This is a genomic window from Bradyrhizobium sp. USDA 4451, assembly GCF_054822585.1.
Window position 1 is genome coordinate 1,078,500 of the sequence record NZ_JBTRCH010000001.1, and the last position, 112,583, is coordinate 1,191,082.

Genomic DNA, 112,583 nt, shown 5'->3' on the forward strand with positions numbered 1-112,583 from the left:
CGAGCGCGTTGAGGCTCTCGGGGCGATTGAGCGTGACCCAATCGACCCCGTTGTGATGTTCGATCAGCAGCGGATTCGTCACTTCCTGCTCCCGCCCGTTCAGCGAACGCGATGCTCGTTGCTGCGCCCTCTCCCCTTGTGGGAGAGGGCATGTTCGCTGTCAGCTTTGCATTCGATTGGGTGAGGGGTCTGTCTCCGGGGAGAGAACCCCTCATCCGTCGCGGACTGCGTCCGCGCCACCTTCTCCCACAGGGGGAGAAGGGAAAGAAGAGCGGCGCCTGCGCTAGCGCGGGGCCATGCGGATGGCGCCGTCGAGGCGGATGGTCTCGCCGTTGAGCATCGGGTTCTCGACGATGTGGACGGCGAGGTTGCCGTACTCCGAGGCGTCGCCGAGGCGGGCCGGATGCGGCACCTGTGCGCCCAGGCTCTTGCGCGCTTCCTCGTTGAGACCCATCAGCAGCGGCGTCAGGAACAGGCCCGGCGCGATGGTGTTGACGCGGATCTTCAGGCTGGCGAGGTCGCGCGCGGCCGGCAGCGTGAGGCCGACGACGCCGCCCTTGGAGGCGGAATAGGCGATCTGACCGATCTGGCCCTCATAGGCCGCAACCGATGCGGTGTTGATGGCGACGCCGCGCTCCTCGCCGATCGGGGCTTCGGTGGCCAGCCGCTCGGCAAACAGGCGCAGCACGTTGAAGGTGCCGATCAGGTTGACGTTGATGATGCGGACGAACTTCGCCAGCGGATAGACGCCGTCCTTGCCGACGATGCGCTGCGAGCCGCCGATGCCGGCGCAGTTCATCAAGACGCGCGCGATGCCGTGCGCCGCCTCGGCCTTGGCGATCGCAGCCTTGATCGCGTCCTCGTCGGTGACGTCGGCATGCAGGGCGACGCCCTTCACCTCGGCGGCGACCTTCTCGGCGTTTTCCTTGTTCTGGTCGATCACGCCGATCCTGGCGCCCTTGGCGGCCATGGCGCGCGCGGTTGCGGCACCAAGGCCGGAGCCACCGCCGGTGATGAGAACGGCAACGTCTTTCAACTGCATCGGAATAACCTTTCCTTGGGCGTTTCTTCTCTAGACTTGGTTATGGCGAATGGTGAGTAGCGAATGGCGAGTGGAAGAGATGACCTCTCCCCATTCGCTACTCGCTATTCGCCATCCGCAATTCTTTCGCTTCCAGCACGCCGCCGAAGATCAAGGCTTCCATGTGCTTGATGTATTCGCGGCAGACCTCGTCGGTGACCGGACCGACGCCGACCGCGCGCGACATCGCGTGGCGGCCGAAGAACAGATGATCGCAGGCGCCGATCAGGCTGGTGTAGAACAGCACCGGATCGATCTTGCGGAATTCGCCGGCCTTGACGCCTTCGGCGAGTAGCCGGCGATGGAAATCCAGCAGCGGCGCGACAAAGAATTTCGACACCTCGTCCGCGGCCTCCTGCGAGCTCTCGTGCAGCAGATAATGGATCAGCCGGTTCATATAGGGGAACTGGTGATAGGCGCGGATGATGCCGCCGATATGCAGCCGCAGCTTCGCGGACGGCGTGATCGGCTGGCTGATGAGATATTCGAGCTGCGACATCTCGGTGGCGGCGTCGCGCGCCAAGAGCGCCAGCAACAGCCCGTCCTTGTTGCCGAAATGATATTTCACCAGCGCTGCGTTGACGCCCGACTTCTGCGCGATGTCGGATAGCGAGACCTCGATCGAGGCGCGCTCGATCATCAGCTCGCTGGCTGCGACCAATAGCTTGTCCGCGGTGGCATTTTTGCCGGCCGGAAGTTTCGTCGGTACGCTGGTATTCAACTGCGCTCTGATCCCGCTCTGTGTCCCGAGCCCATCTCGGCTCGATCTTGGCTCGATCTGCTCGACGGTAAATCGAGGCCGCACATAAGCCCATGGCGGGGCTGCACTCAAGAGTTAATTGATTGATTGACTAAATGCTGAGCCGTCCCTTAAATCCGGCCCAACTTACAAACCCCAATCCGGAAACAGCAGGGAGATCAGACATGGCCGAGGCCTATATCGTCGCCGCCGCTCGCACCGCGGGCGGCCGCAAGGGAGGGCGTCTCGCCGGCTGGCATCCGGCCGATCTGGCCGCGACCGTGCTCGACGCGCTGGTCGACCGCACCGGCGTCGACCCCGCGCAGGTCGAGGACGTGATCATGGGCTGCGTGATGCAGACCGGCGAGCAATCCACCAACATCGCGCGCAACGCTGTGATGGCCTCGAAGCTGCCGGAGAGCGTGCCGGCGACCTCGATCGACCGCCAATGCGGCTCCTCGCAGCAGGCGCTGCACTTCGCGGCGCAGGCGGTGATGTCTGGCACCATGGACTGCGTGATCGCCGCCGGTGTGGAATCGATGACCCGCGTGCCGATGGGCCTCGCCTCCTCGCTGCCCGCCAAGAACGGCTTCGGCCATTACAAGAGCCCGGGCATCGAGGCGAAATATCCCAACATCGTGTTCAGCCAGTTCACCGGCGCGGAGATGATGGCCGAGAAGTACGGCCTGTCGAAGGATGAGCTCGACGAATTCTCCTTTGGCAGCCATCAGCGCGCGATCGCGGCAACACAAGCGGGCGCCTTCAAGGACGAGATCGTGCCGGTGCAAATCACCCGCGCCGACGGCTCGACCGACACCCACCACATCGACGAAGGCATCCGCTTCGACGCCAGCCTCGACGGCATCAAGGGCGTCAAGCTGATCGCCGAGAACGGCAAGCTGACCGCGGCCAGCGCCAGCCAGATCTGCGACGGCGCCTCCGGCGTCATGGTGGTCAACGAGACGGGCCTCAAGGCGCTCGGCCTCACACCGATGGCGCGCATCCATCACATGACGATGATCGGCGGCGATCCCGTGATCATGCTGGAAGCGCCGCTGCCGGCAACCCAGCGCGCGCTGAAGAAGGCCGGCATGACCATCGACGACATCGACCTGTTCGAGGTCAACGAGGCGTTCGCCTCGGTGCCGACCGCGTGGCTGAAGACCACCGGCGCCGATCCGGCGAGGCTCAACGTCAATGGCGGCGCGATCGCGCTCGGCCATCCGCTCGGCGGCAGCGGCACCAAGCTGATGACGACGCTGCTACATGCGCTGAAGCAGCGCAACAAGCGCTACGGTTTGCAGACCATGTGCGAAGGCGGCGGCATGGCCAACGTGACGATCGTCGAGCGGCTGTAAGGAGCGCTCGCAGCCATAGCGGCCTCCACACAAAAGGTGTGCGTCCCGGCCTTGAGCCGGGACCCATGACCACAGGTCGATGTGGTTATGCCGGGCTGCGGCCCCAACTCATTTCAACAACACAACACGGTGGTTATGGGTCCCTGCTTTCGCAGGGACGACGCATCACCTGAGGAAACACCTTTGACCCATCCGTCCATCCACGCGCGTAACCATCCGAACAAGATCGCCTACCAGATGGCGTCATCCGGCAAGGCGATCACCTATCGCGAGCTCGACGAACTCTCGAACCAGGGCGCGCATCTGTTCCGTTCGCTTGGCCTAAAGGCCGGCGACCACATCGCGCTGTTGATGGAAAACCGGCTCGCCTTCATGGAGATCTGCTGGGCCGCGCAGCGCTCGGGGCTGTATTACACCGCGATCAGCCGTTATCTGACCGAAGAGGAGATCGCCTACATCATCAAAGACTGCGGCGCCAAGGTTTTCATCACCACGCCGCAATGCGCCGACAAGGTGAAGGGCCTGATCAAGGGCGAACCCGGCGAACCGCTGTTCTACATGATGGACGAGCCGGCGCCGGGGTTCCGCTCCTACGACAAGGAGGCCGTCGCGCAGCCGACCACGCCCATTGCCGACGAGGTCGCCGGCTACGACATGCTGTATTCCTCCGGCACCACCGGCCGGCCCAAGGGCATCAAGAAGCAGTTCGAGGGCAACCGGATCGACGTGCCGAACCCGTTCCTGCGCATTCTCACCGCCGACATGTGCGGCATGAACGCCGACTCGATCTATCTGTCGCCGGCGCCGCTCTATCACGCGGCTCCCTTGCGCTTCAACATGATGGCGACGGTGCTCGGCGGCACCTCCGTCATCATGGAGCATTTCGACGCCGAGGAATTCCTGAAGCAGGTCGAGACCCACAAGGTGACGCAGTCGCAGCTGGTGCCGACCATGTTCGTTCGCATGCTGAAGCTGCCCGACGAGGTGCGTGCCCGCTACAACGTCTCCTCGCTGAAGGGCGCGATCCACGCCGCGGCGCCCTGCCCGGTCGACGTGAAAGCGAAGATGATCGATTGGTGGGGACCGATCCTGATCGAGTATTATGCCGGCTCCGAAGGCAACGGCGTCACGGTCTCGACCTCGCAGCAATGGCTGACCCACCGCGGCACGGTCGGCCGCGCCGTGGTCGGCAAGGTCAAGATCCTGGACGAGAACGAGCAGGAGGCGCCGACGGGGCAGATCGGTCAGGTCTATTTTGCCGACGCGCCGGCGTTTTCCTATCACAACGATCCCGAGAAGACGAAGAAGGCCTACAACGCCAGGGGCTGGTCGACGCTCGGCGACGTCGGCTATCTCGATGAAGAGGGCTTCCTCTATCTGACCGACCGCAAGAGCTACATGATCATCTCCGGCGGCGTGAACATCTATCCGCAGGAGACCGAGGACGTGCTGATCACGCATCCGGCGGTCTCCGATGTCGCGGTGTTCGGCGTGCCGAACGAGGAGATGGGCGAGGAGGTCAAGGCCGTGGTGCAGCCGCACGACATCGGCAGGGCCGGCAAGGCGCTCGAGGCCGAGCTGATCGCGTTCTGCCGCCAGCACCTGTCGCCGATCAAATGCCCCAGGAGTATCGATTTCGAGCAGGAGCTGCCGCGCACGCCGACCGGAAAGTTGGTGAAGCGGCACCTGCGCGACAAATATTGGCCGAAGGCGCCGGCCAAGGCGTAAATTTCGGAGGGCGTAAAGGCGCGATAGCGCCGTGCCCACCCTCCATGCTCTGCTCGCGATGGTGGGCACGCTAACGCTTTGCCCACCCGACGAAGCTGATCGCGCTCGACAACTCCAATCTGACCTACAACTCCGCCGCCGGCTCGCAGGCGGCGGAAGCCGCAGCGCGCAGATGCAGTTGGCCGTGCTTGCCATTGGCGGTGGTGGTCCACTGCGCATCGATCCGCTGAAGATCGTCCGACAGTTTGCCGCGATGGCTGCCTTCGGTCTCGAACGATCCGTTGCCGTCGGGCGACCGCTCAAAAATCTCGACCTCGAGATCGGACAGCCGGATGAACATCTCCACACCGATCTTCGTCACCTGACGCCCAGCTTCATATGAACCGCAGCCGCGCGCTTCCGCATTCTGCTCGTTCAGAGCCTTGACCTTGTCGAAGGTGATGACGACGTTCTGCACCGTATTGTCGCCGTCCCACAGGAACTCGCCGATATAGGCGTGCGGCAGTTTTTCGGTGAGCTCCTTGATGTCGGCTGCGCGCACGGCAGACACCAGCACAAGACCAGCGGCCACGATCATCAGGCCCGAGACGCGACATCGAGCCGGCCAGCTCTGCAATCCTCGCGTGGCGCATGCGGTATGCATCCCCTGGGCAAAGTTGCTATCGTGAATCAATGGCCGTCAGCATACAGCAAAATGCGCTGGTTGTGCGACGATGCCCAACAGGTGATCTCAGATGGAAACGCTCCCCGACGTCCCGCTGCCCGCAACCATCCGCTCGCGCTATGTCGATGGCATCAACGGCCTCACCATGCATGTGCTCGAAGCCGGCTTCGAAACATCCGGCCGGCCTTGCCTATTGCTGCTGCACGGCTTTCCGGAATTAGCGTTTTCCTGGCGCAAGGTGATGCCGAAGCTCGCTGCGGCCGGCTATCACGTGATCGCGCCGGACCAGCGCGGCTATGGCCGCACCACCGGCTGGAGCGCGGATTATGACGGCGACCTTGCGTCATTCCGCCTGCCCAACCTGGTGCGCGATGCGCTCGGGCTGGTCGCAGCGTTCGGCTACAAGCACGTAGACGCGGTGATCGGGCATGATTTCGGTTCGTCGGTCGCGGCATGGTGCGCACTGATCCGGCCCGACGTGTTCCGCGCGGTGGTGATGATGAGCGCGCCGTTCGCAGGACCGCCGGCACTGCCGTTCAACACGGCGAACGTACCGGCGAAGCAAGCGGCCGAAGACCCCGTGCATCGCGAACTCGCCGCGCTGCCGCGGCCGCGCAAGCACTACCAATGGTACTATTCGACGCGCCCCGCCAACGACGACATGCATCGCGCACCGCAAGGCGTGCACGATTTCCTGCGCGCCTACTATCATCACAAGAGCGCGGACTGGAAAGACAACAAGCCGTACCCGCTGCAATCCTGGTCGGCGGGCGAGCTGGCAAAGCTGCCGACCTATTATGTGATGGATCTCGCTAGGGGCATGGCGGCGACGGTGGCCGAAGAGATGCCGTCACGCGAGGCGATCGCCGCCAACCTTTGGCTGCCGGATCGCGAGCTCGCCTATTACAGCGCGGAGTATCAGCGCACGGGATTCCAGGGCGGACTGCAATGGTATCGCTGTGGCACGTCGGGCGCGTTCACGGCGGAATTGCAGACCTGGAGCGGCCGCCGCATCGATCAGCCGTCGGCGTTCATCTCGGGCAAGCAGGATTGGGGCACCTATCAGCGGCCCGGCGTGTTCGAGACGATGCAGACCAATGTCTGCACCAACATGATCGGCTGCCACCTCGTCGACGGCGCCGGCCACTGGGTGCAGCAGGAGCAGCCGGACGAGGTGAGCCGGCTGCTGCTCCAGTTCGTCGCGCGTGCGGTGCAATAGCGGCGGACGCAACAGGCAATGTTCCAGACATTTCGAGGAACATTCCGAGGAACATTCGATGGAACCCGGCGTTGCGCTCAGCCGGTCCTTTGTCCGGCGACCTGACCTGGAGGAGGACTATGGAAAAGAAGATCGCCGGACTGTTGGGCGCGGTCGCATCGCTCGGTGCGCTCGGAACGGTGCAAGCCGCACCGGCGCCCGCGCCGACCGACGTATTGCGCGCGAATTCCTACGCAGAGCTGCTGGAGCCGATCTCGAACGCTTCGGCGAAGCTGCAAGCGCTCGACGAGACTGCGCCGCCGCAGGCACGCGAGAACGTGCAAGTCGCGCAGTTCTACCATCATCACCACCACCACCATCACCACCACCATCACGGCTACTATCGCGACTATGATCGCGGCTACGGGCCTCGCGTCATCGTGGTGCCGCGCTATCGGCGATATCATCACCATCACCACCATCATCACCACAGCTTCTATCGACGCGACTACTGAGCGTCGGCTGACGTGTGATAAGGCAGCGGGGCCCGCAGGCCCCGCTGTTTTGGTCTAAGAGCCTATGACGTCTCAGTCGCCGCGCGCTTTCTCCTTTGCCGCACGATGCAGATGGCGATAGGTGCCGTCGAACACCGTATCGGTCGACGAGGTCCATTCCGTGCCGGCGGCGAGCTTCGGCCGGCTGTTGTAGATGCGGCGCGCCTGCAATTCGCGTTCGGCGGCTTCCTCCTCGCCCATCGGCTCGAGCTGAAAACCCGCCTCTTCCGGGATCACGATGATCTGCGCGAACGGCTCGTTCGGCCGGAAGATGTGCGTGCGGCCCTCGGCCGGCGCCTTGAACACGCAGAAGAACATCATCGGCCACCAGTTGCGGATCAGCGCCGGAACGGCGATCGGCACCGTGTCGGTACGGTCGGTATAGAAGCGCGGATGCGGCTCGGTGCGGACCGCCATGCCCGGTTCGACCTTGAGGTCGAGCAGGATCTGGTAGGTATAGAACGTGGTGCCGAAATTGCGGAACGGTGGCCACTGCACGCCGCTGTCCGGCGGTTCGCCCCAATCGGCATCGAGATGCAGTTGCCCATCGCGCGTGGTGACATGCAGCTCGAAGTCGTAGGGATAGAACAGCTCGATGCCGTATTGCGCACCCTCCGAGAACGGCACGCAATGCCAGACCTGTTCGCGTGAGCCGTCGGCGCGCGGCTCGCGCTGACCCGCCCAGCCGGGAATCTCGAGCCTGGTCCGCCGCGGCGCCAGGCGTGGATCGTTCAGGCGATATTTGACCGTGCTCATGGAGTCCCCCGCTGATCAGCACCGGAACTCGAACGGGCGCGGAAACGCCTGGTTCCCTTCATCGTGATCAAAAACGGTGCCAGCCAATGGCCCTTTCGGTTGACCGGCGCGCCGATGATCAATATTAGAATTATTCTAATTCTAAGTTGGATGAATAAGGCGTTGCCGTGAAGAATTTCGCCGATCTGACCGAGCGCGAGGTGCTGGCGGTCGCGATTGCCTCCGAAGAGGAGGACAGCCGCATCTACATGTCCTTCGCCGAGGATCTTGCCAGCCGCTATCCTGATACCGCAAAGATCTTCGAGGAGATGGCCGAGGAGGAGCGCGGCCATCGCCACCGGCTGCTGGAAACCTACGAGCAACGCTTCGGTCCGCATCTGCCGCCGATCCGGCGTGAGGACGTCAAAGGCTTTCTGCGCCGGCGCCCGATCTGGCTGACCAAGAACCTGCCGCTCGACACCATCCGCAAGGAAGTCGAGACCATGGAGCTCGAGGCCGAACGCTTCTACGCCAAGGCGGCCGAGAAGGCCGAGGATACCGGCGTGCGCCGGCTGCTCGGCGATCTCGCCGAGGAGGAGAAAGGCCACGAGAAGCTCGCGATCAAGCTGACCGGCGAGATCCTCAAGCCCGATGTGCGCGCGGAGGAAGACCGCACGCGGCGGCGGATGTTCGTGCTGCAATATGTGCAGCCGGGACTTGCCGGACTGATGGACGGCTCGGTCTCGACCTTGGCGCCGCTGTTCGCCGCCGCCTTCGCGACCCATCACAATTGGCAGACCTTCCTGGTCGGGCTGGCCGCGTCGATCGGCGCCGGCATCAGCATGGGCTTTGCCGAGGCGCTGTCCGACGACGGCTCGCTGACCGGCCGCGGCTCGCCCTGGCTGCGCGGCCTCACCTGCGGATTGATGACGACGCTCGGCGGCCTCGGCCACACCATTCCCTATCTGGTGCCGGATGCCTGGCCGAATGCGTTCTGGATCGCGACCGCAATCGCCGGAATCGTCGTGTTCTTCGAATTGTGGGCGATCGCCTTCATCCGCTCGCGCTACATGGACACGCCGTTCCTGCAGGCGGTGTTCCAGATCGTGCTCGGCGGCGCGATCGTGCTCGCAGTCGGCATCTTGATCGGCGCGGCGTAGCAATTCCGATCAAGCACGGCGGCGGTGCCGCGGTTACAGCGCTTGCGGGCGGCAGCCAAACTGCCCATCATCGCGCCAACAACCAGAACCGGGAGCATGCCGTGGCCAAATCGCACTGGAGTTTCAAGACCGCCGTCGAATTGTCGGCGGCGCTGCGCAAGAAAGAGGTCTCGGCCGTGGAGCTCGCGGAGGATGCGATCGGCCGCATCGAGCGCCATGACGGCAAGGTCAATGCGGTCTGCGTGCGCGATTTCGAGCGCGGCCTCGCCGCGGCCCGCGCTGCCGACGCCGCGATTGCGCGCGGCGAGCACCGGCCGCTGCTCGGCATTCCCATGACGGTGAAGGAATCCTTCAACGTCGCGGGCTTGCCGACCACCTGGGGCTTTCCGCCGCACAAGGATTTCACGCCGACCGAAGACGCGCTCGCGGTCCAGCGGGTGAAGGACGCCGGCGGCGTGATCCTCGGCAAGACCAACGTGCCGGTCGGCCTCGCCGACTGGCAGAGCTATAACGAGATCTACGGCACCACCAACAACCCTTACGATCTCGGCCGCACGCCGGGCGGCTCCTCCGGCGGATCGTCGGCCGCGCTCGCTGCGGGTTACGGCGCGCTGTCGCTGGGCTCCGACATCGGCGGCTCGCTGCGGGTGCCGGCATTCCACTGCGGCATCTATGCGCACAAGCCGACCTTCGCGCTGCTGCCGTCGCGCGGCCACACGCCGCCGCCGCTGCCGCCACTGCCGTTCGATCGCGATCTGTCGGTGATCGGCCCGATGGCGCGCGGCGCGGCCGACCTCGCGCTGGTGCTCGACGTGATGGCCGGTCCCGATCCGCTCGAAGCGGGCAAGGCCTATCGCCTCGACCTGCCGGCGGCGCGCCACGCGAGCCTGAAGGATTTCCGCATCCTCGTTATCGACAGCGATCCGGTGCTGCCGACCGACAGGGTGATCCGGGGAAGCATCGACAAGCTTGCCAGCAACCTCGACAAGGCCGGCGCGAAGGTCTCTCGCGCGAGCCCGCTGCTGCCGGACTTCGCCGCCTCCTCGCGTCTCTATATGCGGATGCTGCTGTCGTTCCTCGCGGCCACGTTCCCGCCGGAAGTCTATGCCGGCGCCTGCGCCGCCGCTGCGGCGCTGCCTGCCGACAACACCAGTCTGCAGGCCGAACGGCTACGCGGCATCGCGCTCAGCCATCGCGACTGGGTGATCGCCGACGGCGGCCGTGCGCGGTTGCGCGCGCAGTGGCGCGAGCTGTTCAAATCGTTCGACGCGGTGATCTGCCCGATCATGCCGACGCCGGCCTATCCGCACGATCATTCGCCCGACCAGGAGCAGCGCAAGATCCTGATCGACGGCGTGCCGCACGTCTACACCGACCAGCTCGCCTGGCCCGGCATCGCGACCCTGCCCGGCCTGCCCTCGACCGCGATCCCGACCGGCTTTGCGCCCGACGGACTGCCGATCGGCGTGCAGATCGTCGGCCCGTGGCTCGAGGACCGCACGCCGCTGAAGCTCGCCGAGCTGATCGAGCGCGAATTCGGCGGCTTCGTGCCGCCGAAGATGTTTGATGATTGACACACGAAGACTCTAGACGCCGTCATTGCGAGGAGCAAAGCGACGAAGCAATCCACATCTCGGCAGGCAGAGAAATGGATTGCTTCGCTGCGCTCGCAATGACGAACAACAGGGGAAACCGGTGAGCACAGACCTCGAAGAACTCACAAAACTCAACAAGGATTACGTCGATTCCGTTCAGAACTGCGACGTCAAGCGCTTTGACGAGATCCTGGCGCAGGACTTCTACTGCACCAATCCCGACAAGAGCCTGGTCGACCGCACCGCCTTCCTGAAGCAGACGGCGATCCCGGTGAAGATCAAGGGACTGAAAGCCGAGGACGTCAAAATCCGCGTCCTCGGCGATTTCGCCATCATCCACGCCCGCACCAGCTATCTCAACGCCGACGGCGAGCAGGCCTATGGCCGCTACACCGACTGCTGGGCGCGGCAGAACGGGAAATGGCTCGCGGTGTCCGCGCATGTGGCGCGGTGAAGACGGACGCCAATCTCAACTGTCGTCCCGGCGAAGGCCGGGACGACAGACAATCAGCTATCGAACATGATCACGCTGCGCAGCGTCTTGCCGGCCTTCATGTTGGCAAAGCCCTCGTTGATCTCGGACAGCTTCAGCTTGGCCGAAATCCAGTCCTCCAGATGCAGTCTGCCGCGCATGTAGAAGTCGACCAGGCGCGGCATGTCGACGCGGAAGTGGTTCGAGCCCATCGACGAGCCCTGGATGCGCCGCTCGCGCAGGAAGTCGAAGCCGTGCAGCTCGATCTTCTGGCCGAACGGGATCATGCCGACGATGGTCGCGGTGCCGCCTGCCGCCAGCATGGCGAAGGCCTGCTCGGCGGTGTCCTTGCGGCCGAGCACCTCGAAGGAGTGCTGCACGCCGCCGCCGGTGAGCTCGCGCACCTGCTGGACCACGTCGCCGCGGGCGGGATCCACGATGTCGGTGGCGCCCAGTTTGGTCGCGAGTTGCAGCTTGGCCGGATTGGTGTCGATCGCGATGATGCGGCCGGCGCCGGCGATCTGCGCGCCGTTGATCGCGGCCATGCCGACGCCGCCGCAGCCGATCACAGCCACGGTCTCGCCCGCGGTCACCTTCGCGGTGTTCACCACCGCGCCGTAACCGGTGATGACGCCGCAGCCGATCAACGCGGCGAGATCGAGCGGCATCTCCTTCTTGATCTTCACGATGGCGTTCTCATGCACCAGCATCTGCTCGGCGAACGACGACAGGTTGAGAAATTGATTGAGCTTCTCCTTCCTGCCCCAGGACAGCCGATTGGAGGCGCCCGGCAGCATCTTCACCGTGGTGTCGGTGCACAGCACGGTGCGGCCGGTGGTGCAATTGTCGCAGGTGCCGCAGAACACCGAGAGGCACGTCACGACGTGGTCGCCGGGCTTCACATAGTTGACGTCGGAGCCGACCTTCTCGACCACGCCGGCCGATTCATGACCGAGCACCGCCGGCAGCGGATGCGGATAAAGGCCTTCCATGAAGTGCAGGTCGGAATGGCAGAGGCCAGCGACCGCAGTGCGGATCAGGACCTCGCGCGGTCCCGGATTGGGCACGCTGACATCCTCGATCACCAGCGGCTGATTGACTTCATGCAGGACGGCGGCCTTCATCGGAATTTCCTCTCATGTTTTTTGTTGTGCCCGCTCTCCACCTCTCCCAAGGGGAGAGGTCGGAGCGCATCGAAGATGCGGTCCGGGTGAGGGGTTCATATCTATCGATGGAGCGCAACCCCTCACCCGGATCGCTGGCGCGATCCGACCTCTCCCGATGGGAGAGGTGAGAGTGCGCGAGCGGCCGAAGATCAGCCTACGCTGCGAGGAGCAATTCGCCAACCTCGGCGATGCCGACGGCGCGCTCGCCGAGCAGGTGCTCTGTGATCCTGCGCTGAACGGTATTTTCCGTTAGCCGGAACGGATCGCCCGACATCACGCGGTGATCGATCACCATCCGCGACAGCAACAGCCGGCGCGCGTCGCCGCGCATCTCGTGGATGCGTCCGCCTTCCCACGCCAGCGCCACGGCGCTTGCGACATGATAGAGCAGGCTGGTGGCGCGCCGCGCATCGCCCTCATTGTCGATACGGCTTGCGACCTCGCGCGCAAACGCGATCGCACGGTCGCTGAGATCGCGCAGCCGGCTGCGCCACGCCAGCGGCACATTCGGGCTGTCGTCGAGCCGCGCATGCAGATCGGCGGCGAGCGCATGGTCGGCGCCGTGACGTCCCACCGCACGCTTCAGCGCATCGATTGCGACGATGTTGCCGGTGCCCTCCCAGATCGAACCGAGATGCGCATCGCGCAGCAGCCGCGGCGTGACGAATTCCTCGATGTAGCCGATGCCGCCGCGCATCTCCATCGCGTCGCCGCAGACTTTTCGGGCATCACGGGTGGCGCGGAATTTCAGGGTCGGGGTCAGGATACGCAGCAGCGCTGCGGCATCCTGGCTGCCGGCCTCGGCGCGGTCGAGCGCGTCCGCGGTCAGGAAGCTCATCGACAGCGCCTGCTCGGTCGGCAGCATGATCTTCATCAGCTGGCGCCGCGCCAGCGGCAGGTCGATGATGCGCTGGCCGAACACCACGCGCCCGCGCGCCACCGTGATCGCATCATGCCAGGCACGGCGCATCAACGCGGTCGACTTCACGCCATTGGAGAGCCGCGACGAATTCACCATCTCGGCCATCTGCACGAAACCGCGATCGAGCTTGCCGACGGCGTAGGCGATCGCACCGTCGAACTTGATCTCGCCCGAGGCCATCGAGCGGGTGCCGAGCTTGTCCTTCAAGCGCACGATCCGATAGTGGTTCTGCGAGCCGTCGTCGAGGAAGCGCGGCATCAGGAACAGGCCGACGCCTTTGGTGCCCGGCCCCGCGCCCTCGGGGCGCGCCAGCAGCATCACCACCTTGGCATCGGCGTTCGAGCAGAACCACTTCTCGCCATAGAGCCGCCAGTGGTCGCCCTCCTGCACGGCGCGGGTGGTCAGTGTGCCGACATCGGAGCCGCCTTCCTTCTCGGTCATGAACTGGCCACCCTGCGTGAGCTTGCTCATGTCGGTCTGGGTCAGTCCGTCCAAATATTTCGCCTTCAACGCCTCGCTGCCGAAATTAGCCAGCAGCTTCGCGCATCCGTCGGTGACGTTAATCGGACAGCCCATGCCGAATTCGGTCTGGTTGAACAGGAAAGTGAAGGCGTGCTTGGCCACCACGGGATATTTGTCGGGCCAGCCCATGATCCCCTTGCGGAGCGACAGCGCATGGATGCCGAACTCTCCGAACGCGGCCTTCTCGAGCTCGCGATAGGCCGGATGATATTCGATTGTTTGCACGTCGCGGCCGAACTTGTCGCGCTGGTGCAGCACCGGCGTATGCCGGTCGGCGAGCCGCGCGTATTCGTCGAGCGTGCCGCCGGCCAATCCGCCGAGCCGGTCGAGATGCGGCTCGATGTGGCGGAACAACGCCTCAGGCAGATGCAGTTTCAGAAGGTCCGATAGCGCCGGATCGGCCCGGTAGAAATTCATTCCCGTGGTGTCGGGCGCCAACAGGCCCGGCTGGCTGGCGGACGTTTTCGGATCCTGCTTGTGCGGCTGCATTGAATTCCCGGCTGCGGTGCTCATTTGTTTGGGCACGACTATCCTCCTCCGGCCGAGCAAAGGAAAGCCCAATGGATATTCCAAAATACAAGATCGCCCTGATCGTCGGCGCCGGCGCGGGCCTCAGCGCCTCGCTGACGCGGCTATTTTCGCGGGAGGGAATTCGCGTGGCGCTGGGCGCCCGCAGTATCGAGAAGCTCGGCGCGCTCTGCACCGAAACCGGCGCGAAGGCCTATGCCTGCGACACCACCAAGGCCGAGGATGTCGAGCGGCTTTTCGGCCTGGTCGAGCGCGAGGTCGGAACGCCTGATCTCGTGGTCTACAACGCCAGTGGTCGCAGCCGCGGGCCGTTCGTCGAACTCGTGCCGTCAGAGGTCGAGCAGGCGATCGCGGTCTCGGCGTTCGGCGGCTTCCTGGTGGCGCAAGAGGCGGCGAAGCGCATGCTGCCCAACAGGAAGGGTGCGATCCTGTTCACCGGCGCCTCCGCCAGCGTCAAGGGCTATGCGCAATCGGCGCCGTTCGCGATGGGCAAGTTCGCGCTGCGCGGCCTGGCGCAGAGCATGGCGCGCGAACTATCGCCGCAAGGTATCCATGTCGCGCATTTCGTGATCGACGGCGGCATCCGCAGCGCCGCCCGCACCGAGCCCGCCGATAAGCCGGACTCGATGCTCGATCCCGATGCGATTGCGCTGAGCTACTGGAACGTGCTGCAACAGCCGCGCAGCGCCTGGAGCTGGGAGCTGGAATTGCGGCCCTGGGTCGAGAAGTTTTGAGATGACGAAGATCATGTAATCGACGTAGGATGGGCCTAAATCGCCGCCGCATTCGTCATTGCGAGGAGCGAAGCGACGAAGCAATCCATTTCCTCGACTTGCGGCGGCATGGATTGCTTCGCTGCGCTCGCAATGACGGATTGAACTGGGGAAGGAAAACATGTCGAACGAAATCAAGATCGAGACCGGCACCGACGAACTGCTCTGCGTGATCCGCGACCGCGTCGCCATCATCACGCTGAACCGCCCGGATGCGCGCAACTCGCTGTCGGACACGCTGACGCCTGCGCTGCGCACCATGATCCGGACCTGCGGCGAGAATCCCGAGGTCGGCGTGCTGCTGGTCACCGGCGCCGGCAAGGCGTTCTGCGCCGGCGGCAACGTCAAGGGCATGGGCGCCAATCGCGACCCGAAGAAGCTCGAAATGTCCTATGAGGACAAGGTCGCGGATCTGCAGGAGCGCCAGCGCCTGCTGACCGGCGCGCTCGCCTCGGTGCGCAAGCCGACCATTGCAGCACTTCCCGGCCCCGCGGTCGGCGCCGGGCTTGCGATCGCGATGGCCTGCGATATCCGGATCGCGGCGCAATCCGCCTTCATCTCGACCGGCTATCTGCGCGTGGCGCTGAGCGGCGATTACGGCATGGCCTGGCTGTTGACGCGGCTGGTCGGCACCTCGCGCGCCCGCGAATTGATGTTCACCTCGGAGAAGGTCGACGCCGCCAGATGCGAGCAGATCGGCCTCGTCAACCGCGTGGTGCCTGACGAAGCACTCCAGGACGAAGCGTTCGCGCTGGCAAAGTCGATCGCCGAAGGCCCGACACTGGCGCTGCGCTACATGAAGGACAATCTTGACGAAGCGCTACAATTCGATTTCGCCACCGCGCGCGACCACGAGGCCGAGCGGCTGATCCGCCTCACCACGACGGCCGATCACAAGGAGGCGGTGCAGGCCTTCATCGAAAAGCGCAAGCCGGTGTTTCGGGGGAGCTGAGCGCGTAGCGCCTTTGAAGTCACCTCTCGCTTGTGGGAGAGGCTCACAAGTGCGTAGCCCGGATGGAGCGCAGCGAAATCCGGGATCAGTCTGAGCGCGGATAGAGCCTCCCCGGATTGCGCTACGCTCCATCCGGGCTAGGATGTTGGCTGCGCGAAAAATCCACGAACGCGCGCAGCGCAGCCGGCAATTGGCGGCGGCTGGGGTAATAGAGGAAGAAGCCGGGATAGGCTGGACACCAGTCGGCCAGCACGCGCACCAGCTTCTTTTTCGCGATCAGCGTCTCGACCTGCGCCTCGAACACGTAAGCGAGCCCCGCTCCGTCGAGCGCCGCATCGACCATCAGGTCCTGGTCGTTCAACGTCAGCGGTCCCGCGACGTCGATATCGACCTCGATGCCGCCGCGTTCGAACTCCCAACGATAGACCGCACCTGAGGTGAATCGATAGCGGATGCAGGGCAATCCCCTCAGATCATGCGGCGTGACCGGCGGCTTGTGGACCTTGAAATAGCCCGGCGAGCCGACCACGGCGAAGCGATGCCGCGGACCGATCGGGACCGCGATCATGTCGGCGGCAATGGTCTCGCCGAAGCGGACGCCGGCGTCGAAGCCCGCGGCGACCATGTCGATCAGCGCGTCGTTGATCATGATTTCGACGCTGATGTCGGGAAACGCCTTCAGGAAGTGCGTGACGATCGGCAGCAGCACCAGCTGCGCCGATTGGCGCGCCGCGGTGAAGCGCAGCGTGCCCGCCGGACGTCCGCGAAAATTGTTGAGATCCTCCAGCGCGTCGTCGATGTCGCGGAACGCCGGGCTGATCCGCGCGAACAAGAGCTCGCCGGGCCTCGGTCAGCGCGACGCTGCGGGTGGTGCGGTTGACGAGGCGCAGATCGAGCCGCTCCTCGATATTGCGCAGCGCATGCGACAGCGCCGAGGCCGACACGCCAAGCTCGGTCGCCGCCGCGCGAAAGCTCTTGTGGCGGGCGATCGCGAGGAACGTTGCGAGGTCGGAGGGATCGATCCGCATTGATGAATTTTTCTCAACAGCTTACGAAATTCATAGCGGATTATCTCAATTATGGCGAGAGGCTATCCCTTGCCCATCAGCCTGGCACTGCGCCGGGCCCAACAGAAAAGGGCAAGATCATGCGTGTCTGGTTCATCACAGGAGCTTCCCGGGGATTTGGCGCCCTGATTGCGGAGGCCGCGCTCAAGGCAGGTGATGCAGTGGTTGCGACCGCCCGCGACCCCGCAACCGTCGTGGCACGGCTCGGCCGGCATGAGCGGCTGCTGGCCACCAGGCTGGACGTCACCAGGGAGACCGAAGCTCACGCTGCGGCGAGCGAAGCGGTCAAGACGTTCGGCCGCATCGATATCCTGATCAACAATGCCGGCTACGGCCTGCTCGGCGCGATCGAGGAAGCCAGTGCTGAAGAAACCCAGCGTCTGTTCGGCACCAACGTGTTCGGCCTGCTCGGCGTTGCCCGCGCGGTGCTGCCGCATATGCGCCGGCAGCGCTCCGGCCACATCATCAACATCTCGTCGGTCGGCGGCTACACCGGCTATCCCGGCTGGGGCGTCTACGGCGCGACCAAGTTCGCGGTGGAAGGCATCAGCGAGGCACTGGCGGCCGAAGTCGCACCGCTCGGCATCAAGGTGACCGTGGTCGAGCCCGGCTTCTTCCGCACCGACTTCCTCGACGACGCTTCGCTGTCGCGCACCGCGCATCAGATCGAGGATTATCACGCGAGCGTCGGCAAGACCCGCGCCGCAGCCGTCGAGTTCAACCACGGCCAGCGCGGCGACCCGCGCAAGCTTGCGGGCGCGATGCTGCAACTCGTCAACGCGCAGAACCCGCCGCTGCGGCTGCCGCTCGGCAGCGACACGGTCGAGCGAATCGAGACGAAGAATGCGTTTGTTGCGAAAGAGCTCGCGGAATGGCGGGCGGTCGCGACGTCGACGGATTTTACGGAATAGCGTCGCGTGACGGGAGTGCTTCTAGCCGGATGGAGCGAAGCGAAATCCGGGGCGCGGTGAAACCGATCCCGGATTGCGCTTCGCTGCATCCGGGCTACAGGTCACAGCGTCGGAAAGAAAAGGGCCCGGTTCTGGAGGGGCCAGAACCGGGCCTAGTCAGTCAAACCGCAAGCGAGGACATCGCGGCCGAGCGGGAAATGGCGGCAAGCCGCCAGCTGGCACAGGGAATGTCTTGCGGTTCGACGTGGATCTCCTTGGCAAAGCGCACCAGCTTCCAGTCGCCGGGACTGGCAGTGAAAGCGTAATCCGACTTCCGGGCGAGGCCGATCATCGCCGCATTGGACCGCAGCGTATCGCCGAAGATGCGCTCGGCTCCAAAGGACGCCGCGCGGCATTCGAGATTCTTCAACAGCGCCTTGCCGATGCCGTGGCCCTGCCACCGGTCATCGATCGACAGGCCGAACTCGACGCTCGACGTATCGGCATGGAAGGCGTAGCGGGCTTCGCCGACGATGGTCTCGAAGCCATCGACCGGCATCGTCGCGACCACCGTGAACCGGTCAGCCTCGCCGACATGGATGAAGCGCTCGAGCTCCGTCCTCGGCAGCTCGCTCAGTGCACCCAGGAAGCGGTTGTAACGGGACGCCGCGGAGAGCGAGCGGATATAGCTCTGCAGCTCCTCGCGGTCGCGCGGCTCGACGAAGCGCAACTTGATCTCGCTGCCGTCCTTGGCGCGCAGCACATCGGAGTATTGCTTGAGATCGTCGAGATGCAGCGCGGTCATGACACGCTCCTCGGGTGAAGAAATTGGCCGGCGCCCTTCGGTGGAAGCAGCGCCGGGCGGCGCATGACCCGCCAAAGTGTGAAGCGGTTTGGCGGCCGGGTCATGCGCCTTGCTTTAGGTTTGGAGCGCGACCGGACGCAAAACCGGCGTCCACTTCTGCTGGTCGCGCTCCGGCGGCCCATCAGGCCCGCCAGAACGGCTTCTCGGTCTCGAACACGATGTCGCTGCGGGACATGCCGATGTCGTGCAGGTCGCGCTCGGTCCACTGCGACAGCTCGCGGCGGCGCTCATAGCGGTCCCACCACACATGCAGGGTCTCGCCGACCTGGTGCAAAAGCCCCGGCGTATGATGATTTGTCATCGATTCATGGGTGAAAATGGACATTTGCGGCTCCTCTCGGTAACCTGTTGGCAGTAATATCTGCGCCATCCGACTTGTTCACAAACGACACTTTGTACCGTTTCGCATGAATTAAAGTCATGTATTTGGAGGCAAATCAGGGATGACCAGCCGGCTGCCTTCGCTGAACGGCCTGAGGGCTTTCGAGGCCGCCGCGCGGCACATGAGCTTCACGGTCGCGGCGTCCGAACTGAACGTGACGCAGACCGCGATCAGCCATCAGATCCGGCGGCTGGAAGAGGAGCTCGGCGTCCGCCTGTTCATCCGCCAGAACCGCTCCCTGAGCCTGACGCCGGAGGCTGCCGAATACCTTCCCGGCGTCCGCGCGGCCTTCAACGACCTCCGACTCGCGACCGATCGCCTGCTGCGCCGCGACGACGATCATGTACTGACGGTCTCGACCTTGGCATCGCTCGCCGCCAAATGGCTGCTGCCGCGGCTGTCGGCGTTCCAGGAGGCGCATTCCGGCATCGACGTCCGCATCACCACCTCGACCAGCCTGGTCGACTTCCAGCGCGACAAGGTCGACGCGGCGATTCGCTATGGCCGCGGCCAATGGCCGGGCCTGCGCGCCGACTGGCTGATGGCGGACGAGCTGTTTCCGGTGTGCAGCCCGTCGTTGCTGCAGGGAAACAAGCCGCTGAAATGCCCTGAAGATCTCCGGGATCACGTGCTGCTGCACACCAGCAACGCCAACAGCGACGACTGGCGGCTGTGGCTGACTGCAGCAGGCCTGCCGACCGATATTTCCAAGCAGCCGGGCGTGACCTTCGACCTGCTGTTCGTGACGCTGCAGGCCGCGATCGACGGCATCGGCATCGCGATGGGGCCGCACCTCCTATGTGCAGGACGACATCGCCAAAGGCCGCCTTGTGGTTCCCTTCAAGATCGCGCTGCCCGCCGATGCAGGCTTCTACCTGGTCTCGCCCCAGGGACGCGCCGATTCACCCAAACTCTCGGCCTTCCGCTCCTGGCTCGGCGCCACCGCGCATACGACGCCGTGATGCGGCGCACGCGGCTCTGTTTTGTTATGACGCGTTTTCTTCACGCGAACCGGCGTCCGCTTCGCTCGAAACCGCTCTCGCCTACGGCTTTTTTCCGATAGCAGCGGCACGATTTCGGGTTGGTGGCGCCGGACGGCCGTGCCAAATTGCCGCATATGGCAGTTAACTGCCTTGGCCGGCGTGGCAATTTACGCTGGCCGTTTTGCTACGGGGAGGAAAGGCCGTTATGTCGCAGTCGAGTTCATCGCAAGTCCCGCAAATCAAATCGCGCCTCGGCGCCATCCTGCGTGCGACCAGCGGCAATTTCCTCGAGCAGTTCGATTTCTTTCTGTTCGGCTTCTATGCGCCCCTCATCGCCAAGGCCTTCTTCCCCTCCGAGAACGAGACCGCCGCGCTGCTCAACGCCTTCGGCGTGTTCTGGCTCGGCGCGCTGATGCGCCCGGTCGGCGCGATCGTGCTTGGCGCCTATATCGACCGCATCGGCCGCCGCCAGGGCCTGATCGTGACGCTCGCAATCATGGCGGTCGGCACCGTGGTGATCGCGATCTGCCCGACCTATGCGTCGATCGGCATCGCCGCACCGATCATCGTGCTGATCGCCCGCCTGCTGCAGGGCTTTTCCGCCGGCGTTGAGCTCGGCGGCGTCTCGGTCTATCTCGCTGAAATCGCCACGCCCGGCAATCGCGGCTTCTATACCTCATTCCAGTCGGCGAGCCAGCAGGTCGCGATCTTCGTCGCCTCGATCCTCGGCTACATCCTGAGTGAGAGCATGCCGGCCGCAACCGTTGCGGCCTGGGGCTGGCGGATTCCGTTCTTCGTCGGCTGCCTGATCATCCCGGTGATCTTCTTCCTGCGCCGTACGCTGGAAGAAACTCCGGCATTCCTGGCGATGAAGAAGCATCCGACCGCAAGCGAGGTTTTTGCCTCGGCGGTCGCCAACTGGCGCATCGTCATCCTCGGCATGATGATCGCGGTGCTGACCACCACCACCTTCTACTTCGTCACGGTGTACACGCCGACCTTCGGCAAGACCGTGCTGAAGCTCTCGACCCAGGATGCGCTGCTGGTGACGCTGCTGGTGGCGGTGACCAATTTCATCTGGAATCCGGTCGGCGGCGCGGTCTCCGACCGGCTCGGCCGCAAGCCGGTGCTGCTGGCAATTGCCGGCCTGTCGCTGGTGACCGCCTATCCGGCGCTGCACTGGCTGGTCACCGATCCGTCGTTCGGCAAGATGCTGGCGGTCGAGATGATGTTCTCGTTTTATTTCGGCGTCTACAGCGGCACCATGCTGGGCTGCCTGGTCGAGATCGTGCCGGCCCATGTCCGCACCACCTGCTTCTCGCTGGCTTTTGCGCTGGCGGCCGGCCTGTTCGGCACCTTCACGCCGTTCGCCTCGACCTGGCTGATCCAGCAGACCGGTGACAAGGCCTCGCCCGGCTACTGGCTGATGTGCGCCGCGCTGCTCGGCATCGTCGCCGCGCTGATCGTCTATCGCGGCGGCCAGACCATCGAGCAGCGCGAGACCGTCGCGGCCTGATATCACGCATGCAATCGGGGCAGGACTCCCGATTTGAGCATGATCTATCGGAAAACCGCTACACACTTTTCCGGATCATGCTCATTCGCCTGCCCCTGTTGCTTTCCATGCCAACGACGATAACAAGAGCGCATGGTTGATCTGACGCGCAGGTTCGACGTGCTGGTGATCGGCGGCGGCAACGCCGCGCTTTGCGCTGCGATCAGCGCGCGGCGCGCCGGCGCCTCGGTGCTGGTGCTGGAAGGCGCCCCGAAATTCTACCGCGGCGGCAATACCCGTCACACCCGCAACATGCGCTGCGCCCATGACGCGGCGACCGCGATCCTCACCGGTCCCTACACCGAGGAGGAGTTCTGGAAGGATTTGCTGCTGGTGACCGGCGGCCAGACCGACGAGGAACTGGCCCGCTTCATGATCCACGAGTCCAAGGACATCCTGAACTGGATCGTCGAGCAGGGCGTTCGCTGGCAGCCCTCGCTCGGCGGCACGCTGAGCCTCGGCCGCACCAATTCGTTCTTTCTCGGCGGCGGCCGCGCGATGCTCAACGCGCTCTATCGCACCGCCGAGCAGCTCGGCGTCGACATCCTCTACGACGCCGAGGTGATCGACTTGAACATCGAGCACGGCATGTTCCTCTCGGCGCAGCTGAAGCAGCCGGTCGGCGGCAGGACCGAGGTGCGTGCCTCGACCCTGGTCGCGGCCGCCGGCGGCTTCGAGGCCAATATCGAATGGCTGAAAGAATATTGGGGCGAGGCTGCCGACAATTTCCTGATCCGCGGCACGCCGTATAATCGCGGCGCGATCCTCAAGATGCTGCTTGCGAAGGGCGTGCAGGAGATCGGCGATCCCACGCAATGCCATGCGGTGGCGATCGACGCCCGTGCGCCGAAATTCGACGGCGGCATCATCACCCGCCACGACTCGGTGGTGTTCGGCATCGTCGTCAACAAGCATGCCGCGCGCTTCTACGACGAGGGCGAGGACATCTGGCCGAAGCGCTACGCGATCTGGGGCCGCCTGGTCGCCGCCCAGCCGGACCAGATCGCCTACATCATCTTCGACTCCAGCGTGGTGACCAGCTTCATGCCGACGCTGTTTCCGCCGATCGCCGGCGCGACGGTCGCCGAGCTCGCCGGCAAGCTCGAGCTCGATCCAGCCGCGCTGGAAAAGACCATCACCGAGTTCAACGCCGCGGTGCAGCCCGGCACCTTCGACCACACCGTCCTCGACGACTGCCGCACCGAAGGCATCACGCCGGCCAAGACGCATTGGGCGCGCAGGATCGAGTCGCCGCCCTATCTCGCCTATCCGGTGCGGCCCGGCATCACCTTCACCTATCTCGGCACCCGCGTGAACAAGCAGTCGCGGATACTGATGAAGGACGGCAAGCCATCCGCCAACATGTTCGCGGCCGGCGAGATCATGGCCGGCAACGTGCTCGGCAAGGGCTACGCCGCCGGCATCGGCATGACCATCGGCAGCGTGTTCGGCCGCGTCGCCGGACGGGAAGCGGCGAAGAATGCGCGGAATTGAGCCTTGCGCGATCGGAGAGGACCGATGTCACGTCTTGCCATGTTCGCCGCAGCCGCCGCGCTGATGGCAGCGACCACGAGCAAAGCCGCCGAGCCGATCGCGCTGCGCGACATGGGCTCGTTCCATGTCGGCGGCCGCCTGGTCGAGATCACGGGAAAGCCGGTCAAGGACGTCACCTTCACGCCGGGCGGCGTACCTGCAAAAGTCGATCCGAACGGCACCTACCAGGTCGAGCAGATGTACGTGCAGTACTTCCTGCCGCAGAACGAAAAAGGCGCCTATCCGCTGCTGCTGTGGCATGGCGGCGGCCTGACCGGCGTCACCTATGAGACGACGCCGGACGGACGCGAAGGCTGGCTGAACTATTTCCTGCGCAAGGGCTGGAGCGTCTACAATTCGGACGCGGTCGAGCGCGGCCGCGCCGGCTGGGCGCAATACCCCGACATCTTCAAGGGCGAGCCGGTGTTCCTCACCACGGCGAACCCGTTCCAGCGATTTCGCATCGGCGACGGCCCCGACTCCTATGATCCGGATCCCGCCAAGCGCAAGCTGATGCCCGGCAGCCAGTTCCCGAACGAAGGTTATGAGAACTTCGTCAAGCAGAACGTGCCACGCTGGACCACCACCGATGATGCGACCATCGCGGCCTACATCGCCGAGATCGATCGCGTCGGCCCCTGCATCATCCTGTTCCACAGCCAGGCCGGCACGTTCGGCTTCAAGGTCGCGCAGGCGCGCCCCGACAAGGTCAAGGCGCTGATCGCGATCGAGCCGGCCGGCGTCGGCGATCCCGCCAAGGTCGACGCGTTGAAGAATATCCCGACCCTGATGGTCTATGGCGATTACATCGAGCGGGATTCGCGCTGGCCGAAGATCCGCGCCACCGGCGGCGCCTTCGCCGACGCCATCCGCGCCGCCGGCGGCAGCGTCGACGTGGTCGACCTACCCAAGGTCGGCATCAAGGGCAATTCGCACATGATGATGATGGACAAGAACAACGCCGAGGTCGCCGGCCTGATCCAGACATGGCTGGAAGGCAAAGGACTGACGAAGCAGTAGCGAGATACGGGATAAGGCTAGCGTTTTCCGGCGAAGTGGTTACCGGTCTCGCGTCAGGAAAACGCGTCAAACAAAGAGTCTGAGATGCACGGGACGAGGACATTGCAGGAAGCCGACCGTCTGATGACGGTTTGCAATTCCTGCCGCTATTGCGAGGGCCTGTGCGCGGTGTTTCCCGCGATGGAGATGCGCCGCGCGTTCTCCGACGGCGACCTCAACTATCTTGCCAACCTCTGCCACGCTTGCGGCGCCTGCTACACCGACTGCCAGTTCTCGCCGCCGCACGAATTCAATGTCAACGTCCCGAAGACGCTGGCGGTGGCGCGCGCCGAATCCTATGCCGCCTATGCCTGGCCGCGCGCCTTTGCCGGCGTGTTTGCACGCAACGGCCTCGTCATCAGCCTGATCGCGGCACTCAGCGTCGCCGCCTTCATCTTCGGCTTCGCCGCGATCAACGACCGCGGCGTGCTGACCGGCATCCACACCGGTCCCGGCGCGTTCTACAAACTGATGCCGCACAACGCGATGGCGCTGCTGTTCGGCTTGGCCCTGCTCTACGCCATCCTGGCGCTCATGATGGGCGTGCGCGCGTTCTGGCGCGATATCGGCGAGCCGGTCGGCATGACGACGGATGCGACATCGCTGTTGCAGGCGGTGCGCGATGCCGGCGAGTTGCGCTATCTCGACGGCGGCGGCGTCGGCTGCTTCAACGAGGACGACCATCCGACCGACCGCCGCAAGCTGTATCACCATCTCACCTTCTACGGCTTCCTGCTGTGCTTCGCCGCGACCTGCGTCGCGACGCTGTACCACTATCTGCTGGCGCGCGAGGCGCCCTATGCGTGGTGGGACCTGCCGGTCGTGCTCGGCACGCTCGGCGGCATCGGGCTCGTGGTCGGCCCGATCGGTCTGCTCAGCGAGAAATGGACGCGCGATCGCGTGCTGGTCGATGAGCGGGCCATGGGCATGGACACCGCGTTCATCCTGATGCTGTTCCTGACCAGCATCACGGGCCTTGCCCTGCTGCTGTGGCGCGAGACCGCCGCGATGGGGCCGCTGCTGGCGCTGCATCTCGGCGTGGTGTTCGCGCTGTTCATCACCATGCCCTACGGCAAGTTCGTGCACGGCATCTACCGCTTCGTCGCGCTGGTGCGCTACGCGCGGGAACGGCAGATGATGGTGGAGTAAGCTCCAACCGCCGTCATTCCGGGGCGCGCCGGCCGGACTCGGGTTTACCCGAGTTCGGCAAATATTGAGTGTCCAAGTCGGCAACAGCCGACTTGGATGACGCGAACCCGGAATCCATCGGGCCAGAGAGCAAGTAGTCAAATGGATTCCGGGCTCGCCGCTGCGCGGCGCCCCGGAATGACGCGTGGTCAGAGATCCACCACCACGTAATCGCTTTCCACCGCGACCTTGATGGTCTCGGCGACATAAGGACCCTTCACCACATTGGTGCCCGGCTCGACGCTGACCGGATAGGCGCGCACGCGGAAGCGGCGCGGGTCGCAATAGGACTGGCCGGTGCGGATATCGAACTCCCAGCCGTGCCAGGGACAGCGCAGGATCTCGCCGAGCTTGGTGTATTCGATCTCGCCCGGGTCCGACGACGAGGCGAGCCCGATCAGCGGCCCCTCGCACAGCGCCGCGCCCTGATGCGGGCAGCGGTTCAACAGGCCGAAGAACTCGCCCTTGACGTTGAAAACGGCGATCGGCCGTCCGTCGATCTCGAGGAATTTTCGCGAGCCCGGCGGCAACTCGTCCACCGGGGCAATCACATGGCGCGCCATCAGTTGTTCTCACGCATGATCGGATTCGAAAAACCGGTTCCCACGTTTTCGGATCATGCGATACCGTACAGCTGCTTGGCATTGTCGAGATAGAACGCCTGCCGGTTGGCGTCGCTGACGCCGGCCGGCAGCACGCGCGACGGCTCGTCGTAGTCCCAGTGCGGATAGTCGGTCGCGAACAGCAGCTTGTCCCAGCCGATCCACTCGATGGTCTGGAACAGATGGTCGCGGCTTTCCGGGTCCTCCATCGGCTGCGTGGTCCACCAGATGTGGTCGCGGATGTACTCCGACGGCTTGCGCGTCAGATGCGGCACCTCGGCGTGCAGCCGCGCAAACACCTTGTCGAGCCGCCAGGCCAGCGACGGCGCCCAGCCGAACCCGGCCTCGACCATCACCATCTTCAGTTTCGGGAAACGTTCGAACACGCCTTCGAGCACCAGGCTCGCCAGCGCGGTCTGCTGGCACTGCGAATGGCCGACCATCTCCTCGACGTAGTAGCTCGGCCAGCCCGACGCGGTGATCGGGTTGCCGCCGAAGCCAAAGGCATGCACGCCGATCGGCAGCCCCGCCTCCTGCGCCGCCTCATAGATCGGCCAGTAGCGGCGCTGGCCGAGCGGCTCGACATTGCGGCTCAAGAGCAGCACCTGGACGAAATTTGTGTCGCCCGCGCGCTTGCGGATTTCCGCCGCGGCGGACACGCCGTCCTCATTGGGGACGACGACCGAGCCTTTCAGGCGTGAATCCTTGCTGGTCCATTTCTCGATCTGCCAGTCGTTGATCGCCGAGCAGATCGCGCCGGCGAGGTCCTGGTTGCGCAGGCCCTGCCCGGTGTTGAGCGGGTTGAGCACGCCGAGCGCGACATTGTTGGGATCGAGATGCTGCTTCTGCATGAAGGACAGCGACGAGCCCTGCGGGCCGCCTTCCGGCGGATAGGCATCGCGGCGCGACGCGTTGGGCTGCGCCTTCGGGTAGGGCGGGCCTTCCATCATGCCTTGATAGGCATGGACGCCGAAGGTCTCGAGATGCGCGTGCCAGCGCTTGGCGAGATAAGGATACAGCTCGTCCTTGGTCGCACGTGCCGGATGGATGTCGCAATCGGCGATCGCGGTCTTGATGCTGGTTGACGATGCCGCTTCGGGGCGTTCACGAATCTGGACGTTCATCGCGTCGTCTCCTTTTCATTAGGCATGATCTGATCCGAAAACCGGACGCCGCTTTTCGGGATCATGCCTCACCTTGAGGCGCGGATAGGTCGCATGCGGATTGTCGATCATGATCTTGCGGACCAGATCCTGCGACAATCCCTGCGGCAGCACCTCGTCACCATCGAACTGCCAGTGCGGATAGTCTGACGAGAATAGGATCAATTCGTCCGACTGCATATGGTCGAACAGCCGGTTCAGCGTGTCACCGTCCGGCGGCGCGTCGACCGGCTGCAGCGAGAAACGGATGTTGCTCCGCACAATCTCCAGCGGCGCACGATCGACCCACGGCGTTTCCATCCGCACGCCGCGCCAGAACTTGTGCAGTCGCCACAGGAACGGCGGCAACCAGGTGAAGCCGGACTCCAGCATCACCATCTTCAGATTCGGATGACGCGCGAATACGCCCTCGACGATCAGGCTGGTGAGCTGGGTCTGGAATGCCTGCGCCTGCGCGACATAGTCCTCGATGTGATAGGAACCCCAGCCGACCGAGGTCGGCGGGTTGTGATAGGCGCTGCCGGCATGGATGCCGATCGGCAGGCCGAGCCGTTCGGCCGCGGCGTAGATCGGCCAGTAGTGCCGCTTGCCGAGCGGCATGTCGCCCATGACCAGCATCAGCACCTGCACGAAGCGCGGGTCCTGCGCGCAGCGCTCGATCTCGGCGACCGCCTTCTCGATGCTCTGCACCGGAATCACGATCGAGCCGCGCAGGCGCTCGTCCTTGTCGAGCCATTCCTTGGCGAGCCAGTCGTTCAGCGCGCGGCAGAAGGCGTCGGCCATGTCCTCGGAGAACACCATCTGCACGCCGTAGAGCGGATTGCAGATGCCGTGGGCGGTGCCGAACCGGTCCAGCACCTGGTGTTGCATGTCGGCAAGGCTCGAGCCCGGCTTGCCCTGCGCGGGCCGCCAGTCCGGCCGCGACGAGATCGGCGAATTGGTCGGATAGGATTGCGAGATCAGATCGGTCATGCCGCGCGTCGTCACCTGGTCGCGCCAGTAGTCGTTCAAGTATGGCAGCAGGCTGGTGAGGTGGGGCACGGCGGGATGCAGATCGCAATCCACGCCGCCCGCGATCAGCGACGTCATCAGGTTTCCTCGCGAGTTTCCTCCGTGCGCGCTCGCGACAATCTGCCGGGCGACGCTTGGTTGTTGTCCGGCATTCAAGCAGCCGGGGCGTCGCTCCGCAACTCGGCAGCGGCCTGCGTGGTGTGCTAGGAAGGCAGAACGCCCCACTGGATTTTCATGGCAGTTTTCATGGCAAGCAACGAGAAAGAGCGCCGATGACCGCACTCACATCCATCGCCGGACAGGTCGCCGCAAAACTGATCGCCAACAAGCAGACCATTGCGGTCGCGGAATCGTCCACCGGCGGACTGATCTCGGCATCGCTGCTGGCGGTGCCCGGCGCATCGGCCTATTTCCTCGGCGGCGGCGTGATCTACACCCGCGACGCACGGCGCGCGCTGATGGATATTTCCGACGATGCGATGCGCGGCCTCCGCTCCTCGTCGGAACCCTACGCACAATTGTTGGCGCGGCAGATCCGCGCGCGCCTCTCGACCGACTGGGGACTATCCGAGACCGGCGCCGCCGGCCCGACCGGCAACCGCTACGGCGACGCCGCCGGTCACAGCTGCATGGCGGTCGCCGGGCCCCAACAAGAGGTGATCACGCTGGAGACCGGCGGCAACGACCGGGCCGCGAACATGCAGGCGTTCGCGAAAGCGGCGCTGGAGTTGTTGTTGAAGAATCTGGAGCGCTAATCGCACGTTACGCTCGACGGCAACGGATCTTCGCCACGGGCTCGACCTCTCCCCGTCATCCTGAGAGCTTGTGACGGATTCGGCTCCTGCGGAGTTTTTGGCGGCTGTTCGTCGCAGCAATTGGCAGGTTTGAGTTCGAGTTCGGCGATGACCCGTTGTTTAGGCTCTGGAGAGGCGGTTGCCTTGCAGGATGTTGTTGACGAGGGCGTACCAGAGCACGACGGCACGGACCTTTTCGATGCCGCGCACGGTCAATTGCCGCAGGTCCCAATTGCGCCAGCGGGCATGGATGCACTCGCAGATCGACCGGGACCTGTATCGGGCCTTGCCCTCTTCGCTCGCCATTCGCGCACGCCAGGCCAACACCCCCGGACCGTCGCCGCGCCGCGGTAGATAGGGATCGGTACCGTGCTTGGATTGAGTGGGCGGACAAAAGATATCGATGCCCTCGGCATAGGCCCATTCGATGTCCTCGGCACTGCCAAAGCCGCCATCGACGAGATGGTCCTTGGGCAACCCTCCGGGCCGCGCACGCTGCCGCTCCAGCATGGGGCGCATCAGGCCGCGATCGGATCCGATGTTGCAAATTCTGGTGTCGACGACGATCTGCTCCCCGGCCACGCTCGTCACCTGCACGTTGTAGGCGGGGCGGAAGCCGCCGTTCGCCATCTTCATGACCCGTGCATAGGCGTCCGTCGTGGAGGCCCGCGGCTCCTTCGGCGTCTTGCCGTTGCCGCGACTTTCTTCGCGCTCCTTGCGCTGCTGCTTGATCTCGGCGAGCGCCGTCTGCGCCGCCTTCACCCGCGCGCTGCGTTCCCGCGCGGCCCGCTCCTTGGCTGCCCGGGCACGCTTATTGCTGGCGTCCGAGCGTGTGTCGACCTCGCGCTTGAGGTCTTCCACCACGGCCTCAGCCTGCGCCAAATGCTTATCCAGCGTCGCCTCGCGCCGGAACGAGGCCGCCCCGGCGCTGGCCCGGACCCGCATGCCATCCTGCGCCAAGGTCTCCAGATCGACGAGACCGGCCTTTGCCAACGCTGCCAGATGCTCACTGAGCAGTCGGTCAAGCAGATCGGCGTTGCCGACCCGGAAGTCCGCCAGCAGGTGATAGTTCACCGACACCCCGCCGCACAGCCAGCGATAGGCATCGTGGCTCTCGCACAGCCGCTCCAACGCCCGCGCGCTGCCAACGCCTTCGCTGGCGGCATAGAGCCACAGCGCCAGCAAAAGCCGGGGCGAGGTCGCGGGGTGACCGGGACGATCGCCGCGAGCCTTGATCCGGTCCTCCAACTCACTCAGATCAAGCTCTTCGACATAAGACCAAATCAGCCGCACCGGATGGTCTTCCCCGATCAGGCTCTCAATATCAACCGCTCGCAGCGCAATCTGGTCGCGCTGGGGCTCACGCAGCCGCGGAGCGCCGGGCAAGCCCGCTTCGGCTGGTGGCTTCGCCTGCTCCGGCAGGTCCCCAAACAACTCATCGGCAGCCAACATCACCTCCCGCGAATCCATCATCGCCAGAGAATCACACCGCGCCGGCTTTCGGCTATAATGCTCGCTGAAACCCCAAAAAAATCACACCCTCTGAGGAGCGCGCAGCGCGTCTCGAAGGATCGACGGCCACCAGCGGAGCCGTGCATCCTTCGAGGCTCGCCGAGCGGCGCAATTGCGCCGCAAGGCTCGCCCCTCAGGATGACGGGTCAATCATCTAGCGTGAGGAATCCTACTTCTCGCGGAACGAGCGCATGAACTGATCGTGCAGGGGCTTCATCAAATACGACATCATGGTCCGGTCGCCGGTCTGGACGAAAGCTTCCACCGGCATGCCCGGGATGATCTTCACCTCGCTGCCGAGGCGCGCGACCTCTTCCGGCGGCATCGAGACGCGGATGGTGTAGTAGCTCTGCCCCGTGCGCTGGTCGGTGTTGACGTCGGCGGAGACGCGGGTGACGACGCCGTTCAGCTCGGGCGTAGTGCGCTGGTTGAAGGCGGAGAGCCGCAGCACGGTCTTCTGCCCGACCTGCAGCTTGTCGATGTCCTGCGGATTGACCTTGGCCTCGACCGACAAATCGTCGGCCTTGGGCACGATCATCATGATCGCATCGCCCGCGGTGATGACGCCGCCGACGGTGTGCACCGTCGATTGCAGCACCACGCCGTCCTGCGGCGCGCGGATATCGATGCGGCGAAGCTGGTCCTCGGCCGTGACCTTGCGCTCGACGAACTCGCCGATCTTGTCGTTGGTCTCGCGCAGGTCCTTTGAGACCTCGGAGAGCATGTCCTTGTCGACCTGGATGATCTGCAGCTCGGTCTCGGTGATCTTGCCCTTGGCTTGGGCGCGCGAGGCGATGTACTGCGCGCGCTCGCCGGAGAGCCGCGCCGCGTCACGCTCGAGCGTGGTCAGGCGGGTGAGCTGCACCAGATGCTGCTCGTAGAGCTGGCGGACGCCGACCAGCTCCTGCTGCACCAGCGCGATCTCCTTGTCCTTGGCGGTCTCCTGCGCCTGCAGGCCGGAGATTTCCTCGTTGAGCTGGGTGACGCGCTCGCGCAGCTGCGCCTTCTGGCCGGTGCGGCCGTTGACGCGCACTTCGAACAGCTTGGTTTCGCTCGCCATGATGTCGCGGACGTCGGGATCGTTGGCCTGCTCCACGAGCTGCGGCGGGAAGGCGATCTTGTCGCGGCCCTGCTGCTCGGCTTCGAGTCTTGCGGCGCGCGCGTAAAGCCCGTTGAGTGTCTTGACCACGATCGCAAGGCTCGCCTTCACGACGGTCTCGTCGAGGCGCACGACGATATCGCCCGCCTTGACCACGTCGCCATCACGCACCCGCACTTCGCCGACCACGCCGCCGGTCGGATGCTGCACCTTCTTGACGTTGGATTCGACCACCACCGAGCCCGGCGCGATCAGCGCCCCGGAGATCGGCACCGTCGCGGCCCAGCCGCCGACTCCACCGCCGAGAACGAGGATCACGACGAGGCCGACGATGAGGTGCTTCCTGATCGAGGCATGTGCATTGCGCGGTTGATCGGTCATGGTTTGGCCACTCCCGCATCGGCGACGATCTTGATCGGCGGCGGCACCGGCGGCGCGACTCGTTGCAGCACCTGCGCCAGCACCGTCTCCTTCGGGCCGAACGTCTGCATGCGGCCGTCCTTCAGCACCAGCAGCTGGTCGACGCCTTCGATCCCGATCGGCCGGTGCGCGACCACGATGACAACAGCGCCGCGCTCACGGGCGCCACGGACCGCGCGGGTCAGCGCCTCGTCGCCCTCGCTGTCGAGGTTGGAATTCGGCTCATCCAGCACGATCAGGAACGGGTTGCCGTAGAGCGCGCGCGCCAGCGCGACGCGCTGTGCCTGGCCGGCCGAGAGCGCGCTGCCCTGCTCGCCGACCTGGGTGTCGTAGCCCTCGCGCATCTTGATGATCATCTCGTGCACGCCAGCTTCCTTGGCGGCCGCGATGATGCCGTCGGATTTGGCGTCGGGATCGAACCGGCAGATGTTCTGCGCGACGGTGCCGGCGAACAATTCGACGTCCTGCGGCAGATAGCCGATATGGCGTCCGAGTTCGTCCGACGACCACTGATCGAGCGCGGCGCCGTCGAGCCGCACCTTGCCGCGCGCCGGCACCCAGACGCCGACCAGCGCCCGGATCAGCGACGACTTGCCTGAGCCGCTCGGACCGATCACGCCGACGCCGCTGCCGGCTTCGACGGTGAAGCTGACGTCCTGCACGATGACGCGCTGGTCGCCCGGCGCGACCATGGTCACGGCCTCGACGGACAGCTTCTTCTCCGGCGCCTGCAGCAAGGTCTGTTGCGGCCGTGCCGGAATCTGCTCCAGCAGGCGGTTGAGGCGCTGCCAGCTCTGCCGCGCGGCGACGAAGCTCTTCCAATGCGCAATCGCGAGATCGACCGGCGCCAGCGCCCGCGCACTCAGGATCGAGCCGGCGATGATGATGCCGCCGGTCGCCTCCTGGTGGATCACGAGCCAGGCACCGACCGCCAGCACCGCGGATTGCAGCATCATGCGCAGCACCTTGGCGACCGCACCGAGCCCGCCGGTGACATCGCTCGCATGCTGGTTGCCGGACAGATATTCCTCGTTGGCCTCGTTCCAGCGCTTGTTCATGCGCCCGGCCATTCCCATCGCCACCAGCACTTCGGCGTTGCGGCGGCTGGACGCGGCAAGATCGTTGCGGCGCGCCGCAAGCGACATCGCCTCCTTGGCCGGCCGGCGCGACAGGTATTCGGTGATCAGCGTCAGCGTCACCAGGATGACGGCACCGATCAGCGCCGTGACGCCGAGCAGCCAATGGAACGCGAAGCAGATCGCCATGTAGAACGGCAGCCAGGGCAGATCGAAGAACGCGCCGGGGCCCATGCTGCCGAGGAAGGAGCGCACATTGTCGAGGTCGCGCAGCGGCTGCAGGCCCTCGCTGCGATTGCCGGCCGTGAGAGGCAGCCGCACGATGGTGTCGAACACCCGCGCATTGAGCGCCTCGTCGAGCGAGGTGCCGACCCGGCCGAGGATTCGTCCACGCAGCAAATCGAGGACGCCCTGCGCCATGTAGAGCACCGCGGCGATCACCACGAGGCCGACCAGGGTCGGTACGCTGCGGCTCGGCAGCACCCGGTCGTAGACCTGCAGCATGAACATCGAACCGGTCAGGTACAGCAGGTTGATCATGCAACTGATGAGGCCGACGCCGATGAAGGCACTGCGGCAAGCGCGCAGCGCCTCAGCCAGTTCGGAACGCCGGACAGAGGGCGCGGCTGCCATAGAAACTGATCTCTGCAAAACAAAAGAGTTACGTGATCACCACGTTGTACAGACGTTTGCGATCATCGTCCATTTCAGTCGCGCCGACCAGAGCACGGCTCGCGCCCTATTTTTGTGATCCCACAGACAGTTGACGGAATAATTAGGGTTAACCGGCCGCGGAACCCGGCGCGGGTGCCGGCGCGCTTCTCGGAAAGGGCACGAGAATGACCGACATCGAGACCCGGCCGATCTCGCCGTCGACATCGAGCAGCACCCCGCTGCCGACGCCAAGCCCGGCCTCCGCCCGCCAGCGCGCCTCGGCGCGAACCCCGATCCAGGCGCCCCGCGGCGGCCTGAACAACTGCACCGCGAGGTTCGGGTTGGGGTCGGCCACCACGTTCTGCACCGGGCGCGCGATGCCGTGGGTCCAGTCGGCCGGACCGAGCACCCGCGCCAGCGGACCGGCGTCCGGGATCACGCTGTGATGCATCCGAAACCAGGCGACATCGTCGCCGGCGCGGGCCTCCATCGCGTCCATGAACCAGCTGCGGCCATTCACGGCGTGCGGACTGCGCAGCGGAAACACCGTGGGATCCACGGGTTCGGCTACTGCTTCGTGAAAGCCGGGGATCTCGACCGCGCGCTCGCGCGACAGCGTCACCCGCACCGTCGCACAGGGCTGCTGCTCGCCCGCCGGCCAGAGCGTGTTGTCGACGACGCTGACCCGGCCGCCGTCGGTCACGACGGAGATTTGCGTGCGCAATTCCGCCATCGGCGTCGGCCGCAGGAACCAGGCGGAAGCCGAAATCGCGGTGCCCCAGTCGCGCGCGCCGGCCATGGCCTCGATTTCGCCGGTCAGCAGGCTTGCGACCGCACCGCCCTGCAAGCCGGCGAACGGCCCCGCCGCCAGCGCCGCGGGCTTCCAGTGATGAGGTGTGGCTGTCGGTTCGAAGATGGCCAAGGCGGACGGTCTCACGGATGAGCAGATTGAGCGTTCGGGCAATCTGATCCAAGAATAGCCGCCATGACAAAAGGCCATTCGTCACCTGAGGTGAGTAGGATTCACCCGTTGGATGCCCCCGACCCGCGAGCGATCCCGCCGCTGACGGCGCTGCTCGCCTTCGAGCGCGCGGCGACGCAGCTCAGCTTCCGCCGCGCCGCGCGCGACCTGTCGCTGAGCCCGTCCGCGATCAGCCACCAGATCCGCGGGCTGGAGCAACAGTTCGGCACCAGGCTGTTCGTCCGCGGTGCGCGCTCGGTGCGCCTGACCGAGGACGGCGAACGCTATCTCGCAAAGGTGTCGGCAGCGCTGGCGACGCTGCAGGAGGCGAGCCGCGAGATGATGCGGCAGCGCGGCGAGGCCGGCGGCGAGCTCTGGATCAGTTCGCTGCCGTTCTTCACCAGCGCCGTGCTGCTGCCGGCGCTGCCCGAGTTCAAACGGCGTCATCCGCAACTGACGCTGCGGATCGAGGCCACGCATCAATATGCCGACTTCAACGGCTCGCGCGTCGATGTCGCGATCCGCTACGGGCGGGAACATGCCGCCGGGCTGAAGGTCGAGCCGCTGGTTGAGGTCAAGGGATTGCCGGTCTGCGCGCCGGCGCTGGTCAAGGCAGGGCTTCGGACCCCGGCGGACCTGTCGCGCGAGGTGCTGATCCATGTCACGACGCAGCCGCGGGCGTGGCCGGCCTGGCTGAAGGAGGCCGGGCAGCCGCACCTCGCGCCGCGTGGGCATCTCTGGCTCGACAGCGTGCCGGCGATGCTGGAGGCCGCCGAACACGGGCTCGGCGTGGCGCTCGCCATGGCGCCCTTGATCAAGGCGCGGCCGGGCTTCGGCAAGCGGCTGGTGGCGCCGTTTGCGTTCGAGCCCGCGCACAGCGAGACGATCTATCTGGTCTCCCGCACCGAGCAGGCCCGCGACCGCCGGATATCAGCGGTGCGGCGCTGGATCGCCGACGCGGTCGCGCGCGCGAGCTAGACCGTGGCGGGCACCGGCTCTGCCAGGACGCAGCGCGCCTGATGGCCGGGTGCGACCTGCACGTTCGGCGGCAGGCTTTCGCTGCAACGCGGCTCGGCGAACTTGCAGCGCGGGGCAAAGGAGCAGCTGGCCGGTGCGTGGTCGAGCGAGGGCGGCGTGCCCGGAATGGTCTCCAGCCGCTGGCCGCGCATCGCGCCGTGAATGGTCGAGGCCAGCAGCCCCTTCGCATAAGGGTGCACCGGCGTGCGGACGATGTCGCGCAGCGCGCCCTGCTCCACGATCTGGCCGGCATACATCACCGCGACTCGGTCGCAGATCTCGATGGCGACGCCGATGTCGTGGGTGACGAAGATGACCGACATGCCGAACTCGCGCTGCAACTCGCGCAGCAGCAGCAGGATCTGGATCTGAACGGTGGCATCGAGCGCGGTGGTCGGCTCGTCCGCGAGCAGGATCTTCGGCTTGCAGGCCAGCGCCAGCGCGATCATCGCACGCTGGCGCATGCCGCCCGACATCTCGTGCGGATAGGACTCCAGCCGACGCTTGGCGGAGGGGATCCGCACCACTTCAAGCATCTCGAGCGCTCGCGCGGTCGCCTCGCGCTCGCTCTTGCCCTCGTGGCGCATCACCGTCTCCGCGATCTGGCGGCCGATGCTGTAGACCGGATCGAGCGCCAGCGCCGGCTCCTGGAAGATCATCGAGACGGTCTGGCCGCGGAACGCGGACAGCGCCTCGTCGTCCATCGCCAGCACCTCCCGGCCCAGCACCTTGACGCTGCCGGAGATCTGCGTGCGCTTCCGCGGCAACAGCCGCATCAGCGCGCGCAAGGTCACGCTCTTGCCCGAGCCGGACTCGCCGAGCAGCCCCAACACCTCGCCCTCGCCGAGTGACAGACTGAGATCGTTCACGGCATGGACCGTGCGATCGCCGGTGAAGCGGATGTTGAGCTTGTTGATCTCGACGAGATTGGTCATGCGAGCCGCTTTGTCATGTGAGTCTTGGCACCCTGGCGTGGAAATCGGTCACGCGCTGGAACGCCGCGCCGATCCGAAGCAATGTGGCTTCCTCGAAGGAGCGACCGATCAGCTGCATGCCGACCGGCAACCCCGCCTTGGTGAAGCCCGAGGGAATCGAGAGCGACGGCAGGCCGAGATAGTTGACCGGACGGGTGAACCGCGTCAGCCGCTGCAGCACCGCGTCGGCGCCCGGACCATTGCCGACATCGCTCTCGGCAATGGTCGGCGCCGGCACCGGCGACGACGGCGCGATCACGGCATCGACGCCATTGACCGCCGCATTGTGCGCGGCGAGCGCAGGGCCGCGCCAGCGCATCGCCTCGAGATAGGTGACCGCCGGGATGGTCAGGCCGTTCTGCAACCGCATCAGGACCTGCGCGCCGTAATCCTGCGGCCGCTCGATCATCCAGCGCTTGTGGAAGGCGGCGGCCTCGACCGCGAGCACCAGTTGCGAGGCCGAAGAAAGCTGGCGCTGGTCGGGCAGCTCGACCTTGACGATCTCGGCGCCCTCCTTCTTCAGCGTGGCCACCGTCTCGTCGAGGATGCGCGCCACTTCGGGATCGAGGTCGTCGACATAGAACGCCGTCGGCACGCCGATCTTGATGCCCTTCAGCGACTGCCTGGTCGCGGCCATGTAGTCCGGCACCGGCTGCGTCGACGCGGTGAGATCCTCGGGGTCGGCGCCGGCCATCAGGCCGAGCAGCAGCGCGCAATCCTCCGCGGTCTGCGCCAGCGGGCCGACAGTGTCGAGCGACTGCGACAACGGCATCGCGCCGGCGCGGCTGACGCGGCCGACCGTGGTCTTTAATCCCGTGACACCGCAGAAATGCGCCGGCATGCGAATCGAGCCGCCGGTGTCGGACCCCAGCGCGGCAAAGGTGAGCCGCGCGGCGACCGCCGAGCCCGAGCCCGACGACGAACCGCCGGTGATGTGCTCGGTGTTCCAGGGATTGCGTACCGGGCCGTAATGCACGTTGTGGCCGGTCGGCCCATAGGCGAACTCGACCATCTGCAACGAGCCGAGCCGGACCTGCCCGGCATCCTTCAGCCGCTGCAACGCCGTCGAGGTCGTCTTCGGCACGAAGTCGCGGCGGATCAGCGAGCCGCAGGTCACGACCTTGCCAGCCTCGTAATACATGTCCTTGTGCGCCAGCGGCACGCCGTGCAGTGGACCGCGGCTACCGCCCTTGGCGAGCGCGGCATCGGCTTCGGTCGCGGCGGCCAGCGCCTGCTCGGATTCGACGGCCATATAGGCGTTGAGGCGCGGTTGCCATTCTGCGATGCGATGCAGCACGGCGCGGGTCACCTCATGCGAGGAGACTTTCTTGTCGGCGATCGCCTTGGCGACCGCAGTCAGCGTCATCAGGGCCGGATCGGAGCTCATTTCGACACCTTTGCGATCTGTGCCAGCAGGAAGCTCGCGGGTTCGAGATCGAACGGCAGCGTGCCGGCGATCGGTGCAAAGCCGTCGAAGGCCGGTCCGATCGAATTGGCGATGCGGGTTGCGACCTCGTCGTCAGCGGGCACATCGGCGATCTGCGCGATCACCTTGACGTCCTTTGGAGTGGGTCTTGTCATGCCGCGTTTTCTCCTTTTGCTTTTGCCGGCGCGCGGCTGTGCCCCGAGCCGGGAATGGCCATGTAGCACGCCGCTTGATGGCCGATTGTATCGAGATCGCTGAGTTTTGGCGTGACGTTTGCGCAGAGCGGCTCCGCAAACGGGCAACGGGTGTGAAACCGGCAGCCCGACGGCGGATCGATCGGATTGGGTGGATCGCCCGAGATCGGCGGCACCTCGGTGCGCTTGTCGGGATCGGATGACGGCATCGCCGCCAGCAGCGCGCGGGTATAGGGATGCGCCGGCGCGTCCCACACCGCATCGACCGGGCCGAGTTCGACGACCTCGCCGAGATACATCACCAGCACGCGGTCGGAGATGTAGCGCACGACGTTGAGATCATGGCTGATGAAGAGGTAGGTCAGGCCGAATTCGCGCTTGAGGTCGGCGAGCAGATTGAGCACTTGCGCCTCGACCGATTTGTCGAGCGCGGACACCGCCTCGTCGAGGATCACCAGCCGCGGCGACAACGCGAGCGCGCGAGCGATGTTGACGCGCTGGCGCTGGCCGCCGGAGACCTCGTGCGGATAGCGGTTGGCGAAGATCTCCGGTCTTAAACCGACCTTGCCGAGCAGCTCGCGCGCCAGCGTCCGTGCCGTGTCGTCGGCCATGCCGTGGACCTTCGGTCCGAAGGCGATCGATTCCTCGATGGTGAGGCGCGGATTGAGCGAGGCGTAGCTGTCCTGGAACACCATCTGCACGCCGCGCCTGAGGTCGCGCAGCGAGAGCGCCGGGCCGACCTGTCTTCCGTCATAGATGATGTCGCCGGCGTCGCGCGTCATCAGATGCATCAACAGCCGCGCCGTGGTCGACTTTCCGCAGCCGGATTCGCCGACGATGCCGACGGTCTCGCCCTTCATGACCGCGAAGGTCACGTCGTCGACCGCCCGCACCGTCTTGCGCGGGCTGAACAGGGTGCCGCGCACCGGGAAATGCTTGGTCAGGCCGGTGACCTGCAACAACGGCTGCGCGGCACCGCCGACATCGGCGACCGGCTCCAGCATGTCCGCCGGGAGTTTGGCTTCGGTCATCGCACTAGTTCCTGATGTCCATGGCGCTGCGCATGCCGTCGCTGAGCAGGTTGAAGCAGATCGAGACCGCGAAGATCATCGCGCCCGGCAGCGCCGCGACCCACGGATTGACATAGATCGCGGTGCGCAGCGTATTCAGCATCAGGCCCCATTCCGGCTCCGGCGGCTTTGTACCCAGCCCAAGGAACGAGAGACCGGCGGCCAGGATCATCGACACCGAGATCAGGCCGGTGGCGTAGACGAAGATCGGACCGAGCACATTGCCGAGCATGTGCACGCGCATGATGGTGAAGGGACCGGCGCCGGACGCGCGCGCGGCCTCGACGAAATCCATGTTGCGCACGCCGGTGGTGACGCTTTCGGCGACGCGGGTGATCTGCGGCACGAACACGATGGTCAGCGACACGATCGAATTGGTGATGCCGGCGCCGAGCGCGCCCGAGATCGCGATCGCCAGCAGCACCGATGGGAAGGCGTAGAACACGTCGACGGTGCGCATGATCGCGGTGTTGAGCTTGCCGCCGACATAGCCGGCGACGAGGCCGAGCGAAGTGCCGATCACGAAGGCGAAGATCACCGGCAGGATGCCGATGACGAGAGACAGCCGTCCGCCATAGATCAGCCGCGCCAGCATGTCGCGGCCGAGCTCGTCGGTGCCGAGCGGGAAGCCCGGCGTGCCGATATGGCGGAGGCGGCGGATCATCGAGCCCTGGTAGGGATCGGCAAGATGCAGCCACGGTGCCAGCAGCGCCGAGGCGAAGATCAGCACCAGGATGAAGGCGCAGGCCATGCTGACCTTGTCGCGCCGGATGCGGCGGCCGACCGTCGCCCAATAGCCGCGCGCCTTGCTCGCCGGCGCGGCCTGCAATGCGGTATCTGACATCGCACTCATGCGAAGACTCTTTGTTGGAGCATGATCTCCGCGGAACACCGGTCTCCACTTTTCCGGATCATGCTCTAACTCCGCTTGATGCGCGGATCGATCGCGGCCTGCGCGATGTCCACCAGGAGATTGAGCAGCACGAAGAACAGCGCCAGCACCAGGATGGTGCCCTGCAGCAGCGGCAGATCGCGCTGGAAGATTGCCGAGTTCAAGAGCAGCCCCGAACCCGGCCAGGAGAACACCGTCTCGATCAGGATCGAGCCGCCGAGCATGTAGCCGAGTTGCAGGCCCATCACCGCGAGCGCGGTCGGCGCCGCGTTCTTGATCACGTGACGGAACACTTCGGTCTCGCGGAGACCCTTGGCGCGCAGCGCCTCGACGAAATCCTGGCTCAGGATGTCGCCGGTCAGCGCGCGCACCGTGCGGGTGACGATGCCCATCGGGATCACCGAGGTGGTGATCGCCGGCAGCACCAGATAGCGCAGATGCTCCCAGTCCCACGCCCAGGCGCTGGAGCCGCCGGGACCTGCGCCGACCGCGGGCAGCCAGTTGAGCTGCACCGAGAAGATGATGACCAGCACCATGCCGAGCCAGTAATGCGGCAGCGACACGCCGGCGATGGCAAAGGAGGTCGCGACCTTGTCGACCCAGGTGTCGCGGAAATAGCCGGCGATCAGGCCGAACAGCAGGCCGAGCGTGAAGCCGATCATCGCAGCCGCGATCGCCAGCATCACGGTGTTGCCGACCGCGCGCATCACCTCGCTCAGGACCGGACGCCCGGTTGCGATCGAATTGCCGAGATCGCCATGGATGGCGCGCCACAGCCACAGGCCGAACTGCACCGGCAGCGGACGATCGAAGCCGTAAGCCGAGCGCAATTGCGCGGCGAGCTCCTGCGAGGCATCGGCCGGAAGCACCGCGACCAGGGGATCGCCGGGCGTGATGTGCACCAGCAGGAAGCACACCAGCGCAACGCTGAGCACGATCGGAATGACGTAGACGATTCGTCTGGACGTATAGGCGAACACGAGTTCACTCGCTTCTTCCCTTCTCCCCTTGTGGGAGAAGGTGGCGCGCGGAGCGCGCCGGATGAGGGGTTCGATCCGCGGCGACAGTCATTTCACAGCAAGGACGATCGCCCGCGGAGGCAACCCCTCACCCGGCTTCGCTTTCAGCGAAGCCACCCTCTCCCACAAGGGGAGAGGGTGCACCGAGCAAGCCACCAATTATCTCACGGCGCGACCGACACCGGCGAGAAGTCGACGAACCAGCTCTTCGGCTGCACGAAGCCCTTGACCTTCGGGCTCATCGCGCGCGGGGCGACGTCATGCGCGACGTAGAGGAACGCGGCGTCATCGACCGAGGCGGCGTGCAGTTCGGCGAGCGCGGCATCGCGGGCCGCGGGATCGAAGGTCTGGCGGGCCTTCTTCACCAGCTCGTCGAACTTCGGATTGTTGATGAAGCCCCAATTGTTCGAGACCGGCGGCGCCATGCCCGATTGCAGGAAGCGCACCAGCGCGAAGAACGGATCCATCGCCGCATAGGTGACGTTGGTCGCATTCGATCCGTTGGCCGACGGATCCTTGGCGCCGCGCCGCCAGTTGGTGAACAGCGTATTCCACTCGATGACATCGAGCTGCACATCGAAATAGCACTCGGCCAAAGCCTGCTGCAGATACTCATTCATCGGCAGCGGCAGCATCTGGCCGGAGCCCGACGCCGAGGTCTGGATCTTGACGGTGAGCTTCTTGTTCGGACCGAAGCCCGCCTCCTGCATCAGCTTCTGCGCGGCCGGCTTGTCGTACTTGATCTGGAACGTCGGGTTGCCGCGCCAGGGATGGCCGGGCTCGAAGGTGCCGGTCGCCGGCACCATCAGGCCGGCGAGCAGGCCATCGCGCAGCCCTTCGCGATCGACGCAGAGATTGGCGGCCTTGCGGACGCGGATGTCGTTCCACGGCGAGCCCTCGACGCGCGAGAACTGCCAGGGCCAGACATGCGGCTCCTCGTTGGAATAGAGATTGAAGCCGCGCTGCTTGATCTCGGGCAACGCATCCGGTGCCGGCGCTTCGATCCAGTTGACCTGCCCGGACAGCAGCGCCGCGGTGCGGGCGTTGGCCTCCGGCATCGGCAACAGCACCATCTTGTCGGTCTTCGGCACGCGCGCCTTGTCCCAGTAGTTCTCGTTCTTCACCAGCTCGAGCCGCTCGCGCGGGGTGAAGCTCGACATATTCCAGGGCCCGGTGCCCGACGCGTCCTTGGCGAACGCAGCCCATGCGGCCTGCGATTTCGCCTTGGCGTCGGCGCCTTCGGCCTTGTCGTAGAATTGCTGCCACTTGGCCGGGCTCGCCATGAACAAATTGGTGAGGTTGATCGGCAGGAAGCTGTCGGGCTCCTTGGTGGTCAGCTCCACCGTCATGTCGTCGATCTTGCGCGCCGAGACCAAAGTCGGCATCCGCGAGGCGGTGACACCGACCTGGCTCGGATCGAATTGCGGCGCGTCCTGCTTCAGAACCTTGTCGACATTCCAGACCACGGCATCGGCGTTGAACGGCGAGCCGTCGTGAAAGACGACGCCGGGACGCAGCTTGAAGATCCACTTGGTCTTGTCGGCATCGTCGACCTTCCACTCGGTGGCGAGGCCCGGGATCAGCGCGCTCGCCTTGTCCGACGAGGACAGGTCCCACATCGTCAGCGCGTCGTACATCGTCAGTCCAGTGAAGCGATTGCCCTCAAAACCCTGGTCGGGCTGACCGAGCGTGCGCGGAATGTCGGCAGCCGTCATGCCAATGCGCAGCACGGTCTCGGCGCCGGCGATCGCCGGCACGCCGGCCGCAATCGCGAGCGCCAGCATGAATGCCGTCGCATTGGTCTTCTTGTTACGCATCTCAGCAACCCCTTCGAAGTCTGGTGACGTTTTGGTGATTATTTCTTGGGCAAGCGTATGCAATGCCTGTGCCAAGGGGAATAGTTCTTCAGCAAATTACCGCTGGGCGCGTCAATTCTTCCCACCTTCGGCTAAGACGCGGCAAGAGTGCCTATTCTGGCATCATGCTTGCAAGTTTTTGGCTCCGATTTCCCACCAACGGAGCCTTCAATATGCGTGCGCGCAATTCGATCCTGATGGCGGCAATGGCGCTTGCCCTGACCGCGGGCTGGCCGGCCTTGTCGGCGCGGGCGGAGTCCATTGTGCGCTACGGCATTTCGATGGCCGATATTCCGCTGACGACCGGCCAGCCGGATCGCGGCGCCGGCGCCTATCAGTTCACGGCCTACACGATCTACGATCCGCTGGTCGCTTGGGAGATGGACCTGGCCGACCGGCCCGGCAAGCTGGTGCCCGGGCTTGCGACCGAATGGAAGGTCGACGACACCGACAAGACCAAATGGCGTTTCACGCTGCGCAGAGGCGTAAAATTCCACGACGGCAGCGACTTCAACGCCGACGCCGTGATCTGGAATCTCGACAAGGTGCTGAACGACAAGGCGCCGCAATTCGACAAGCGGCAGAGCGGCCAGGTCAAGACCCGCCTGCCCTCGGTTGCGAGCTACGCCAAGATCGACGACTTCACCGTCGAGATCACCACCAAGACGGTCGATTCCTTCTTCCCCTACCAGATGCTCTGGTTCCTGGTCTCGAGCCCCGCGCAATATGAGAAGCTCGGCAAGGACTGGGACAAGTTCGCCAGCCAGCCCTCCGGCACCGGCCCGTTCAAGCTGACCAAGCTGGTCCCGCGCGAGCTCGCCGAGCTGACCAAGAACCCTGACTATTGGGACAAGAAGCGACTGGCGAAGGTCGACAAGCTGATCCTGATCCCGATGCCGGAAGCGCTGACCCGCACCAATGCGCTGCTGGCCGGCCAGGTCGATTTGATCGAGACGCCGGCGCCCGACGCCGTGCCGCAACTCAAGGCCGCCGGCATGCGGATCGTCGACAACGTGACGCCGCATGTCTGGAATTATCATCTGAGCGTGCTGCCGGGCTCGCCCTGGACCGACATCCGCCTGCGCAAGGCGCTCAACCTCGCGATAGACCGCGACGCCGTGGTCGGCCTGATGAACGGCCTCGCCAAGCCCGCCAAGGGCCAGGTCGATCCGTCGAGCCCGTGGTTCGGCAAGCCGACTTTCGAATTGAAGTACGACCTCGCGGCCGCGAAGAAGCTGGTCGAGGAAGCCGGCTATTCCAAGGACAAGCCGCTGAAGACCACCTTCATCATCGCCCAGGGCGGCACCGGGCAGATGCTGTCGCTGCCGATGAACGAGTTCCTGCAACAGAGCTTCAAGGAGATCGGCATCGATATCGACTTCAAGGTGGTCGAGCTCGAGACGTTGTATTCGCACTGGCGCAAGGGTGCGGCCGACGAGATGAACGCCGGCATCACCGCCAACAACATCGCCTATGTCACCTCGGATCCGCTCTATGCCATCGTGCGGTTCTTCCATTCCGGCCAGGTGGCGCCGACCGGCGTCAACTGGGGCGGCTACAAGAACCCGAAGGTCGATGCGCTGATCGACGAAGCCAAGCAGACCTTCGATACCGCCAAGCAGGATGCGCTGCTGGCGCAGGCGCATGCGCTGATCGTCGACGATGCCGCGCTGGTGTGGGTGGTGCACGACACCAATCCGCACGCGCTGTCGCCGAAGGTCAAGACCTTCGTGCAGGCGCAGCACTGGTTCCAGGATCTGACGCAGATCGGGGTGGAATAAGAGAAGGCGGGCAAAGGCGCGCAAGCGCCGTGCCCACCATCGCGAGCAGCGCAAGGTGTGGTGGGCACGCTGCGCTTTTGCCCACCCTGCAATCTGAATGTGCGGCGACTACTTCGTCGTCAACGCGAACGCGCCGTTCCAGTCGGGCGGCGGCGGGTGCTTCTCGAAATTGCGGATGCGCGCCTCGTAGAGATTGTAGAGCGACTGCAGCGCCCGGGCATCGTCGGTCTTGCGGCTGCGCTCGATCGCGGCGAGCGCGCCGTCCCAGTCGCGGCCGCGGTAGCAGGCGAGCATCTCGATGGTCAGGTTGCGCAGCCGCTGGAAGCGGCCGGAATTCGCCACGTCCTCGCGGCCGGCGATCGCGTAGATCACCTCGGGCTCCTTCTTGCCCTTGACCATGATGAAGTCGAGCTCGAGGATCGCGAACTTCTCCTTCACCGCCAGCGCGGTCTTCGATCCCACGATGATCGGGAAACCGTACTCCTTGGACTGGCCCTCCAGTCGCGAAGCCAGATTGACGCTGTCGCCGAACACCGAATAGTCGAAGCGCACGTCGGAGCCCATGTTGCCGACCACGCAGGTGCCGGTGTTGAGGCCGACGCCGATGTTGAGCGGCACATAGACATGGCCGCCGTCCTTGGCCTCCCGCTCGCGCGCCCGGTTGAGGTCGTCGACGCGCTCCAGCATGTCGAGCGCCGCCTCGCAGGCGTTGAGCTGATGCTGCTTGTCGTCGAGCGGCGCATTCCAGAACGCCATGATGGCGTCGCCCATGTATTTGTCGATGGTGCCCTTGCGGGCGAGGATCGCGTTCGACAGCGGCGTCAGGAAACGGTTCATCAGCGCCGTGAGGCCTTGCGGATCGCTCTTGTAGGTTTCCGAGATCGAGGTGAAGCCGCGCATATCCGAGAACATGATGGTCATCTCGCGCTCCTCGCCGCCGAGCACCAGCCGCTCCGGCGACTGCGCCAGCTGCTCGACCAGCGCGGGCGACATGTACTGCACGAACTGCGACCGGATCTGCCGGCGCTGCTGCTGTTCGCGCACGAAGGCGGAGAAGATCAGCGTCAGGTAGATCGCCGTGGTCGACATCAGCGGATAGGTGAAATCGATCAGCAGCCGGTGCTGGGAATAGAAATACCAGGACGTGCCGGTCAGCACCGAGGCGAACATGCCGCCGACGACGACCAGCGTGATCGGCCCGAACTTCGGCGCGAAGGCGATGACCAGGAGCCCCATGATCATCGCGGCGAGGAATTCGATCGCAATACCGTAGCTCGGCTGCGAAACCACGTCGCCGGTCAGCGCGCTCTCCAGCACCTGGGCATGAACCTCGACCCCGGGCATGGCCGGCGTCACCGGTGTGGTCTTGATGTCGTTCAACCCGACCGAGGAGGTGCCGATCAGGATCAGCTTGCCGGCGATCCGGTCAGGCGGAACCCGGCCATCCAGCACGTCGACGGCCGAGACATAGATCGAAGGGTCACGCCGGGCGTAGTGGATCCAGAGCTGGCCGTAGAGATCGGTCGGGATCGCAAAGCCCTTGATGCCGAGGCTCTGGATGCCGCCCTTGTCGGCCTTGATCAGGATGGTGCCGGAGCCGCCCGCCACCCGCAGCATTTCGAATGTCAGCGACGGCATGGTGATGCCCTGCGCGACCATCATCATCGGCACCCGCCTGACGATGCCGTCGCGCTCCGGCCTGATCGTGAACAGGCCTCGTCCGGCCGCGGCCTCCTCGAGCACCGGCACGTTGCGCAACAATCCCGGAAACTGGAACATGAAGCGCTGCGGCTCCTCGCCCAGCATCGCAAGCCCGGTCACCGGCAGCTTTTCGTTGAGGTCGGCGCGCACATTGGGCCCGCCGGATTCGCCGAGCACCACGCGCGAGTTCTTGATCGCCTCGGCGAAGATGCTGTCGTTGCTGGGCAGCTGCCGCAGCCTGGCACGCATCTCCTCGTCGAGATTGCTGAACGTATCGGCCGCGATATCCGGATTGAGACGGTCCGGCTCGGAGAACACCGCGTCGAACGCGATCACCACGGCACCGAGCCGGGTGAGATTGATGACGATGTCGGCGAGTCGCGTCCGCGGCCAGGGCCATTGCCCGAGCCGGGGATCGGCGAGGCTCCTCTCGTCGATATCGACGATGGTGACGGGCCGTGCGGTTTTCTGGCGGGGCTCGATCACCTGGAATGTGTCGAACGTCCTGACCCGTAGCTCCTGAACCGGAGCGGGATCAACGATCCGCAGCGCGGCAATGCCGATCAGCAGCGCCACGCAGGCCAGCCGCGCATAACCGAAGCGCCGTGCGAACCACCGTCGTATCGCCTTCAGCCGTTTCATGCCGTCTGGATATCACGCGGGGAGCGCAGTTCCAATCGAGCAGACGTTGCGCAATGCGGGAATTGGCTGGCTTTTCGGGAGGCCGGCGCTCGTCACGTATAATGAATGATGAAGTCGTTCTGGGACAGACTCGCCTTCGAGATGTTGTGCAACGTGATCGTGTCCGCACTGTCGATCGTGATCAGCGTATCCGCCGAATTCGTCGGCGAAGTCGTCACATTCTGATCGAACCAGCTGCTGAAGGTGCTCGTCGAGACGATTGTGGACAGGTCGATCTGGTCCTGGCCCGGCGTGAAGTTCAGGATCGTGTCGTGATTGAAGTTCGGCGCAAAGACGAACTTGTCCTGATAGCCCGATCCGAAGAACACGTCCTTGTCGCTGGTGCCGGTCAGCGTCACCGGCTGGGACGGATCTTGCTGGACGTTGAAAATCAGATTGACCGTATCGCTCGCGCCGCTTCCGTCGGTCACGGAGAGCGCGATCTTGTCGGTCGCTGGCGGCGTCTGGCCGGGGTTGTAGACAAGACCCGGCGACCCGAGCGCGGTGTTGATGTCCGAGAGATGGCCGAGCAGCGCCGGCGGCGCGACGCTGCTGCCCGAACCGGGGTCGGTCGCGGCCGCCAGGGTGAAGTTCTCGTTGGCGCCGGCATCGACGTCCGTGACGGTCAGGCCGGAGATCGTTTCGGTGCCGTTGGAATTGTCGGTGATGCTGATGTTGTCGGCATGGATCACCGGCGCATCGTTGGCGCCGACGACATCGACCGTCAGCGTCGCCGTCCCGGTCGCGCCATGCGCATCGATGGTCTCGACAGTGAACGTGTCGGCATAGGTGCCCTTGGCCAACGCGTTGATCGCGGCGTCATTGGGGATGTAGCTGTAGCTGCCATCCGCATTGACCGTGAGCGAACCGTAGAGGCCGCTGATCGCCGAATTGACCGCGACATGGTCCGAATTGAGGGCGGCATAGGTCAGCGTCGCGGTCTCACCATCGTCGACGTCGTGGCCATGGAGCGTGCCGGTCAGCGGGCTGAACGTGTCGTAGGCCGCGGTATCGGTCAGCGTGCCGGCATTGACGTCGGCGAGCGTCGGCGCGTCGTTGGCGCCAGTGATCGTGATCGTCACCGGCGTGGTGACGACGCCGCCATGATGATCGTCGATCTGGATCGTGTAGGTCAGCGTCAGCGTCTCGCCGGCGGCAAGGTAATCGAAGGTCTGGTCGGCGGCCGAGAACGTCCAGCTGGACGATCCGGTCACCCCGCCGGTCGCGTCCGTCAACGTGCCCAGCGACAGCCAGTTCAGGATGGTGGACGGGTCCTCGGGCAGGCCCCCGGTCGCGCCGGTTTCGGCCACAGCGGTGATGCTCATCGTGTGGGTGTCGCTGAGATCCGCATCAGTGAACGTCACGGCGCCCGACGCGGTATCCAGCTTGGATGACCCTGTCGTGTCGGGTTGCTCGGGAATGCTGGCCGCCTGCGCCTCGGAGGTGACGACCGGCGTGTCGTTGCTGCCGACAACCGTGATCGTCACCGGCTCGCTGATCACGCCGCCATGATGGTCGTCGACCTGGATCGTGTAGGTCAGCGTCAGCGTCTCACCGGCGGCGAGATAATCGAAACTCTTGTCCGCGGCCGAGAAGGTCCAGGCCTGCGATCCCGTCACATGGCCGGTCGAGTCGGTCAGCGTTCCCAGCGAGAGCCAGTTCAGGACCGTCGACTCGTCCTCGGGCAGGCCCGTGGTCGTCCCGGATTCGCTCACGCCGGTGATGGATACGGTGTGGGTGTCGCTGAGATCGACATCGGCAAACCCCACCACGCCGACCGCCATGTCCGGCGTCGATGAACCGGTCGTGTCGGGTTGCTCGTCGATGGTCGCGGTCGGCGGCTCCGACGTGAAGGTCGGGACGTCGTTGGTTCCGGTGATGGTGATCGTGACGGGCTGGGTGACGATGCCGCCATGATGATCGTCGACCTGGATCAGGTAAGTCAGCGTCAGCTTCTCGCCAGCCGCGAGATAATCGAAATTCGCGTCGGCGGCCGAGAACGTCCAGTGGCTTGATCCGGTGACGCCGCCGGTCGAATCCGTCAGCGTGCCGAGTGACAGCCAGCTCAGGATCGTGACCTGATCGGGCAGCCCCGTGGTGACGCCGGTTTCGGTGACACCGGCCACGGTGACGCTGTGGGTGTCGCTGAGGTCGACATCGGTGAAGGTCACGGTGCCGGACGCGGTATCCGGCTTCTGCGAACCGGTCACCCCCTCGGCCTCGGTGATGGCGGCCACCTGGGTCGGCGACGTGATCACCGGCCTGTCGTCGGTGCCGACGATGGTGATGGTGACCGGAAGCGTGACGACCCCGCCATGATGATCGTCGATCTCGATCGTATAGGTCAGCGTCAGCGTCTCGCCCACGGCGAGATAATCGAAACTCCTGTCGGCAGCCGAGAACGTCCAGGCGCGCGATCCCGTCACGCCATCGGTCGAATCGGTGAGCGCGCCCAGCGACAGCCAGTTCAGCACGGTGGCGTGGCTGGCAAGGCCCGTGGTGACGCCGGCCTCGGTGACGCCGGTGATGGTGACCGTGTGCGCGTCGGTCAGATCAGCATCGGTGAAGGTCAGCGTGCCGTGCGCGGTATCAGGCGTGGCGGAGTTCGTCGTCCATGGCAGCTCGGTGATCACGCCTGCCTGCGCCGAGGACGTCACCACCGGCGTATCGTTGGTGCCGGTGATCGTGATGGTGATGGTCGTGAACGCGGTCTCGTTGCTCGGCGCGTAGTTGTTGTCGACGCGCACCTGATAGGTCAGCGTCAGGGTTTCGCCGGCGGCCAGGAAGTCGAAGGCACCGTCGGCAAGGCTGTAGGTCCAGGTCGCCGAGCCGAAATTGGTGTTCAGCGGATTGGAATCGAGCTGCAACGGGATCTCGACCGCCTGGATCGCCGCCAGTTGCGCCGCCGTCAGCGACGAGGTGACATCGTTGCCACCGGCGTCGCGATAGCTGAACGCGCTGAAATTGACCGCGGCCGTCGGCCTGTCGCCGAGATTGACGTCCACCCATGTGATCTGGCCGGTCGCCGTATCGAACTGCTCGCTATGGGTCTGCCCGGCCAGTTCGGTGAACGTCCCGTTCTGCGTCACGACGTGCGGCGCACCGGGGGCGTGGTCAGTCTTGGCTGACGGGGCCTGTGGCCCGGCATTGCCGGTCAAGGCCAGCAGGAAGTTTGTCGGCAGGATCACGTCGCCGGTCGCGAATTTGAGGCTGGTCGTGACCGGGACGACGCTGTCGGTGAAGTTCGTCGTGAGCTTGGTGTTGGGATTGTTGTTGTCGGTAAACTTCAGCGCGAAGACGTCCGAGATCAGCTTCTGCGCATCGGCCGACAGTTGCGCCGACGAGACGAAGCTGACGCTGCCCTGGCCGTTGACGATGGTCTGGGTGCCGGCCTGATCGACGGTCGCGATCGGATTGAGCGTCGTCTTGTCGAACAGGATGTAGGAGCCGGTGGTGCCGTCAGGCTCGACCAGCACCTGAAACTTGGCGGGCGGCACGCCACCCGAGCCCTGCACGTCGAAATCGATCTCGACCAGCACGGCGGTGCCGCGAATGCCCATGGTCGCGACCGGCGTATCGACCTTCATGTCGCCATGCTTGGCGGTCGCGCCGGCCACGAACGAGATGGTGCCCGAGACGAGACTCATCAGCGACGAATTGCTCGACCCGTTCGGGTCGTAGATCATTTCGTTCAGCACCATCTTGGCGTTCGGCCCGAGACCGAACACGGTGCCGTCGATGAAGGTGATGCCGAGCGTCGAGTCGCTGCCCGACTGCACCACGTCGCCCTTGTTGACGTTGTCGCCCTGGTTCAGGACGATGGCGACGCCGTTGCGAACAGCGGTGGCGCTGCCCGTCAGCTTGGTGACATGGCCGATGACCTTGGCGGGCTCCGCTGCGCCGCCGGCCTGGGCATATTGGGTGTAGCCGGTGAGCGCGTTGACGAGGTCGCCGGTGAGATGCGCGCCTTCAGGCGACGCCAGGGCCGCGCGTTTCTCGCCCTTGAAGTAGTCGTGCAGGACGAGTTCCCGATCGTCCTTCGAGATGACGAGATCGAGCCCGGTCCGCTTGAAGTCGCCGGTGAACAGCAATTGCCCGTCGTCGACCGTGATCGCGCCAGGCGGAGCATGCGAGGTAACGCTTTCGACGTATGCCGATCCGCGGACATAAGGGTCCGCGCTCGGCGAATGGCCGTCGAATTTCCCAACAAAGTTCACTGCGGATCACCGCATGAGGGTTAATATTGGTAAAGTATCCGAATGATTACGCCTGCATATCATCGGATAAAGCTTGGCGAAACCATCCTTTGCTTTCGCAAGGTGTGCTGGTCGCGCCGTTTCAGCGGGTGTGACTTGGCTCACTCTCAGAAGAGTCGTGTAGTCAGAACTTGACTGACGGTACCATGAGATAGGATTCGAGCCAAGATGCGTACTGAGCCACGTATTCGTGGTATTGATTGGCATTTCTCTACTTGCCTTTATTTCCCCACAGCCCCGAGAGGGCATTTGACCCGATTTTTCCGGCTAAAGCTGTGACTTGGCTTACAAATCGCAGCTATCCTGCGCGCGGACTGGCCGGGTTAACCAGAAGGCAAGGGTGAGGCGTTTCGCGGTGGAAAAAGGTTCGCCGGTTCGTTTCACAAACCGGTAAAGTTTTCGGGACCCCGGGCAGGCGCCCTTCAGCCTGCTGGCGGGATTCCCCACATCTTAAGTCGATTCGAAGGGATCGTTGGCCATGCTCGCGCATGAAACGATCCGGTCGCGTGTGCGGTGTAGTGTCCACCCGCCGATGAGCGGACAGGGGGTGTCACATGGGACTGTCGCTTCGCTCGTTCGCACCGCGCGCCGTGATGCTGGGCATTGGCCTGGCCCTGGCTGCGCCAATGGCCGAGCTCAATGCCGCCTCGCTGCTGTCGCCCGGCCCGGCATCGCTGCTCAGGAAGTCGGCCGAGCCGTTCGGCCTGTCGACCAGCCTGCTTGCCGACGGCGGCCTGCACGACAAATGGCTCGGCGTACAGCGCCAGCTCGCCGACGAATTGGTGCAATTGGCCGCCTGCGAGAGCGACCGCGCCGGTTGCGCATCGCCGGAGGCGCGGCGGTTCCTGGCGATCGTCGACGCCGGACGGGCGCGTCATGGCCGTGCCCGGCTCGGTGAGATCAACCGCGCCATCAACCTGGCGATCCGCCCAGGCAACGATCTGGCGACCTATGGCGAGCCCGACGTCTGGGCCACCCCGCTTGCCACCTTCGCCCGCGGCAGCGGCGATTGCGAGGACTATGCGATCGCGAAATTCGTGGCGCTCGCCAAGGCCGGCGTCGCGCCCGAGGATCTGCGCATCGTCGTCATGCACGACCTGCTCGGCGGCGAGGACCATGCCGTGGTCGCGGCACGGCTCGACGGCCACTGGCTGACGCTCGACAACCGCCGCATGGCGATGATCGAGGACAGCGACCTCAGGAGCTTCCGGCCGACCTTCGTAATCGACCAGAACGGCGTCAGCCGCTACGTCGATGCGCCGCTCGTCACCGAAGCCGCATGGCGGCCGGCGGGGCGGTGAATTGACCGGCATTCGGTTCGCTGTCTGGGCACAATTCACAGCCACCATGGAACGTCATTGCGAGGAGCGAAGCGACGAAGCAATCCACTGCTCCGCATGTGCTGCTGAATGGATTGCTTCGCTTCGCTCGCAATGACGGCAGTACCGGCTCCCGTGCCGCCCCTCAGAACATCAAATTGTCCTTCACCAGAACCCAGCGGCCGCCCTTGACCTGCTGCACCTGGGTGATGGTGTTGGCCAGATGATCGGTCTTGGAGAATTTGGTCGGCGGCGAGCTGAAAATGTCGAGGAACTTGTCGCCTGACTCCAGCGCGTCCAGCATCTTCTGGCCGGTGAGATCCTTGCCCGCCTTCTGCGCATAGAAGGCGAAGGTCATCACCGCATTGTAGCCGATGATCGCCTGCGTATTGGCGTCGGAGTTGAACATCTTCTTGTAGTTGACCAGCCAGTCCTTCACCTTGCCCTTGGCGGTGTCCTCATAGGGGATCTCGAAGCCTGACGCCGCATAGAGCCCTTCGACGGCGTCCTTGCCGAGCGCCGGCACTTCGAGCACGTTGGTCGGCGTGGCGCCGAGGAAGGTGACGTCCCAGCCGAGCTTCTTCGCCTCATTCATCGCACCGATGGTCTCGCGGATCACGGTGCCGAGCACGACGAGGTCGCAGCCGTCGGACTTCATCTTGGCGACCTGCGCCGAGAAGTCGGAAGCGCCGCGCTTGTAGCTCGTGACGGAGGCCGGCTGCACCTTCATCGCAGCGAGCTGCTGGGTGAAGCCGTCGAGCACGTTTTTGCCGTACTCGTCGTCCTGATGCATGATGCAGGGCTTCTTGAAGTTCTTCCACTCCATCATGTATTTGAGCGCGGCGCGCGTGCTCTCGACATAGGGCAGCAGGTTGTTGAACTTCAACCGCTCCTGCGGCTTGGCGGGATCGAATTTGAAGGTGAATTCGGCGGCGGTCAGCGGAAACAGCTGCAGCACGCCGGCGTCGAACAGGATGTCCTGTGCGGCGAGCACGGTCGGCGAGCCCATCGGGCCGATCATCGCGAACACCTTGTCGCGCTCGACCATCTTCTGCGAGGCCAGCACGGCCTTCTTCGGGTCGTAGCCGTTGTCCTCCAGGATCATCTTGATCTTGCGGCCGTTGATGCCGCCGCCGGCGTTGATCTCCTCAACCGCCATCTTCATGCCGTTCGAGACCGGCACGCCCCAGACCTTGATCGGGCCGGACAGATCCTGATGCGTTCCGATCACGATCTCGGTCGGCGAGATGCCTTCATTGGTGACCTTGGTCTGGGCTGCGGCCGGCAGACAGGTCAGCGCCAGCGCGCTCACCGCAAGGCCCAGCGCCTTCAGCGATTTCGACATTGCAGTCTCCTCCTCAACAAGGGCCCATGGAGAGCGAAGGGTAGGGCCGGCTCGCTCCTTCGCCTTTTCCTGCTTCGGCTAAGCGACCGCCCGCGCGCCATACATGGCGTCGATCTCGGCCGCGTAGCGCTTGTTCACGAAACTGCGCTTCAGCTTCATGGTCGGCGTCAGCTCCTCGTCCTCGGGCGTCAGCTGGCGCTCGATCAGATAGAATTTCTTGATGGTCTCGACCCGCGCGAATTTCGCATTGACCGCCTCGACCTCGCGGTGGATCAGGTCCTGGATCTCACGGGCGCGGCACAGGCTCGCGTAATTGGTGAACGGGATGTCCTGGTCCTGGGCGTATTTCTCGACATTCTCCTGATCGATCATGATCAGGCAGGTGAGATACGGCCGCTTGTCGCCGATCACGACCGCATCCGAGACATAGGGCGAGAATTTCAGCTGGTTCTCGATCTCGGACGGCGTGACGTTCTTGCCGCCGGAGGTGATGATGATGTCCTTCATCCGGTCGGTGATCCTGACATAGCCTTCATTGTCGATCGCGCCGACATCGCCGGTGTGCAGCCAGCCCTTGGCGTCGATCGTCTCGGCGGTCTTCTCCGGCTGGTTGAGATAGCCCATGAACAGGAAGTCGCCCTTGATCAGGATCTCGCCCTTCGGGCAGATCATCACCTCGCCCCAGGGCGCGGCCTTGCCGACCGAGCCGAGCTTGATGCGGTCCGCCGGCATCATGGTCGCGACTCCGCAATTCTCGGTCTGGCCGTAGACCTCGCGCATGTCGATGCCGAGCGCGAGGTACCAGCGGATCAGATCCGGCGAGATCGGCGCCGCGCCGGTCAGCGCGATCCGGCAGCGATCGAGCCCGAGCATGCGGCGGATGTTGCGGAACACCAGCCAGTAGGCCGCACGGTTGGCAAGCCGCAGCGACAGCGGCGGCGGCGCGCCTTCCAATCGATACTCGGTCATCCGGTTGCCGATCGCGAGCGCGCGGGCATACACCCAGTTCTGGAACGGGGTCGCGTCCTTCAGCGCGATGGTGATGCCGGAATGGAACTTCTCCCAGATCCGCGGCACCGCGAGGAACGCGGTCGGCTGCACCTCGCGCAGATTGTCCGGCACCGTCTCCGGGCTCTCGGCAAAGTTCATCACCGAGCCGAGGGCGAGCGAGATGTAGTAGCCGCCGACCCGCTCGGCGACGTGGCAGAGCGGCAGGAACACCAGCCGTTCCTCGCTGTCGGTCGAGGGATAGAGATCGTTGGCGTGGCGCATCTGGTGCGTCACGCTGCGGTTGGAATGCATCGCCCCCTTGGGCGGGCCCGTGGTGCCCGAGGTGTAGACCAGGATCGCGAGATCGGCGGCGGTGCGGCTGCCGGTCATTTCATCCCACAGCGCGTCATTGCCCTGCGCATGATTGCGGCCGAGCGCGGTGAATTCGGCGAGCGACAGCACCATCGGATCGGAGAAGCCGGAAAGGCCCTCCATGTCGAACACGATGACCTTTTCCAGGGTCGGGCAGCGCGACCGGCAGGCCAGCACCTTGTCGAGCTGCTCCTCGTCCTCGACGAAGATGACGCGCGTGCGCGAGTCATTGACGAGGTATTCGACCTGCGCCGCCGAATCGGTCGGATAGATGCCGGACGACACACCGCCGGCGCACAGGATGCCCATGTCGGCATAGACCCATTCCGGCACCGCGTTGGCGATGATCGAGGCGACGTCGCCGGGGCGGAAGCCGGTCGCGTGCAGGCCGAAGGCGATGTCCCTGGAGATCTGCAGCCATTCGCGCCAGCTGGTCGGCTGCCAGATGCCGAACTTCTTCTCGCGGATCGCGGGCCTGTCGCCACGCGTTTGCACCGCGAGCAGAAAGCTCCGCGCGATCGTGTCGGCAACCGTCAGCACCGCTGGTCCTGCCATGCGCGCTCCCTCCTCTGCCGCCTGTCTCGCGCGCCGGGTTGTTGTGCCGGTCTTGTTGGCGAAACAGGCCTGAAATCTAGCTCCAACCCTCGCTCAACGCAGCGCCGACTTTCGTCGACGCCAACCTTCAACGCCAGGTCCTCCTAACGCCACGTCTTCTTCTTTTTCCAGCGCCGCTCGCCCCGCGCGCCGGCTTCCTTGGCGCCGAGATAGAACTCCTGGATATCGGGCGAATTCATCAGCCGCTCGCAGGTGTCGTTCATCACGACGCGGCCGATCTCCAGCACATAGCCGTAATGCGCGGTCTGCAGCGCGATCTTGGCATTCTGCTCGACCAGCAGGATCGACATGCCCTGCTCCTCGTTGACCCTGCGGATGATGGTGAAGATCTCCTTCACCAGGATCGGTGACAGCCCAAGCGACGGCTCGTCCAGCAGCAGCAGCGTCGGCCGGTTCATCAACGCGCGCCCGATCGCAAGCATCTGCTGCTCGCCGCCCGAAAGCTGGCCGGCCGGCTGGCCGAGCCGCTCCCTCAGCCGTGGAAAATAGCCGTAGACGCGCTCGAGGTCATGCGCCACACCGTCGCGGTCCTTGCGCAGATAGGCGCCCATCATCAGGTTCTCGCGCACCGACAGGAACGGAAACACCTCGCGCCCCTCCGGCACATGGCTGAGGCCGAGCCGCACGATCCGGTCAGCCTCCATGCGCTGGATCGGCTTGCCCAAAAATTCGATCGAGCCCTTTTGCGGGTCGAGGATGCCTGAGATCGTCTTCAGCACCGTGGTCTTGCCGGCGCCGTTGGCGCCGAGCAGCGTCACGATCCGGCCGCGCGGCACCTCGAGGCTGATGCCGCGGATCGCCATGATCGGCCCGTAATAGCTTTCGACGTTGGAGAGCTTCAGGATGATGTCCGGCGTGCTCATGCCATCATCCTCATGCGCCCAAATACGCGGCGACGACGTCGGGATGGTGCTGCACCTCGGACGGCGAGCCCATTGCCAGCACGCGGCCGTAGTTCAGCGCGATCACGCGGTCCGAAACCCGGTTGACCAGCGTCATGTCGTGCTCGACCATCAGCACGGTGATGCCGAGCTCGCTCTTCATGTCGCGGATCCAGAACGACATATCGTCGGTCTCCTCGACATTGAGGCCGGACGACGGCTCGTCGAGCAGGATCAGCTTCGGCTCCGAGCACAGCGCGCGCGCCAGCTCGATCACCTTGCGCACGCCGTAGGGCAGCCCCGAGATCAGCTTGTCGCGGTAAGGCTCGAGATCGAGGAATTCGATCACCTGCTCGACCCGGCGGCGATGCGCCTTTTCGCCGGCGCGGACGCTCGGCAAGAATAACAGTTCCTGCCAGAGCTGGGTGGTGGAATGCCGATGCCGGCCGACCAGCAGATTGCTCAGCACCGTCGCATTCTCGAACAGCTCGATGTTCTGGAAGGTGCGCGCGATCCCGAGCCTGGCGATGTCGTAGGCCGGCTGCTGGGTGATGTCCTGGTCCTCGAAGAAGATCTTGCCCGACGTCGGCGGATAGATCCGCGAGATCAAATTGAAGATCGAGCTCTTGCCGGCGCCGTTGGGCCCGATGATCGACAGGATCTCGCCCTTCTCGACCGCGAAGCTGACGGCGTCGACCGCCTTGAGGCCACCGAAATGCAGCGACAGGTTCTCGGCGCGGAAATAGCTCATCGGTTCCGCTCCGATTTCACATAAATCTTCTGCCGCTTGAAGGTCGCGCGCTTGTACAGCGGGAACAGCTGGAAGAAGAGCTTGATCTTGAGCCAGCGGCCGTAAAGTCCCAAGGGTTCGAAGAGGACGAACACCACGATGATGATGCCGTAGATCGCGCCCTTCAGCCCGTTGGCCGAGGCGAAGGCTGCAACCGCATCCTGGATATGTCCCGCGCGCTCGGGGCCGGCACCCAGCGTCGCCGCGACGCCGCCGATCACGCCGGGCATGTCGTCCTTCAGATAGGTCAGGAACGGATCGATCATGACCAGGAAGATCGCGCCCAGCACCGCGCCGTGCAGGCTGAATGTGCCGCCGATCAGGATCACGATGATGAACTCGATCGAGAGCTGCAGCGTGAACATCTCGGGCGAGATGAAGGACAGCTTGTGCGCGAACAGCACGCCGGCGAAGCCGGTGATCGCTGCCGAGATCGCAAACGACTTCACCTTGTAGAGCGCGACATTGATGCCCATGCTGCGCGCCGCGGTCTCGCTGTCGCGGATCGCGACAAAGGCGCGCCCGGTCGGCGAGCGCAACAGGTTGAGCGTGCCGACGATGGTCAGCACCAGCACCGCGAGGCAGAGGTAATAGAACGTCGGGCCGTCGCGCGACACCGTGGTGCCGAACAGCTGCATCGTCTTGACCCGCATGCCCTCATTGCCATGGGTCACGCTTTCCCAGCGCGCCAGGATTTCCTCGACGATGAACGCAAACGAGATCGTCGCGATCACGAGATAGATGCCCTGCAGCCGCAGCGCCGGAAACCCGACCAGCGCGCCGACCACGCCGGTCAACAGCCCCGCGGCGAGGAAATAGACCGGAAACGGCACGTTGAATTGCTGCAGATAGGCCGCAGTGTAGGCGCCGATCGCCAGAAACGCGGCGTGGCCGAGCGAGGCCTGTCCGGTGAAGCCGGTCAGGATCATCAGCCCGACGCCGACGGTCGCATAGATGCAGACGAAGACCAGCTGGCTCATCAGATAGCTAGAGAGCACGTAGGGCGCGATCAGCAGCACCGCGAGCAACAGGCCGTAGGAATAGACGTAGCCGGAATGCGGGAGCAGCCTGATGTCGTCTTCGTAATCGGTCTTGAAGAGAAACCGCATGCGTCCTCCTCAAACCTTCTTGCGGACGTGAAGGCCGAACAGGCCTTCGGGCTTGAGCAGCAACACCGCGAGCAGCACGATGTAGGGCGCGACGTCCTTCCATCCCTGCGGCAAATAGAAGCCGGCCATGCTCTCGATCACACCGATCAACACGCCGCCGACCACCGCGCCCGGGATCGAGCCGAAGCCGCCGAGCACCGCGGCCGGAAACGCCTTCAGCCCCAGCACCAGCCCGACATTGGAGTGGATGAAGGTGATCGGCGCCAGCAGCACGCCGGCGCAGGTCGCGACCGCCGCCGAGATCGCCCAGACGATCGAGACCACGCGCTTGACCGGGATGCCCATGTAATAGGCAGCCAGCATGTTCTCGGAGCTGGCCCGCATCGCGGTACCGAGCGTGGTGCGGTTGAAGAACAGATAGAGCAGCGCGCACAGGATGATGGTCGCCGCGATCACCGACAGCTTGTCATAGGCGAGTACCAGGCTGCCGATCCGCAACACGCCCTGGCTGAACGGCGTCTCGATCTTGAAGTCGTCGGTGCCCCAGATCATGCCGGCCACCGAGCGCAGGAAATAGCCGAGCCCGATCGTCGCCATGATGATGGAGAATTGCGGATAGCCGAGGATCGGCCGCACAACGACCCGTTCGGCCAGCATGCCGAACAACGCCATGCAGATCACCGCGCCGGCGAAGCCGACCCAGTAGTTCAGCCCGAGCATGCCAATGAAGGTGAAGGCGAAAAAGCCGCCCAGCATCATCAAATCGCCCTGCGCGAAGTTGACGACCTCGGTTGCCTTGTAGACCAGCACGAAGCCGAGCGCGATCAGGCCGTAAACGCAGCCGAGCGCGATGCCGCTGACGAGCTGCTGAACAAAGTCCAGCATCGTTCCCTCCCCGATGCCCGGCGATTCTTATCCGATCGCTCGTCGCATCCCGCCTTCACGCCCTTGTGTCGGAAGCGCTGAAAGCCGCTATGTCCGCCCCGATTGAGCCAAAACGCCCGATCCCTGTCAACAAACCGCTGATCCGGCTGTATCATCACATTTGCGAAGATTGCCCGCAGCACGGGGTAATACGGATATCGCCTGCGATTTGCCCCGTGCGATTCACTGCACCGAAACGGTTTTTGTCCAAGTTTGCGCAACCGACGAGCGAAATCCCGGATCGCCACCGCATCATGACATCGCAACTGTCCGCACTCGCCCTGCGAGGGTTAACCAAGCGTTTTGATCGCCCGGCGGTCGATGCGCTCGATCTCACCATCCGGGTTGGGGAGTTCTATGCGCTGCTCGGGCCGAACGGCGCCGGCAAGACCACGACGCTGCGCATGGTGGCAGGTTTGCTGCGTCCGGATGCCGGCTCGGTGTCGATCCTCGGCATCGATGCGCTGGCCGATCCGGTCGCAGCCAAGCAGATCATGGCCTGGGTGTCCGACGAGCCGATGATCTATGACAAGCTGACGCCGCTGGAATATCTCGAATTCGTCGCCGGCCTGTGGGGCATCGATCCCCGCACCTCGGAAAAGTCGGCGCGCGAGCTCCTGGTGTCGCTCGGGCTCGAGCCGCATCTCAACGAGCGCTGCGAGGGCTTCTCCAAGGGCATGCGCCAGAAGGTGGCGCTCGCCGGCGCGCTGGTGCACGAACCCCGCCTGATCATCCTCGACGAGCCGCTGACCGGCCTCGACGCGCTGTCGGCGCGCCACGTCAAGGGTCTGTTGCAGGAGCGCGTCCGCACCGGCTGCACCGTGATCATGACGACCCACATCCTCGAAGTCGCCGAGCGCATGGCCGACCGCATCGGCGTGATCGCGGCCGGCAGGCTGATCGCCGAGGGCACGCTCAATGAACTGCGCGAGCAGAACGGCCGCAACGACACCACGCTCGAGGACATGTTCATCGCGCTGGTCGATACCGAAGCGGCGGCCGCGTGAGCTCGGTCGCCCATCTCAGCTGGTTCGCCCGCCACGAATTCCGCCTGGCGTGGCGCGAATGGCTGGCGATGATGACCGGCGGCCGGCGAAGGCGCAATCGCGCCGTGATCGGACTTGTGGTCTTCGCCGCGATCCTGCATCTGCCGGCCTATGCCGTGGTCAATCGCTATGCCGACTTGAGGTTTCCGCTCGATCCGTCGTCGCTGATCGTGCTGACCGCGACAGTCTTCCTGGCCTGGGCGCTGATGCTGTCGCAGGCGATCGAATCGGTGACGCGCGTGTTCTATGCCCGCGCCGATCTCGATCTGATCATGTCGTCGCCGGCCAAGCTCACCAACATCTTCTCGATCCGGATCGTCGCGATCGCGCTGACGGTGAGCAGCATGGCGCTGTTGCTGTCGACGCCGTTCATCGACGTCCTGGTGTATCTCGGCGGCCAGCGCTGGCTCGCCGGCTTCGGCGTCGTGCTTGCGATCGGACTGTCGGCGGCCGCCACCGCAATTGCCGTCACCGCCTTCCTGTTTCGCCTGATCGGGCCGATCCGGACCCGGCTGGTGGCGCAGGTCGTCTCCGCGGTCATCGGCGCGGGTTTTGTCATTGCGCTGCAGGTCGTGGCCGTGCTGTCCTACGGCACGTTGTCGCGCTTTGCCTTTTTGACTTCGGATACCGCGGCACACATCGCCCCCGCGCTCGACAGCCTGCTGTGGTGGCCGGCGCGCGCATCGCTCGGCGATCTCGACATCATGATGCTGCTGCTCGCGGCAAGCCTCGTGCTGCTCGGCGTCGTGATGGCGGCCTTCGCGCCGCGCTTCGCCGACACGGTCGCAAGCGTCGCCGCCAATCCGGCTGCGGTCACGCGGGGGCGCGCCCGCGCGTTCCGCCCCGGCTCGCGGCAACAGGCGCTGCGGCGCAAGGAGTTCGTGCTGCTGCGCCGCGATCCATGGCTGCTGTCGCAGAGTCTGATGCAGATGCTCTATCTGCTGCCGCCCGCGCTGATGCTCTGGCGCAGCTTCTCCGGCACATCGACCGCGATCGTGCTGATCACGCCTGTTATCGTGATGGCCGCAGGCCAGCTTGCCGGCGGACTTGCCTGGCTGACCATTTCGGGCGAGGACGCGCCCGATCTGGTGGCGACCGCGCCGCTGCCGCCGTCACGCGTGACCCGCGCCAAGATCGAGGTGGTGCTGATCGCAATCGCGGTGGTGTTCACGCCGCTGGTGGCCGCTCTGGCGTTCGCCTCGCTGGCGCAGGCCGTGGTCACGGCGATCGCGATCCTGATTGCGACCGCATCCGCCGCCGCGGTCCAGCTCTGGTTCCGCGCACAGGCCAAGCGCAGCCAGTTCCGCCGGCGCCAGACTTCCTCCCGCATTGCGACCTTCGCCGAAGCCTTTTCCTCGATCGGCTGGGCCGCAACCGCGGCGCTGGCGCTGACGATCCCGGCGGCCGCGCTCGTCAGCGGCATCATGACCCTGCTGACGCTCACGATCGCCTGGAAGATCAGCCCGCGGCAGCGCTGAAACCGAGCTACGCCTTCATCACTTCCATCACCGCCGCTGCAAACGCCTCCGGCGCTTCCTGCGGCACATTGTGACCGGCGCCCGGAATTGCGCGATAGGCCAGGCGGCATGTGTATTTTGCGGCGGTGCGACTGCCGTCGCTGACGAACGTCACGCCGTCGTCGGCGCCGTCGAGTGAGATGGCGGGGACGGTGATCACAGGCAATGTATCGAGCCGCCGCTGCACATCCGCGTATTGCGGGTCGCCTTCGACAACGCCATAGCGATGCCGATAGCTGTGGATCACGACGTCGACATAATCGGGATTGTCGAACGCGATCGCGGTCCGCTCGAAGCAGGCCTCGTCGAACGTCCAGCTCGGCGACCATTGCGACCACAGGATCCTTGCGATGCCGCGCCGGTTGGCGGCAAGCCCAGCGCGGCCGCGCTCGAGCTGGAAATAGTACTGATACCAGAGCGGGACCTCGCGCTCCGGCGGCGCCGGCACCATCGCGTGCGCAATGTCCTGGATCATGTAGCCATTGGTGCAGACCAGTCCGAGGCAGCGTTCCGGCCACAGCGCCGCACCGATCGATGCGGCGCGGCCGCCCCAGTCATAGCCGGCGAATACCGCACGCTCGATGCCGAGCGCATCCATCATCGCCATCATGTCGGCGCCGACCGCGGCCTGCTCGGCCGAACGCGGCGTCGCCTTATCGCGGAACATCGTCGGGCCGTAGCCGCGTAGATAGGGCACGACGACCCGGCAGCCTTGCGCGGCCAGGATCGGCGCGACGTCGACAAAGGAATGGATGTCATAGGGAAAGCCGTGCATCAGCAACACCACCGGACCATCCGCCGGGCCGGCCTCGTAATAGGCGATGTTGAGCACGCCTGCGGCGACATGGCGCAATGGTTCGAGCCGCTTGGTCGAAGGCGCGCGCGGCGAGGAGGCAGTGTCGGTCACGCATAACTCCTTAAATCTCGGTTGTGTGCGCGGCATGGTAGCGCGTCCCGGCGCCGGAATCGCCTGGATCGTGTTGCAGTCAGCGCCGTGGAGCGATGCGCCGGCCTCATCATGACGGCGCGCCAATTGCGCGGTAGTCTCGCCTCGGCGGATGTCGCCGAAGGCGGAACAGGTCATGCTGAGATTGCTCGCCGCGCTGGTCTTGCTGGGATCATTGACCGGCCATGCCTTCGCGCAGGACGCCCGGCGCAGCGAATGCCTCGCGATGGCCAACGCGCCACTGCGCGCTACCCCCGTGAGCTACCGGCGCGTCGCGGCCAAAACCGAGGAGGTCGCCATCACCTATGCCGGCCATTCCACCTATTACATCGACACGCCTGGTGGCGTCCGGATCGCGACCGACTACAACGGCGTCTATCAGACCGGACGGCTGCCCGACGTCGCGACCATGAACCGGGCGCATGCGACGCATTACACGCTGTTCCCCGATCCCAGGATTGCCCACGTGCTGCACGGCTGGGGCGAGAACGGCCAGGCCGCACATTACGCGGAGCGGATCGGCGACGTCTACATCCGCAACGTTACGACCGACATCCGCCGCTATTGGGGCGAGGACCCCGGCGGCGAGATGATCAAGGACGGCAATTCGATTTTCATCTTCGAGGTCGCCGGCCTCTGCATCGGCCATCTCGGCCACCTCCATGTCAAGCTCGACGACAGCCAGTTCGCGGCGATCGGCCGGCTCGACATCGTGATGGTGCCGCTCGACGGCACCTATACGATGTCGCTCGACGGCATCTCCGAGATCACCAGGCGGCTGCGTGCATCGGTGGTGCTGCCGATGCACCGCTTCGCCACCCCGCTCGACGAGTTCATGCGGCTGATCGGCCAGCAGTTCGAGATCGACCGCCGCGGCAGCGAGCGTACCTTGCGGATTTCCCGCGACACGCTGCCGGCGACGCCGACGGTGATCATCCTCGACGGCGTGTAAAGACTCTGTTCAAGAAGAAGCAAAACCAACGGGAGTGAAAATCGATGGCCAGCACGTTACCCGCCTCCGCCAGCGGGCTCTATGCCAATCCGCGCGAAGACTGGCTCGCCCAATACACCGAGGAGATCATCGATCCGAACAGGCCGATCGTCGATCCGCATCACCATCTCTGGGATCGCGGCGGCCTGCGCTACCTAATCGAGGAGATGCGCGACGACATCGCTTCCGGCCATAACATCGTCGCGACCGTGTATGTCGACTGCCGGTCGATGTACCGCGCCGACGGCCCGGAGGCGTTCCGCCCGGTCGGCGAGGTCGAGTTCGCCAACGGCGTCGCGGCGATGGCGGCGAGCGGCGGCTACGGCAAGGCGGCGATCTGCGCCGGCATCGTCAGCCACGTCAACCTTCTGCTCGGCGACCAGGCCAAGGCGGTGCTGGAGGCGGAGATATCAGCCGGCAACGGCCGGTTCCGCGGCATCCGCCACTCCTCGGCCTGGGACGAGGACCCCAACGTCGCCCATATGTACGCCAACCGGCCGAAGGGCATCCTGCTCGATTCCACCTTCCGGGGTTCGCCTGCCTGGCGCCGCTCGGCCTCAGCTTCGACGCCTGGCTGTTCCATCCGCAGATCGGCGAGCTCACCGACCTCGCCCGCGCCTTCCCCGACACCCGAATCGTGCTCGACCATTGCGGCGGCCCGGTCGGCACCGGCCGTTTCGCCGGCAAGCGGGCGGAGACCTTTCCGGTCTGGAAGGCATCGATCCAGGAGATCGCCAGATGCCCCAACGTCGTGGTCAAGCTCGGCGGGCTGGCGATGTGCCTGCTTGGCTATGACTTCCACCTCCGCCCCCGCCCGCCGTCGTCGGAGGAACTCGCCGCCGCCTGGCGGCCTTATGTGGAGACCTGCATCGACGCGTTCGGCCCCAACCGTTGCATGTTCGAGAGCAACTTCCCACCTGATAAGGGGCAATGCAGTTATCAGGTCATCTTCAACACCTTTAAACGGCTTGCATCACAATATAGCGAAGCCGAGAAGACGGCGTTGTTCTTGAAGACGGCAAAGGATGTCTATCGGCTCGATATCGGGTAAGCTTCCGACTCATGGATGACGGCATCACCATCCGGCCGCTTCGAGAGGCTGATGCGGAAGCGGTGGTCGCACTTTACGCAAAGGCAGCTGCGGTGGAACCGCGGCTAGGCCCTGTCACGCTGTCGCAATGGGACCAGTTCCTGAAGCTGCCGCAGAACCGCGGCGGCCGCGACTTTCGTGTTGCCGAGCAGAACGGGCGGCTTGTCGGCCTTGCCGAGTCCTCGCTGCGCGACCAGGGCGCAGGGCATTCCCGATTCCTCAAGATCGTCGTGACGCCCGAGATGCGGCGGCGCCGGATCGGGCTCGCATTGGTCGACGACGTGCTGGCGATCGACACCGACCCCAATCTCACCGTGCAGACGCTGGTGAGCAGCGACTGGCCGGCCGGCATGGCCTTCGTCGCCGCCTTCGGCTTTGTTCATGTCGAGTCGGAAATCGGGATGAAGTGCGTCGAGCCGTTGCAGCCCGCGCGCACGCTCGCCGCCGCCCGCGCCACCATCGAGCAGGTCTCGGACGTCACCGCCTGCGCCGGCGAGGTCGCGCGGATCCACAACACCGCCTACGCCTCCGACGCCGCGTTCCGCCTGTACTCGCCGGAAGAGATGGCGCAGGTCCTGACCGAGACCGAGGTCTGGATCGCATCGGAGGATGGACAGGTGTCGGGCTTCTGCCTGACCGAGCCGGAGCAGAACTCGATGTGGATCGAGTCGGTCGCCGTCGACCCGGCGCGGCAGGGACGCGGGCTCGGCCAGCTCATGGTCTATCGCGTGCTGGCCGCGCACGACGTGTCGGTCGAGCATCCCTGCTGGCTCAATGTCTCAAGCCGCAACGCGCCCGCGCTGAAGATCTACCGCCGCCTCGGCTTCAAGCCGCAGCACGAGACCTGCCGCTTCCTGGCGATGCGATGCGACCTGATCGCCGCGCGCGAGCGGCGGTTTCGTTAGCCACCTTGAAGCCTAGTCGAGCGACAAGAACCTAGCCCCGTCATCCTGAGAGCTTGTGACGGATTCGGCTCCTGCGGAGTTTTTGGCGGCTGTTCGTCGCAGCAATTGGCAGGTTTGAGTTCGAGTTCGGCGATGACCCGTTGTTTAGGCTCTGGAGAGGCGGTTGCCTTGCAGGATGTTGTTGACGAGGGCGTACCAGAGCACGACGGCACGGACCTTTTCGATGCCGCGCACGGTCAATTGCCGCAGGTCCCAATTGCGCCAGCGGGCATGGATGCACTCGCAGATCGACCGGGACCTGTATCGGGCCTTGCCCTCTTCGCTCGCCATTCGCGCACGCCAGGCCAACACCCCCGGACCGTCGCCGCGCCGCGGTAGATAGGGATCGGTACCGTGCTTGGATTGAGTGGGCGGACAAAAGATATCGATGCCCTCGGCATAGGCCCATTCGATGTCCTCGGCACTGCCAAAGCCGCCATCGACGAGATGGTCCTTGGGCAACCCTCCGGGCCGCGCACGCTGCCGCTCCAGCATGGGACGCATCAGGCCGCGATCGGATCCGATGTTGCAAATTCTGGTGTCGACGACGATCTGCTCCCCGGCCACGCTCGTCACCTGCACGTTGTAGGCGGGGCGGAAGCCGCCGTTCGCCATCTTCATGACCCGTGCATAGGCGTCCGTCGTGGAGGCCCGCGGCTCCTTCGGCGTCTTGCCGTTGCTGCGACTTTCTTCGCGCTCCTTGCGCTGCTGCTTGATCTCGGCGAGCGCCGTCTGCGCCGCCTTCACCCGCGCGCTGCGTTCCCGCGCGGCCCGCTCCTTGGCTGCCTGGGCACGCTTATTGCTGGCGTCCGAGCGTGTGTCGACCTCGCGCTTGAGGTCTTCCACCACGGCCTCAGCCTGCGCCAAATGCTTATCCAGCGTCGCCTCGCGCCGGAACGAGGCGGCCCCGGCGCTGGCCCGGACCCGCATGCCATCCTGCGCCAAGGTCTCCAGATCGACGAGACCGGCCTTTGCCAACGCTGCCAGATGCTCACTGAGCAGTCGGTCAAGCAGATCGGCGTTGCCGACCCGGAAGTCCGCCAGCAGGTGATAGTTCACCGACACCCCGCCGCACAGCCAGCGATAGGCATCGTGGCTCTCGCACAGCCGCTCCAACGCCCGCGCGCTGCCAACGCCTTCGCTGGCGGCATAGAGCCACAGCGCCAGCAAAAGCCGGGGCGAGGTCGCGGGGTGACCGGGACGATCGCCGCGAGCCTTGATCCGGTCCTCCAACTCACTCAGATCAAGCTCTTCGACATAAGACCAGATCAGCCGCACCGGATGGTCTTCCCCGATCAGGCTCTCAATATCAACCGCTCGCAGCGCAATCTGGTCGCGCTGGGGCTCACGCAGCCGCGGAGCGCCGGGCAAGCCCGCTTCGACTGGTGGCTTCGCCTGCTCCGGCAGGTCCCCAAACAACTCATCGGCAGCCAACATCACCTCCCGCGAATCCATCATCGCCAGAGAATCACACCGCGCCGGCTTTCGGCTATAATGCTCGCTGAAACCCCAAAAAAATCACACCCTCTGAGGTGCGAGCGGAGCGAGCCTCGAAGGGTGAACGGCCGAGCTCTCTCCGAACGCGTGGCCAATATCCGGGCCGCGCATCCTTCGAGGCGCGCAAGAGCGCGCACCTCAGGATGACGGGATTATGGGCGAGCGCGCCCTACGCCCACTCGCCCTTGCGGAACACCGGCACGCTGCGGCCATCGGCATGAATGCCGTCGATGTCGGTGTGGGCGGAGCCGATCATCCAGTCGATATGGATCAGGCTCTTGTTGCCGCCCTGCTCGGCGATCTGCTGCGGCGTCAGCTTGTCGCCGTTGACGAAGCATTTCGAGTAGCACTGGCCGAGCGCGATGTGCGAGGCGGCGTTCTCGTCGAACAGCGTGTTGAAGAACAACAGCCCGCTCTTCGAGATCGGCGAGGAGTGCGGCACCAGCGCGACTTCGCCGAGGCGGCGCGCGCCCTCGTCGGTGTCGAGCACCTTCTTCAAGACTTCCTCGCCGCGCGAGGCCTTGGCCTCGACGATGCGGCCTTCCTCGAACTTCACCGAGATATTGTCGATCAGCGTGCCCTGATAGGACAGCGGCTTGGAGCTCACGACATGGCCGCTGACGCGGCGGCAGTGCGGCGTGGTGAAGACCTCTTCGGTCGGGATGTTGGCATTGCAGACGATGCCGTTCTTGGCGGTCGAGGCGCCGCCTTCCCATTCATGACCGTCGGCGAGCCCGATCGTGAGGTCCATGCCGGGGCCGGAATATTTCAGCGCGTGGAAGCGCTGGCCGTTCAGCCAGTCGGTGCGCTCGCGCAGTTTGGCGTTGTGCCTTTCCCAATTGGCGACGGCGCCATCCTGATCGACCCGCGACGCGGAGAAGATCGCATCCGCAAGCTTCGCCACCGCGACGTCCTCGGCATCGTCGGGGAACACCTGCTTGGCCCAGGACGTGCTCGGATAGGCGATGATGTTCCAGTTGGTGTCGAAATTGACGATCTTCTCCAGCGCCGGCTGGTAGGCGATCGAATTGGCCTTGCTGGCGCGCGCGACCTTGGTCGGGTCCTCGCCGGACAGCAGCATCGGATTGTCGCCGACGATGGCAAGCCGCGCGGTGTTGGCGCCGAACGCCTTCGCCATGCCCTCGTAGAGCCAGCCCGCGGCGCGATCGAAACTCGCATCGTTGGCGTAGCGGTAGCGCGCCAGCGTCAGCTCTTCGTCCGAGAAGAACGGGGTCACCAGGCCCGCGCCGGCCTTGTAGGCATGCTCCACCACCCGCCGCACCAGCGGCATCGCCGCGGCCGGCGCCGTCAGCAGCAGATCCTGCCCCGGCTGCAACTGCAGGCCGACCTTGATCGCGACTTCGGCGAGCCGATCGAGCTTTACCGGATCGATCGAGGCGGAAAGATTGCGTTGATGTGCGGTCATGAAGCGCCGTGTCGTTGGAGGATCTCTTCAGGATTCGTAGTCCAATTCGATCCGCATTCGCAAGGTTCCTGCCTGCCGCATCCGATCACGCGGCAGCGAGCGATTGTCTCGAATTTTGCCGCTTTGGCGCGCGTTCACCTGTTCGGCCCCGGCGTGAACCCTACGCCGCAGGCGGCGCCTCGCCGAACACCTCGGCTGCGATCTTGCTGGTCTCGATCGCGGCCGGAATTCCGCAATACATCGCGACCAGCAGCAGCACGTCCTGCACCTGCGCGGCGGTGCAGCCATTGGCCAGCGCGCCCTTGGCATGGACGCGGAACTCGGCGGGCTTGCTGCTCGCCGCGGTGATGCCGAGCATCACCAGGCTGCGGAGCTGGTCGGACAGGCCAGAGCGCTCCCAGACGTCGCCATAGACATAGGCATTGATGATGTTTTGCAGCGGCGTGCCGAACTCGCCCGCAGCCGCCATCCGCTTGGCGACATCGCCCTCGCCGAACATCTTCTGGCGCCGGCGCAGCCCGCGCGCATGGAGATCGCTGATGTCGACCATCGTCGTCTGGCTCCCTGTATGGGCTATTTATACGGATAAATATGTCGCACCACAATATTCCTGGAGGCGCTTAGCTTGCACCTCCGACCAATTTGTCCGTATAAATTCATCCCAAACAGACGCGGGAGGGACCGGGATGAAGTTACGGCTGGGGCTGCTCCTCGTCCTGCTCGCGGCACTTCCGGTCCTGCCGGCATACGCGGCGGACGATTTCCCGCAACGGCCGCTCAGGATAATCGTGCCTTTCCCGGCCGGCGCCGGCCCCGACAATGTCGCGCGGCTGGTCGGCCAGCACCTGCAGGACGCGTTCGGCCAGACCGTGCTGATCGAGAATCGCGCCGGCGCGCTCGGCAGCATCGGCGCCCAGGAAGTCGCCCGCAGCGCGCCCGACGGCTACACGCTGCTGATGGGCACCAACACCACCCATGCCAGCAACGTCGCGACGCTGAAGAGCCTGCCCTACGACCCGGTGAAGGATTTCGCGCCCGTGATCCGCACCACGACGACGGCGATGGTGCTGCTGATCAACCCGAAGCTTGCGGCCAAGGACCTGCCGCAGTTCCTCAGCTATGCCAAGGCCAACCCCAATCTGACCGCAGGCTACGGCTCCGGCGCATCGCAGATCTCGATCGCGCAGCTGCAATCGCGCGGCGGCCTGGCGCTGATCGCGGCCTCCTACCGCGGCGTGCCACAGGCGATGACCGACGTGATGGCGGGGGTGATCGACCTGACCTTCGGCGATTTCTCGGTCGCGATCCCGCAGATGCAGGGCGGCACCCTGCGCGGCATCGCCGTGACGTCGGCGACCCGCAACGAGCTGACGCCCGGCCTGCCCGCGCTGTCAGAAGCGATGCCCGGCTTCGAGGCCACGATCTGGTACGGGCTGTTCGCGCCGGCCGGCACGCCGGGGCCGGTGGTCGACAAGCTCTATGCCGAGTGCGCCAGGTATCTCGCGATGCCGGAGACGAAGAAGAAGCTCGCCGATGTCGGCGTGATCGTGGCGCCGCTGGCGCCGGCCGAGTTCGGCGCGTTCGTCAGGAGCGAGGTCGTGCGCTGGTCGGCCGAGGTCAAGGCGGCCGGCATCCAGCCGCAATAGCGCGGAGCGACATCGCACATGGCTCGCGAGACACCCATCGGCATGATCGGCCTGGGGTTGATGGGATCGGCGCTCTCCGCGCGGCTGATCGACGCCGGCATCGGCGTCATCGGCTTCGACGTCGATGCGGCGAAGACGAATGGCTTGCGGGCCAGCGGCGCCGAATTTGCGGCCTTCGCCGCCGACGTCGCCGCACGCTGCGGGACTATCGTCATCGCGGTGTACGACGCGGCCCAGGTCATGGGCCTGCTGCCGGACCTCGCCAATGCGACAGTGCCGCCGCGCGTGATCTGCACCACGACGTGCGCGCCGGGCGAGATCACGGCAATTGCCGAGTTCGCGGCGCGCGCGCGGCTCGGCTTCATCGAAGCGCCGATCTCCGGCACCAGCGCCGAGGTCCGCGCCGGCACCGCCACCGCGCTGGTCGCGGGCGATAGCGACATCATCGCGGCAGCCGCCGCGACGCTCGACATCCTCTGCCCGCAGCGGATCAATGTCGGGGCGATCGGCAATGCCAGCCGCACCAAGCTTGCCGTCAACCTGATCCTGCAGAGCAACCGCGCCGCGCTCGCCGAGGGCCTCGCCTTTGCCGAAGCGCTCGGCCTCGACGCCGCGGCCTTCCTTGCGGCTGCGCGGCAATCGGCGGCATATTCCAAGGTGATGGACAGCAAGGGACCGAAGATGCTGGCGCGGGATTTCTCGCCGCAATCGCATATCGCGCAGACCTTGAAGGACGCCGAGCTGATCCTGCAGGAGGCTGCCCGCCACGGCCTGCGCTTGCCGATGACGTCGACGCAGGCCGAGCTGCTGCGCGCGGCGATTGCGCTGCAAGGCCCGGACAGCGACAGCGCCGCGGTGATCGAGGCGATCCGCCCCGGCCGCGATCAGCACAGGGAGCGCTCATGATCACGTGCGCGATCGCGGGCCTCGGCCGCTGGGGCCGCGCGCTGGTCGAGGCTGCGCGGAACGAGCCGGGGCTGGAGATCGTCCGTGCGGTGGAACCCGACATCGCCGGCGCCGCGGGCTTCTGCGCGGCGCACGGCCTGTCGCCCGCGCCGGGCCTCGAGGCCGTGCTGGCCGACCCGGCCATCGACGCCGTGCTGCTGGCGACACCGCATTCGCTGCACAAGGGCCAGGTGATCGCGGCAGCCCGAGCCGGCAAGCAGGTGTTCTGCGAGAAGCCGCTGGCGCTCCGGCGCGACGATGCCGCCGAGATGTTCGCGGCCTGCCGCAAGGCGGGCGTGCTGCTCGCGGTCGGACATAACCGCCGGTTCTGGCCGTCAATGCAGGCGCTGCGCGCGATCGCAGCCAGCGGCGAGCTCGGCACGATCCTGCATGTCGAGGGCCACAACAGCAACGAGAACTCGCAGGCCATCACCCAGGGCTGGCGGCTGTCGCCCGAGGAGTCGCCGGGCGGCGGGTTGACCGGCGCGGGACTGCACGTGCTCGACGGCTTCGTCAGCCTGCTTGGTCCTGCCCGACAAGTTTATGCCCGGTTGAGTGAGCGCGCGGCGGGCCCACCGCCGCTCGACACTGCAACTTTGGCGATTGAATTTGTGAATGGCGTGAGTGCAACCCTTGCGACGGTGCGCGCAACACCGTTCTATTGGCGCGTGCATGTGTTCGGAACGAAGGGATCCGCCGAGGTGCTCGACGAGACGACGATGGTGCTACGGACGTCCGGTGCGGCGCCTGCGACGACGCGCTATCCGGCGGTCAACACGCTCACCGCGGAACTTGCGGCCTTTGCCGATGCGGTCGAAGGCCGCCGGCCGTTCCCGGTACCGGAGGCAGACGTGCTCGCGACGCTCGCCGCGTTCGAGGCCGCGCTGCGATCGATGCAGTCTGGACACGTGGTCGCCTGCCATACGGCATACCAGTGATCCGCCATGTCTGAACAACCGGACCGTGCGAGATCGTCTCGCTACCGCGACATCGCCACCGGATTGCAGAGGGACATCCGGCTCGGCACCTACGCGGTCGGCAACCTGCTGCCGACCGAAACCGAGCTGATGGCAAGCTACCAGGCGAGCCGCCAGACGGTACGCGAGGCGCTGCGCATCCTGATCGACCAGGGCCTGATCGTGCGCCGCGCCGGCCTCGGGTCGGTGGTGATCGCAGCCGAGCCGCCGGTGCTGTTCACCCACAGCGTCAAATCGCTCGGCGAGTGGCTGCGCTATTCCAACGAAACCTACCGCGACGTGGTCGCGAGCGGCGACATCGTCGCCGACCGCAAGCTGGCCGGGCTGTTGAAATGCGAACCCGGCAAGAGCTGGTTCCTGATCGAGGCGGTGCGCCGCTCCGACCAGTTCGCCGCCCCGCTCGGCTGGACCGAGATCTATGTGTTGCGCCGGTTCGCCGATGTCGTGACCCGCAGCGACCACGGCCGCACCCCGGTGCACGAGCAGATCGCCAAGATGTACGGCCAGGTCACCGAACGCGCCCAGATGGAGATCTTCGTGCGCGGCATGCCGGCGCCGATCGCCAAGGCGCTCGGCGTCAAGACCGGCTCGCCGGCGCTCACCGTGATCCGCCGCTATTACGGCGTGCGCGAAGAGCTGTTCGAGGTCACCATCACCACGCACCCGGAAGGGCGCTATACCTACACGATGGACATGCAGCGCTCGCTGCGGCCGAAGCTCTAGCTTTTTGCTTTGACGCGTTTTCTTTTCGCGAACCGGTGTCCACTTCGCTCGAAAACGCTCCGAGTCTAGCGCGCCCGGGCCAGATGCGTGGGGGCGGAGGTGTGCGCCATCTGCGGGGTGCCGCTCACTCCCCAAATCGCGACCGCAATCAACGCGGCCGCCCAGACATATGGCACAGCATTCGGCTTCTTCATTTCAGAGATCATCCCCAATGTCTCAGGAGGACCAACTGACCTCACAACCCGGATCGTGAATCTCACGACCGAGGCCATCAGCGTCTCACCAGGCACCGTCCTTCACAACGCTACTAAGGTTAGACCTTGTCGGTTTCAGGACGCCTTCGTGCGAATCCGGAAATGATTTCGCGGGAACCGGGCTCTCTCATCCGAATTGATGAGACCGTGGCCGGCCGGCTTCGGCGCCGTGCGAGGTCCAGGAGAATTTTCTGCTTAAATTTGAGTCAGACACGTAGCAAACCTGCCAAAGGGCGTTCGCTGAATTCTTTTTGATTGTCCGTCGGACTCCGGTCGTGGCATCAGGACCTGTGACACTGTGATGACAAGGGTTTTTCCCGTGACTGCCGAATCGGCCAAACCGCACGGCGGCTCCCGCCGCCACTCCAAGGAAACCCAGGACGAGGTCGCACGGTCGCTGGAACGGGAGCTCAGGTTCCTGACCGAGGAGCGCCAGGAGCGCGCGCTCCGGCTCGGCTTCGAGATCGCGGCCAACGGACCGATCAAGGCACCGAAGACAGACCATTAGGCCCGCTGCCGCGAAGCCGGGCGCACAACTTCCGTAGCACTGAAGATTCGGGCGGTCGTCTGCCAACGGCCGATGCGCACGCCGGCGTGCGTTCGTCGCGCGGCGTTCGGCGTCCGGGCACGACGCGAGGATTCCGATTGAACCTGTCAAACAGCTTGTTCGACGTCATCACTCGCATGCGGTTGATGCGCGCCGCGGCTCCTTCCCCGCGTCGTCCCGGCCTAGTGCGCAATTGCGCACCGGGGGGCGGGACGACGGTGGCGATAGAACTCGATGCACGACGTCAAACACCTTGTTCAGTGTCATCGCCCGGCTCGACCGGGCGATCCAGTACGCCGCGGCCTCTCGGCTCAAGCACTGCTGCCTCTGGAATACTGGATCGCCCGGTCGAGCCGGGCGATGACAGCTGAGGATGGGATACAGTTTCGCATTCTCGCGACAAGAATCGTCCGAGCTTTGCTCTTTCTTTCCACCCTCTCACTTCACAGAGGGCGCAGGGAAAGCCGGGTGCCGATCGCACCCATGGGCCCCGTGCAATAGGTAGAAAGCACGGGGGTAGGACCACAGGTGTAACCGGAGCAATCCGGCTTTCCCTGCGCGATGGGTTACGGCTTATACGTGCTCTCCCCGGCGAGACTTGGCTTTGTTGTCACCGTCTTCACAACGCGCATTTGCGCAATCGGAAGAGACACCTGCCACTAGGGCGTCAGGCCTGCACGATTTCGCCGTCCGCCTTGCGTGCTCTCGTCAGGCCACGCGCAGCGTCCACCGCATCTCGACCCACGTTCGTGACGACCGCGAAGCGCCCCTTGTGTCGGGTGAGACGGGCTATTCATACACCGAGTTGCGCTTCGGATAAAGCGAAATATTTTCAACGCTGGCCCTTGACGCGTTTTTGCTGAGTTGCCCGTCGGGTTGTTTTGTCGCACCTCTCTCCGTCATTCCCCGGTGCGCAATTGCGCACCTGAGGGCGCGCCGCTTGGCGCGAGCCGCGGAATGACGACGCTGGGAGCTGCGCGATTTGCCCTACCCCGCAGACCCGACTTGTCTGTGGCCAGAGCCCGATCCCGCCAAACGCCCTATTGCCAATAGGCTGGTTTTGATACACGCTCAGCGTGCATCAATTTTTGATTGTTTTTTTGACGAATGGATTGGGGCGCGTCATGACACGGCGCTGGGCAGTTATATTTCCGGGACTGATCTTCCTCACGGCGTGCGCCATCCACCCTTTGCCTGAAGACTACACGGGCGTAACCACACCGCAGATCGTTCAGCAGATTCGCTGCGAAACCCGTGACGCGGCCATTCAGGCGCTTGTCACCTGGCTCGAAGACCTTGGCCGGGATCATCCAAGCCAGGCGGGCGTTCCGCTCGCCCGAACGCTCGCGGCGCGCTACAAGAACAACCCGAATGAAATTTCCGGGTTCAGTTCGGCTCTCTTCAAAGGGGATGAATTTCAACAAGTCCGCAATGTGATCGATGTCTTCTATTCGATCGGCGTGGCCTACAATTTCGATCTGACGATGACCGAGAACAATGATTTCTCGGCCGGGACCGCAAACCTCCAAGGCGGGCCGTCAAACTCGCTGTTCAAGTTGGGGCTCGGCGGGTCCGTTACGCGAAAGCGCAACAACGAGCGCAGCTTCACGGTCACCGACACGTTCAGCAATCTGCTCACCAAGCTCAACACGACCGTGAGGGAAGGCGGCCGTCGCGACTGCGATGGCTACCTCGTTGAAGCGAACTACGCTTATCCAATCGTCGGCCATATCGGCATGGACAGGATGGTCTACGACTATCTTGACCTCACCCTGTTCGGAAACCTGGCCGGGACGAAAGCGAAACCGACCGCGCCTCCAACGATGACCGACGATTTGACATTCACGACGACACTCGACGCCTCGGCGACACCTAAGATCACGTTCACACCAACGGGCACGGCCTTTCAGTTGACGGACGCCGCCCTGACCGGAGAGCTGAAGCGGACCGATATGCATGAAGTGACCGTCGGCTTGGCGTTGCCGACCAGTGCGACGGCCTATCTGAGCAGCCTGCGGGCCTTCACCTTCGCGCCGACCAATGCCGTTGTGGTCGGTGACAGGGAACGCGGCCGCACCTCGATGGTCCTGGGCGCGCGCGTCATTGGCGGAGGCACGTCTTCCGAGACGTTGGCCGTTTATGCCGTCGACCAACGCAAGAGCCAGCAATTCAAGCTTCTGCCAACTCCGTAGCAGAAAGGTAAAGACCATGGCCAAGGCATCGAAGACCGCGAAGAAGGCGAAAAAGGCCAAGAAGGCCAAGACGGGCAAGAAAGCGGCGACGCGTAAGGCAGCGGGAAAACGCGCAGCCAAGAAGGCCAAACGCAAGCCCGTCAAGAAGGCCAAAAAGCCGATCAACCCGTTTCCAGGCGGCCCGCACGTTCCGCGGGGAGCCAAACCGGCGACCAGAGGGGCGAAGCAAACCGAAGAGGTGATCAATCCATTTCCGGACGGCCCGCACTGGCCCCGATAAGACAAGCTCCGCGCGCCCCGCCGATTTCCATCGACAGCGCGGTAGAGGGACCAGCGGCCCCGTCGCCGCAAGGCCCCATGACGCTGTCGTCCTTGCTCGGAAGATCAGGCGGCGCTGTAGCCGCCGTCGACGACGTGCGATGCGCCGGTCATGAACGAGGCCTTGTCCGAACACATCCAGACCACGGCTTCGGCGATTTCCTCGGGCACGCCCAAACGACGCACCGGCACCTTGGCGATGATCTCGTCGTAACGCTCGTCCATCGTTTCCTTGGTCATCGGCGTCTTGATGTATCCGGGATTGACGCAGTTCACCCGGATGCCGTCCTGGGCATATTCGATCGCGGCAGACTTGGTCAGCCCGACGACGCCGTGCTTGGTCGCGACATAGTGGCCCGACGTGGCGAGGCCGACCAGGCCTGCGATCGAGGCCGTGTTGACGATGGCGCCGCCACCGCCCTGCTTCAGCATCTGCGCGACCTCGTATTTCAGGCACAGGAACACGCCCATCAGGTTCACCGAGAACATCTTCGCGACCGAGGCTTGCGTCAGTTCGTGAATGCGCTGCCCGGGCGGGCCGACGGAGCGTGCGGCCACGCCGGCATTGTTGAACGCGCAATCGATGCGGCCGAACGCCGAAGCCGTGCGCGCCACCATGTTCGCGACATCGGCCTCGTCGGTGACGTCACCCTGGATCGCGATCGACTGGCCGCCGGCGGCATTGATGAGCGCGACCGTCTCCTCGATGCCGCCCTTCGAGAGGTCGGACACCGCCACCCGCGCGCCTTCGCGCGCCATCGCGATCGCGGTTGCCCGGCCGATGCCCGAGCCGCCGCCCGTCACCAATGCAGCCTTGCCGTCCAGAATGCCTGCCATGAACCCGCTCCGATGGTCAGCGCTTGCCTTCGATTGCGATCTCGACGAGGTACGGCCGCTGCGCCGCGACGGCCTTGGCAACGGCGCCGGCGATGTCGTCGGCCTTGTCGACTCTCACGGCCTCGACGCCCATGCCGGCCGCGAGATGCACGAAGTCGAGCGCGGGGCCGGTGAGATCCATGTTCTGATAGGGATGCTGGGTGCCGGCTTCGAAGTTCTGACGCCAGACGTCGACATTGTGCTTGAGGATGCGGTACTCGCGGTTCGCCAGCACCACGAACACGATCGCAAGCCTGTGGTGCGCGGCGGTCCACAACGCCTGGATCGCATACATCGCCGAGCCGTCGCCGGAGATCGCGACCACCGGACGGTCGGGCATCGCGACCTTGACGCCGATCGCGCCGGCAAGCCCTTGCCCGATGCCGCCGCCCCGGCCGCCGAAATAATCGCCGAAGCCGCGATAGTCGAAGGCACGCGCGAGATCGAGGCTCGCCGTGATGCTTTCATCGACGATGACGACGTCATCGGGCAGGCCGCGGCGCAGCTCCGCCGCAACCCGCGGCATCGAGCCCGGCTCCCGGTTCCAGCTCTTCTCGACACGCGCGCGATAGGTCTCCTTTTCCTTCGCCTGCAATTGAGAAAGCCTGATATTGCGGCTTTGCGCGGCTTGCCTGAACTCCGCGCTCGCCTTGGCGCGTACCGCGTCGGTCAAGGCGCCGATGCTGACGGCGATGTCGCCGACAATGCCGGCATCGAGCCGGTTGTTGAGCGCAAGGCGCTCGGCCGAGGCTTCGATTTGCAGCACCGATGCGCCGTCGGGGATGTGGCCGCCGGGCGCAAACCAGATGTCCTCGAAGAACGGACCGCCGATCAGCAGCACGAGATCGGTTTCGCCGAGCGCCTTGCGCACCTGCCGGGCATCGCCCGGCAGCGACTGGCGATAGCTCGGATGGCTGGTCGGAAACGGCGCGTGATGCCGCAGCCCCTCGAACCAGACGGTGGCGCCGATCGTCTCCGTGAGCGTCACCAGCGCCTGCTCGCCGCCGGATCGCGCCACGTCGTCGCCGGCGATGACGGCCGGATTGTTCGACTTGAGGAGCAGCGCGGCCAGCGCGTCGATGCCGGCCGGATCGGGGCGCGTCGATCGCCACAAACGATCCGGCGTCGATGCATCGACCGCGGTCTCCTGCTCCAGGACGTCGATCGGCAGCGCGACGAACACCGGCCCCTGCGGCGCATCGGTCGCCACCTTGAACGCGCGGCGCATGATCGGCGCGATCTCGTCGGCGCGCTCGATCTGCACGCTCCACTTGGTCACCGGAGCTGCCATCGCAACCAGGTCATGACCGAGCAGCGGATTGTTGAGCCGCATGCGCGTATCCTGCTGGCCGGCGGTCGCAACCACGGGCGACCCTGCCTTCAGCGCGCCGTAGAGCGAGCCGATGCCGTTGCCGAGGCCGGGAGCGACATGCAGGTTGGCGACGGTGACGCGTCCCGACGCCTGCGCGTAGAAGCTCGCCGCGCTGACCGCGACACCTTCGTGCAGCGCCATGATGTAGTCGAGTTGCGGAAAGGCCGGCAGGCTGTCGAGCAGCGGCGTCTCCGTCGTGCCGGGATTGCCGAAGATGTGGCGCACGCCGTGCGACACGAACGATTCCATCAGCACACGACGCCCGCGCATTCGCTCCCTCTCGTTCGGCTTTGTTTTGTGCATCATCAGCCGTCGAGCGGCACATGGCAACCGCGCCAGCCGGCCAGCGTCCGCGCGGCCGGCTGCGTCTTCCGCATGGCTTCAAGGCGCGAGCGCACCGTGCCGCCGCGATTGCGGGCGAAGCGAAGCAATGACGGGGTGATATGGAGCGGCATTCTGCGCTGTCATCACCCGCGAAAGCGGGTGATCCAGTATTCCAGAGACAGCGGTGCTTGAATCGAGAAGCCGCGGCGTACTGGATCGCCCGGTCAAGCCGGGCGATGACGGTGCGCTGAACGGCGGCAGCGTTCAGCGAGGCTGCCGGAGGCCACCTTTCCTGCTTATTTCTTGAGGTTTGCAGCGAACAGCTTGGCGGCTTCAGCCTTCGATTCCTGATCCGCCTTGGCGTCGTATCGGAGCGGCAGGTTGAACTTCTTGCCGAGCTCGGTGGCTTCCGGGTTGGTGAAGGCGTGCACGGCGCCGGGATATTCGATGATCCGGTAGTCGGCCTTCGCGGCGTCGAAATCCTTCTTCAGCGCCTCGTACTGCTCGCGCTTCACGAACGGATCGTCGGCGCCGTTGAGGATCAGGATCTTCGCCTTGACGGTTCCCGGTGCCGGCGCGGGGGTGTTGAGGCCGAGCGAGGCGTGAAAGCCTGCGACGGCTGCGAGATCGGCGCCGCTGCGCGCCATGTTCAGCACCACCGCGCCGCCGAAGCAGTAACCGACCGCGCCGATCCGCTGCGGATCGACCGAAGCCTGCTTGGCGAGCTGCTCCCGCGCGGCGTTGAAGCGCTGCTCCATCACCTTCGGGTCCTTCATCACCGAGCCTGCGAGCGCGCCGGCGTCCTTCGGGTTGTCGGCGGTCCTGGCGTCGCCATACATATCCGCAATGAACGCGGTGTAGCCCTGCTCCGCGAACTTGCGCGCCTCGTTATGGATATGCGCCGTGATGCCCCACCATTCATGCACCATGACGATGCCGGGCCGCTTGGCCTGGGTCGCGTCGTCATAGACAACGAAGCCCTTCATCGTGGCCTCGCCGTCGGAATAGGTGACGGGGTCTTCCCGGATCGCAGCGTTCGCGCTCGTGACCATCGCGACGGCGCACAGTGCACCAATTAGAATCGCTCGCATGCCGACCTCCTGTGCGTTTGCGTGATGATACTGGCATACGAGAAACTCCTACGCCAGACCGTGCAGGCATCACTAATACGTTGCAGGGCGCGCCGGGTTCGTCAGGAGTCCGGCCCCAAGCCGGAAGCCGAGGGCTCCGCAGAAACGATCCGAAACCTCGTCGGTGAAAGCGAAGCGCGGGGCACCGACCTCGCTCACATTTTTGCGGCGAGTATGTCCAATCCTGCGAGTAGCGCGGTGGAGACGCGCTTTGCGCGTGCGTCGATCTGACCGGACCAGCTCGGCAAGCGGCAGCTTGCGCGACGTCGCCACCGCGAGCCGCCGGCTGGAGATCGCCACACGAATCGATGACCCGAAGTATCCGAGCTGCTGGCCAGAAATGAATGCTACCGCGCCGAATTCAGGGTCGTGCGGCCGTCCGGAGAGACTCGCTGGCTTCGTTCGGTCGCCTGCCTGATCCCGAATTCCACCAGCGGTCACCGTCGCGCGATCGGCTGCGTCACCGTTGCGGCCGATGTCAATATGCCGAACGGGACTAACGGCCTCGCGCTCGCTGCGGCCTGCTACGAATTTTCGGAGATTTGAATGCTCGGCCGCCCCGACGACAAGGAAGCCCTCCGGCTCGCGCTGGCGTTCTATTGCATCATGGAGCCGGAGAAGCGCGCCATCGTGCTGAGCCTCGCCGAACAATTTGCCCGCGCATCGCAAACCGTCGAAGGCTGCGTGCACTTCCTGTTGCTGGACGACAGCCTGCCGGCGAGTCACGATGCGGTGCAGGAATTCCTGAATCGGAAGCGTCCGACCGACCAATAACTGTCGCTCCCGCGCTCGTCGCGCTATCGTGCGCTCTCCACGAAGCTGACCGGCGTCCCCTTGGCTACACCGGCCGCGACGCGCGCCGCGTCCCAATTGGTGAGCCGGACGCAGCCATGGGACTCGGCTTTGGAGACTTTGTCGGGATTGCCGGTGCCGTGGATGCCATAGCCCTCTCCCGAAAGATTGATCCAGACCGAGCCAACCGGGTTGTTCGGGCCGGGCTTGATCGTGAACGGTTTGTTCGATTTGACGCCCTTGAACCTGTATTTTGGATTGTAGTGATAGGTCGGGTTCTTCTCGACCGCCGTCACCTTCAGCGTGCCGCTCGGCGTCGGCTTCTCCGTGCTGCCGACCGTCGCGGGATAAAAGGCGAGCAGCTTCCCCGCAGCGTCGAATGTGCTGAGCGTCTGTCGCGTCTTGTCGACTTCCACACGCGCAATCGCCGGCGGCTTTCCGGTGTCGAGCACGTTCGCGACCATAATGCTGTCACCCGGCTTGTCGAACTTCTGTCCCGGATTGAGCGCCTGCAGCAGCGCCTCGCTCATGTGGAATTTTTCCGCGAGCGCTTCGCGCGGGCTGGTGTAGTTCAGCGCCGGGAGGTTCTTCATATCCTCCATCTTCGCGGGAATCTTCTTCGAGAACGGACCTTTCACGTCGGCATCGGCGATCGTGTAGCTGACGATCGCGGGCCCCTCGCTGGCGGCGGCGAGCTTGCTCCAGAGATCGGCCGAGACCGTCTTATCGAAGGATAATCCGTTCGCTGCGGCAAACGCAGCGAGCGCCTTCTGCGCATTCTCGCCGAACTTGCCGTCGATCTCGCCCGGAGAGAAATGCGCGCGATCGAGCAGGATCTCGAGCTTGGCAATCGAGGCGTTGAGCTGGTGACGGCCCGGCAATGTTGCCGGCGGCGCCGCAACGTCATTGATCGCCGCGGCATCGAGACCTGCCGCGACTGCGGGCGCGGCCGGCAGAAGCAGAGCAGCAAGGACAAATCGCACAACGAAAAAATGTCGGAACATCGCGCATCCCAACGAGCTACCTTCTGTAAAGCGACGGAAAGCGCCGAAGTTCCAATGCAAGTGGCGGCCGGCCACATTTCCACTCAGAGAATTGAGCGCACTGGTGTATCTTGCGGATCGTTTTCAGACCCGCTTGCTTGCAATTCATTTCCAGTGGACGTTGCCATGACATTGATCGATGGCCTGGGATATCTGGCGTCGGCGCTCGTGTTGCTGACGTTCTGCATGAGCACGATGTTGAGCCTGCGCTCGGTCGCGATATGCAGCAATCTGGCGTTCATCAGCTACGGGCTGGGTGCCCGATTGTACCCGGTGCTCGCCCTGCACATTATTCTGTTGCCGTTGAACGCGCTGTTGCTGGTCCAGATGGTCCGGCTGCTGCGCAAGGCCAGGCTCGCCGCATCGACTGATCTCTCGCCAAACTGGCTGCAACCGTTCATGCAGCCGAAGCACGTCAAGGCCGGAGAAACCATCTTCAGGAAGGGCGACGACGCCGATCTGCTCTACATGGTCGTTTCGGGCGAGGTCAGGTTTCCGGAGATCGATCGAAGCGTATCGGCGGGCGAATTGTTCGGCGAGATCGGGCTGTTCTCGCTCGAGCGCCGCCGCACGCAAACCGCGCTGGCGGCAACCGACGTGGATCTGTTGTGGATCAGCGACGGCGCGCTGCGCAAGCTGTGCGAACGCAATCCGGGACTGTCGCTGTATTTCCTGCGGCTGACGGCGACGCGGATGACGGAGAACGCGGCGCGTGCGATCGGCGTGGCCGCAGTCGCGCGTTGAGTGCGCCGCGTGCCGGTTCTACCGCGCGGAAACCGCAGCGCTCGGCAGCGGCGCAAACTGCATCTCCGCGACGGCGGAGCCGGCATAGGCGCTGGCGATCAGGATCATAACGCGAAGGGCGACGAACATGGAGCCTCCTGAGCTTCTTGTGTTTGCGCCAGGATAGGCGGGACTCCTTTCCCGCCGGTGAGGAAAGCTGGTTGCCGCAACCTTGAAGGCATTGGTAAGCGAGCTGTTTACGCAAGCCGTGTTCATCAGTTGGGAACCGTATCGGCCGATCGACCGCAACGCTCAACCCGGAGTTCACCGTCGCCGGGCATTGTGCGCCTCAATCAAGAAGGCGCGAACACAATGCCGATTTTCAGGACGATCCTTGTTGTCGTATCGATTTTTCTTGCCGGCTTGTACGTCTACGATACCTGCCGCCGCAACCCGCAGGCCATGCCGGGTTCGGTAAACGAAATCCTTGCACGGCGGTGGCCCGAGCCCGATGCGTTTCGTGTCACGGCGCCCGCGGCGCCCGCAGCCACCGCCAGCGCGACGCCGGCGGCGCGCGTTAGGGAAACGTTTGCGATGTTCATCCCGAGGGACGCGCGGCGTCATTTGACGCAGGGCAGTCTTTGACCGCTTCGGTCAGCCCAGCGACACGCCGGCCTTGGCGCGGCTGATTCCGAGCGTCAGGATGCGGTTCAGCAGGCCCGGGTAGTCCAGCCCGTCATGCCCGGCGGCGGTCGCGAACTCCTGGCTCTTGGCAATTTCCGGATTGGGATTGGCCTCGATGAAAAACGGGACGCCATTGGTCGACAGGCGGAAGTCGATGCGCGCGTAGCCGTCGAGCCCCAGGGTGCGATAGATGCGCTTCGCCAGCCGCTGGATATGCGCTGAGAGTTCCGGCGTCAGGTCCTCGGCCGGGCCATCCACGATCCCGACGCGCTCCTGATAGCTGGTGTCATGCTTGACCTTCTCGGTTGCGATCTGCCGCGCAGCCGGGCCGCCCATGCTGCCGAACTTCAACTCCCAGACCGGCAACACCCGCAACCGGTTGTTGCCGAGCACGCCGACATAGAGCTCGCGTCCCTCGATGAACTGCTCGGCGATCGCCGCCGTGCCGATCCGTTCATGGATGAAGGCGACGCGCTCCGCGAGCTTCTCGTCGGTATCGACGATCGAGGCCTGCGAGATGCCGAGCGAGCCGTCGCTGCTCAGGCTCTTGACGATCAGCGGCAGCTCGAGACGCGGCGGCCGTTTGACCTTGCGGCGCATCGGGAACACGGCGAAGGCCGGCACCGGAACCCGGCGATGATGCACCAGCGTCTTCGACAGGTCCTTGCCGCGCGCCAGGATCAGGCCGCGCGGATTGCACCCGGTATAGGGGATCTTCATCAGCTCGAGATAGCTCGCGATGTGCTGGTCGTACACGACATCGTAGTGAAACTCCTCCAGCAGCGTGAACACGACGTGCGGCTTGAAGTCCTCGATCGCGTCGCGCACCGGCTTGATTTCCTCCTGCACGCCGAGCGGACGAACGTCATGGCCGGCCGCGCGCAGGGTGCTCACGACGTCGTATTCGGTTTTCCACTCGTTGATCTCCCGCGCGGAATATCCGTCGCTGGAGTCCGGCGGCACACAGTCCGGGTGCATCAGCACCAGAATGCGAGAGTGTTTCATAGCGCGATCCATTTGCGGCGCGAGGGGCCGAACAGCGCGTGCATGGTCTTGGCGGTCAGCAGGATAATGAAGTTGGTCACCAGCTTCTTCTCGGGGCCGACGGCACGCAGATTGAGCTCGCGGCAGCGCGAGATCATATCGTCGAGCACCGCATCGAGCGTCAGCTGGTTCTCGCCGGTCCAGCGTGCGACCAGCTGCCTGATCTGGGCGCGATGCCGCCGGATGAAGGACGAAGCCGGCGGATGCCGGTGATGGCGAGGATCGGCGGAGAACAGTTTCGACAGATCGCGATCGTAGGTCTTGGGCGGGCTGAAGGCGTAAAACGCCTGCTTCTTCTTGTAGTGCTCGCCGAGCGTCTGCTTGAGCGTATACAGCGGATCGACCCGCTCGCGGTTGGCGAGCGGCGGCCGCTTGCCGGCGATCTCGCCCATCAGCTCGTCGACATATTCGAGCTTCTTGATCGCCGGCCAGCCGGCATAGCGCGTCCGCCAGTTCGACCGCGGCCGCAGCCACACCGCAAAGGTCTCGGCGAAATCCTCGTCCGGATGGCTCTGCGCGTACCAGAGGCGGAGATGCTGGACATAATTCCGGCTGGCCGGATTGGGCCGGTAATAGCGCGGATAATGTTTCGACGACGGGCCGAACAGCTGCTGCCAGCGCCGGCGGCGTTGCAGCTGGTAGCCGTGCTGCACGGCGTGGCCCGCCTCGTGACGGAGGATCGCCATGCATTCCGACCAGGTGCCGCCTTCGACGTCGAGCATCATCTTCTTCTCGAGCTTCATCAAGCGGGGATGGGCGAGATAGAACGGAATGGCGATGCCGGGCACATCGGCCGGGCTGAACCATTCGCTCGAGATCCAGGTGTGCGGCCGCAGCCGCAAGCCGCGTTCCTCGAGCTCCTCATAGAGCGTGCTGACGCAGTCCGCGAGCCACGTGTCCTCGACCCCAACCCTCAGGCTGCTGAGACGCTGCTCGAGCAACTCTTCGTCCGACAGATTCTCCCAGGCGAATTTGCGGCGCGGCATTGGCTTCCAAAAATCAAAAACAATCGGAATCGGGATGGTGTCATAGGTTGCCGCCGGCAACAACCGCCAGACGTTCGCGGCAGCCCCCGGGCCCGTGCCGGGCCCGACCCGCAGTTGCCCATGCTTCCGCCGCAGGCCGGCAGCGGCGCGACGAGACCAGGTCTCTGGCGTGCGCCTGTGAAGCGGCTCAGCTTGCAGCGATACCCGGGATTACTCGCCGCAAGGCCCCGCATGCCGCGTCGCTCATGCGGGCTGCACGGTCGCTAGGGCTTGACCCAGCGCTGCACGGCGGCGGCGGTGTCGGCCGGGTTGCTGTTGAAGCAGATGGCGGCGCCAGGCGCGAGCCGGTGCACCAGATTGAGGATCTGCTCGAACAGCAGCAGCCGCTCCGGCGGCTCGCGCAGCCCGGCGCCGATCACGATGCAATCATAGCGGCGCGCGTTGAGGGCCGCCGCCGCCACCGCTTCCGCGGTCTCGCCGAGATCGATCAGGCAGCTCTCGACATCGTAACCGAGCGTCCGCAGGCCCTCGATCTGCGCGTCGATATAGCTGCGCACGAGCTCGGGCGTGAATTGCGGGACGACGGAGAGATCGACGAAGGTCGGGTCGAGGCCGATCGCCAGCACGGATGGCTTCGTCATGGCGGCAGCTCCCAGTTCAGTACATCTCGCGCGAGGCTGCCACGGATTTGAGTCGAAATCGCGGAGCCGTCAGTGACGGCCCTGGTCCTGCGCGGCGCGCGCAGCGGCGGCGGCACGGCGCTTGAGGAACTCGCGCTCGCGCGCATTGCCGGCCAATGCGGCAGCGGCCTCGAACGCGGCCTGCGCCTCGGCAAAGCGGCTCAGCCGGTGCAGCAGATCGCCGCGCACGCTCGGCAGCAGGTGATAGGATTTCAGCGCCGGCTCGTCCGCGAGACCATCGACGATCGCGAGCGCGACGAGCGGCCCCTCGGCCATGCCGATCACGACCGCGCGGTTGAGTTCGATCACCGGCGAATCCAGCAGCGCCGCGAGATCGCCGTACAGCGCGGCGATGCGGTGCCAGTCGGTCGCTTCGGGCGTGTCGGCCTCGGCGTGGCAGGCGGCGATCGCAGCCTGCAGCACATAGAAGCCGCCGGCGCCGCCGAGCTCGCGGGCGCGCGCCAGCGCCAGCTGGCCGCGGCGGATCTGCAAACGATCCCACAGCACGCGGTTCTGCTCCATCAGCAGGATCGGCTCGCCGGTCGCGTCGGTGCGCGCCGCCATCCGCGAGGCGTTGAACTCCATCAGCGCCAGCAGCCCATGCGCTTCCGGCTCGGACGGCGCGATCGACGTCAGCACGCGGCCGATGCGCAGCGCCTCGTTGCAGAGCTGCGGCCGTAGCCATTGGTCGCCGCGTGCCGCGGTGTAACCCTCGTTGAAGATCAGATAGACCACCTCGAGCACCGAGGCGAGCCGCTCGGACAGCTCCGCACCGCCGGGCGTCTCATAGGCGAGGCCGGAGTCCGACAGCGTCCGTTTGGCGCGCACGATGCGTTGGGCAATCGCCGCCTCGCTCTGCAGGAAGGCGCGCGCGATCTCCTCGGTGGTGAGGCCGCAGATCATCCGCAGCGCCAGCGCGGCGCGCGCCTCGCGCGACAGCAGCGGATGGCAGGCCGTGAAGATCAGCCGCAGCAATTCGTCGCCGATATCGTCGTCGAGCGCGGAATCGAAATCGGGCATGGTCTCCTGCTCCCGCGCCAGATCATGCGCCAGCATGCCGTGCCGCTGGCTCAGCATGCGGTTGCGCCTGATATGATCGAGCGCACGGCGCTTGGCGGTCGCCATCAGCCAGGCGCCCGGCTTGTCCGGCACGCCATCGGCCGGCCAGTGCTCGAGCGCGGCGACCAGCGCTTCCTGGGTCAGATCCTCGGCGAGCGGCACGTCGCGCAGCATCCGCGACAGGCTGGTGATCAGCCGCGGCTGCTCGATGCGCCACACACCGAGGATGGTGCGCTTGACGTCGTCGTCCGTCACGCCGGCCTCCGGCATGCGGCCGAGGCGACCGTCAGCACTCCATGAAGGGACGAACCTCGCATGACAGTTCCCAATCCGGCATGTGGTCGAGATGAAGCTGCATGAACTCGACCGCGCGCGCCACGGCCTCCTCCTTGTCCTTCAGCTCGAACACCGCATAGCCGCCGACCACCTCCTTGGCTTCCATGAAGGGGCCGTCGGTGACGGTGAGCTTGCGATCCTTGATCTTGACCTCCGCGCCCGCGGTGCGCGGCAACAGCGCGCCGGTATCGAGCATGCGACCGGCCGCGATTTCGCGTTCGGCGAGCTTGCCGATCGCCTCCCGCAACGGCGGGTTCGGCAGCATCGGCTTCTCGGCCACCAGGACATACATGAAGCGCATCGCCTGTCCTCCTCTGGGTCTTTCCCTTGGTCTATTCGGGACACTGGCCGGCGAAGCCTGCGAAGGCACGGACCTCGCAGGTGCCTTCCCAGCCCGGCATGTGATCCTTGTGCAGCTGCATGAACTCGACCGCGAGTGCGATGGCCTCCTCCTTGCTGCGCAGCTCCGAGATGGCATAGCCGCCGATCACTTCCTTGGCCTCGATGAACGGGCCGTCGACGACGCTGAGCTTGCCGTCGGCAATCCGCACCTGAGCGCCGGTGGCGAGCGGCATCAGGCCGGCATTGTCGATCATGCGGCCGGCCTTGATCTCGCGATCGGCAAGCTTGTGCATGGCCTCCAGCAGTTCCGGGGTCGGCTGCTGCGGCGGCTGCGACGAAGTGACGATCGACATAAAGCGCATGAAATTGCTCCTGTTTCCGGCGAGCCGCGGGATGATCGCAGGTCAAATCGGCTCGTTATGGGAGACGACGATCCAGCGGCCGCCGGATCGACAGGGGCTTGGGAATTATTTTGAGGGTGCCATCGAGACGCAGATCGCCCCCTTCGTCGTCCCTGCGAAAGCAGGGACCCGTAACCACAGGGTTGAGTTGTTGAGACGAGCCCTGGCCACAGCCGCGCCAACCAACGGGCATCGTGGCTATGGGTCCCTGCTCCCGTGCGCAATTGCGCACTAGGCAGGGACGACACGGTATGTGTGGCAGCGCCGCCCCCTACTGCTCGCGCAGCATGATCAGCGGGTCGGCGCTGTCGGGGACGCGGCGCCACTGGGCGTTGTCGTCGGCCTCGAACTGCCAGGTCTCGCCCTTGGCCGACATCAGGATGATCTGGCCGTGGTCGAGCCGCCACTGCGTCGGGTTGAAGGCGGCGACGGCGGGATCGCATTTGCCTTTCAGGAACACCTGGAAATTGTCGTTGCCGGCGTCGGTGTTGGTCAGCACCAGGCCGCAGATCGCCTGGCCGTTGCCGCGGACCATCGACCAGTCGCCGATCATCTGGTCCATCGACTTGGCGAGCGAACGGGCGGCAGCGAGGTTTTGCAGGATATAGACGCCCTCGTTGGTGCGCATGCCCTCGAAGATGCCGGTCTCGACCTCAGTGAAATCGATCACCGCCTCGCCGGTCGCGTTTTGCAGCCGCACGATGTCACCGAGACCCTTGATGCTCCAGCCGGTGATGTCCTTGGTGAAGGGCAGCGCGGCCGCGCAGCCCGGCTCGAGCTCGAGCTTGAGGCCCAAAGGCGTCGTGTCGCTCTTCAGCGTCACGACGCAGGTCTTGCTGCGCTCGGTGGTGGCGAGCTCCCACTGCCCGATCATGTCCTTCTGCAACGTCTTGACGTCCTGCGCGGCGGCCGGACCGGATGCGGCCAGCAGCACGAGCAGGGCGACGTTGCAGCGGGACAGCGGCATCAGCGATCCCTGACCGGCGTTTCGGCAACCGGCGTCAGCGGCGGCTTGCCGGCGAACCAGTTCTTGATGTTGTCGACCACGAGCTGGTCCATCGCATTGCGCGTCACCACCGACGCCGAGCCGATATGCGGCAGCAGCACGACGTTCTGCATCGCCTTCAATTCGTCCGGCACGTTCGGCTCGGCCGCGAACACGTCGAGGCCGGCGGCGAGAATGGTGCCCGATTTCAGCGCGGCAACCAGCGCCGGCTCGTCGACGACGGAGCCGCGCGCGACATTGATCAGTACGCCGCGGGGTCCCAGCGCCTTCAGGACGTCGGCATTGATCATCTTCGCGGTCGAGGCGCCGCCCGGCACGATGACGATCAGGGTGTCGACCGCCTTCGCCATCTCGATCAGATCGGGATAGTGCTTGTAGGAGACGTCCTTGGACGGGTTGCGCGAGTGATAGGACACCGGCACCCGCGAGGCCTCGAGACGGCGCCCGATCGCCTGGCCGATCCGGCCCATGCCGACGATGCCGATCTTGCGGTCGCGCAGCGAGCCGACGCTGAGTGGATAATTCTGGGTCTGCCACAGGCCGGAGCGCACATAGCGGTCGGCCTTGACGAACTCGCGCAGCGTCGCGATCAAGAGGCCCATCGCGACATCGGCGACCTCCTCGGTCAGCACGTCGGGCGTGTTGGTGACCACGATATTGTGATCGCGCGCATAGGCGGAATCGACGTGGTCGTAGCCGACGCCGAAGCTGCCGACGATCTCGAGCTTGGGAAACAGTGCCAGCGCGGTCTTGTCGGTCGCCATCGTATGATAGGTGACCGCGATGCCGCGGATCTTGCTCAACGTGTCGGGCGTCAGGCGCTCGAGGTCGCCGCGGCTTTCGGCCCGGTGCAGCACGTATTGGTCGGGAAAGCCGTTTTCGAGGATTGGCCGGATCGGTCCATAGATCAGCAGATCGATCTTTTCGGAAGAAATCGGGGCCATCAACTGTCCTTTCCTAACGCGCTTTCATGCCAGCGGCGCAACAAGAGGTGGGAAACTAGCGCCAGCACCCCATAGATGACAATCCCGGCCAGCGATAACAGCAGAAGGGCTGCGAACATGCGGGGAATATTCAACCGGTAGCCGGATTCAGCGATCCGGAAGGCGAGCCCCGAGCCGGCGCCGGCGCTGCCCGCCGCGATCTCCGCGACCACGGCGCCGATCAGCGACAATCCTCCAGCGATGCGCAGGCCGCCGAGGATATAGGGCAGCGCCGCCGGCAGCTTCAGGAACAGCAGCGTCTGCAGCTTCGAGGCGCCATATAGTTGAAACAATCCGGCGAGGTTGCGATCGACCGAGCTGAGGCCGAGCGTGGTGTTCGACAGCACCGGAAAGAACGCCACGATCCAGGCACAGACGATGACAGCGGTCTGTTGCTGCAGATAGATCAGGAGCAGCGGTGCGATCGCGATCACCGGCGTGACCTGCAGCACCACGGCATATGGGAACAGAGAATATTCCAGCCATTTCGACTGGTTGAACAGCAGCGCCAGCACGATGCCGCCGATCGCCGCAGCCACAAAACCTTCGAGCGTTGTCAGCAGCGTGACGCCGAGCGATTGCGACAGGATCGGCCAGTCCGCGACCAGCGTTTTTAATACGAGTAGCGGGCTCGGCAGCACATAGGGCTGGATGCCGTAGGCGCGCACGATCGCCTCCCAGAGCACGAGGCCCGCGGCAAACACCGCGACCGGCAACACGAAGCGGACGAGATCCTGCGGAGACGTCATGCGCCCGCCTGCCCTGCATAAGACGGCGCCAGCGCGCCTGACACTTCGCGGCAGAACGCGGCATATTCGGCCGAGGTGCGGAACTCCTCACCGCGCGGCTCGGTCGTGGCGATGCGAAACTCGGCACCGATCCGGCCCGGACGCGCCGTCATCACGATCACGCGCTCGGACAGATAGACCGACTCGAACACCGAGTGCGTCACGAAGATGACGGTCTTGTGCAGGTTGCGCCACAGCGCCAGCAGGTCGTTGTTGAGGCGAAAGCGCGTGATCTCATCGAGCGCCGCGAACGGCTCGTCCATCAGGAGAATATCCGGATCGGTCACCAGCGCGCGCGCCAGCGACACCCGCATCTTCATGCCGCCGGACAATTCGCGCGGATAGGCGGCGGCGAACTCCGCAAGCCCGACCTGATCGAGCGCCGCATCGATGCGCGCATCGGCAGCGGCCGCAGGCAGACGGGCCAGCTTCAGCGGCAGGCGGACATTGTCATGCACATTGGCCCACGGCATCAGGGTCGGCTCCTGAAACACGAAGCCGATCCTGTGGCTGCCGCGCTGCGCCGCGCCGTGATGGGCCAGCTCGACCGTACCGGCGCTCGGCGTGGCGAGACCTGCGATAATTCGCAGCGCGGTGGATTTGCCGCAACCGGAGGGCCCGAGCAGCGAGACGAACTCGCCGCGCCTGACATCGAGGTCGAGCGGGCCAAGCGCCGTCACGCCGCTGTCATAGGTCTTGCAGACGCCGCGCAGGCGCACGGCGAAGCGGCTGGCCGCGGTTTCCGGCACGATGCTCTCTACCATCGACGGCCAGATATTGCTGCACACGATCGTGCCGCAAACTGCACCTCTCCCCACCGGGGAGAGGCCGCGCCGCAGGCGCGGGTGAGGGGGCGCCGGTCCCATGAGACAGCGGACCCCCTCACCCGCATCGCATCTGATGATGCGATGCGACCTCTCCCACAAGGGGAGAGGTGAAGCACCGATGCCGCAGGACCTGAGTACATGCCCGTCCGCGCCCGTCAGTTCTTCGGCCGCAGCTCGACGCCGACCGCCTTGTTGACGAAGCGCAGCGTGTAGCCCTGGCGATAGTCGATGGTGCTCTTCACCACGCCGGCGCGCACCATCTTGTCGAAGAAGCTCGCCATCCGCTCGTCGGTCATGGCGCCGATGCCGTTCTTGACGGAGTCGCCGGAGTCGACGATGCCATGCTCGCGCATCTTGGCAACGCAATAGGCCAGCAGCTCGTCGTTCATGTCGGGGTTGAGCTTCTTGATCATCGCATTGCCGGCCGAGTTGTCGCCGTAGACATAGGTGTACCAGCCGACAACAGAGGCATCGACGAAGCGCTGCACCAGGTCAGGCTTCTTGTCGACCAGGTCGCGGCGGGTCTCGATCAACGTCGAATAGGAGTTGAAGCCGTAATCGGCGAGCAAGAGCACGTTCGGCTTGAAGCCGGCGGCCTTCTCGACCGCAAAGGGTTCCGAGGTGACGTAGCCCTGCATCGCGGTCTGCTTGTTCACGATGAAGGGCTGCGGATTGAACGTGTAGGGCTTCACCTTGTTTTCATCGAAGCCGTATTCGGATTTCAGCCACTGGAAGTAGCTGGTGATGCCCTCCTTGGAGATCAGAAGCGTCAGCGGCTTCAGATCCTCGATCTTCGTGACCTTGACCTCGGGATGGGTCAGGAAGACCTGCGGGTCCTTCTGGAACATGGCGGCGACCGCGACCAGCGGCACGTTGTTGGTGACGGCATCGAAGGTCTGCAGCGAATTCGCGCTCATGAAGAAGTCGAGCTTGCCCGCGATCAAGAACATGCGGTTGTTCTCGTTGGGACCGCCGGGCACGATGGTGACGTCGAGGCCGTACTTCCTGTAGGTGCCGTCGGCCAGCGCCTGGAAGAACCCGCCATGCTCGCCCTCGGCGACCCAGTTGGTGCCGAACGAGACCTTGTCCAGAGTCTGCGCTCGTGCCGGGACGAGGGTCACGGCGAGGCCGAAGGCAACGGCCAGCAGGCTTGTGGTTAACGCTCGCGGCAAAAAGGCCCGGATCATGGTTGGACTCCGTCTGATATTATGGCCCATGATGGAAGGCGGGACACGTGAACCGCGCCCGGAGACGCGAACGCCCCGAATGATGTTAGACAAACTAGCCTGCAAATCCATCCAATGAAACGCTTGTATTGAGACGACCGGCCCGATGACTTCTCAGCTCCCGCCCCGTGACTGGACCGCCATCCACTGGCCCGACCTCGCCAAAGGGGCTGCGGCGCGCTGGATCGCGGTGCTGCCGCTGGCCGCGACCGAGCAGCACGGGCCGCATCTGCCGCTCGGAACCGACGTCATGATCGGCGAGGCGTATCTGGCGCGGGTGCGCGAGCTGCTGCCGGCCAAGATCCCGGCCACGTTCCTGCCCGTGCAGCCGGTCGGCATCTCCACCGAGCACATCGATTTTCCCGGCACCCTGACGCTGCCGATCGAGGTCGCGCTGAAGAGCTGGATGGCGCTCGGCGAGAGCGTGGCGCGCACCGGGATCAGGAAGCTCGTGATCGTGACCAGCCATGGCGGCAATTCGGCGGCGATGCAGCTGGTGGCGCAGGATCTGCGCGCGCAGCACAAGATGCTGGTGGTGACCACGAGCTGGTCGCGCTTCGGCACGCCCGACGGGCTGTTCGATGCCGACGAGTTGCGCCACGGTATCCATGGCGGCGCGGTCGAGACCTCGATCATGCTGGCGAAATATCCGCAACATGTGCGCAAGGATGCGATCGCGGACTTCAATCCCGCGAGCGTGCAGATCGAGAAGGATCATCGCTTGCTGTCGACGCAGCGCCCGGCGCCGTTCGCCTGGCAGGCGCAGGACCTCAATCCGATTGGTGCGATCGGCGACGCGACCAAGGCCTCCGCCGAGAAGGGCGACAAGCTGATCGAGCACGGTGCAAGCGCGTTCTGCGAGCTGCTCGCCGACGTCGACCGGTTCGATCCGGGGGTGTTTCAGCGTAACTGACTAGCAAATCCTTCGCCCCGGCGGCCGCGACGAAACAATCCACGAAACCATATTTCCTGGATCGTGTTCGAACCGGAACCGGAAAGCCTCCGTCCAACGGGCATGCGGACCACACCGGTGCCGCCCTTAAACAGGATGGAGTATCCCATGTCGATCAAGACCAAGTTTGCCGCCCTGGCCCTCACCGCGCTCGCCGTGACCGGCACCATCGCGACCACCACCTCGCAGGCCGAAGCCAGGCCGTATGGCTGGGGCTGGGGCGTTGGCGCGGGCCTCGTCGGCGCCGCCATCGTCGGCAGCGCGATCGCGGCCAATGACGGCTACTACTATAACGGCTATCGCCGCTGCGTCTGGGTGCGCCAGTTCGACGCCTACGGCAACTACATCGGCCGCGTGCGTTCCTGCTACTGATCGACGGGTTTCTCATAAAGGCTGCGGATCCTGCGTTCGGCGCGGGTCCTCATCCACCCCGTGTCGCAACCGACCCGTCCGGTGATCCCCCCGGGCGGGTCACGCTTTGCGAGCTCGCCGCATGCGGGCCGTCTCACAGATATTTCGCGATCAGCCGGAAGTCGCGCAGCACGCCGCGGCCCTTCGGACCCGACGCCTTCAGCGTTTCCTCCAGGCTGTGGCCGATGTGATCGTGGATCAGCGCCTTCTTGGCGCTCTCGATCGCGCTCTCCACCGCCTGCAATTGCTGGGCGATCTGCGCGCAGGGCCGGCCCTGCTCGATCATCTCGACGATGGTCTCGAGATGGCCGTTGGCGCGCTTCAGGCGCCGGGCGATCGCAGCGTGCGGATGGTCGTCGGACATCTGGGTCTCCTATCCTCCCGGGAGGATAATCATGATCCTCCCCGGAGGATAGCAGAATCGGCTTGACAGGCCATTGTCACGGGCGTAGTGCCCGATTGCCGGAACATGCGTTCCGCACCGGGGTTTTACGCCCGGATAGCAACCCGACCACGAGCCAACACAGAAGGCACATGGGCAGTAGCAACTCAGGCGACAGTAGACCCACGACGGGACTGTTGACGCCGCAACACAGCAAGACTGTCGCGCAGATTGCCTGCGTGGATGGGTGGTCGCGCCTGACGTAACCGCCTGCTCCTCACCGGCCTGCCGCGCGACAGCGGAAGTGGAGGTGAGCGATGTTCGAGAAGCTCGCAAAATTCCGGCCGTTCGAGCCGCGGCGCATGCCGTCGCGGGCGGCCATTCATTCCAATGACAACCTGCCGGGCTTTCGCCGCCCGGCGGACCGCCGGCGTCCAACCCCGGCCTGTCATTGGGTCCTGATCGACGGCCGGCTGGAGTGCCGGTGGACGATCGACAACGGCAGCGGCGATCTCGATCGCCAGCGGCGCGCGGGCCGGTATCTCGGCCCGCGCGTAACGGCTGCGCGTCTCGCGGTGAAGACCGCCGCGTGCGCATAGGAGGCCGATATGGACGAAGGACCTAGTTGCCCCGTTGCGCGGCTGTCAGGCGCAGCAACGGGATTCTCGACCTGCATCAGATCTGAAAATGCCGCTGCTCACGGTAGCGGAGACGTGCGCGCCTGACGGTTCCGCGTCCTCTCGCCGTGCCCGCAAGGCGGCGAGGAGACGCGAAATGACCGAAAGCAAGACCACCCAAACCGCCATTCTCGACAGCGCGCATGCCGGCGACATCCGCGGCGCGCTGGGCAGCATCGCCGAGGGCGACACCGCACCACGTGCGACCTTGCTGGCGCGGCTGAAGACGCTGCTCGCGATCGTCGGCCCCGGCCTGATCGTGATGGTCGGCGACAATGATGCCGGCGCGTTCGGCACCTATACCCAGGCCGGCCAGAACTACGGCACCACGCTGCTGTGGACGCTGCTGCTCCTGATCCCCGTGCTCTACGTCAACCAGGAGATGGTGGTGCGGCTCGGCGCCGTCACCGGCGTCGGCCATGCACGGCTGATCTTCGCGCGCTTCGGCAAATTTTGGGGCGCGTTCAGCGTGATCGACCTGTTGGTGCTGAATGCGCTGACCATCGTCACCGAGTTCATCGGCATCACGCTGGCGCTCAGCTTCCTCGGCGTCTCGCAGTTCTGGGGCGTGCTGGCCTCGGCTGTGATCGTGATGCTGGCGGTCTCGACCGGCGACTTCCGCCGCTTCGAGCGCTTCGGCATCGTGCTGGTGGCCGGCAGCCTGCTGCTGGTGCCGGTGATCCTGATGGTGCATCCGCCGATCGGGCAGATCGCGGCTGATTTCTTCGTGCCGAAGATGCCGCAAGACGCCAAGCTGAGCGAGGTGATGCTGCTGATCGTCGCCATCGTCGGCACCACGGTGGCGCCGTGGCAATTGTTCTTCCAGCAGAGCTACATCGTCGACAAGCGGATCACGCCGCGCTTCATCCGCTATGAGCGGATGGACCTGTGCCTCGGCATCGTGCTGGTCGTGGTCGGCGCGGTCGCGATGATCTCGTTCTGCGCAGCGGTGTTCGCCGGCAAGCCCGAATTCGGCAATTACACCGACGCGCTAGGGACCGCGGTCGGGCTCGAAAAATATGCCGGCCGGCTGCCGGCGGTGCTGTTCGCCCTCGCGCTACTGGATGCCTGCATCATCGGCGCGGCCGCGGTGTCGCTCGCAACCGCCTACGCGATCGGCGACGTGTTCGCGGTCAAGCACTCGTTGCACCGCAAGCCATGGGATGCGAAGGGCTTCTACAGCGTCTATTGCGGGCTGATCGTGCTCGCCGCGGTGCTGGTGCTGACGCCGGGCACGCCGCTCGGGCTGCTCACCAATGCGGTGCAGACGCTGGCCGGCGTGCTGCTGCCGAGCGCGACCGTGTTCCTGCTCTTGCTGTGCAACGACCGCCACATCCTCGGGCCGTGGGTGAACTCGACGCGGTTGAACCTGTTCACCGGCGCCGTGGTCGCGGGGCTGGTGATGCTGTCGGTGATCCTGACCGCCTCGGTGCTGTTCCCCGACCTCGGCGAGGCCTGGATCATCGGCATCCTGGTCGGCGGCAGCGGGCTCGCGCTCGCGCTCACCGCCGCCGTCAAGTTCTACGAAATGTCGTCGCGACGTCACGCTTCATTCCGCTTCAGGCGCAAGCCGCCGCTGGCCGACCGCGACAGCGGGCGGATGCCGCCGCTCGACCGGCTGCCGCCGGCGCGACTCAGCCCGCTGAGCCGGATCTGGATGATCGTGCTGCGCTTCTATCTGGTGGTTGCCGCCGGCCTCGTGCTGCTGCGCATCGTCCAGCTCGCGACGGTCGGGGCGTGACGGCGCTCGGCCGCGGCCGGCGGTGGGGCGCGATCATGCTGTTCAGGCTGGCCGGCGCCATCCTGCGCGGTGCGGCTGCGCTCCATCAGCGGCACGTGATTTCGCCCGCCGGCTTGCGGACGGCGCTGTCGATGGCGCGATCGGTCGAACGGGGCCGGCGCGCGGGTCGTGCTCGGCACGGCAGCGCTGCCGGCATTCATCGCAACAACGGAAGAAGACAATGATGGCCTCGACTGAACGGTCCGATCTCGACCGATCTGCCACAGCCGCGCAGCCGATCGCAGCCGCGGAGGCGTGCAGCCCGGCGGTGTTACGTGACTGTCATAGTGGCGTGCAAATCGAAAAGGTATCGGGCGCACCCCAGTTGCTATTGCGAATGATTTGCAATAAGAGGCTGGGGATGCCAGGTGCTGATCTGGCTTTGGATGGGACGAGACGGATCGGACCGGGGACGGCGGGCAATGAATTCAAATCTCGGGTGGCACACGGCCGCCAAATCTGTGATGACGGGCGAAACTGCCAACCGTTCGCGGAACGCCGCGCCATGACCTGCGTCCGTCTCTTCCGGGTTCAGATCGCCGCCGGCGCAGCGCTCGGTGCGGCCACCTTCGGCGCGCCGGCGACCGCGGCCGATCTGCCGCTCAAGTCCCCCGCCGCCAAGGCGGTCTACAGCTGGACCGGTTTCTATGTCGGCGGCCATGTCGGTTATGGCGACGGCACCCTGGGCCCCGGCACCAATCCCATCCTGGAGCAGGGCGTGTTCTTTCCGCCCACCATCACCGGCGGGATCGGCGGCTTCCAGGCCGGCTACAACAAGGAATTCGCCAACCGCTTCGTGCTCGGCGTCGAGGCGGACGCGACTTTCACCGGCCCCACCGACCTGCCGCGGCGTGTGCCAGGGCCCTTCAATTCGTCGATCGACTATGTCGGCACGGTGCGCGGCCGCGCCGGTTACAGCTTCGGCAGCTGGATGCCCTATGTGACCGGTGGCTTCGCCTGGGGCCACACCGAGGTCAGGGTCAACGATGCCGGCGGCAACGTGATCTCCGAGCCCGGCCAGTACCAGACCGGCTGGACCGTCGGTGCCGGCGCCGAATTTGCGCTGAGCGGCAACTGGACCGCCAAGCTCGAATACGACTACATCGACCTGTCGCGCCGCACGCTCGGCCTCGACGATTTCGGCATGCCCGGCATCAGCATCGACCCGCGCATTCATTTGCTGAAATTCGGCCTGAATTACCAGCTCGGCGACTCGCCCTGGTCGGCGACGCCGACGCGGAGCGCACTGCCCGACTCCAGCGACTGGAGCGTGCACGGGCAGACCACGCTGCTCGGCCAGGGCTATCCGTCGTTCCGCGCGCCCTATTCCGGCACCAACAGCCTGCCGGGCGTGAGCCAGGTGCAGCAGACCTGGACCACGACGGCGTTTCTCGGCGTGCGGCTCTGGGAGGGCGGCGAGCTCTATTTCAACCCGGAGACGGCGCAGGGTTTTGGCCTCAACGGCACGCTCGGCCTTGCCGGCTTCCCGAACGGCGAGGCGCAGAAGGCCGGCGCCGAATTCCCGAAGATCCGGCCGCAGCGCTATTACCTCAAGCAGACCTTCGGCTTCGGCGGCGAGCAGGAAGACGTCGCGGACGGTCCGAACCAGATCGCGGGCAAGCGCGACATCGATCGCCTCACGATCGTGGTCGGCCGCTTTGCGGTGGGCGATTTCTTCGACGGCAATTCCTACGCCAAGGACCCGCGCGCCGACTTCATGAACTGGGCGATGTGGGCGTCGGCCGCCTACGACTTCCCGGCCGATCTGCCCGGCTACACCCGTGGCGCCGTGGTCGAGCTCAACCGCAAGGACTGGGCCGTGCGCGCCGGCGTGTTCCAGGTGCCCAATGCACCGAACAGCGACGTGCTGGTCTCCAACGCCAATACCGGCGGCGCGGTGGTGGAATTCGAGGGCCGCTACTCGATCTTCGATCAGCCCGGCAAGCTGCGCGTCGGCGTGTTCGGCAATCGCGGCAACACCGGCAATTACGCCCAAGCGCTCGCGATCGAGGACGCCAACCCTGCGCTCGACATCAACGACGTGATGGCCGGTATCCGCAAGGACAACACCAAATACGGTTTCTATTTGAACGGCGAGCAGCAGATCGCAACCGATGTCGGCATGTTCGGGCGCCTCAGCTGGAACGACGGCCGGACCGAGATCCTGTCGTTCACCGACGTCGATCGCAGCCTTTCGGGCGGCCTGTCGATCAAGGGCAGCCGATGGGGCCGGGCGAACGACACGATCGGCATCGGCGGCGCGATCAACGGGCTCTCCGCCGCGCACCGCGACTACCTCGCTGCCGGCGGCCTCGGTCTGCTGATCGGCGACGGTGCGCTGAACTACAGCCCGGAGCGGATCTTCGAGACCTATTACGCCTATCAGGTGAACAAGAACCTGACCGTGACCGCGGACTATCAGTTCATCACCAACCCCGCCTACAACGCCGACCGCGGCCCGGTGCACATCTTCTCCGGCCGCATCCACGGCGAGTTCTGAGGCCGCTGTAGCCCGGATGGAGCGCAGCGAAATCCGGGGTGCTTCATCCGCGCATAAAGAATCCCGGATTGCGCGGAAGCATGGATTGCCTCGTCGCTTCGCTCCTCGCAATGACAGCCTGGATGGTTGGTCGAGGTGCGGCCAAGCCGAACGCCCTCTCCCCACTTAGATATATGTAGACCCCCCGGGCTTGCCGCAAGCCCGGGGTGATCCCGTAGAACGCGCGCCCAATCGAATGGAGGAGCGCGCGATGCGGGAACATGATGTGGTGATTTCCGGCGGTGGACCGACCGGGTTGATGCTGGCGTGCGAGCTGGCGCTGGGGGGAATCGACGTTGCGATTGTCGAGCGGCGCGCCAGCCAGGATCTTATGGGCTCCCGCGCAGGCGGGCTGCACGCGCGCACCCTCGAGGTGCTCGACCAGCGCGGCGTCGCGGACCGGTTCGTCTCGGAAGGGACGCGCCATCCGGTCGTGCACGTCCACCCGATGCCGCTCGATCTCAGCGATTTTCCGACCCGGCATAATTACACGCTCGCGCTGTGGCAAAACCATATCGAGCGTATCCTGGCCGGCTGGGCCGGCGAGCTCGGCGTGCCGATCTATCGCGGGTGCGACGTGACCGGCTTTACGCAAGATGACAGCGGCGTCGATGTCACGCTGTCAGAGGGCGATGTGCTGCGGGCACAGTATCTTGTCGGCTGCGACGGCGGACGCAGCCTGGTTCGCAAGGCAGCCGGCATCGATTTCCCCGGCTTCGAACCGACCACCAGCTGGCTGATCGCGGAAGTGCAGATGGCGGAGGAGCCGCCGCTCGGCTTTCGCAACGATGCCGTCGGGATCCACGGGATCGGCAAGATCGAGGACGGACGCGGGTTGCGGCTGGTGCTGACCGAGCGGCAGCTAAAGTCCACCGAACCTGGCTTGAGCGATGTGCGCGAGGCGCTCGTCGCGGTCTATGGCTCCGACTTCGGCATCCACAGTCCCGGCTGGATCTCACGGTTCACCGACATGGCGCGTCAGGCAGGCGCCTATCGCGAACGGCGCGTGCTGCTCGCCGGCGACGCCGCGCATGTGCATCCGCCGATGGGCGGACAGGGCCTCAACATCGGCGTGCAGGACGCGGTCAATCTCGGATGGAAGCTGGCGCAGGTGGTCAAGGGCATTGCGCCGGAAAGTCTGCTCGACAGCTACCACAGGGAGCGCCACCCGATCGGCGCCCGCGTGCTGCGCAATACGATGGCGCAGGTCGCGCTGCGCCGTACCGACGACCGCTCCAAGGCGCTGGATGAATTCGTGCGCGAACTGCTCAGCATGGACGAACCGCGCAGACGCTTCGCCGCGATGATGTCCGGACTGGACATTCGATACGATTTCGGCAGCGGCCATCCGCTGCTCGGTCGCCGTCTGCCCGATCTCGATCTCGTCACCGCCGGTGGCCCGGTGCAGGCTTTCACGCTGCTGCACCTTGCGTGGCCGGTGCTGCTCAATTTCGGTGAGCCGGCCAGCGTCGACCTTACGGGATGGACCGACCGGGTTCGGCTGGTCGACGCCGCCTATGACGGCGAATGGGAGCTTCCGGCGATCGGCACCGTTGCGGCCCCGACCGCGGTGCTGGTGCGGCCCGACGGTTACGTGGCGTGGGTCGGAGAGCGAACGCAGGCTGGGCTCACTGAAGCACTGACGAAATGGTTCGGCGCGCCTGCCGGTACGTAGGGAACGTACCCCGAATGAAGCCAACGGGTCGCGCGAACGCGCGCCCGATGACAGGCTCCGCGTGATCCGAGATCGGTCGATTCACAGAGACAGGGCCCCGGATTGCGCTGCGCTTCATCCGGGCTACGGCACGACGCTTTCGCGCCTCTACCCCGCCGGCTGGAACGAGTCCGCGCGCGCCATCGCCCAGGCGTCGCGAAAGCGGCGGTCCTGGGTGCCTTCGAGCAGCTCGCCGGGGCGCAGCGTCGGGTAGAGTTCGGCAAACGTGGAGACCTCGGTGGTCGAACTGCGCTGCGAGAAGTGGATCGGGCGCAGATCCTTGGTGTGCTCGAGGCCGGCGGCGGCGAGCAGCTCGGTCAGCGCGTGCAGGGTCGAGTGGTGGTAATTGTACACGCGCTCGATCTTGTCCGGCACATAGAGCGCGCGGTTGCGGATCGGATCCTGCGAGGTGACGCCGGTCGGGCAGCGATCGGTGTGGCAGCTCAGGGACTGGATGCAGCCGAGCGCGAACATGAAGCCACGCGCCGAATTGCACCAATCGGCCCCGATCGCCATCGCGCGCGCCATGTCGAAGGCGGTCGCGATCTTCCCGGAGGCGCCGATCTTGATGCGATCGCGCGCGCCGATGCCGATCAGCGCGTTGTGGACGAAGTTGACGCCCTCGCGCATCGGCATGCCCAGATGGTCCATGAACTCGAGCGGCGCCGCGCCGGTGCCGCCTTCATTGCCGTCGACCACGATGAAGTCGGGATACAGCCCGCTCTCCTTCATCGCCTTGCAGATCGCCAGGAATTCCCAGGGATGGCCGATGCACATCTTGAAGCCGGCCGGCTTGCCGCCGGACAGTTTTCGCATGTTCGCGACGAATTCCATCATCTGGATCGGCGTTGAGAACGCCTTGTGATAGGCCGGCGAGATGCAGTCCTCGCCCATCGGCACGCCGCGGATCTTGGAAATCTCCTCGGAGACCTTCGCCGCCGGCAGCACGCCGCCATGGCCGGGCTTGGCGCCCTGGCTGATCTTGAGCTCGACCATCTTGATCTGGTCCTCGCCCGCGACGCTCGCGAACAGCTCCGGGTTGAAGGTGCCGTCGCGGTTGCGGCAGCCGAAATAGCCGGAACCGATCTCCCAGATGATGTCGCCGCCCATCTCGCGGTGATAGGGGCTGACGCCGCCCTCACCGGTGTCGTGGGCGAAGCCGCCCTTCCTGGCGCCGGCATTCAGCGCCCGCACCGCGTTCGGGCTGAGCGCGCCAAAGCTCATCGCCGAGATGTTGAAGACCGAGGCCGAATACGGCCTGGTGCAATCGGGGCCGCCGATGGTGATGCGGAATTTCTCGTCGGCTTTCGGCTTCGGCGCCACCGAGTGGTGCATCCACTCATAGCCCTCGCGATAGACGTCCTCCTGAGTGCCGAACGGCCGCTTGTCGAGCACCATCTTGGCGCGCTGATAGACCACCGCGCGGGTGTCGCGGGAGAACGGCATCCCGTCCTTCTCGCTCTCGAAGAAATACTGCCGCATCTCGGGGCGGATTTCTTCGAGCAGGAAGCGGACATGCGCCGAGATCGGGTAGTTGCGCAGCACCGCATGATTCTTCTGTGTCAGGTCACGGATGCCGAGGAACGTCAGCGCGCCGAAGATGACCAGCGGGATCAGGACGATCTTGAAGACCTTGTGGTCGAATATTCCAACCAGCAGCAGGAGCGTGGTGACGACGGCGCAGATCGTCAGCACGATGAAGCGCGGCGAGAACGGAAGCAGCATCGTATCCATCGGAATCCCCTCCGGTCTGCCCTGACTACCCTGTCGGTCGTGAGCCTAATCCAACTCGCCGAACAAGTGCACTACGGTTATACGGCCGAGCAGTCACAGATGTGACAACCGCCCGGATGGGCGGGTGCTGTGGCCGGTCAAATTGAATCGAATTGCCTTTTGCAGTGCAACGAAGGGCAACCGCGCAACTGCGCTCCCTCGCCCACTCTCTTGTCCCCGCATCCGCCTTTGGGCGAAGGCGGATGCGGGGCGAGGTGAAGCGCGCCCCGCTCAATGGTCGTGCGGCTGCAATTCGTGCGGGATGTGGCCCGGCTTCAGGCCGTCGCCGGCCAGCCACGCATTGGTGGTGTCCAGGGCGCGTGCGATGTGATCTGAGGTCCGCGAGAAATCGTAGGGCGAGCCGACCAGCGGGCAGAGCGGCGGCACCACGAAATACTCGACGTCGGGGCCGATATTCTCGAGCTCGTTGACGAGCTGGCGCGCGATCAGCAGCGTCAGCGCATGCAGCGCGTTGGCAAGCGCGCCGACCGGCGGCGCCTGGTTGGCGCAGGCATGCCCGGTCGGCAGCACGATCAGGCGTTTTGCCCCATGCCTCACCGCAACGCGGACCGGCGTGTTGCTGGAGATCGCGCCATCGGCGAGGTAGTGATCGCGGTAATGCACCGGCGTGAACGCGCCGGGGATCGCGGTCGATGCGACGATCGCCTCCGCCGTCGAGCCTTCCGACAGCACCACGCTGTCGCCGCTGATGATGTCGGTGGTGACGATGTGGATCGGGATCCGCGCATCCTCGAGATTGCGGAACGGAATGTAATCGTCGATCAGCCTGCGCACGCCGTCATGCGGGATCAGGAAATCGCGCCGCCACAGGAAGCTGACCAGCGTCCGCCAGGTCACCGGAAACACGTCCTGCCGGTTCAGGCCGCGCCAGATCTCGGCGAGCCGCGCCACGCCCGCGACCGTCGGGTCGCCGGCATAGAAGGCGCCGTTCAAGGCGCCGACGCTGGAGCCCACCACCATGTCGGCCATCACGCCATGCCCGGCCAATGCCTGCAACATGCCGACCTGGACCGCGCCAAAACTGCCGCCGCCGGCAAACACAAAGGCGGTCTTCGGTGCATCCGGATCGGTGATGGACAAGGTGCTGCTCCCTGGTCGCCACGTTCGGGGAGGGGCGCGCGGCGTTGAGGGCGTTATAGCAGCGGGGGAATGGACGGCGCTATATCAGGCGTCATTCCGGGGCGATGCGGAGCATCGAACCCGGAATCCATAACCACAAATGCAAAAGGCTGGAGCCAGATGAGGCCCCAGCCTTCGACAAACAAAAAGCAGTGGTTATGGATTCCGGGCCCATCGCTTCGCGATGTCCCGGAATGACGAAGTGGAAGGAGCCTTAACGCTCGACGAATGCCTTCTCGATCACGAAGTGGCCGGGCGTGTTGCCGCTGCCTTCCTGGAAGCCGCGGGTCTCGAACAGCTGCTTCAGCTCTTCGAGCATCGCCGGGCTGCCGCACATCATGATGCGGTCGGTCTCGATGTCGAGCGGCCCCTGATCTAGGTCGGTGAACAGCTGGTTCGAGGTGATCAGGTCGGTGATGCGGCCGCGGTTGCGGAACGGCTCGCGCGTCACGGTCGGATAGTAGGAGAGCTTCTCGGACAGCAGCGGCCCGAACAGTTCGTCGTCGCGCAGCTTGGCCACCAGCTCTTCGCCATAGGCGAGCTCGGAGACCTGGCGGCAGCCATGCACCAGCAGGATCTGGTCGTAGCGATCATAGACCTCGGGGTCCTTGATCAGGCTGGCGAACGGCGCGAGGCCGGTGCCGGTCGAGAGCAGCATCAGCCGCTTGCCGGGAATCAGATTGTCGGTGATCAGCGTGCCGGTCGCCTTGCGGCCGACCAGGATGGTGTCGCCCTCGCGGATCTTCTGCAGCTTGGAGGTGAGCGGGCCGTCCTGCACCTTGATCGAGAAGAACTCGAGCTCTTCCTCGTGATTGGCGCTCGCCATCGAATAGGCGCGCAGCAGCGGCCGCCCGTCGACCTCGAGGCCGATCATGGCAAACTGGCCATTCTGGAAGCGGAAACCGGAATCGCGGGTCGCCCGGAAGCTGAAAAGCGTATCGGTCCAGTGCTGAACGGAAAGAACCTTCTCTCGATAGAACGCGCTCATGTGTTTTCGTTTTCTCGACTGACCAGATTTAGAATGATTTGATTTCTAGACTGCTCGCGACGGCGCAGAAGTAGCCGAAATCATTGAAGATCTCGCGTGTCCATCGCGCCTGCGCATGAGATAGTCAAGACCAACTGGCGTGCAATTGCGATCTCAGAATGGCAGTCGTTCGATTTCGCGCAGAGGTTCAGCGACGGCATCGTTAACGCGCGGCGCTGCACGTAATTTACTTGCTGAGATCGGCGCCGATCTGGCAATTAATTGCTACGAAAACCGCGGCGAAGGGAAAATGTCTCGTGGTCCTGATCAGCCAGCGAACCTTCCTGGAAACCATCAAAAAATATTGTCTGGCGCACGATATTGCGGTCGAGGTCCGGTCAGGCGGCTGGCTGCTCATCTTGACCAAGGACGACGCGCGACATCTCGTGATCGGCTACGACGTCGGGCTGAACAGCGCGGTCGCGCACCAGGTCGCCAACGACAAATCGGCCTGCGCCGAGGTGCTGGCAGCGGCCGGCGTGCCAGCCATTCCGCACACGCTGTTTCTCGGCGCCAGGCTCAGCAAGCACATCCCGGGATCGGACTCGCTGGACGCGATGCAGCGTCTGCTCGACGCCCATCCGCACGGACTGGTCGTCAAACCGAATGAGGGGACGTCCGGCGAGCTCGTCGTCCGCGTGACGACGCGGGAGCAGCTCGAGGCCGCGGTCGCGCGTATCCTTGCCGCGCATCCAAGCCTTGCGATCTCGCCCTATGTCGCGATCAAGCACGAAGTGCGATTCATCGTGCTCGACGACAGCGCCCTGCTCGCCTACGTCAAATTGCGTCCATCGGTTGTCGGCGATGGCATCCATTCGCTGCGCGAACTCGCGCACAAGGCCGCACATGCTGACCAGCTCAAGACCATCACCGACGACTTCTCGCCTGCCGTGCTAGACGGCATTCCGGCCAAAGGCGAAGTACGCATCATCAACTGGCGACATAATCTTGATTCCGGCGCCGAGCCGGCGCTGCTCAAGTCCAAGGAAATGCCGTCCTTCGGCAGCGCGCTTGCGATCAAAGCCGCACAGGCTCTTCGCATTCGCTTCGCTTCCATCGACGTGGTGCAGGCCGACGGCGGCTGGCAGATTCTCGAGGTCAACTCGGGGGTAAAGATGGAAGCGCTCGGCAGGCGCGCCCCTGATCTCGTCGAGATGATTTACTCCGCCGCGCTGGACAAGGTGTTCGCGTAGGTAGCGCATCTCGCGCTTCCCTTTAGGCGCCCCCAATCAGTCTCGCAGGTGCTGCTTTTCATAGGCGGCGACGATCAGCTCCGATTGCTCGATCTGTGCCATGAGACGGTCGATCTCGGCCTGTGTTTCCGGAAATACCTCCACACCCGCCGTGTTTGCGGTTTGCAACTCCGCGAGCAGCTCACGATTCTTGGTGATCTGCTCGCGGTGCCAATCGATTTCTGGATCCTCTTGCATGAACCAATTCTCAATCCCCGAAACCTACGACGTCAGCTCGCGCAGCAGGAGGGGCGGATAAACCGGCTTCTCGAAGAACTTGACGCCGGCAGGCAGGGCGACGGCCAGCGGCAGGCCTGAGATCACCAGAACGCGCACGGCTGGGTCGCAATTGACCGCCATATGCGCGAGCGCGATCCCATCCATCTTGCCCGTGAGCTTGATGTCGGTCACGACAAGCGACGGGTGGCGCCGCTTGATGGCCAGCGCTGCCGTCTCTGCGTCCTCGCACTGGATGACGTCGAAGTGATCTTGCTCCAGCAACAGCGTGATCATGTCGCGCTGGATGATATCGTCTTCGACCACCACCGCAGTTTTTCGGTTTGGCCTCGCGTAACCCATGGCACCCTCCAAAGGGTAACCACAGTCAACGCTCGGGGACGCCGATAGTTCTGGTTCCAGGCCCAGCGACGGGCGGGTTCCGGCAAGCCTTTGCAGGTTCCAACCGGAACGACTTTCGAGGTATCGGAGTCATTGATGAGCGACGAGCTATCAGCTCGCGGCCGAAGAAAGGACGTCGTGCCAGGAGGCAAAGCTCATGAAGAACGCTGCACAGCCGGATCAGGATGTTTGCGAACCCTACGGGACCGACGTGACGACCGGCGCGCCAGGCAGTCTGTCCGCGCGACGACCGGCTGAAGATCGGGTCGACGAACATGCCAACGTCATGCGCTTCAAGACGATGGCGCGAGAAACGACCGATCCGCTCGGTGCCCGCCTGCACGACATTATTTCCGACATGGAAGCGGAGCTATCGCAAGTGGTCGACCGAATCGTCGCGGAGCGGCATTAGCCCGTCAGGCGACAAATTGGTCGATCTCACGATTGGTACTTGCCTGCCGATGCTCGAGAGATCGCGGCGCGTGGAAACTCGAAGCAAGATCCCGCCGGATCGATGGAGCGTTGATGGGGGTTATTGTTGGCCGCGCGATCTTCCAGGTCATGGTTGTGCTCGCGGCCGTCGGCATCGTTGCCCTCGCCTGCATGGCGGTGCAAGGCAGCTAGCGCCGATGCGCGAGCGTTCCCCGTCATTTTGATCCATTCGGCGGCTTGCTCATCCCGCCCAAGGGAGTACGCTTTGCGCATTCATCGACCCGGATCCAGATTATGCGCAAACTCCTTTTGAGTGTCCTGGCCGCCGCGGCGGTCGCCGCCACCCTCAATCCTCCGGCCGCCCACGCCGTATTCTGGCGCGGCGTCACGGCCCCGACCAATATCGACATCCACGGCTACCCGATCATCAAGGAGCCATATCCGAGCACATGCCAGTTGATCCATGTCAACGGATACTGGGTCCGGCAGTGCCTGGATCTGTCGCGCCGCTATTGGCGATGAACGACGCCGCGGCCGCGTGCACCGTCGTCAGGCGATCTGCGCCAGCGCCGGAGCGCTGTCCTGATCCGCCGCCGGCGCCACATCGCCGCGATGGGTGAGGCCGCGGAACGTCTCGATCCTGGCCGGCGCGCCCAGCAGGTAACCCTGCATTTCATCGCAGAGCTCGTCGCGCAGGAACTGGAGTTCTTCGTTCGACTCGACGCCTTCCGCGAGCACCGGCAGGCCAAGCCCCCGTCCGATGCCCAGCACGGCGCGCACGATGGTGGCGGCCTGCTCGTTGGTATCGACCGACTTGATGAACGAGCCGTCGATCTTGATCTTGTCGAACGGAAACGCGCGCAGGTTCGACAGCGACGAATAGCCGGTCCCGAAATCGTCCATCGCAATGCGCACGCCGAATCCCTTGACCCGCCGCAGCGTCGCCAGCGCGCGATTGAAATCGCGGACCAGCGCCGTCTCGGTGATTTCGATTTCGAGCCGGCGCGGCGAAAGCCCGCTTTCCAGCAATATCTTGTGCACGTCCTGCACGAAATTGCTGTTGTAGAGCTGCACGCCGGAGACGTTGACGGCAACCGTCAGCGGTTGCGTCCAGTTGGCCGCCTCCCGGCACGCCGTCCTCATCACCCAGTCGCCGATCTCCAGGATGGAGCCGGACTCCTCGGCGATCGGGATGAAGACCGCCGGCGAGATGTCGCCGCGGGTCGGATGCTTCCAGCGCAGCAGTGCCTCGAAGCCGGTCACGGCGCCGGAACGAATGTCCTTTTGCGGTTGATAGACCAGCCGCAGCTCGTCGCGGCCGATCGCGTGGCGCAGATCGTGCTCGATCATGCGCCGCTCGCGGACGTCGGAGCCCATCTTCGCCTCGAAGAAGCGGTAGGTGGAACGACCCTCGGTCTTGGCCCGATAGAGCGCGGTGTCGGCATGGACCAGCAAAGCCTCGCGTTCCGAGGCGTCATCGGGGCAGATCGCGATGCCGATGCTGCTCGAAATGCTCTCCACGTCGGGCATGATCTCCTTGCGGCGCAAGGCATCGAGGATGGCTTCGGCCAGATGGCTCACCGCGGACGGGCTGGCCTGCGGCACCAGGACGGCGAATTCGTCGCCGCCCAGCCGGGCCATCATATGCCGCTCGCCCAGCACCGCGGTCACGCGCGAGGCCACCGCCTGCAGCACCTTGTCGCCCGCGGCATGACCGAACAGGTCGTTGACCTCCTTGAAGCGATCGAGATCGAGGCAGAGCACCGCGAGCTTCTCGCTCTTGGCGAGTGCGATTCCGACTTCCTGATCCATCCGCGCGTTGAAGTGGCTGCGGTTTGGCAACGACGTCAGCGCATCATGGTGCGCCAGGTAACGAATATGCCGCTCCGCCTCGCGGCGCGCGCGCAGGTCGCGAACCGCAATGACGTGATGCGGCCGCCCGGCAAAATCGAGCGATCGCATGATCAGTTCGACCGGGATCATCGAACCATCGGTGTGATGCAGATTGGTCTCGATCGGCTTGTGCGGATCGGCGACGATCCTGGCGAGCGCGATCCGATCGGGAAAGCAGGTTGCGAGCCGGCAACCGACCAGTTGCTCGGAGGCGGCGCCCGCCAGATGCACGAGGCTGTCATTCACGGTCACGATCAGGTCGCCGTCACAGACCAGCAGCCCCTCGATGGCTCCGTTGGCGAGACCGCGCATGCGATCGGCCTCGATCTCCATCCGGCGCCGCTCGCGCAGATCGAGCGCGCTGCCGGTCAGCGCGAGCAGGATGATGATGAAGCTCGCGACGCCGACGGCGCCGGCAAGCCATTCGGCGGGCAGCGCCGAGCGCGACACCTGGATCGTCGGATCGGGAACGATCGATACCGCGCCCATCGCCGTGAAGTGGTGGCTGCAGATCGCGAGCGTCAGCAGCAGCGCGCCCACGGCCTTCCACTTTTCGGAGCGGTCATGGAGACCGGCGGGCAACGCCGCGGCGCCGATCACCGCACCAATCACAATCGAGACGACGACGAGCGTTCGATCCCAGAGGATGATTCCGGCGATCTCGAAGGCGGCCATGCCGGTGTAATGCATCGCGGCGATGCCGCCGGCGACGATTGCGCCGCCCAGCGCCGGTCCGAACCGCCAGCCCGGCCGCATCGCGACCGCCAGCCCCACGCCGGTGAGCACGATGGCCGCGACCAGCGAGAGAAAGGTCAGCTTGATGTTGTAACCGCTGGGAATTCCGGGCGTGAAGGCCAGCATCGCGATGAAGTGCGTCGCCCAGATGCCGAAGCCGGTGGACACCGCCGACACCACCAGCCAGACGCCGCGCATTTGACCGACGGAACTGCGCGCATGGCGCAGCAGGTTGATGGCTGCATAGGATGCGAGGCTACAGACGACGGCGGCCAGCCCGACGAGCCACAGGTCATGCTCGGTCGCGATGCAATTATAGACCTTGAACATCCGATCACTGCCGCAATTTGATGGACCCATAACGGGCCGTTATGGCCCGACGATAGGCGGCAGCGTCTTAGGAGTGGTAAATCCCCGTAAAAGACCGGAGTTTAGCGCTTAACATGGTAAATAATTGGCGTCGACGCGCGCGGTCACGGCCGGTGCGGCCGCATGCCGAGCGCGGGCTCTCTTCTTTCCGGACGACGCCCGGCCCGGGCGGCCGTTCGGCAGCCTAATTGCTCTGCCCCTCGTCGAGCACCTTGAAGGCCTCTTCGAGCTGCGGCGAGAGCGCGACGTTGAGCTTCTCGCCGGTCGGCAGCCGGCCGACGAACCATTTGTTGTAGAGCGGGATGATGTCGCGGTTCGAGGCGAGCCTGCGGAAGGCGCGCTCGACCACGTCCTTCATCTGCGGCTCGCCCTTGCGGTACATGATGCCGTAGGGATCGTAGGACAGATAGTCTCCGGTGACGCGGAATTTGTCGTGCGACTTGTGCCGCGCGATCAGGCCGTAGAGCAGGATGTCGTCGGTCGCGAACGCATCCGCCTTGCCGTCCACCAGCATCTGGTAGGACTGCTCATGGTCGCCTGCGGTCACGATGTTGAGGCCGAGCTGTTGCTTGGTGTCGACATTGTGCATCGCCTGCTCATTGGTGGTGCCTTTGGTCACCACCACCGTCTTGCCCTTCAGGTCGGCGACCTGGGTAACACCGGAGGCCTTCGGCACCATCAGCTTGGTGCCGGCCACGAACATCAGCGGCGAGAACGCGACCTGCTTGGCGCGCTCGGAGTTCGCCGTGGTCGATCCGCATTCGAGGTCGATCTTCTTGTCGACGACCGCCGGAATGCGGTCGTCGGAGGTGACCTTGACGTAGTCCACCTTGAGGTTGGCGTCGTCGACCTCGGCGCCGATCTCCTCGACGATCGCATCGCACAGCTCGAGGCTGTAGCCGATCGGCCGGTTGGAGTGGTCGAGGAACGAGAACGGCGGCGAGCTCTCGCGATAGCCGATCCGCACACTGTGCGTGGCCTTGATGTTGGCAAGCGTGGGGCTGAGCCCCTCGCCCGCCGGTTGTGCGGACACCGGACCAGCGAGCAGGCTTGCC

General features: G+C 64.9%; 102 protein-coding genes and 4 pseudogenes (2 of these 106 cut by a window edge). 45 read left to right on the forward strand and 61 right to left on the reverse strand.

What is annotated here, in order from left to right; translation table 11 throughout:
• The 3 genes from ACVMB0_RS04985 to ACVMB0_RS04995 all read right to left on the reverse strand — a co-directional run.
• Positions 1-82 carry the 5' portion of an enoyl-CoA hydratase/isomerase family protein gene (locus ACVMB0_RS04985; protein WP_461345492.1) on the reverse strand. The gene continues 725 nt to the left of window position 1, outside the view, so only the first 82 of its 807 coding nucleotides appear in the window; the start codon lies at positions 80-82; its stop codon lies off the left edge, out of view.
• A gap of 201 nt (positions 83-283) precedes the next feature.
• Positions 284-1,042: an SDR family NAD(P)-dependent oxidoreductase gene (locus ACVMB0_RS04990; protein ID WP_456751891.1), complete on the reverse strand. Its 759-nt coding sequence runs from the start codon at positions 1,040-1,042 to the stop codon at positions 284-286.
• 97 nt (positions 1,043-1,139) lie between these two features.
• A complete protein-coding gene (locus ACVMB0_RS04995) occupies positions 1,140-1,802 on the reverse strand; it encodes a TetR family transcriptional regulator (protein WP_456751890.1) in 663 nt (220 codons plus the stop codon).
• Between the two features lie 203 nt (positions 1,803-2,005).
• Here ACVMB0_RS04995 and ACVMB0_RS05000 point away from each other — a divergent pair, with 203 nt between their 5' ends.
• Both ACVMB0_RS05000 and ACVMB0_RS05005 read left to right on the forward strand, forming a co-directional pair.
• Positions 2,006-3,178 carry an acetyl-CoA C-acetyltransferase gene (locus tag ACVMB0_RS05000; RefSeq protein WP_461345493.1) on the forward strand — a complete coding sequence of 391 codons (1,173 nt, stop codon included), beginning with the start codon at positions 2,006-2,008 and terminating at the stop codon, positions 3,176-3,178.
• Between the two features lie 183 nt (positions 3,179-3,361).
• A complete protein-coding gene (locus ACVMB0_RS05005) occupies positions 3,362-4,906 on the forward strand; it encodes an acyl-CoA synthetase (RefSeq protein ID WP_461345494.1) in 1,545 nt (514 codons plus the stop codon).
• Positions 4,907-5,030: 124 nt separating this feature from the next.
• Here the strand turns inward: ACVMB0_RS05005 and ACVMB0_RS05010 are convergent, their stop codons facing one another.
• The gene (locus ACVMB0_RS05010; RefSeq protein ID WP_461345495.1) at positions 5,031-5,477 is read right to left on the reverse strand and encodes a hypothetical protein; all 447 of its coding nucleotides are present in this window, start codon (positions 5,475-5,477) and stop codon (positions 5,031-5,033) included.
• Positions 5,478-5,640: 163 nt separating this feature from the next.
• Here ACVMB0_RS05010 and ACVMB0_RS05015 point away from each other — a divergent pair, with 163 nt between their 5' ends.
• Positions 5,641-6,789 carry an alpha/beta fold hydrolase gene (locus ACVMB0_RS05015; protein ID WP_456751886.1) on the forward strand — a complete coding sequence of 383 codons (1,149 nt, stop codon included), beginning with the start codon at positions 5,641-5,643 and terminating at the stop codon, positions 6,787-6,789.
• Between the two features lie 119 nt (positions 6,790-6,908).
• Positions 6,909-7,283, forward strand: a complete 375-nt coding sequence (locus ACVMB0_RS05020) for a hypothetical protein (protein ID WP_456751885.1) — start codon at positions 6,909-6,911, stop codon at positions 7,281-7,283.
• 72 nt (positions 7,284-7,355) lie between these two features.
• On the opposite strand, the gene ACVMB0_RS05025 is transcribed toward ACVMB0_RS05020, so the two are convergent.
• Positions 7,356-8,078 carry a hypothetical protein gene (locus ACVMB0_RS05025; protein ID WP_456751884.1) on the reverse strand — a complete coding sequence of 241 codons (723 nt, stop codon included), beginning with the start codon at positions 8,076-8,078 and terminating at the stop codon, positions 7,356-7,358.
• A 167-nt stretch (positions 8,079-8,245) separates the two neighbouring features.
• Between ACVMB0_RS05025 and mbfA the strand changes: the two genes are divergently transcribed.
• From mbfA to ACVMB0_RS05040, 3 genes are all read left to right on the forward strand, one after another.
• Entirely contained in the window at positions 8,246-9,217 is a 972-nt protein-coding gene (gene mbfA, locus ACVMB0_RS05030) for an iron exporter MbfA (RefSeq protein ID WP_461345496.1), read from the forward strand.
• Between the two features lie 101 nt (positions 9,218-9,318).
• Positions 9,319-10,791, forward strand: a complete 1,473-nt coding sequence (locus tag ACVMB0_RS05035) for an amidase (RefSeq protein WP_461345497.1) — start codon at positions 9,319-9,321, stop codon at positions 10,789-10,791.
• A 121-nt stretch (positions 10,792-10,912) separates the two neighbouring features.
• Positions 10,913-11,266: a nuclear transport factor 2 family protein gene (locus ACVMB0_RS05040; protein ID WP_461345498.1), complete on the forward strand. Its 354-nt coding sequence runs from the start codon at positions 10,913-10,915 to the stop codon at positions 11,264-11,266.
• Between the two features lie 53 nt (positions 11,267-11,319).
• On the opposite strand, the gene ACVMB0_RS05045 is transcribed toward ACVMB0_RS05040, so the two are convergent.
• Positions 11,320-12,408, reverse strand: coding sequence for a Zn-dependent alcohol dehydrogenase (locus ACVMB0_RS05045; RefSeq protein WP_021081445.1), 1,089 nt, complete (start codon positions 12,406-12,408; stop codon positions 11,320-11,322).
• A 196-nt stretch (positions 12,409-12,604) separates the two neighbouring features.
• Complete coding sequence (locus ACVMB0_RS05050) at positions 12,605-14,383, reverse strand: acyl-CoA dehydrogenase family protein (protein ID WP_461349593.1); 1,779 nt, start codon at positions 14,381-14,383, stop codon at positions 12,605-12,607.
• Positions 14,384-14,454: 71 nt separating this feature from the next.
• Here ACVMB0_RS05050 and ACVMB0_RS05055 point away from each other — a divergent pair, with 71 nt between their 5' ends.
• Together ACVMB0_RS05055 and ACVMB0_RS05060 are read left to right on the forward strand one after the other, a co-directional pair.
• Complete coding sequence (locus ACVMB0_RS05055) at positions 14,455-15,156, forward strand: SDR family NAD(P)-dependent oxidoreductase (protein ID WP_456751878.1); 702 nt, start codon at positions 14,455-14,457, stop codon at positions 15,154-15,156.
• A gap of 160 nt (positions 15,157-15,316) precedes the next feature.
• Positions 15,317-16,147 (forward strand): enoyl-CoA hydratase, encoded by an 831-nt coding sequence (locus ACVMB0_RS05060; RefSeq protein WP_461345499.1) that lies wholly within the window; start codon positions 15,317-15,319, stop codon positions 16,145-16,147.
• Between the two features lie 121 nt (positions 16,148-16,268).
• On the opposite strand, the pseudogene ACVMB0_RS05065 reads toward ACVMB0_RS05060, so the two are convergent.
• Positions 16,269-17,175: pseudogene (locus tag ACVMB0_RS05065) on the reverse strand (LysR family transcriptional regulator).
• 119 nt (positions 17,176-17,294) lie between these two features.
• Here ACVMB0_RS05065 and ACVMB0_RS05070 point away from each other — a divergent pair.
• A complete protein-coding gene (locus ACVMB0_RS05070; RefSeq protein ID WP_461345500.1) occupies positions 17,295-18,125 on the forward strand; it encodes an oxidoreductase in 831 nt (276 codons plus the stop codon).
• A 160-nt stretch (positions 18,126-18,285) separates the two neighbouring features.
• Here ACVMB0_RS05070 and ACVMB0_RS05075 read toward each other — a convergent pair whose 3' ends face one another.
• On the reverse strand, positions 18,286-18,909 hold the full coding sequence (locus ACVMB0_RS05075; protein ID WP_461345501.1) for a GNAT family N-acetyltransferase: 624 nt from the start codon (positions 18,907-18,909) through the stop codon (positions 18,286-18,288).
• A gap of 181 nt (positions 18,910-19,090) precedes the next feature.
• Positions 19,091-19,294, reverse strand: coding sequence for a DUF1127 domain-containing protein (locus ACVMB0_RS05080; protein WP_456751873.1), 204 nt, complete (start codon positions 19,292-19,294; stop codon positions 19,091-19,093).
• A 118-nt stretch (positions 19,295-19,412) separates the two neighbouring features.
• Between ACVMB0_RS05080 and ACVMB0_RS05085 the strand changes: the two are divergent.
• The 5 genes and pseudogenes from ACVMB0_RS05085 (at position 19,413) to tcuB (ending at position 25,630) form a co-directional block, all read left to right on the forward strand.
• Positions 19,413-20,313 (forward strand): annotated as a pseudogene (locus ACVMB0_RS05085) (transcriptional regulator GcvA).
• Between the two features lie 226 nt (positions 20,314-20,539).
• Positions 20,540-21,850, forward strand: a complete 1,311-nt coding sequence (gene tcuC, locus ACVMB0_RS05090; protein ID WP_461345502.1) for a tricarballylate/proton symporter TcuC — start codon at positions 20,540-20,542, stop codon at positions 21,848-21,850.
• Between the two features lie 132 nt (positions 21,851-21,982).
• Positions 21,983-23,383, forward strand: a complete 1,401-nt coding sequence (gene tcuA, locus ACVMB0_RS05095; protein ID WP_456751870.1) for an FAD-dependent tricarballylate dehydrogenase TcuA — start codon at positions 21,983-21,985, stop codon at positions 23,381-23,383.
• A 24-nt stretch (positions 23,384-23,407) separates the two neighbouring features.
• The gene (locus ACVMB0_RS05100; RefSeq protein WP_461345503.1) at positions 23,408-24,442 is read left to right on the forward strand and encodes an alpha/beta hydrolase; all 1,035 of its coding nucleotides are present in this window, start codon (positions 23,408-23,410) and stop codon (positions 24,440-24,442) included.
• An 84-nt stretch (positions 24,443-24,526) separates the two neighbouring features.
• Positions 24,527-25,630: a tricarballylate utilization 4Fe-4S protein TcuB gene (gene tcuB, locus ACVMB0_RS05105; RefSeq protein ID WP_461345504.1), complete on the forward strand. Its 1,104-nt coding sequence runs from the start codon at positions 24,527-24,529 to the stop codon at positions 25,628-25,630.
• A gap of 188 nt (positions 25,631-25,818) precedes the next feature.
• On the opposite strand, the gene ACVMB0_RS05110 is transcribed toward tcuB, so the two are convergent.
• The 3 genes from ACVMB0_RS05110 to ACVMB0_RS05120 are packed head-to-tail and all read right to left on the reverse strand — an operon-like array spanning position 25,819 to position 28,523.
• Complete coding sequence (locus tag ACVMB0_RS05110; RefSeq protein ID WP_016846808.1) at positions 25,819-26,232, reverse strand: Rieske (2Fe-2S) protein; 414 nt, start codon at positions 26,230-26,232, stop codon at positions 25,819-25,821.
• A 53-nt stretch (positions 26,233-26,285) separates the two neighbouring features.
• Positions 26,286-27,395: an amidohydrolase family protein gene (locus tag ACVMB0_RS05115; RefSeq protein ID WP_461345505.1), complete on the reverse strand. Its 1,110-nt coding sequence runs from the start codon at positions 27,393-27,395 to the stop codon at positions 26,286-26,288.
• An 18-nt stretch (positions 27,396-27,413) separates the two neighbouring features.
• Complete coding sequence (locus ACVMB0_RS05120) at positions 27,414-28,523, reverse strand: amidohydrolase family protein (protein WP_461345506.1); 1,110 nt, start codon at positions 28,521-28,523, stop codon at positions 27,414-27,416.
• A 194-nt stretch (positions 28,524-28,717) separates the two neighbouring features.
• Here ACVMB0_RS05120 and ACVMB0_RS05125 point away from each other — a divergent pair, with 194 nt between their 5' ends.
• Positions 28,718-29,200 carry a CinA family protein gene (locus ACVMB0_RS05125; protein WP_461345507.1) on the forward strand — a complete coding sequence of 161 codons (483 nt, stop codon included), beginning with the start codon at positions 28,718-28,720 and terminating at the stop codon, positions 29,198-29,200.
• A 159-nt stretch (positions 29,201-29,359) separates the two neighbouring features.
• Here the strand turns inward: ACVMB0_RS05125 and ACVMB0_RS05130 are convergent, their stop codons facing one another.
• The 4 genes from ACVMB0_RS05130 to ACVMB0_RS05145 form a co-directional block, all read right to left on the reverse strand.
• Positions 29,360-30,691: an IS1182 family transposase gene (locus tag ACVMB0_RS05130; RefSeq protein WP_456756372.1), complete on the reverse strand. Its 1,332-nt coding sequence runs from the start codon at positions 30,689-30,691 to the stop codon at positions 29,360-29,362.
• Between the two features lie 229 nt (positions 30,692-30,920).
• Positions 30,921-32,231, reverse strand: coding sequence for an HlyD family type I secretion periplasmic adaptor subunit (locus ACVMB0_RS05135; protein WP_461345508.1), 1,311 nt, complete (start codon positions 32,229-32,231; stop codon positions 30,921-30,923).
• Positions 32,228-33,979: a type I secretion system permease/ATPase gene (locus ACVMB0_RS05140; RefSeq protein ID WP_461345509.1), complete on the reverse strand. Its 1,752-nt coding sequence runs from the start codon at positions 33,977-33,979 to the stop codon at positions 32,228-32,230. The genes ACVMB0_RS05135 and ACVMB0_RS05140 overlap by 4 nt, the downstream gene beginning before the upstream one ends.
• Before the next feature lie 148 nt (positions 33,980-34,127).
• Positions 34,128-34,922: an acyl-CoA thioesterase domain-containing protein gene (locus tag ACVMB0_RS05145; RefSeq protein ID WP_461345510.1), complete on the reverse strand. Its 795-nt coding sequence runs from the start codon at positions 34,920-34,922 to the stop codon at positions 34,128-34,130.
• 108 nt (positions 34,923-35,030) lie between these two features.
• On the opposite strand from ACVMB0_RS05145, the gene ACVMB0_RS05150 reads away from it, so the two are divergent.
• Positions 35,031-35,939 (forward strand): LysR substrate-binding domain-containing protein, encoded by a 909-nt coding sequence (locus ACVMB0_RS05150; RefSeq protein ID WP_456751861.1) that lies wholly within the window; start codon positions 35,031-35,033, stop codon positions 35,937-35,939.
• On the opposite strand, the gene ACVMB0_RS05155 is transcribed toward ACVMB0_RS05150, so the two are convergent.
• The 7 genes from ACVMB0_RS05155 to ACVMB0_RS05185 form a co-directional block, all read right to left on the reverse strand.
• Positions 35,936-36,913 carry an ABC transporter ATP-binding protein gene (locus tag ACVMB0_RS05155; protein WP_461345511.1) on the reverse strand — a complete coding sequence of 326 codons (978 nt, stop codon included), beginning with the start codon at positions 36,911-36,913 and terminating at the stop codon, positions 35,936-35,938. The genes ACVMB0_RS05150 and ACVMB0_RS05155 overlap by 4 nt on opposite strands.
• A 13-nt stretch (positions 36,914-36,926) precedes the next feature.
• On the reverse strand, positions 36,927-38,339 hold the full coding sequence (locus tag ACVMB0_RS05160) for an amidase (protein ID WP_461345512.1): 1,413 nt from the start codon (positions 38,337-38,339) through the stop codon (positions 36,927-36,929).
• Positions 38,336-38,533, reverse strand: a complete 198-nt coding sequence (locus ACVMB0_RS05165) for a hypothetical protein (RefSeq protein WP_461345513.1) — start codon at positions 38,531-38,533, stop codon at positions 38,336-38,338. The genes ACVMB0_RS05160 and ACVMB0_RS05165 overlap by 4 nt, the downstream gene beginning before the upstream one ends.
• Positions 38,530-39,603 carry an ABC transporter ATP-binding protein gene (locus ACVMB0_RS05170; RefSeq protein WP_456751857.1) on the reverse strand — a complete coding sequence of 358 codons (1,074 nt, stop codon included), beginning with the start codon at positions 39,601-39,603 and terminating at the stop codon, positions 38,530-38,532. Before ACVMB0_RS05170 ends, ACVMB0_RS05165 begins: the two co-directional genes overlap by 4 nt.
• Before the next feature lie 4 nt (positions 39,604-39,607).
• Entirely contained in the window at positions 39,608-40,495 is an 888-nt protein-coding gene (locus tag ACVMB0_RS05175; RefSeq protein WP_461345514.1) for an ABC transporter permease, read from the reverse strand.
• A 65-nt stretch (positions 40,496-40,560) separates the two neighbouring features.
• Positions 40,561-41,514 carry an ABC transporter permease gene (locus tag ACVMB0_RS05180; protein ID WP_461345515.1) on the reverse strand — a complete coding sequence of 318 codons (954 nt, stop codon included), beginning with the start codon at positions 41,512-41,514 and terminating at the stop codon, positions 40,561-40,563.
• Between the two features lie 203 nt (positions 41,515-41,717).
• Positions 41,718-43,337 (reverse strand): ABC transporter substrate-binding protein, encoded by a 1,620-nt coding sequence (locus ACVMB0_RS05185; RefSeq protein ID WP_461349594.1) that lies wholly within the window; start codon positions 43,335-43,337, stop codon positions 41,718-41,720.
• Between the two features lie 245 nt (positions 43,338-43,582).
• Here ACVMB0_RS05185 and ACVMB0_RS05190 point away from each other — a divergent pair, with 245 nt between their 5' ends.
• Positions 43,583-45,190 carry an ABC transporter substrate-binding protein gene (locus ACVMB0_RS05190; protein ID WP_461345516.1) on the forward strand — a complete coding sequence of 536 codons (1,608 nt, stop codon included), beginning with the start codon at positions 43,583-43,585 and terminating at the stop codon, positions 45,188-45,190.
• 108 nt (positions 45,191-45,298) lie between these two features.
• Here the strand turns inward: ACVMB0_RS05190 and ACVMB0_RS05195 are convergent, their stop codons facing one another.
• Positions 45,299-47,533 carry a CHASE2 domain-containing protein gene (locus ACVMB0_RS05195; protein WP_461345517.1) on the reverse strand — a complete coding sequence of 745 codons (2,235 nt, stop codon included), beginning with the start codon at positions 47,531-47,533 and terminating at the stop codon, positions 45,299-45,301.
• Between the two features lie 92 nt (positions 47,534-47,625).
• Entirely contained in the window at positions 47,626-51,789 is a 4,164-nt protein-coding gene (locus ACVMB0_RS05200) for a VCBS domain-containing protein (RefSeq protein WP_461345518.1), read from the reverse strand.
• A gap of 593 nt (positions 51,790-52,382) precedes the next feature.
• On the opposite strand from ACVMB0_RS05200, the gene ACVMB0_RS05205 reads away from it, so the two are divergent.
• A complete protein-coding gene (locus ACVMB0_RS05205) occupies positions 52,383-53,129 on the forward strand; it encodes a transglutaminase-like cysteine peptidase (RefSeq protein WP_461345519.1) in 747 nt (248 codons plus the stop codon).
• A 163-nt stretch (positions 53,130-53,292) separates the two neighbouring features.
• Here ACVMB0_RS05205 and ACVMB0_RS05210 read toward each other — a convergent pair whose 3' ends face one another.
• The 6 genes from ACVMB0_RS05210 to ACVMB0_RS05235 form a co-directional block, all read right to left on the reverse strand.
• Positions 53,293-54,492: an ABC transporter substrate-binding protein gene (locus ACVMB0_RS05210; protein ID WP_461345520.1), complete on the reverse strand. Its 1,200-nt coding sequence runs from the start codon at positions 54,490-54,492 to the stop codon at positions 53,293-53,295.
• 78 nt (positions 54,493-54,570) lie between these two features.
• Positions 54,571-56,409, reverse strand: a complete 1,839-nt coding sequence (locus ACVMB0_RS05215; RefSeq protein WP_461345521.1) for an AMP-dependent synthetase/ligase — start codon at positions 56,407-56,409, stop codon at positions 54,571-54,573.
• Positions 56,410-56,552: 143 nt separating this feature from the next.
• Positions 56,553-57,332 carry an ABC transporter ATP-binding protein gene (locus ACVMB0_RS05220; RefSeq protein ID WP_461345522.1) on the reverse strand — a complete coding sequence of 260 codons (780 nt, stop codon included), beginning with the start codon at positions 57,330-57,332 and terminating at the stop codon, positions 56,553-56,555.
• Between the two features lie 10 nt (positions 57,333-57,342).
• Complete coding sequence (locus ACVMB0_RS05225) at positions 57,343-58,101, reverse strand: ABC transporter ATP-binding protein (RefSeq protein ID WP_092119690.1); 759 nt, start codon at positions 58,099-58,101, stop codon at positions 57,343-57,345.
• Complete coding sequence (locus ACVMB0_RS05230; RefSeq protein ID WP_461345523.1) at positions 58,098-59,249, reverse strand: branched-chain amino acid ABC transporter permease; 1,152 nt, start codon at positions 59,247-59,249, stop codon at positions 58,098-58,100. Before ACVMB0_RS05230 ends, ACVMB0_RS05225 begins: the two co-directional genes overlap by 4 nt.
• A 9-nt stretch (positions 59,250-59,258) precedes the next feature.
• Positions 59,259-60,134 carry a branched-chain amino acid ABC transporter permease gene (locus ACVMB0_RS05235; protein ID WP_050423026.1) on the reverse strand — a complete coding sequence of 292 codons (876 nt, stop codon included), beginning with the start codon at positions 60,132-60,134 and terminating at the stop codon, positions 59,259-59,261.
• A gap of 293 nt (positions 60,135-60,427) precedes the next feature.
• Between ACVMB0_RS05235 and ACVMB0_RS05240 the strand changes: the two genes are divergently transcribed.
• The gene (locus tag ACVMB0_RS05240) at positions 60,428-61,180 is read left to right on the forward strand and encodes an ABC transporter ATP-binding protein (protein ID WP_461345524.1); all 753 of its coding nucleotides are present in this window, start codon (positions 60,428-60,430) and stop codon (positions 61,178-61,180) included.
• On the forward strand, positions 61,177-62,697 hold the full coding sequence (locus ACVMB0_RS05245) for a permease (RefSeq protein WP_461345525.1): 1,521 nt from the start codon (positions 61,177-61,179) through the stop codon (positions 62,695-62,697). Before ACVMB0_RS05240 ends, ACVMB0_RS05245 begins: the two co-directional genes overlap by 4 nt.
• A 7-nt stretch (positions 62,698-62,704) precedes the next feature.
• On the opposite strand, the gene ACVMB0_RS05250 is transcribed toward ACVMB0_RS05245, so the two are convergent.
• The gene (locus tag ACVMB0_RS05250) at positions 62,705-63,643 is read right to left on the reverse strand and encodes an alpha/beta fold hydrolase (RefSeq protein ID WP_461345526.1); all 939 of its coding nucleotides are present in this window, start codon (positions 63,641-63,643) and stop codon (positions 62,705-62,707) included.
• A 175-nt stretch (positions 63,644-63,818) separates the two neighbouring features.
• Between ACVMB0_RS05250 and ACVMB0_RS05255 the strand changes: the two genes are divergently transcribed.
• The 3 genes and pseudogenes from ACVMB0_RS05255 (at position 63,819) to ACVMB0_RS05265 (ending at position 66,668) form a co-directional block, all read left to right on the forward strand.
• Positions 63,819-64,634 (forward strand): MBL fold metallo-hydrolase, encoded by an 816-nt coding sequence (locus ACVMB0_RS05255; protein WP_461345527.1) that lies wholly within the window; start codon positions 63,819-63,821, stop codon positions 64,632-64,634.
• Between the two features lie 44 nt (positions 64,635-64,678).
• Positions 64,679-65,724, forward strand: a pseudogene (locus tag ACVMB0_RS05260) (amidohydrolase family protein).
• Positions 65,725-65,735: 11 nt separating this feature from the next.
• Complete coding sequence (locus tag ACVMB0_RS05265) at positions 65,736-66,668, forward strand: GNAT family N-acetyltransferase (protein ID WP_461345528.1); 933 nt, start codon at positions 65,736-65,738, stop codon at positions 66,666-66,668.
• A gap of 144 nt (positions 66,669-66,812) precedes the next feature.
• Here the strand turns inward: ACVMB0_RS05265 and ACVMB0_RS05270 are convergent, their stop codons facing one another.
• From ACVMB0_RS05270 to ACVMB0_RS05280, 3 genes are all read right to left on the reverse strand, one after another.
• Positions 66,813-68,144, reverse strand: a complete 1,332-nt coding sequence (locus ACVMB0_RS05270; RefSeq protein WP_461349595.1) for an IS1182 family transposase — start codon at positions 68,142-68,144, stop codon at positions 66,813-66,815.
• A gap of 229 nt (positions 68,145-68,373) precedes the next feature.
• Positions 68,374-69,630, reverse strand: coding sequence for an aminopeptidase (locus ACVMB0_RS05275; RefSeq protein ID WP_456797093.1), 1,257 nt, complete (start codon positions 69,628-69,630; stop codon positions 68,374-68,376).
• Positions 69,631-69,790: 160 nt separating this feature from the next.
• On the reverse strand, positions 69,791-70,180 hold the full coding sequence (locus tag ACVMB0_RS05280) for a carboxymuconolactone decarboxylase family protein (RefSeq protein WP_456751838.1): 390 nt from the start codon (positions 70,178-70,180) through the stop codon (positions 69,791-69,793).
• Between the two features lie 136 nt (positions 70,181-70,316).
• On the opposite strand from ACVMB0_RS05280, the gene ACVMB0_RS05285 reads away from it, so the two are divergent.
• From ACVMB0_RS05285 to ACVMB0_RS05315, 7 genes are all read left to right on the forward strand, one after another.
• The gene (locus tag ACVMB0_RS05285; RefSeq protein WP_461345529.1) at positions 70,317-71,276 is read left to right on the forward strand and encodes a Bug family tripartite tricarboxylate transporter substrate binding protein; all 960 of its coding nucleotides are present in this window, start codon (positions 70,317-70,319) and stop codon (positions 71,274-71,276) included.
• 18 nt (positions 71,277-71,294) lie between these two features.
• Complete coding sequence (locus ACVMB0_RS05290) at positions 71,295-72,182, forward strand: NAD(P)-dependent oxidoreductase (protein WP_461345530.1); 888 nt, start codon at positions 71,295-71,297, stop codon at positions 72,180-72,182.
• Entirely contained in the window at positions 72,179-73,159 is a 981-nt protein-coding gene (locus ACVMB0_RS05295) for a Gfo/Idh/MocA family protein (RefSeq protein WP_461345531.1), read from the forward strand. Before ACVMB0_RS05290 ends, ACVMB0_RS05295 begins: the two co-directional genes overlap by 4 nt.
• 6 nt (positions 73,160-73,165) lie before the next feature.
• Entirely contained in the window at positions 73,166-73,921 is a 756-nt protein-coding gene (locus tag ACVMB0_RS05300; protein ID WP_456751834.1) for a GntR family transcriptional regulator, read from the forward strand.
• A gap of 573 nt (positions 73,922-74,494) precedes the next feature.
• The gene (locus ACVMB0_RS05305) at positions 74,495-74,683 is read left to right on the forward strand and encodes a hypothetical protein (RefSeq protein ID WP_456751833.1); all 189 of its coding nucleotides are present in this window, start codon (positions 74,495-74,497) and stop codon (positions 74,681-74,683) included.
• Positions 74,684-75,846: 1,163 nt separating this feature from the next.
• Entirely contained in the window at positions 75,847-76,914 is a 1,068-nt protein-coding gene (locus ACVMB0_RS05310; protein ID WP_456751832.1) for a hypothetical protein, read from the forward strand.
• Positions 76,915-76,930: 16 nt separating this feature from the next.
• Positions 76,931-77,194 (forward strand): hypothetical protein, encoded by a 264-nt coding sequence (locus tag ACVMB0_RS05315; RefSeq protein WP_461345532.1) that lies wholly within the window; start codon positions 76,931-76,933, stop codon positions 77,192-77,194.
• 104 nt (positions 77,195-77,298) lie between these two features.
• Here the strand turns inward: ACVMB0_RS05315 and ACVMB0_RS05320 are convergent, their stop codons facing one another.
• The 5 genes and pseudogenes from ACVMB0_RS05320 to ACVMB0_RS05340 all read right to left on the reverse strand — a co-directional run bounded on the left by ACVMB0_RS05320 (position 77,299) and on the right by ACVMB0_RS05340 (position 80,895).
• Positions 77,299-78,069 (reverse strand): SDR family NAD(P)-dependent oxidoreductase, encoded by a 771-nt coding sequence (locus tag ACVMB0_RS05320; RefSeq protein ID WP_456751830.1) that lies wholly within the window; start codon positions 78,067-78,069, stop codon positions 77,299-77,301.
• A gap of 16 nt (positions 78,070-78,085) precedes the next feature.
• On the reverse strand, positions 78,086-79,441 hold the full coding sequence (locus ACVMB0_RS05325; RefSeq protein ID WP_461349596.1) for a thiamine pyrophosphate-binding protein: 1,356 nt from the start codon (positions 79,439-79,441) through the stop codon (positions 78,086-78,088).
• Positions 79,442-79,492: 51 nt separating this feature from the next.
• Positions 79,493-79,786 (reverse strand): annotated as a pseudogene (locus ACVMB0_RS05330) (thiamine pyrophosphate-binding protein); the annotation flags it as partial.
• Complete coding sequence (locus ACVMB0_RS05335) at positions 79,786-79,935, reverse strand: hypothetical protein (protein ID WP_456751829.1); 150 nt, start codon at positions 79,933-79,935, stop codon at positions 79,786-79,788. The gene ACVMB0_RS05335 and the pseudogene ACVMB0_RS05330, both read right to left, overlap by 1 nt.
• A gap of 165 nt (positions 79,936-80,100) precedes the next feature.
• Complete coding sequence (locus tag ACVMB0_RS05340) at positions 80,101-80,895, reverse strand: dienelactone hydrolase family protein (protein WP_461345533.1); 795 nt, start codon at positions 80,893-80,895, stop codon at positions 80,101-80,103.
• Positions 80,896-81,264: 369 nt separating this feature from the next.
• Here ACVMB0_RS05340 and ACVMB0_RS05345 point away from each other — a divergent pair, with 369 nt between their 5' ends.
• Positions 81,265-81,480, forward strand: a complete 216-nt coding sequence (locus ACVMB0_RS05345; protein ID WP_461349597.1) for a PAS domain-containing protein — start codon at positions 81,265-81,267, stop codon at positions 81,478-81,480.
• Complete coding sequence (locus ACVMB0_RS05350) at positions 81,481-81,708, forward strand: hypothetical protein (protein WP_456751827.1); 228 nt, start codon at positions 81,481-81,483, stop codon at positions 81,706-81,708.
• 23 nt (positions 81,709-81,731) lie between these two features.
• Here the strand turns inward: ACVMB0_RS05350 and ACVMB0_RS05355 are convergent, their stop codons facing one another.
• Positions 81,732-82,730 (reverse strand): L,D-transpeptidase, encoded by a 999-nt coding sequence (locus ACVMB0_RS05355; protein ID WP_461345534.1) that lies wholly within the window; start codon positions 82,728-82,730, stop codon positions 81,732-81,734.
• A gap of 54 nt (positions 82,731-82,784) precedes the next feature.
• Between ACVMB0_RS05355 and ACVMB0_RS05360 the strand changes: the two genes are divergently transcribed.
• Positions 82,785-83,513 (forward strand): Crp/Fnr family transcriptional regulator, encoded by a 729-nt coding sequence (locus ACVMB0_RS05360; protein ID WP_461345535.1) that lies wholly within the window; start codon positions 82,785-82,787, stop codon positions 83,511-83,513.
• 351 nt (positions 83,514-83,864) lie between these two features.
• Entirely contained in the window at positions 83,865-84,137 is a 273-nt protein-coding gene (locus ACVMB0_RS05365; RefSeq protein WP_461345536.1) for a hypothetical protein, read from the forward strand.
• A gap of 9 nt (positions 84,138-84,146) precedes the next feature.
• Here ACVMB0_RS05365 and ACVMB0_RS05370 read toward each other — a convergent pair whose 3' ends face one another.
• From ACVMB0_RS05370 to ACVMB0_RS05420, 11 genes are all read right to left on the reverse strand, one after another.
• A complete protein-coding gene (locus tag ACVMB0_RS05370; RefSeq protein WP_456751823.1) occupies positions 84,147-85,181 on the reverse strand; it encodes a D-alanine--D-alanine ligase family protein in 1,035 nt (344 codons plus the stop codon).
• Positions 85,178-86,206 carry a putative zinc-binding metallopeptidase gene (locus ACVMB0_RS05375; protein WP_461345537.1) on the reverse strand — a complete coding sequence of 343 codons (1,029 nt, stop codon included), beginning with the start codon at positions 86,204-86,206 and terminating at the stop codon, positions 85,178-85,180. The genes ACVMB0_RS05370 and ACVMB0_RS05375 overlap by 4 nt, the downstream gene beginning before the upstream one ends.
• Before the next feature lie 263 nt (positions 86,207-86,469).
• Positions 86,470-86,847 carry a hypothetical protein gene (locus ACVMB0_RS05380; protein ID WP_456751821.1) on the reverse strand — a complete coding sequence of 126 codons (378 nt, stop codon included), beginning with the start codon at positions 86,845-86,847 and terminating at the stop codon, positions 86,470-86,472.
• A gap of 69 nt (positions 86,848-86,916) precedes the next feature.
• On the reverse strand, positions 86,917-88,215 hold the full coding sequence (locus ACVMB0_RS05385) for an RNA polymerase sigma factor (RefSeq protein ID WP_461345538.1): 1,299 nt from the start codon (positions 88,213-88,215) through the stop codon (positions 86,917-86,919).
• 16 nt (positions 88,216-88,231) lie between these two features.
• Positions 88,232-88,582, reverse strand: a complete 351-nt coding sequence (locus tag ACVMB0_RS05390) for a YciI family protein (protein WP_028341793.1) — start codon at positions 88,580-88,582, stop codon at positions 88,232-88,234.
• Positions 88,583-88,613: 31 nt separating this feature from the next.
• A complete protein-coding gene (locus ACVMB0_RS05395) occupies positions 88,614-88,985 on the reverse strand; it encodes a YciI family protein (RefSeq protein ID WP_461345539.1) in 372 nt (123 codons plus the stop codon).
• 310 nt (positions 88,986-89,295) lie between these two features.
• Positions 89,296-89,991 carry an AprI/Inh family metalloprotease inhibitor gene (locus tag ACVMB0_RS05400; protein WP_461345540.1) on the reverse strand — a complete coding sequence of 232 codons (696 nt, stop codon included), beginning with the start codon at positions 89,989-89,991 and terminating at the stop codon, positions 89,296-89,298.
• On the reverse strand, positions 89,991-90,974 hold the full coding sequence (locus ACVMB0_RS05405) for a 2-hydroxyacid dehydrogenase (RefSeq protein WP_461345541.1): 984 nt from the start codon (positions 90,972-90,974) through the stop codon (positions 89,991-89,993). Before ACVMB0_RS05405 ends, ACVMB0_RS05400 begins: the two co-directional genes overlap by 1 nt.
• A complete protein-coding gene (locus tag ACVMB0_RS05410; RefSeq protein WP_456751816.1) occupies positions 90,974-91,762 on the reverse strand; it encodes an ABC transporter permease in 789 nt (262 codons plus the stop codon). Before ACVMB0_RS05410 ends, ACVMB0_RS05405 begins: the two co-directional genes overlap by 1 nt.
• On the reverse strand, positions 91,759-92,565 hold the full coding sequence (locus ACVMB0_RS05415) for an ABC transporter ATP-binding protein (protein ID WP_456751815.1): 807 nt from the start codon (positions 92,563-92,565) through the stop codon (positions 91,759-91,761). Before ACVMB0_RS05415 ends, ACVMB0_RS05410 begins: the two co-directional genes overlap by 4 nt.
• A gap of 218 nt (positions 92,566-92,783) precedes the next feature.
• Positions 92,784-93,815: an ABC transporter substrate-binding protein gene (locus ACVMB0_RS05420; RefSeq protein ID WP_461345542.1), complete on the reverse strand. Its 1,032-nt coding sequence runs from the start codon at positions 93,813-93,815 to the stop codon at positions 92,784-92,786.
• Between the two features lie 145 nt (positions 93,816-93,960).
• On the opposite strand from ACVMB0_RS05420, the gene ACVMB0_RS05425 reads away from it, so the two are divergent.
• Both ACVMB0_RS05425 and ACVMB0_RS05430 read left to right on the forward strand, forming a co-directional pair.
• Complete coding sequence (locus tag ACVMB0_RS05425) at positions 93,961-94,767, forward strand: creatininase family protein (protein ID WP_461345543.1); 807 nt, start codon at positions 93,961-93,963, stop codon at positions 94,765-94,767.
• A 147-nt stretch (positions 94,768-94,914) separates the two neighbouring features.
• A complete protein-coding gene (locus ACVMB0_RS05430; RefSeq protein WP_461345544.1) occupies positions 94,915-95,178 on the forward strand; it encodes a hypothetical protein in 264 nt (87 codons plus the stop codon).
• A gap of 133 nt (positions 95,179-95,311) precedes the next feature.
• On the opposite strand, the gene ACVMB0_RS05435 is transcribed toward ACVMB0_RS05430, so the two are convergent.
• Positions 95,312-95,581 carry a metal-sensing transcriptional repressor gene (locus tag ACVMB0_RS05435; RefSeq protein ID WP_106328070.1) on the reverse strand — a complete coding sequence of 90 codons (270 nt, stop codon included), beginning with the start codon at positions 95,579-95,581 and terminating at the stop codon, positions 95,312-95,314.
• Between the two features lie 335 nt (positions 95,582-95,916).
• On the opposite strand from ACVMB0_RS05435, the gene ACVMB0_RS05440 reads away from it, so the two are divergent.
• The 5 genes from ACVMB0_RS05440 to ACVMB0_RS05460 all read left to right on the forward strand — a co-directional run bounded on the left by ACVMB0_RS05440 (position 95,917) and on the right by ACVMB0_RS05460 (position 102,270).
• Positions 95,917-96,198 carry a hypothetical protein gene (locus ACVMB0_RS05440; RefSeq protein ID WP_461345545.1) on the forward strand — a complete coding sequence of 94 codons (282 nt, stop codon included), beginning with the start codon at positions 95,917-95,919 and terminating at the stop codon, positions 96,196-96,198.
• A gap of 175 nt (positions 96,199-96,373) precedes the next feature.
• Positions 96,374-98,017, forward strand: coding sequence for an NRAMP family divalent metal transporter (locus ACVMB0_RS05445; RefSeq protein WP_461345546.1), 1,644 nt, complete (start codon positions 96,374-96,376; stop codon positions 98,015-98,017).
• Positions 98,018-98,052: 35 nt separating this feature from the next.
• Positions 98,053-98,241: a hypothetical protein gene (locus ACVMB0_RS05450; RefSeq protein ID WP_461345547.1), complete on the forward strand. Its 189-nt coding sequence runs from the start codon at positions 98,053-98,055 to the stop codon at positions 98,239-98,241.
• Between the two features lie 320 nt (positions 98,242-98,561).
• Positions 98,562-100,556 (forward strand): carbohydrate porin, encoded by a 1,995-nt coding sequence (locus tag ACVMB0_RS05455; protein ID WP_461345548.1) that lies wholly within the window; start codon positions 98,562-98,564, stop codon positions 100,554-100,556.
• A gap of 250 nt (positions 100,557-100,806) precedes the next feature.
• Positions 100,807-102,270: an FAD-dependent monooxygenase gene (locus ACVMB0_RS05460; RefSeq protein ID WP_461345549.1), complete on the forward strand. Its 1,464-nt coding sequence runs from the start codon at positions 100,807-100,809 to the stop codon at positions 102,268-102,270.
• Positions 102,271-102,417: 147 nt separating this feature from the next.
• Here the strand turns inward: ACVMB0_RS05460 and ACVMB0_RS05465 are convergent, their stop codons facing one another.
• The 3 genes from ACVMB0_RS05465 to ACVMB0_RS05475 form a co-directional block, all read right to left on the reverse strand.
• Positions 102,418-104,043, reverse strand: coding sequence for an FMN-binding glutamate synthase family protein (locus ACVMB0_RS05465; RefSeq protein ID WP_461345550.1), 1,626 nt, complete (start codon positions 104,041-104,043; stop codon positions 102,418-102,420).
• A 270-nt stretch (positions 104,044-104,313) separates the two neighbouring features.
• Positions 104,314-105,183, reverse strand: a complete 870-nt coding sequence (locus ACVMB0_RS05470; RefSeq protein WP_456751804.1) for a patatin-like phospholipase family protein — start codon at positions 105,181-105,183, stop codon at positions 104,314-104,316.
• A 253-nt stretch (positions 105,184-105,436) separates the two neighbouring features.
• Positions 105,437-106,210: a ferredoxin--NADP reductase gene (locus ACVMB0_RS05475; protein ID WP_456751803.1), complete on the reverse strand. Its 774-nt coding sequence runs from the start codon at positions 106,208-106,210 to the stop codon at positions 105,437-105,439.
• Between the two features lie 296 nt (positions 106,211-106,506).
• On the opposite strand from ACVMB0_RS05475, the gene ACVMB0_RS05480 reads away from it, so the two are divergent.
• Complete coding sequence (locus ACVMB0_RS05480) at positions 106,507-107,442, forward strand: ATP-grasp domain-containing protein (protein ID WP_461345551.1); 936 nt, start codon at positions 106,507-106,509, stop codon at positions 107,440-107,442.
• Between the two features lie 36 nt (positions 107,443-107,478).
• On the opposite strand, the gene ACVMB0_RS05485 is transcribed toward ACVMB0_RS05480, so the two are convergent.
• On the reverse strand, positions 107,479-107,679 hold the full coding sequence (locus ACVMB0_RS05485; RefSeq protein WP_456751801.1) for a hypothetical protein: 201 nt from the start codon (positions 107,677-107,679) through the stop codon (positions 107,479-107,481).
• Positions 107,680-107,703: 24 nt separating this feature from the next.
• Entirely contained in the window at positions 107,704-108,060 is a 357-nt protein-coding gene (locus ACVMB0_RS05490; protein WP_456751800.1) for a response regulator, read from the reverse strand.
• Between the two features lie 196 nt (positions 108,061-108,256).
• Here ACVMB0_RS05490 and ACVMB0_RS05495 point away from each other — a divergent pair, with 196 nt between their 5' ends.
• Positions 108,257-108,511 (forward strand): hypothetical protein, encoded by a 255-nt coding sequence (locus tag ACVMB0_RS05495; RefSeq protein WP_456751799.1) that lies wholly within the window; start codon positions 108,257-108,259, stop codon positions 108,509-108,511.
• Between the two features lie 314 nt (positions 108,512-108,825).
• Positions 108,826-109,053, forward strand: a complete 228-nt coding sequence (locus tag ACVMB0_RS05500) for a hypothetical protein (protein WP_456751798.1) — start codon at positions 108,826-108,828, stop codon at positions 109,051-109,053.
• Positions 109,054-109,080: 27 nt separating this feature from the next.
• On the opposite strand, the gene ACVMB0_RS05505 is transcribed toward ACVMB0_RS05500, so the two are convergent.
• Together ACVMB0_RS05505 and ACVMB0_RS05510 are read right to left on the reverse strand one after the other, a co-directional pair.
• On the reverse strand, positions 109,081-111,489 hold the full coding sequence (locus tag ACVMB0_RS05505) for a bifunctional diguanylate cyclase/phosphodiesterase (protein ID WP_456751797.1): 2,409 nt from the start codon (positions 111,487-111,489) through the stop codon (positions 109,081-109,083).
• Between the two features lie 223 nt (positions 111,490-111,712).
• Positions 111,713-112,583: the 3' portion of an amino acid ABC transporter substrate-binding protein gene (locus tag ACVMB0_RS05510; RefSeq protein WP_461345552.1), read on the reverse strand. The gene runs 80 nt beyond the window's last position; 871 of the gene's 951 nt are visible here — the last part of the coding sequence; its start codon lies beyond the right edge, outside the window; its stop codon occupies positions 111,713-111,715.

What these genes read in the sequence shown, in the direction of transcription:
- ACVMB0_RS04990 (WP_456751891.1), bottom strand. Translation starts at nt 1,042, where the DNA reads ATGCAGTTGAAAGACGTTGCCGTTCTCATCACCGGCGGTGGCTCCGGC.
- ACVMB0_RS05000 (WP_461345493.1), top strand. Translation starts at nt 2,006, where the DNA reads ATGGCCGAGGCCTATATCGTCGCCGCCGCTCGCACCGCGGGCGGCCGC.
- ACVMB0_RS05015 (WP_456751886.1), top strand. Translation starts at nt 5,641, where the DNA reads ATGGAAACGCTCCCCGACGTCCCGCTGCCCGCAACCATCCGCTCGCGC.
- ACVMB0_RS05020 (WP_456751885.1), top strand. Translation starts at nt 6,909, where the DNA reads ATGGAAAAGAAGATCGCCGGACTGTTGGGCGCGGTCGCATCGCTCGGT.
- ACVMB0_RS05025 (WP_456751884.1), bottom strand. Translation starts at nt 8,078, where the DNA reads ATGAGCACGGTCAAATATCGCCTGAACGATCCACGCCTGGCGCCGCGG.
- ACVMB0_RS05045 (WP_021081445.1), bottom strand. Translation starts at nt 12,408, where the DNA reads ATGAAGGCCGCCGTCCTGCATGAAGTCAATCAGCCGCTGGTGATCGAG.
- ACVMB0_RS05050 (WP_461349593.1), bottom strand. Translation starts at nt 14,383, where the DNA reads ATGCAGCCGCACAAGCAGGATCCGAAAACGTCCGCCAGCCAGCCGGGC.
- ACVMB0_RS05055 (WP_456751878.1), top strand. Translation starts at nt 14,455, where the DNA reads ATGGATATTCCAAAATACAAGATCGCCCTGATCGTCGGCGCCGGCGCG.
- ACVMB0_RS05060 (WP_461345499.1), top strand. Translation starts at nt 15,317, where the DNA reads ATGTCGAACGAAATCAAGATCGAGACCGGCACCGACGAACTGCTCTGC.
- ACVMB0_RS05070 (WP_461345500.1), top strand. Translation starts at nt 17,295, where the DNA reads ATGCGTGTCTGGTTCATCACAGGAGCTTCCCGGGGATTTGGCGCCCTG.
- ACVMB0_RS05075 (WP_461345501.1), bottom strand. Translation starts at nt 18,909, where the DNA reads ATGACCGCGCTGCATCTCGACGATCTCAAGCAATACTCCGATGTGCTG.
- ACVMB0_RS05080 (WP_456751873.1), bottom strand. Translation starts at nt 19,294, where the DNA reads ATGTCCATTTTCACCCATGAATCGATGACAAATCATCATACGCCGGGG.
- tcuC (WP_461345502.1), top strand. Translation starts at nt 20,540, where the DNA reads ATGTCGCAGTCGAGTTCATCGCAAGTCCCGCAAATCAAATCGCGCCTC.
- tcuA (WP_456751870.1), top strand. Translation starts at nt 21,983, where the DNA reads ATGGTTGATCTGACGCGCAGGTTCGACGTGCTGGTGATCGGCGGCGGC.
- ACVMB0_RS05100 (WP_461345503.1), top strand. Translation starts at nt 23,408, where the DNA reads ATGTCACGTCTTGCCATGTTCGCCGCAGCCGCCGCGCTGATGGCAGCG.
- tcuB (WP_461345504.1), top strand. Translation starts at nt 24,527, where the DNA reads ATGCACGGGACGAGGACATTGCAGGAAGCCGACCGTCTGATGACGGTT.
- ACVMB0_RS05110 (WP_016846808.1), bottom strand. Translation starts at nt 26,232, where the DNA reads ATGGCGCGCCATGTGATTGCCCCGGTGGACGAGTTGCCGCCGGGCTCG.
- ACVMB0_RS05115 (WP_461345505.1), bottom strand. Translation starts at nt 27,395, where the DNA reads ATGAACGTCCAGATTCGTGAACGCCCCGAAGCGGCATCGTCAACCAGC.
- ACVMB0_RS05120 (WP_461345506.1), bottom strand. Translation starts at nt 28,523, where the DNA reads ATGACGTCGCTGATCGCGGGCGGCGTGGATTGCGATCTGCATCCCGCC.
- ACVMB0_RS05125 (WP_461345507.1), top strand. Translation starts at nt 28,718, where the DNA reads ATGACCGCACTCACATCCATCGCCGGACAGGTCGCCGCAAAACTGATC.
- ACVMB0_RS05130 (WP_456756372.1), bottom strand. Translation starts at nt 30,691, where the DNA reads ATGTTGGCTGCCGATGAGTTGTTTGGGGACCTGCCGGAGCAGGCGAAG.
- ACVMB0_RS05135 (WP_461345508.1), bottom strand. Translation starts at nt 32,231, where the DNA reads ATGACCGATCAACCGCGCAATGCACATGCCTCGATCAGGAAGCACCTC.
- ACVMB0_RS05140 (WP_461345509.1), bottom strand. Translation starts at nt 33,979, where the DNA reads ATGGCAGCCGCGCCCTCTGTCCGGCGTTCCGAACTGGCTGAGGCGCTG.
- ACVMB0_RS05155 (WP_461345511.1), bottom strand. Translation starts at nt 36,913, where the DNA reads ATGACCAATCTCGTCGAGATCAACAAGCTCAACATCCGCTTCACCGGC.
- ACVMB0_RS05160 (WP_461345512.1), bottom strand. Translation starts at nt 38,339, where the DNA reads ATGAGCTCCGATCCGGCCCTGATGACGCTGACTGCGGTCGCCAAGGCG.
- ACVMB0_RS05165 (WP_461345513.1), bottom strand. Translation starts at nt 38,533, where the DNA reads ATGACAAGACCCACTCCAAAGGACGTCAAGGTGATCGCGCAGATCGCC.
- ACVMB0_RS05170 (WP_456751857.1), bottom strand. Translation starts at nt 39,603, where the DNA reads ATGACCGAAGCCAAACTCCCGGCGGACATGCTGGAGCCGGTCGCCGAT.
- ACVMB0_RS05175 (WP_461345514.1), bottom strand. Translation starts at nt 40,495, where the DNA reads ATGAGTGCGATGTCAGATACCGCATTGCAGGCCGCGCCGGCGAGCAAG.
- ACVMB0_RS05185 (WP_461349594.1), bottom strand. Translation starts at nt 43,337, where the DNA reads ATGCTGGCGCTCGCGATTGCGGCCGGCGTGCCGGCGATCGCCGGCGCC.
- ACVMB0_RS05190 (WP_461345516.1), top strand. Translation starts at nt 43,583, where the DNA reads ATGCGTGCGCGCAATTCGATCCTGATGGCGGCAATGGCGCTTGCCCTG.
- ACVMB0_RS05195 (WP_461345517.1), bottom strand. Translation starts at nt 47,533, where the DNA reads ATGAAACGGCTGAAGGCGATACGACGGTGGTTCGCACGGCGCTTCGGT.
- ACVMB0_RS05205 (WP_461345519.1), top strand. Translation starts at nt 52,383, where the DNA reads ATGGGACTGTCGCTTCGCTCGTTCGCACCGCGCGCCGTGATGCTGGGC.
- ACVMB0_RS05210 (WP_461345520.1), bottom strand. Translation starts at nt 54,492, where the DNA reads ATGTCGAAATCGCTGAAGGCGCTGGGCCTTGCGGTGAGCGCGCTGGCG.
- ACVMB0_RS05215 (WP_461345521.1), bottom strand. Translation starts at nt 56,409, where the DNA reads ATGGCAGGACCAGCGGTGCTGACGGTTGCCGACACGATCGCGCGGAGC.
- ACVMB0_RS05220 (WP_461345522.1), bottom strand. Translation starts at nt 57,332, where the DNA reads ATGAGCACGCCGGACATCATCCTGAAGCTCTCCAACGTCGAAAGCTAT.
- ACVMB0_RS05225 (WP_092119690.1), bottom strand. Translation starts at nt 58,101, where the DNA reads ATGAGCTATTTCCGCGCCGAGAACCTGTCGCTGCATTTCGGTGGCCTC.
- ACVMB0_RS05230 (WP_461345523.1), bottom strand. Translation starts at nt 59,249, where the DNA reads ATGCGGTTTCTCTTCAAGACCGATTACGAAGACGACATCAGGCTGCTC.
- ACVMB0_RS05235 (WP_050423026.1), bottom strand. Translation starts at nt 60,134, where the DNA reads ATGCTGGACTTTGTTCAGCAGCTCGTCAGCGGCATCGCGCTCGGCTGC.
- ACVMB0_RS05240 (WP_461345524.1), top strand. Translation starts at nt 60,428, where the DNA reads ATGACATCGCAACTGTCCGCACTCGCCCTGCGAGGGTTAACCAAGCGT.
- ACVMB0_RS05255 (WP_461345527.1), top strand. Translation starts at nt 63,819, where the DNA reads ATGCTGAGATTGCTCGCCGCGCTGGTCTTGCTGGGATCATTGACCGGC.
- ACVMB0_RS05265 (WP_461345528.1), top strand. Translation starts at nt 65,736, where the DNA reads ATGGATGACGGCATCACCATCCGGCCGCTTCGAGAGGCTGATGCGGAA.
- ACVMB0_RS05270 (WP_461349595.1), bottom strand. Translation starts at nt 68,144, where the DNA reads ATGTTGGCTGCCGATGAGTTGTTTGGGGACCTGCCGGAGCAGGCGAAG.
- ACVMB0_RS05275 (WP_456797093.1), bottom strand. Translation starts at nt 69,630, where the DNA reads ATGACCGCACATCAACGCAATCTTTCCGCCTCGATCGATCCGGTAAAG.
- ACVMB0_RS05280 (WP_456751838.1), bottom strand. Translation starts at nt 70,180, where the DNA reads ATGGTCGACATCAGCGATCTCCATGCGCGCGGGCTGCGCCGGCGCCAG.
- ACVMB0_RS05285 (WP_461345529.1), top strand. Translation starts at nt 70,317, where the DNA reads ATGAAGTTACGGCTGGGGCTGCTCCTCGTCCTGCTCGCGGCACTTCCG.
- ACVMB0_RS05290 (WP_461345530.1), top strand. Translation starts at nt 71,295, where the DNA reads ATGGCTCGCGAGACACCCATCGGCATGATCGGCCTGGGGTTGATGGGA.
- ACVMB0_RS05295 (WP_461345531.1), top strand. Translation starts at nt 72,179, where the DNA reads ATGATCACGTGCGCGATCGCGGGCCTCGGCCGCTGGGGCCGCGCGCTG.
- ACVMB0_RS05300 (WP_456751834.1), top strand. Translation starts at nt 73,166, where the DNA reads ATGTCTGAACAACCGGACCGTGCGAGATCGTCTCGCTACCGCGACATC.
- ACVMB0_RS05310 (WP_456751832.1), top strand. Translation starts at nt 75,847, where the DNA reads ATGACACGGCGCTGGGCAGTTATATTTCCGGGACTGATCTTCCTCACG.
- ACVMB0_RS05315 (WP_461345532.1), top strand. Translation starts at nt 76,931, where the DNA reads ATGGCCAAGGCATCGAAGACCGCGAAGAAGGCGAAAAAGGCCAAGAAG.
- ACVMB0_RS05320 (WP_456751830.1), bottom strand. Translation starts at nt 78,069, where the DNA reads ATGGCAGGCATTCTGGACGGCAAGGCTGCATTGGTGACGGGCGGCGGC.
- ACVMB0_RS05325 (WP_461349596.1), bottom strand. Translation starts at nt 79,441, where the DNA reads ATGCGGCTCAACAATCCGCTGCTCGGTCATGACCTGGTTGCGATGGCA.
- ACVMB0_RS05335 (WP_456751829.1), bottom strand. Translation starts at nt 79,935, where the DNA reads ATGCCGCTCCATATCACCCCGTCATTGCTTCGCTTCGCCCGCAATCGC.
- ACVMB0_RS05340 (WP_461345533.1), bottom strand. Translation starts at nt 80,895, where the DNA reads ATGCGAGCGATTCTAATTGGTGCACTGTGCGCCGTCGCGATGGTCACG.
- ACVMB0_RS05350 (WP_456751827.1), top strand. Translation starts at nt 81,481, where the DNA reads ATGCTCGGCCGCCCCGACGACAAGGAAGCCCTCCGGCTCGCGCTGGCG.
- ACVMB0_RS05355 (WP_461345534.1), bottom strand. Translation starts at nt 82,730, where the DNA reads ATGTTCCGACATTTTTTCGTTGTGCGATTTGTCCTTGCTGCTCTGCTT.
- ACVMB0_RS05360 (WP_461345535.1), top strand. Translation starts at nt 82,785, where the DNA reads ATGCAAGTGGCGGCCGGCCACATTTCCACTCAGAGAATTGAGCGCACT.
- ACVMB0_RS05365 (WP_461345536.1), top strand. Translation starts at nt 83,865, where the DNA reads ATGCCGATTTTCAGGACGATCCTTGTTGTCGTATCGATTTTTCTTGCC.
- ACVMB0_RS05370 (WP_456751823.1), bottom strand. Translation starts at nt 85,181, where the DNA reads ATGAAACACTCTCGCATTCTGGTGCTGATGCACCCGGACTGTGTGCCG.
- ACVMB0_RS05375 (WP_461345537.1), bottom strand. Translation starts at nt 86,206, where the DNA reads ATGCCGCGCCGCAAATTCGCCTGGGAGAATCTGTCGGACGAAGAGTTG.
- ACVMB0_RS05380 (WP_456751821.1), bottom strand. Translation starts at nt 86,847, where the DNA reads ATGACGAAGCCATCCGTGCTGGCGATCGGCCTCGACCCGACCTTCGTC.
- ACVMB0_RS05385 (WP_461345538.1), bottom strand. Translation starts at nt 88,215, where the DNA reads ATGCCGGAGGCCGGCGTGACGGACGACGACGTCAAGCGCACCATCCTC.
- ACVMB0_RS05390 (WP_028341793.1), bottom strand. Translation starts at nt 88,582, where the DNA reads ATGCGCTTCATGTATGTCCTGGTGGCCGAGAAGCCGATGCTGCCGAAC.
- ACVMB0_RS05395 (WP_461345539.1), bottom strand. Translation starts at nt 88,985, where the DNA reads ATGCGCTTTATGTCGATCGTCACTTCGTCGCAGCCGCCGCAGCAGCCG.
- ACVMB0_RS05400 (WP_461345540.1), bottom strand. Translation starts at nt 89,991, where the DNA reads ATGCCGCTGTCCCGCTGCAACGTCGCCCTGCTCGTGCTGCTGGCCGCA.
- ACVMB0_RS05405 (WP_461345541.1), bottom strand. Translation starts at nt 90,974, where the DNA reads ATGGCCCCGATTTCTTCCGAAAAGATCGATCTGCTGATCTATGGACCG.
- ACVMB0_RS05410 (WP_456751816.1), bottom strand. Translation starts at nt 91,762, where the DNA reads ATGACGTCTCCGCAGGATCTCGTCCGCTTCGTGTTGCCGGTCGCGGTG.
- ACVMB0_RS05415 (WP_456751815.1), bottom strand. Translation starts at nt 92,565, where the DNA reads ATGGTAGAGAGCATCGTGCCGGAAACCGCGGCCAGCCGCTTCGCCGTG.
- ACVMB0_RS05420 (WP_461345542.1), bottom strand. Translation starts at nt 93,815, where the DNA reads ATGATCCGGGCCTTTTTGCCGCGAGCGTTAACCACAAGCCTGCTGGCC.
- ACVMB0_RS05425 (WP_461345543.1), top strand. Translation starts at nt 93,961, where the DNA reads ATGACTTCTCAGCTCCCGCCCCGTGACTGGACCGCCATCCACTGGCCC.
- ACVMB0_RS05430 (WP_461345544.1), top strand. Translation starts at nt 94,915, where the DNA reads ATGTCGATCAAGACCAAGTTTGCCGCCCTGGCCCTCACCGCGCTCGCC.
- ACVMB0_RS05435 (WP_106328070.1), bottom strand. Translation starts at nt 95,581, where the DNA reads ATGTCCGACGACCATCCGCACGCTGCGATCGCCCGGCGCCTGAAGCGC.
- ACVMB0_RS05440 (WP_461345545.1), top strand. Translation starts at nt 95,917, where the DNA reads ATGTTCGAGAAGCTCGCAAAATTCCGGCCGTTCGAGCCGCGGCGCATG.
- ACVMB0_RS05445 (WP_461345546.1), top strand. Translation starts at nt 96,374, where the DNA reads ATGACCGAAAGCAAGACCACCCAAACCGCCATTCTCGACAGCGCGCAT.
- ACVMB0_RS05450 (WP_461345547.1), top strand. Translation starts at nt 98,053, where the DNA reads ATGCTGTTCAGGCTGGCCGGCGCCATCCTGCGCGGTGCGGCTGCGCTC.
- ACVMB0_RS05455 (WP_461345548.1), top strand. Translation starts at nt 98,562, where the DNA reads ATGACCTGCGTCCGTCTCTTCCGGGTTCAGATCGCCGCCGGCGCAGCG.
- ACVMB0_RS05460 (WP_461345549.1), top strand. Translation starts at nt 100,807, where the DNA reads ATGCGGGAACATGATGTGGTGATTTCCGGCGGTGGACCGACCGGGTTG.
- ACVMB0_RS05465 (WP_461345550.1), bottom strand. Translation starts at nt 104,043, where the DNA reads ATGGATACGATGCTGCTTCCGTTCTCGCCGCGCTTCATCGTGCTGACG.
- ACVMB0_RS05475 (WP_456751803.1), bottom strand. Translation starts at nt 106,210, where the DNA reads ATGAGCGCGTTCTATCGAGAGAAGGTTCTTTCCGTTCAGCACTGGACC.
- ACVMB0_RS05485 (WP_456751801.1), bottom strand. Translation starts at nt 107,679, where the DNA reads ATGCAAGAGGATCCAGAAATCGATTGGCACCGCGAGCAGATCACCAAG.
- ACVMB0_RS05490 (WP_456751800.1), bottom strand. Translation starts at nt 108,060, where the DNA reads ATGGGTTACGCGAGGCCAAACCGAAAAACTGCGGTGGTGGTCGAAGAC.
- ACVMB0_RS05495 (WP_456751799.1), top strand. Translation starts at nt 108,257, where the DNA reads ATGAAGAACGCTGCACAGCCGGATCAGGATGTTTGCGAACCCTACGGG.
- ACVMB0_RS05500 (WP_456751798.1), top strand. Translation starts at nt 108,826, where the DNA reads ATGCGCAAACTCCTTTTGAGTGTCCTGGCCGCCGCGGCGGTCGCCGCC.
- ACVMB0_RS05505 (WP_456751797.1), bottom strand. Translation starts at nt 111,489, where the DNA reads ATGTTCAAGGTCTATAATTGCATCGCGACCGAGCATGACCTGTGGCTC.